This window comes from Rahnella sp. 2050, assembly GCF_040544515.1.
GTDB classification, from domain to species: domain Bacteria; phylum Pseudomonadota; class Gammaproteobacteria; order Enterobacterales; family Enterobacteriaceae; genus Rahnella; species Rahnella aceris.
The window spans coordinates 56,195-171,537 of the sequence record NZ_JBEPKE010000003.1 but is presented as its reverse complement, the minus strand read 5'-3'; the positions used below and the strand labels follow the sequence as shown (position 1 = coordinate 171,537).

The following is a 115,343-nucleotide window of genomic DNA, read 5'->3' as shown; positions in this document are numbered from 1 at the left end:
GGGACTGACGGGGGCACTGGGCGCGTTACCCACGGTATACACCGAGTGGATGATCGACCGCTATTACCGCCATGGGGACAAAACTGCCAAAGCTTTTTTGGACATTTTTAACCACCGGCTACATAGCCTGCGCTATCTCGCCTGGCAGAAATATCACTATTACGCCATGGCAGAATTCAGTGCAACACGGCCGCTGAGTCAGGCAATCCGTGCGTTATCCGGCGTGGCAAACAGTGCGCCATCTCTGCAGCAGGAGCAGTTTGCTGATTTATTTGCGCATTCAGTACGCTCAATGCTCAACGTTGAAACCTGGTTAAAACACCGCTTTTCCGTGGCGGCGAAAGTCACGCCTTTTACCGGCGGATGGCAGGTCATGGACCCGGCCCAGTGTTGCCGGCTGGGAGAACCGTCACATACGCTGGCCGCTGCTCCCATGCTGGGCAGCGTGTACTGGGATCGACAATCACATTTTACGGTGACACTGGGACCGGTGCCGATGAAAAACGCCGGTCTTTTTTTGCCAAAGGGCAAGCACTACCAAAATCTGTGGTCGCATCTGCGTGAATACGTTGGTCCGGGTCTGGATTTTGATATTGATCTGCTGATCGAAAATACCACGAACGTCGTTACCTCGTTGGGGTGCGGGCAACTCGGGCTGGATATTTGTCTCGGGGCCTCCGAGGGAGCAGGCCAGCATAAAATTCGTTTACCCGTCTGCCGGGAAGGAAAATAAAAAATGTCGAAAGTAGCAGGACAAGACAACCGGTTTATCCGTTTCGTTGGCGATGCCGCTGATTCACTGACGCTGATGTATATCGAGGGCGATGAACAATTCTCTGACACCTTCAGCTATCAGGTCCAGTTTCGCACGTCGTTAATAACTCCGCAGATGGGGCGTTTTCTGGGGCATGAAATGGCCTGTGAGATTGGTCGTGGCAACCAAAAGCGCTACGTGCATGGTGTGCTGACACAGATTAAAGAAGACAATAATGTCGATGGTATCAGTACCTTCACCGGTACGCTGGAACCGCGCATGGCATTGTTGCGTCTCGGACGTAACCTGGCGGTTTTCCAGAATATTACCGTACCGGATTTAGTGTGCAAGCTGCTGCGCCAGCAGAACATCAGCCACATTGATTTGCGTCTGCGTGCGACTTATCAGCCGCGTGAATACTGCATTCAGTATCGCGAATCCGATTTTGACTTCATTAGCCGCCTTCTTGAGCAGGAAGGGATCTATTACTTCTTCCAGCATGATGCCGGGCAACACACGCTGGTACTGGCCGATCATCCGTCCAGCCATCAGTCTGGCAAAACGGCGGAGTTACCCTTTATGCCACTGCAGGGGCGAGGCGATGGCGTCGGTATCCTGAACTGGGTGGCCAGTTCTTCACTGGCGGCCTCTTCCGTGATGCTCAAAGGTTTTAACATTGTGCAGGCAGCCAGTGTGGAGGGCGAATCGAAAGCCGTGGAAGCGGAATATTCCGTGCCGGGTGTCAGCTACGTGGACGCGCACGGCCATGAAAAACGCGAATTACTGCAATCAGAAGCCCGGCTGAAGATGGAACAGCTTGAGGCCGATAACCAGCAGTTTTACGCCGAAGCCAGCGTGTGGTGGCTAGGCTGTGGCGATAAATTCCTTCTGAGCGGGCATCCTTCCTGTCGGGGAAACTACCGAATCAAGTCGGTTCATATGCATGCATCAAGCAACATTGATGACGGGCAGCCTGATTTTGGCTACGCGCTCACTGTGTTGAAAGACAGCCTTTCCTGGCGTCCGCCGTGCCTCACCAGACAACCTGAAATCGCCGGTATTCTGACCGCCATCGTTGTCGGGCCAAAATCAGAAGAAGTCCACACGGACGAATATGGCCGCATCAAAATTCAGTTCCCGTGGGATCGCGAAAACAAACATGACGATGGCAGTTCCTGCTGGGTGCGGGTTTCGCAGCCGTGGGCGGGTGGCCGTTTCGGCGCCATGTTCCTGCCTCGCGTCAACAGCGAAGTTACGGTCAGCTTTGTGCATGGCAACCCTGATTATCCTCTGGTGACCGGCTCGGTATACAACGGGCAAAACAAACCGCCGCTGAGCCTGCCTGAGGAGAAAAATCACGCCGGATTCGTTTCACGCAGCTCCCTCAACGGCAATGTTGAAGAAGGCCATGAGTTGCGCTTCGACGATAAAAAAGGCGAAGAGCGTCTGGTCATCACCTCGCAAAAAGATCTGCTGCTGACAGTGAAAAACGACGTCACCACCCGTATTACCAAAAACGTCACTGAAACCATTGGTGAGAACCGCACGACCGAGTTAACCAAAGGTAATGAAAGCCTGACGCTTAAACAGGGCGATTATGCCCTGGATATTAAAGGCAATTTGCAGGAAAGCCTGACCAGCGGTAACCATCAGCTAAACATCAGTGGTGGCGGTAGCACGGTCAAAGCGGACAAAGCCTGCGTTATTGAATCGACCCAGTCTATCGAATTAAAAGTCGGTAGCAGCAAAATTACTCTTTCTCCTTCCGGCATTACGCTGAGCGGCACCACGATCAAAATTGAAGGGAAGGGCACGGCAGAACTTAAAGGTGCGATGGTCACTGTTCAGGGTAGCGGTATGACCCAGATCAAGGGCGGCGTGACGATGATTGGCTGAGGAAATAAATAACATGAAAGAAAAACTGCTCACGCCGGAAGCGCTTGCTGCTTACAACCCGCTGCAAAACGGCGCTGAAAACGCAGCGCAACTGATGATCGCAGAACGCTGGGAAGATGCGCTGGCAAGCGTGGCGGCTGATTCTGTGCAGGAGAAACTGTTGGCATGGACGCTGCAAAAGGCGCTGGCCCGCCCTGAATCACAGGAACCCGCGATGCAGCAATGTGCCAGTGAAATCCATCAGTGGCTGGCAAATCCTGATGATGACCGGCGTTTCCGTATTTTCCAGCAGGCAGAACAGCTCGGGTTTGATACCCCCGTTGGCGCGCTCGGCCTGTCACTGTTCTGGATGCAAGGCAGCATGACACCCGCAGAGTTCGATGCGGTGTACCCAGAACCCCATTTGTCCCGTCTGATGCTCCATTGTGCGTTGAAATTGCTCAGCGTGGCGATCGCGGCGGAAGACGCGCCACTTAAGGGAGCACAGACATTGCTTTCTGAGTGGCACGCTGCCGGGGGAGGTTACTGATGGGACAGCCCGCTGCTCGCGTTGGCGATATGCATGTTTGCCCGATGGTGACACCCGGCTTACCCCCGATCCCACACGTTGGCGGACCGGTGACCACTCCCGGTACGCCGACCGTACTTATCGGAGGTATGCCTGCCGCGACTATGGGCTCGATGGCAGTGTGCGTCGGACCACCGGATTCGGTCATCATGGGCAGCACGAAAGTGCTGATTGGCGGTAAACCCGCAGCGCGGATGGGCGACAGCACAGCGCATGGCGGAACCATTGTTGCGGGTTGCCCGACCGTACTGATTTCATAGAGTGTATTGAAATGATAATGAATTTTGAGCCCTTGCTTGCCCCGTTCAGTGGCGATCATCCTGTCGGGCGCAACATGGAATATGAGCCGGTCTATAACGAAATCCGTGAGGCGCGGGAAAGCGATCCTGACTATTTGCCGCAGGGCGAATGGGCCACTGAATTGCGTAAAGCCGACTGGAGCAAAGTCGTTCGCTTAAGCGCGAAGGTTTTGCAGGCAGAAAGCAAAGATTTGCAGGTGGCTTGCTGGCTGATCGAAGGGTTGAGCCAGCAGCACGGGATCCGCGGCCTGCTGGACGGTACCGGTTTTCTGATACCGTTTATACAAACTTACTGGCAAAACGGCTGGCCGGAGCTGGATGAGGACGGCGTGATAATCCGCCATGGCATGATCAATCGTCTGGACCGCCAGTTGGCGCAAATGCTGCATTGTCATCCTCTGTTTGGACAGCCGGAAAGCACGCTGGATCACTGGCGCAAGGTGCTCGCTTATGAGCACCGGGTGACGATGAAACCTGACAGCGCTGCGGAACGGGGCAGTGACGATGATTTCTCGATGGATACCTTCAACCGTTGGGCTGCCACACTGGATCCGCAGAAAGTTGCCGCACAGAACGAGGCGTTAACTCAACTGATGACTATGCTGGATACGCTTGAAACCCTCTATGGTCAGCTGAATCCGCAGGCTGATTCTCTGGCAATGGGGCAGATGCGTAGTGCCGTCGCCGAAATGCAGGAATTTGTGAAACGCCTGTTTGACCGTGCGGCACCGGCATATGACGACGTGATGACCCTTAACGTATTAATGCCTGACGAAGATGAGCAAGCCAATGACGTCAGTTCACTGATGAATAACACCAAAAAACAAACGATGTCACGGGATCTGGCCATCAGCCAGATGCTGACCATTGCCCATTTTTTCCGTCAGACCGAACCGTCAAGCCCCGTCCCTTTTCTGATGGAGCGTGCGGCGCGCTGGGCGGCTATGACGTTGACCGAATGGCTGGAAGAGATGTTGCAGGATGACAGCAGTATGCGCGATATCAACAAAGTATTGAAAGGACACGGCAGAGAATGAGGGGGAAAAGGGGACTGACCGGGCTGATACTGAGTGTCATGCTGCTGGCAGGTTGCGCGTCAGATGATGGGCAAAGCCGTCAGAAGGCGATCAGTGAAGTGGCTGCGCCTTTCGCGAATGGGGCTATCACTCTGCAACTGCGGGCTGAGCCGGGGCTGAACAGCCTGAACGACATGCCCAACAGCTGTACAGTATTACTGCTACAAGCCAAGGATAAACCGACGCTGGATAAAATACTGGGTAATCCCGCGACGCTGAAAAGCTTGTTTGCCGGTGCCGGCAGCGAAGGAGACGTTTTGCAGGTGGATCGTTACGTCATGATGCCGGGACAAACCAACACGGTGCATATTGATCGCGCCCGAGATACCCGCAATGTGGCGCTGGTCGCAGGCTACTATCCGTTCCCGGTAAAGAAACACATGGTCAGCGCACTGGTGCCGGTAGAGTCTGAGAGCACTGGCTGGTGGGAGCCTGTCTGGCAGGCGCATTTAGCGCCGGTCACTCTTTCTGTCACCTTAGGCAGTGAAAGTATTGTCAGTGCAGATGTCCCTGTTGCCGGAGAGAAAAAATAATGTATCCAGAACAACAGCAAATTTACTGGCATTCCGGGCTTTATCTGCAGCCGCAGCACTTTCAGTCACTTGACCTGCATTATGAATGGAACCTCGCGCAGCATTTGCGGCTGGCGCAGCCCTATAATCACGGGCTGATTGAGGTGAGTATTAATGAAGCAGCACTGAGCGACTACGTGATCAGCGTTGAGCAGATCCGTTGTATTTTGCCCGGCGGTACCTTGCTCTCACTGCCCGGCAACAGCCGTGTTGAACAACGCAACTTCCGTGACCTCTGGAAACAGCGCGATCAGCCGCTGACCATCTGGCTGGCTTTACGTCGCTTTGATCCGCTGCACAGTAATGTCACCACGCTGGAAAAAGAGCATGATCGCGCCGTCACGCGCTGGATCAACACCAGCGAAGAGCGGGTGATGAAAGATGTCTATGATCATGCGCCGGATGCTGCAGTGGCACGCCTGTGCTACAACGTCAGGTTGCTGACGGACGTTGAAAAAGACGATGCGGTTGACTGCGAATGCATTCCACTCACCCGACTGCGTTATGAAAACGAACGGGTGATCCTCGATCCGACATTCTCGCCACCTTCCGTGACACTTTTTGGATCATTCAGCCTCGGCAAGCTGATTGACACTATTTATTTTGAACTGAGTGCGCGGGCCAGGAAGCTTGAAGAATACAAACGCTCAGAGCGACTGGTCAGTGATGCCGACCGTGGCGACCAGGTGACACAGTTGTTAGCGATGCGTTCTCTCAACCGTGTGTTGCCACAACTGAAAAATTTCTGTCAGGCGCGCCAGGTTCATCCATGGCAAGTCTACAACGTGTTGTGCCAGCTGGTGGGCGATCTTTCCTCATTCAATGACAGCTGCACCTTCCTTGGTGAGTGGCACGACGGTGAAAATTCACTGCAAACCTACAACCACAATGAATTGCTGAGTTGTTTCGAAAGCGCCCGTAAGACGCTGATTACCTTGTTGAACAGTCTTGTGCTTGAGGACAATACGTATATCACGCTGGAAAACGATCTTCAGGGCGTGTTCACCGGAAGCTTTGACAGCGCGCAGAGTAAAAATCCCGAAACGGTACTGCTGCTGTTACGTTCCGCCAGCATGCCGATGGAAAATCGTCAGATAAAAAATCCGGGCGGCATCAAACTGGCTTCACCAAGAATGATTGAACCGCTGATCCAGCATGCTCTGCCGGGCATTCCGGTAGTTCGTTGTCCACAGCCACCGCGGGGTGTACCAAACCGCAGAGATTCGCATTATTTCCTTGTCGAGCAGGATAGCGAATTGTGGAACAAAGCCCGGCAGCACAGCAGCATTTCCTTCTACTGGCCAGACATGCCGGAAGATCTTCAGGTGCAAATTATATTTGTGGTGCCTTCATGATGAGTTTGCTCAATTGTTATTTACCGCTGTTTCGCTATGTGACGGCGTTTTTTATTAATCCGCAGGAATATTCTGATTACAGAGAGTTTCGCGAAAAAATTATTACTTTATTACAGCAGGCGCTGCTTGAGTCAGAACGTCATCATGAAAAAGCAGAGTGCGATGATGCTTATTTCGCGGTGGTGCTGTGGGTAGATGAGCGGGTATTAAGATCCCGCGCGGAGTGGGTGAAAGAATGGCGAAGCAATCTGTTGCAGAAATATTATTTTGATATTTCTGTCGGCGGCGAGGCATTTTTCGACCGGCTGGATCAAACCGATAAAACCAATACACAACTGAGAATGGTGTATCTGTTCTGTCTGCTGATGGGCTTCCACGGAAAATATACCTCACAGGATGCGCAGCTTTTGCAACAGCGCATCGAGGATGAGCGGCAGTGCTTGCCACAAGCCTGGCGTCAGTGGCCGAACAATGCCTTGCTGGTTGAACAGGACGCAGGCGGCGGCGAAAAAAATAAAACGGTGGTGAAAAAACTACGCCAGCGTAAAGGGCTGTTACTGGCACTGCCTGTTGTCGTCTATTTAGTGATTTTGTCCACCGGCTTAGGGATATTTTTCAGGTAACCTATCATGTTTAAAAAATTACTTTCCTTTGTCGCATGGACACTATTTCTGTGCCTGTTACTTATTGTTTGTATTGTCATGTCTGTTGTTTTCGAACAAACACTCCTGCATGCATTAATTTTGTGGCTGATATTGATCCTCGCCGTTTTATTTTCCCGGTTTGTCTGGGGATCTGTTTCCGGTATGGCGCAGGCGAAATATATCTCCTCCCTGAAGGCAAGATTTAAACTCACCCGGCTGGAATATGTTTTATTCGAACACTGGAAAACCGGGGCTGCGGTAATTAAGCGCATCAGAAGACGCAAACAGCCAATACCCTGGTTTATACTCACTGGCGGGCGAAGTGGTAAAACGACGCTGATGGCCGGTGCAGGATTACCGCTGTTTTCTAATGAACCGGAAAGTTCTCTGGTTGTGCCGACCCGCACCTTACGCTGGTGGTTTTTTCGCTCCGCAGGTTTTCTCGACCTCTCCAGCCATTTTCTGAATAAAACCCCGGCCTTCGAGCGCGGCTGGTTGCGTCTGGTGAACTGGTGTGCCCGTCTGCCTGCGCCGGGTGGCATCGTGGTGTGCGTGTCGGTCAGTGAGTTGCTCGAAAAAGATGACGCGGAACTGCATCTGCATGCGCGGCATATCCGCACGCAGATCGAACCGCTGGTCAGTAAAGTCAAACGCCGTCTGCCGGTGTATCTGTTTATCACTTGTTGTGACCGGGTGCCCGGTTTCAGCCACTGGGCCAATAATCTCTCCGCCGAACAGCGCCAGCAACCGCTGGGTTACTACTGGCGCCGTTCGCCTGTCGTCGACGGGAAAGATCCGGCCTTGCTGGATCCGCTGTTTACGTGCGTGAAAGACGGGCTGGATAAAGTGCGTGTCAGCATGCTTTCGGGCGGCGAACCGGATGGCGACACGCTGGCGTTGATGGATTTCCCTGAACAGCTACCGAAATTGCAACCTGCACTGCAACGTTATCTGGCCGCCCTGTGTGAGCCGGACGCTTACTTTCAGCCCGCAGCACTGGGTGGTATCTGGTTTACCGCCACTGAACCTGTCAGCAAAAACAGTGCTTCGCGTCAGGCTTTCTTTATCCATGACCTGATGGCCCGATTACTGCCTGAACTAAGCCGCCAGCGTGAAATTGAGCCTGTCGGGTTTGGCCGTCGCTATCTGCATAAATGGGGGGCGATGACCTTCAGTGTGCTGGCAATAACCTATGTGCTGTTTTCCGGTTATTTCACCAACCGCCTCACCGGGGGCTCGCCCGCGCAAATGGATGTCACGGCGCAGGTTCAGCAGCTTGAGAACATTGAACACTGGAATGCACATCCGCTGAAATATTTACCTTTTGTTCCCGTGCTCAACCATCGCCATACGCAGCTTGAGGCCAGCATTCTTGCTGCATCCCCACGCGATAAGGTGAACCTGCGGGAGATAGCAGATAACTACCAGCAGCTGTTCACCGACGCCGATCCACAGCAAAAACGCGAGTTGATTCTGAACCTGGCAAGCACGCTTATCACTAAACAGGCCATGTGGGAAAAACAGCCGGTCAGTGAGCTGATAAAACAGGCGCCGGTTCCGGCGGCGCTGAGCATGACCGGGGCCACCGTGTCCTTACCCTATCAACAGGATGTAGTGTTGCAACGCGCGCTGTTACAGTTGCCGGAAGGCGGCAAGCAACTTGTGGTACTGCGCGAATTGCTCGGACGTTTGGTCAACAGTGATCCGCAGATGGCATGGCTGGTGGCTCCTTCAGGCGATCTGACGCCAGTGAATCTGACGGATTTCATGCCCTCGTCTGAGGATAAAACGCAGGTCAGTGGTCTGTGGACGCTACAGGGCACCGCACAAATTCAGGGCTGGTTGAAGGAAATCCGTCGCGCAGGAGGTGAACAGGTCCCGATGCCTGCGCTAGTGGCTTTTGAACAGCACTGGCCTGCGCTGCGCCAGACGCAATGGATGACGATGATGCTGGCGATGAACCAGCAACCCGCCCCGGAGCTGACCAGCGAAGAGTGGCAAACCGCGCTGATTACGCTCGATCAGGGTAACAGCCCATCAATGAAATTTTCCCGTTACGTCAATGAACAACTAGAAGACATCCGTGCTCAGGATGCCGAGCCCTGGTTGCGCGAGCTGCGCCGGTTGAATCAGTTACAGGCTATGTCGGTACCCGGTGCGCTGATACCGCGTATCAGCAAGGTCCAGCAGTCTTTTCAGAAGAAAATTTCAGCACTGCTGAAAATCGACAGCAAAACCCTGACACCCGTGCTTTCCGATCTCAATGTGAAAAACTGGAATGCCTGGAAAAACAGTCTGCATGCGGCGGTTTCGGACGTGTTTGCTACGCCGAAAAGCAGCGATCGTCTGACGCGCGGACTGTTCCAGACCGGCGCGGCGGGCGACAGCAATCCACTGCAATTACTCGACAGCCGTTTTAACGTGCTGCGTAAGAGCCTGTCGGCGGAACGCGATGATTTTGCCTCCAACGCGGTGTGGGCGTTGTATCAGAATGATGCGCACTGGCTGGTGGCGCATGCCATGCAGCGTTCTGCCTGCTGGCTTGAACAGCAATGGCAGAGCCGGGTGCTGTGGCCAATGGAAAATAATGCCAGCCGTCTGGAGTACGACGACCAACAGGATCTGGCGTGGCAATACCTGTCTGACTTTATCCGGGGACCGGCAAAAAGTGTGCTGGTGGTTGAAGATAACGGGCCAAAAGCGGGCGAATTCAACGGGCAGACACCGGGCCTGACACCGGAATTTCTGCGAATGGTCAATCACGTGTTGCGTCCGGATGACGTGCTGGCGATGCCGGAACGTGAAAATACCCGCAATGACGATGCGCTGGCCGCCCTGAAAGATGAGCAGGCCGATCTGGAGGCTCAAATGGCGGCACTGGAAGCAAAACCGCTGGAACTGACGCTTAAAAGCCTGCCTGCCACCATTCCCGGCGGTGCGCGGCTGATGCCGGTGGGCACTCAGTTGACGCTGTTCTGCGATGAGCAACAGTGGAGGCTCAATAGCATGAACTTCAGCGAACAGGCGGCATTCCGCTGGCGTCCGGGGCATTGCAGCCGTGCCACGCTGGTGATCAAGTTCCCTGGTTTCGATCTGACGTACGAATACTTCGGCGACGCCGCATGGCCTGATTTCCTGCAGGACATTTCCGACGGGCAGCATCGTTTCAAAGCGGAAGATTTCCCGGATGATACCGCTCAGCTGACGGCACTGGGCATCAAAGAAGTCATGGTGCGTTATCAGAGCGGCTCACAGAACGCGGTGCAGGATCGCTGGCATCAGTGGCAGGAACTCAATCAGGCACTGAATGACAACGCTGAGGCGCAGCAGGAAACCGGCCTTAAAAAAGCGGAAAAACAACGACCGACAGCGCTGAAAAGTGCGTTCTCGCAACTGCCTGTCCGCATTACCGGATGTCACTGAGCGTCTGGTCAGGACGCCTTTTGAAAAATTTAGAAAGGATAATTTATGGGTAACTACCTGAAGAAAATTGTTGAGAAAATGAATGTCGAGGCACGTGAGTGCCTTGATGCCGCGATCAGTCTGGCCGTCAGCCGCACGCATCACGAAGTGGACATCGAGCATTTACTGCTCGCACTGGTGACCCGTCAGCCTGCGCTGATTGAGCAACTCTGTCTGAATGCCGGATTGCGGGGTGATGCGTTAGTCGATGCGCTGAAAGTCAGTCTCAACCACCTGCGCAGCGGCAATACGCGTAGCCCGGTATTATCGGAGCTGCTGGTCGAACACCTGGAGAAATCCTGGTTGCACGCCAGTGCCTGCTGGCAGCAAACACAACTGCCGGTACAGGCTTTTCTGGGTAGCCTGATTGCCAGTGAAAAAGACAATCAGATTCACCTGTCGTCAGCCTTACAGCAGGCGCTGCTGTGTCAGGCTGATTGCGCTGACCGGTTTCTGCACGATGCCTGCGCACCGGCACAGGCCACGAATCATCCTGCTGCAACCCGCCACAATACGGATTCTGCGGTGATGAAATTTACCCGAAACCTGACTGAACAGGCGCGTGATGCGGCACTGGATCCCGCGCTGGGTCGCGAGCCTGAAATTCGTCAACTGATCGACGTGCTATTACGCCGCCGTCAGAACAACCCGGTGCTGACCGGTGAACCGGGAGTGGGGAAAACCGCGCTGGTTGAAGGGCTGGCACAGCGCATTGCGGATGGCACTGTACCGGAAGCGCTGAAGTCAATGGAGATTCTGTCGCTGGATATGGGGTTGCTTCAGGCCGGTGCCAGCGTGAAAGGCGAATTTGAAAACCGCCTGCAAACCCTGTTGCGTGAAGTGAAAGAATACCCGTCTCCGGTCATTCTGTTCATTGATGAGGCGCATACACTGATTGGCGCGGGGGGGCAGGCCGGTCAGAACGACGCTGCTAACCTGCTTAAACCAGCGCTGGCTCGTGGGGAAATGCGCGTGGTGGCAGCCACCACCTGGGCTGAATACAAAAAATATTTTGAGAAAGATGCTGCCCTGGCACGACGTTTTCAGGTGATCAAAGTGGCGGAGCCTGATGAAGAGACCGCCATCGCCATGCTGCGATCCCTGAAACCGGCTCTCAGTAAACATCATGGCGTGCAAATCCTCGAAAGCGCGCTTGTGGCCGCTGTTCGCCTCTCCAGCCGCTATATTTCTGGCCGCCAGTTGCCGGACAAATCCATCAGCTTGCTGGACACCGCCTGCGCTCGGGTGGCGATTTCACAGTGCCATGAGCCCAAAGAGATCGAAGATCTTAATGCGATGATCAGCAACATTCACACTGAGCGGGAAAGTCTGCTGAAAGAGGGCGAGAATCCCTCCCGGGTGAAATGGCTGGACCAGCGTGAAAGCGAACTGAAGCAAAGTCTGGAGGCACTGCTGCCGGTCTGGCGTCAGCAACAGCAGATCGTGGCGCAAATTAATAGTATTGAGGATGTGGCGCAGATTGCCGCATTGCGTGTGCAACTGGCTGAGATGCATAAAGATCAAGCTCTGGTGTATGACTGCGTGGATGCGACCTGTGTCGCAGATGTGATTGCTGGCTGGACCGGTATTCCGCTGGGCCGGATGATGGAAAAAGAGCAGCAACAGCTTGGCGATCTGGTTGCACGTCTGGAAAGCCGGGTGATCGGGCAATCCCACGCATTAGCGGACATTGCGCAGCAAATCCGCATCGGGCGCGCCAATCTGGCGGATCCGGTTAAGCCGACCGGCGTCTTTATGCTGGCCGGGCCCTCCGGAGTTGGGAAAACAGAAACGGCGCTGGCCTTGTCTGAGCTGCTTTTCGGTGGCGAGCAAAGTTTAATTACCATCAATATGTCCGAGTATCAGGAAGCACATTCTGTATCAGGCCTGAAAGGTTCCCCGCCCGGGTATGTGGGTTATGGGCAGGGCGGTGTGCTGACCGAGGCGGTGCGTCGTCGTCCATACAGCGTGGTGCTGCTCGATGAAGTTGAGAAAGCCCATCCGGATGTGATGGAGATTTTCTATCAGGTATTTGATAAAGGCGTGATGGAAGACGCTGAAGGCCAACTGATCAATTTCCGCAATACCCTGATTATTCTGACCAGCAATCTGGCCAGCGATCGCGTGATGACCGCCTGTGCCGCCGGAAATACGGATCAGAAAGCGTTGACAGCACTCCTGCGGCCTGAATTCGATCAGTACTTCCGTCCGGCGCTGATGGGACGTTTACAGCTGATCCCTTATCTGCCGGTCGTGGGCGAAACACTGGCAAAAATCATCCGTCTCAAAATCGATAAAGTGTGCAAACGCTTTAGCGGTGCCGGTGAAGGTAATTCCTCCCTGAGCTACAGCGAAAAAGTGGTGGAGTTCATGGCCAGCCGCTGTCAGGTCGAACAAAGCGGGGCGCGCGAAATTGATGCCGTCCTGAATCGGGAACTGCTGCCGTTGCTGACCGACCGTCTGCTGGCGGTCGAAAGCAAAGCCGATATCCGCTTGCAGGTTGGTGTCAGTAAAGATCAGCTCACTCTGACGAAACAGTCAGCGACCAAACGCTCTGCCGCGAAACAACCCGTCTGAGTGACAGGAAAAGGATAACCATGAAAAACCGGGTGAATTTGCGCGCACTGAAAATTAACGGGCACGATCCGAGGCTCAGCAAATCCTTTCTGTTGCTGAGCAGTGAGCTAAGCCCGCTGAATGGCACCATTCCCGCCAGACTGGACTGGAATGCGCTGGAAGAACGGTGTTTTCAGCTGTTCCATGAATATGGCTACGACCTGCAGAGTGGCATGTGGTTTTGTCTCATCAATCTGCGGCTTAAGAGCTGGAAAGGGCTGGCGCTGGCACTCGATCTGCTTTCGACGGCATTTACCCACAACAGCCAGCGCTGCTGGCCGCCGGTGGCCGCCGTTCAGCAGCGACAGCAGTTGATCGACTGGTTCAATGCCAATGTGGCGACGCATATTTATACGCTGGAGTACGGGCCGGAAAACAGCGCGGAAATGCGACAGGTAGAAAGAAGTATCGGCGTGCTGTGCACACAGTCCAAAAACCTGCAATCACGCAGCCATGACTCGCTGAACAATCTGCATTATTTCCTGCAGGTTCGCTGTCGTTCCGTGCCGTATCCGGTCCACGCCAAAGTGACGAAAGCGATACGTGAGCCCGTAGATAAGACTCCTCAGGTATTGAGTGAGAAAAATGTCGCTGCACTGCTGACTGACATCGTACCTGATGTAGAACCGGTTGAAATCCAGCTTGCTGAGACACATCACCCGCGCCCGTTATTGTGGGGGCTCGGTGGAATGGCTGCTGGCATAGCGGTTTGCGCCGTCGCTGCGGCGTTCTGGTTCTCATCGCAGACGTTGAGTTTTAGTGAAAAGTTGAGCGTCCCGTTACTGACATTGCAACACAGTGAGCGTCAAATAAATGACGCCTGGAACAAAGCGCCTGAAGCCGATCTGAATGCGCAAAAAGAGGCAGTGTTAGCGCAGGCGGCGCCGGTGCTGACATGGCTGAGCGAACAACCCTCTGATGTATTGCTGCGTCAGGGTGAAATATTGTCTGATCATCTGGAAAAAGCCTATCCGGGAAATCAGTACAGTGCTCAATGGCAGCGCACAGTAGATGAAAAGGCGGGAGATATTCCGGCGCTGGACGGTTTAGTGCTTGCTAATAAACATCTTGATGAGCTTGAAGCCCGGTTGCTGAACGCTGAAAAGAAACACAGCCAATATATGACCGTGTCAGAATTGAAAACAGCGGTATATCAGATACGGCAGGACCTGCAGCGCAATGGTGTGCCCGCTGAAACCCTACTCTGGCAACTCGGTCAGCAAAATGAAAATACCGATCAGTTTAATTCGGCATTATTAAAGCAGGTCTCACAAAGAATCGAAGCGTTAAATTCAATCTATTTTATGTATTTATTTGAAAAGCATATCTGAAGAATTTATTAATAGTAATTATGTAATGGAGTTACATTATGTTCGGTAAAAAACAGTTAAAGTCTCCCGATGCAGATAAAGTCAAAGCGTTGAAGAAATGGGACGCTCGTGATAAAAAAAGACAACTGCTGATTCACACGGTTTCTGCTAACTATGTGAATACACCACTGCTCATGAAACCGGGCAGAGATGTTTTTAAAACCTGGGATATTATTTCAAGTTCATTCATTGATCTGGATAACGTGCTGGCCGGTTTCCGGCTGGGGGCCGGACTCACGGTCAGGTCGCAATCAGGATTATTTTTCGAAGCAGGCTTTATTCTCGATGTGCCGGTGCAAAATATAATGGGAACATTCAGCGGTGATGTATGGTTCCCTAATCATGCGGGTGTCAGTAATGGTATGGTCTATAACCGTTTTGCCCTTGCTGACAATATTTTTGCGGGCAGATCTAAAAAGAAAGAAATCATTGCTCCCGGTGGTTACAATCAAATTCAGCCACCCCAAAAGATACTCAAGAACACTAATTACCAATGGCATAATGAGATCCTGCTTATTGGTCGTCCGGATATTAATACTTATCAGGGATTACCTCCGACGCGTGACATTAAAATAGCGGGGATTTTTGTAGCACCTAAGACTATACGTCCGACTCGGGAAGCGACCCTAGGGATTAACGAAAGGTTGTACAAGTTAGTTGAACGGATGAAAAAATGTAATCCTGGCGTTCCGGTTATTGACATTTCTCGTTAAAGATCCCCTTCACAGAGATGAGCGTCATGTGTAAGCCCCCTTAAACCGGTTCGCTTTACGCATGACTATCATGCCCTTAATGTCAAAAGTTAGCCTTGAATAATAAAGCGTTCATCTATACCCGATGGCGTACGAGTGTATCTATACTCTTTCTGTGGGACGACCAACGTCGCCCCGGAAATTGTGAAGCCACTCATGAAGCAAACTAAAAATAAATCATCGCTGCTTACTGTGACCGTGGCCTGTATCGGTGTTGTCTATGGCGACATCGGTACCAGCCCGTTGTATACCCTGCGTGAATGCCTGACCGGACAGGCGGGCATCGCCGTGACGCAAAGCGCGCTGTTCGGCTTTCTGTCATTGATTTTCTGGCTTCTCATGCTGGTCGTTTCCGTTAAATACATCAGTTTCGTCATGCGGGCTGATAACGACGGGGAGGGCGGCATTCTCACTCTGATGGCGCTGGCTATCCGCAATCTGAATCCGCGCTGGATCCCGTTCATTATGTTTATCGGCCTGGTCGGCGGCAGCTTCTTCTATGGTGACGGCGTTATCACGCCTGCCATCTCGGTGCTTTCGGCGATTGAAGGGCTGGAAATTATCGAGCCATCGCTCGACCGCTTTATCATTCCGTTTTCTATTGCTGTTCTGACGCTGCTGTTTTTTATTCAGAAGAACGGTACCGGTAGCGTGGGGAAAATTTTCGCCCCGGTGATGGTGGTATGGTTTATCACGATTGGCGCGCTGGGCATCGGCGGCATCGTGCGTAATCCTGACGTATTACAGGCGCTCAACCCTTACTGGGCGGTGCATTTCTTTGTGGAATTCAAAACCGTGTCGTTTTTCGCACTCGGTATGGTGGTACTTTCAGTCACCGGTGGCGAAGCGCTATATGCAGATATGGGGCATTTTGGTAAGAAACCCATCCGCATCGCCTGGTTTGTGCTGGTCGGGCCTTCGCTGGTGATGAATTATTTCGGGCAGGGCGCGTTGTTACTCAGCCAGCCTGCGGCCATTAAGAATCCGTTTTTCCTGCTGGCACCTGACTGGGCGCTGGTTCCGCTGCTGGTGCTGGCCACGCTGGCGACCGTCATTGCTTCGCAGGCGGTGATTTCCGGCGTGTTCTCTCTGACGCGTCAGGCCGTGCGTATGGGCTATTTGCCGCCGATGCGCATTATTTACACCTCCGATGTGGAGTCGGGGCAAATCTACATTCCGGTCGTCAACTGGCTGCTGTATTTTGCCGTGCTGATTGCGATCGTCAGCTTCAAACATTCCAGTAATCTGGCCTCGGCGTACGGTATTGTGGTCACCGGTACGATGGTGATCACGTCTGTACTGATCGGCATTGTGATGATTAAAAACTGGGGATGGAAAAGCTGGGCTGGCGGCCTGGTGATCACGGCCATGTTGCTGATTGATGTACCGTTGTTTGCGGCCAACCTGAGCAAAATTTTCTCGGGCGGCTGGTTGCCAGTGGCAATCGGGCTGACCATTCTGGTGATCATGCTGACCTGGAAAACGGAACGTTCGCGGTTGCTGCGCCGCTTGCGTCAGGATCCGGAAGCGCTGGAGGCTCTGATTACCTCGCTTGAAAAAGCGCCGCCACAACGGGTGCCGGGAACGGCCGTGGTGATGTCGCGCGGGCAATATGAAGTGCCGCTGGTGTTGTTGCATAACCTCAAGCACAACAAGATATTGCATGAGCGCGTGGTGTTACTGACTATCGTCACCGAGGATGTGCCGTATGTGCATAACGTACAGCGGGTGATTATCGAACAGCTTTCACCGGCATTCTGGCGGGTTATCGCCCGTTATGGCTGGCGGGAAAAGCCGAATGTGACGGATATCCTTTATCGTTGCGGGCTGGAAGGGCTGCAAAGCAACATGAATGAAACCTCATTTTTTATGTCGCGCGACACCTTTATTCTCGGCGAGCCGCGCCCGTGGTACCTGAAGGCACGCGGAAAACTATTTCAGGTATTGCAGCGAAATTCTCTGCGTGCGCCGGAACATTATCATATTCCACCAAACCGGGTGATTGAGCTGGGTGCGGTGGTGAAATTCTGAGGAAGGCCACAGGTCACCGCCGGTGCATCAGGCACCAGCGGTAAAGGCGGATTAAGTTTGCGGAGCGGAGGAGGTTAAATCTGTGATAACAGACGCTGCTGAATCCTGCGTTGCTTGTGATGCTGGCGACTGAGTGACGGGCGTCAGTTCGGTGATGTTCGGCGCCTGCGTCCCCTGCGTGGTTACCGGTGTTGCAGTTTGCGTTTGCGGAGTCGTTACCGGCGCGGCAGGTGTTACAGTCTGCGTTTGCTGGGTCGTTACCGGCGCGGCAGGTGTGGCAGTCTGCGTTTGCTGAGTTGCTACCGGCGCGGCAGGCGCTACAGTTTGCGTCTGTTCAGCTGCGGCAGGATCTTCAATTTGTGCTGGCATGCTCGGAATGCTCGGAACGGGTTCTGCCGGAATTGATTCTGACTTCGGTTTCGGAACCGGCGTTGATGCGCGAACAAGGAATGTCGGTTTGAGGTTCGCAACCGAATAGGTTACATGACTGATCACATCGCGCGAAGTGGCCACTTCGACAGGGGATATGGTCACGCGGCCAACAAGTGAACGGGCATAGCCGCCGACTTTATGTTTGCCCTCCGGAAGTTGTAACTCCATACTCTCGCCAATCCCCAGCGCACCGGCATCTTTGCCATCAATGGTCACATACAGCTTGGTGCCGTCGTCGGTTTTGGTCGGGACGTGCGTTACGGTCACCCGCGTGGAGCCAAAATCGAAAGCCGGTGCCTGGTCGGCGGTTTTCGATTTTGCACATCCTGTCAGGGCTAAAACGGCTGCTACGGCAGCCAGGGTGAAACGATAACTCATAGTGCGACGTCTTCCTTTAAGGGATTTTTGTGATCTGCGTACCAATATACCCGATCTCCGGTGAGAGATGAATGCGCATTCCGGGAACTCAGAGCAGTCTGTTATCAGCTATTCTTCGGCCTTGCCCGTTTTCTTTCATGCGATGAGGTTAGTCATGCATCAATTCCATTCTTATTGTATTTCAGCCTCAGGGGAAGAAAGGGGGCAAGGGGATTTCGAGGCTCGTTTTCCTTACTGGAGTTTCACCAAAACCACGATAGCGATTTGCGCGCTGAAGCTCAGTGAACGTGGCGTTTTGCAGCCCGACAGCCGCATTGACGGCGCGGCTTATACACTGCGGCAACTGCTCAACCACACCGCCGGATTGCCGGATTACGGCTCGCTGAAAATCTATCACGACGCTGTCGCTGCCGGTGAGCAACCCTGGGAGCGCCAAAAATTACTCAATGCCGCCTTAGCCAAAGGCATGCTGTTTGCACCCGGTGAAGGCTGGTCCTATTCCAATGTTGGCTACATGCTGGCCCGCGAGCAGATTGAAGCCGCGTCCGGACAAAGTTTTGCGCAACTGGTAGCAGACATCATCACCACACCGCTCGGGCTCACCAGCATTTCTCTTGCCACCACGCGCGAAGAGTTCGCGCAACTTCACTGTGAAGCCGCCGGAAAGTACGATCCGGGCTGGGTGTATCACGGTTGTCTGGCAGGCAATGTGCGGGACGCCGCCAGACTGTTGCACGGTTTATTCACCGGCAAACTCCTCAGCCCGGCGTCGCTGGCTGACATGCGGGTGACATACCCGCTCGGCGGTGCCCTTGAAGGGCGACCGTGGACCGAATGCGGTTACGCGCTCGGGCTGATGAGCGGCGCAATGGGAAAAGCCGGCTGCTCGGCAGGTCACTCAGGCGGCGGTCCGTCGTGCGTGAATGCGGTCTATCACTTCCCTGATCTCAGCGAACCCGTGACCGGAGCCTGCTTTACTAACGGATATCACGAAGGGGAAGCCGAGACTGAACTCGGCAGACTTGTGCAAAACGTCGAATAATGCGGAAAGGGGTTCAGACCTGCGGTTCATGACAACAAATACACAGTTTATTGCCATCGGCGTCGCGGAAATACGCGCCGTAATAATCCGCATGATAATGCGGACGTAATCCCGGCTGGCCTTCGTCCCTTGCGCCATTGGCGATAGCGTATTCATAGATCCGATCAACCGTGTGACGTGTTTTTGCCAGCAATGCCACCATCTGGCCGTTACCGGCGCTGGCGGTATCGCCATCAAGAGGTTTACCTATCAAAAATAACGGGCGCGGTGCATCAGGTGCCATCCACGCCGCCCAGGGTTTTTCATCGTCACAAAACTTCAGGATATGCCCCAGTTCAGCCATCACCGTGGCATAAAATTTGTAAGCGCGCTCAAAGTCGTTAACGCCGATACAGATGTGTGAAATCATGGGTGCCTCCATTGAAACTGAACACTTTTTATAGCCGGTCATGGCATTGCGTGCAGACTTTTGTCGTCAGACAACCGGAGCATTATTCCACTTTGTGCTAAATTAGCCCTCATTCTTACCCGTATTCCCCGAGGCAACATGTTCACTCCGCTCAACCGTACCACCCGTGAAATGAAGATCAACAATGTTGTGCTGGTCACTAATGCATTGAAATCACTGGGGTCGGCAACAAAAGCAGATTTAGCGGTTGCTACCGGGCTGAGCATTGCGACGTGTGGTGCGGTGCTTAATGAACTGAGTTTGCGCCATGAGGTACTGGCGCTGGAACTGGAAGTTTCTCGTGGCGGGCGTCCGGCGCAGCGCTATGCATATAACCCGGACTTCTTCTCCGTACTGAGTTTGTATGCACAAGGCAGTGACGCGGCGGCGCAGATTATCTGGTCGGTGAATTCAGCCACGGGTGAAAGCCTGGCTCAGGGCGAAGTTCGTTTTTTGCCGCTGATGCTGGCAACGTTTTATCAGCAGATTGAATCGCTGCTGGCAAATTACCCGAATATTAAAGCGCTGGGCGTTGGATTGCCGGGTGTGGTGGTGAAAGGCACCGTCGCGACCTGCGATATCACGGTGTTTGCCGGTGTTGCCATCGAACAACAACTGCGTGACCGTTTTGGCCTGTACGTGCAAGTCGATAACGACATGAACTATACCGCCTGGGGTTTTTACCGCAGCAGTTGTGCCGGCGTCACTGCGCCGGTTGCCTATGTATTTAAGCCGGATGTCCCTTGTCTCGGATGCGGGATGGTGATTAACGGACAGGTATTACAGGGCGCAAGCCAGTTTGCCGGTGAAGTTTCCAACCTGCCGTTTGAGCATCTGAACACGCTGCCGGTGGCGGAGGAGATGGCAAAAGTGATTGTCTCGCTGACGGCGATTATCAACCCGGTCACCATTGCACTCTCCGGCCCTAAAATCAGCGAAGCGCTGATCCCGCAACTGACGGCACTCTGCCAGCAGTATATTCCCGCGCAACATATGCCTGAACTGACTTACCGCCCCTCCATGCGTAAGGATTATCTGCAAGGCATCACCGAACTGACCCTGCATAATTACAATCTGCACGTCGCTTTCGGCGAGTAATCCGTATTGACTTTTTTTTGTCCTCACCTCTATACTCGCCACTTATTAAAAGTCTTTTAATAATTGATTTTCTGCCGGGGGAACCTGATGTCACTGTCATCTGAAATGGTAAGTGTAAACGCGCATGCCGGAAGTCCTGCCCGACGTGTCGCCACGCGGGCTATATTTTTTGTTACCGGCATGGCGATGGGGTTGTGGGCGGCGCTGGTGCCTTACGCGCAGTTGCGTACGCATTCCGAAGCGGGTGATCTCGGATTACTGTTGCTGTGCCTGGGCGCGGGGTCACTGTTGTCGATGCTGGGTTCCGGTCGGATTATTGGCCGGTTCGGTTGCCGGGCGGTGATTGTGGCCGCCGTGGTGTTGTATTGCCTGATGTTGCCGTTGCTGGCGGTGTTCAGTGATATCGGGTTGCTGGCGCTGAGTCTGTTTATTTTCGGCATGGGAATTGGTCTGGCTGATGTTGCGGTCAATGTGCAGGGAACGCTGGTTGAACAGGCAGCGGATAAACCGCTGATGTCTGGCTTTCATTGCCTGTGGAGCGTCGGCGGTATTGCCGGGGCCGGTGGCGGCGCGTTACTGCTCAGTGCCGGTATTTCGCCGCTCGGCAGCACGTTTTTTGCCGTGGCGCTGGTTGTCATCGTGACTGCCTGGTCTTTCCGCGGCATGTTACCGTTTGGCGCGCATGAGGAAGACGGGGCTGAGGGCAAACCTAAAGCGAGGCCGAATTTTCGCCTCGCGCTGATGGCCGTGATGGCGATGATCTGTTTTATGGCTGAAGGTGCGGTGCTCGACTGGGGTGGCGTATTTCTGACTCGTGAGCGCGGGCTGGCGCTGGAACATGCAGGCTGGGGCTTTGCGGTGTTTGCTGTCGCAATGTCGCTGATGCGCCTGACCGGCGATGCCATTGTCAGCGCGCTGGGACGCAAAAGAATTCTGGTGGTGGGCGGTGTGCTGGGGATCGCCGGTTACCTGATGGTGGTGCTGTTACCGGGCTGGATCCTGCCGTTATGCGGGTTTGCGCTGGTCGGTATCGGTGCGGCCAATATCGTACCAGTACTGATTACCCTCGCAGGCCAGGAGAAAGTGATGCCGGTGAATATGTCTGTGGCGATGGTTGCCACACTTGGGTATCTCGGTGTGCTCGGTGGCCCGGCAGTCATTGGCTTTATCGCCCATTTATCCAGTTTATATGTGGCATTTTCGGCGGTAGCTGCCGCGTTTCTTATCATCACGTTTGGCGCATACAAACTGAAGTATTGATTGTTTTCAAAGATCAAGGTTTTATAACTGAGTAGCAAATTTGCCCGCTGGCACCTCAACCCCGTCAGCCTTCTTTTACTGTTAATGATAAAAATCCGACCCTGCAAGGAGCTGTGATGGCCGTAAAACTTATTGCCGTAGACATGGATGGAACCTTTCTGAACCCGCAACATGAATACAATAAAATCCGTTTTCGCGAGCAATATCAGCAACTGCTGGCGCGCGATATCAAATTTGTGGTGGCCAGCGGTAATCAGTATTACCAGCTTAAATCTTTCTTCGATGACATCGATGAACAGATTGCCTATGTGGCGGAAGGTGGGGGTTATGTCGTCGACAAAAAAGAAGAAGTTTATTGCGGCAAACTCGAACCTGAACAGGTCGCTGACGTACTGCACTGGATCAGCCGGACACCGGGCATTAACACCATCGTTTGCGGCAGAAAGGGCGCGTATGTACTGAACGGCACCGATGAAGCCTTTATCAGCCGGATGCGTCGTTACTATCACCGCCTGAGCAAAGTGAGCGATTATGCCGAAATCAACGACACGATTTTCAAATTCGCGCTTAGCTATAGGGAGGATGACGTCTATCCGCTTATGGGCGAAATTACCCGCCATCTGGGCAATATTGTTGCGCCGGTTACCAGCGGGCACGGTTCGGTGGATCTGATCATCAGCGGAAATCACAAAGCCTGCGGCCTGCAAAAAATCCAGAAAATCTACGGTATCCGGGATGAGGAAGTGCTGGCCTTCGGTGATAGCGGAAATGATCTCGAAATGCTCAGCTATTGCGGATTTGGTTTTGCGATGGAAAACGCCTCGGCAGCGGCCAAAGCTGCCGCAAAATACACGGCACCATCAAACAGCGATGAGGGTGTGCTGAACATTATCGATGATGTGCTTAATGACCGTGCGCCGTTTGCCTGAACGACGAAAGACTGAAGAAAAGTGAACTGAAACAAAAGGCTGCCAGAGAACGGGCAGCCTTTTTAATTGTGCAAAAACTTAAGGTACGTAATCCGGAGGAACATCGTTGTTTCCCGGCGGGGCCGGATAGTAGTCCGGTGGCACCTCTGACTGTGCCTGAGGTTGCGCACTGTAACCATAGCTGGCATCGACCGGCACTTTATTGCCTTTGGCATACATGCACTGGGTGTAGACGGTATCGTATTGATTCTGCAAATTACCGCTGCTGGCACCTGCGCCGTTACTGCCCATCGCGCTGCCAATCAACAAACCACTGCCTGCGCCAACCAGCGCGCCCGCTCCGGCCTGATGAGACGCCGCGCCTAGCAGCGCACCCGCCGCCGCACCTACAACGGTGCCTGCCGCGGCGGTATTGACTGCGTTATTGTTGGCTGTTTGTGCGCCGCCGTTAACACTGTTGTAGGCGTCATTCCGGCAGGCCATTTCATCCATACGGAATTGCTGATAATCCTTACCGGTGCCGGGTAACACCATCACATCGGGCCGGGTGGGAGGAGAAACGCAGCCGGAAAGCGCTGCAGTCAGGGCGATAACCGCCAGCGGAGTGAACCTGTTCATGAAATTATCGCCTGTTAACGCGGTGCGGAATCACCTACAACCACCTTCATCCAGCCGCGCGGACAGCGCTGCACATGCGGATAGTAGCCCGCAGGATTCTGGCAGTAATAGGCATAGTCAGGAGTTTTCTCAACATATGTCTGCGGTTGTGCTGGTGTAACGTAGACCACCGGCGGCGGCCCGTAATACACCGGAGGCGGTGGTGGTCCCCAGGGGATGCCGACGATAATGCGCGGTCCACCGTATCCACCGTGATAGTAGCCGTGACCATAATAACCATGCCCGTAATAGCCATAGGCAAACGATGCAAAGCTGGCAGACATCAGCACGCCAGCGGTCAGCATCAACAACAACCTTTTCATAACAACCTCGACGCGCAATGATCGGATACAGGGAATGGCTTAAATGCCACCATTCCTGAGCGTAACGATACGCCCAAGTGTGGGAAAAGGTTGGCGGGAGATCAGGGTGAATCTGACAAGGTAACGCCAGCAATTGTGAGCAAAAAATTCACGGGAAAAGATTACTTTACGAACATCGGAGAGGGCGTGGGAATATCGGGGAAAACCGCCCGGTTCTGTTAAAAAACCAACCCGGCGGCGGATGAGATGCGGCGTTAAATCAGGATTTTTTCTCTGCCGTAAAGCGTCTGAACGCTTCAAGCGTTTCATCGCTGACGTGATGCTCAACACCTTCTGCATCGAGGCGCGCGGTTTCGGGGCTGATCCCAAGGGCAATAAAGAACGCTTCTACGACGTTATGACGCTCGCGGTTTTCCGCTGCCAGCCGCTCACCTTCAGGCGTAAGGAAGGTTCCGCGATAGGGTAACTGATGAACCAGCCCGGCATTGGCCAGTCGTTTGAGCGTTTTTGCGACGGTAGGCTGAGAAACCCCCAGCCGCGCGGCCAAATCGACCTGACGCGCTTCGCCAAATTCGTGGATTAAGTCTGAAATCAGCTCAACGTAATCGTCCATTAATTCCCGGCGATGTGCCTCGCGCACCTGTAAAAAACCCTGAGCGTGTTCTTCCACATCCAGTAATGGATTTATTTTTTTTTCTTTCACTACGCCTGCCTCTTTCTTGCTCAACGGTTTTTACCGTTGCCGCGTACACCACGGCAACTCACGCATTGTAAACCAAGTACACACATCTACCAATTTCTGAAAACTTTGCCTTGGCTATGGAGTATAGCCTGTGCTATACCTGAATAATAAACCGCCGGTTAATGCGCAGAGTGACAGGAGAGATTTGATGGAAAAAGGACAAAGCATTTTAAAATTATTCAGCTATTCGCCGTTTCGTTTGCGACTGATGCTGGTCGGGATGATCGTGGCGCTGATCACCGGAAACGCGCAGGCGGCCGAAAAAGACAAAAAGAAGTTTAAAGTCGTCACCACTTTCACAGTGATCCAGGATATCGCGCAGAACGTTGCCGGTGATGCGGCGACGGTAGAATCCATCACCAAACCCGGCGCAGAAATTCATGATTACCAGCCGACGCCGCGCGACATCGTGAAAACCCAGTCGGCGGATCTCATTTTGTGGAACGGTTTTAACCTTGAACGCTGGTTTGGTCGTTTTTTTGCCAACATCAGGAATGTGCCTTCTGCGACAGTGACGGACGGCATCGCGCCTCTGCCTATTCAGGAAGGACCGTATGTCGGTAATCCAAACCCTCATGCCTGGATGTCCGCGAAAAATGCGCTGGTTTACGTCGAAAATATCCGCGCCGCGCTGGTGAAATATGACCCTGAAAACGCCGCCGTTTATGACCGCAATGCTAAAAATTATGCCGAAAAAATCAGCCTGCTCGATGCGCCGTTGCGTGAGCGTCTGGCGAAAATCCCGGAAGGACAGCGCTGGCTGGTGACCAGCGAAGGCGCGTTCAGTTATCTGGCGAAAGATTATGGATTGAAAGAAGCCTACCTGTGGCCGATCAACGCGGAAGAACAGGGTACGCCGCAGCAGGTGAAAAAAATCATCGATCTGGTGCGTCAGCAAAATATCCCGGTGGTATTCAGCGAAAGCACAATCTCGGACAAACCGGCGAAGCAGGTCAGTAAAGAGACGGGCGCGAAATATGGCGGCGTGTTGTATGTCGATTCACTGTCTGCCGCTGACGGGCCGGTGCCGACTTACATTGATTTGCTGAAAGTCACGGTGAGTACCATCGCAGAAGGGTTCGGACAATGAGTGACACCAGGCTGCATCTCAAGGTTGATGATATTTCGGTGACCTACAACAACGGGCATACCGCGATTGAGAATGCCTCGTTCACGCTGCACGGCGGCTCGATTTGCGCACTGCTGGGCGTGAACGGCAGCGGTAAATCCACGCTGTTTAAAACCATTATGGGGATTATCCGTCCGACGCACGGGCGGGTGACACTTGATGGCCTCAATGTCGCCAAAGCACTGAAACAAAATCTGATCGCGTATGTGCCGCAGTCGGAAGAGGTGGACTGGAATTTCCCGGTGCTGGTGCGGGATGTGGTGATGATGGGGCGCTATGGCAAAATGTCGTTTCTGCGCATTCCCTCACAGGAAGATAAAAAACAAGTTGCTTCCGCGCTGGCGCGTGTTGGGCTGACGGAGCTGGCCCACCGCCAGATTGGAGAGCTTTCCGGCGGTCAGAAAAAACGCGTTTTCCTGGCGCGTGCGCTGGCACAACAAGGGCGGGTGATGTTGCTTGATGAGCCGTTTACCGGCGTGGATATCAAAACTGAAAACGCCATTATCGAATTGCTGCGACAACTGCGCGAGGAAGGACATCTGATTCTGGTGTCGACGCACAACATCGCCAGCGTGCCCGATTTTTGTGATCGCGTGGTGCTGATTAACCGCACGGTGATGGCTTCCGGTCCGCTGGAAACCACCTTTACCCATCAGAATCTTGAAAATACCTTTGGCGGTGCGCTGCGTAATATCGGCTATCTGGTGCCACAAGAACCGGTGAGGCGGGCGGTATGACCGAACTGTTGCTGGAGCCGTTTCAGTACAACTATATGGTGAAAGCCATCTGGGTGAGTGCCGGTGTCGGTGCAGTGTGTGCCTTTTTATCGGCGTATCTGATGCTCAAAGGCTGGTCACTGATGGGCGATGCGTTGTCGCATTCGGTAGTGCCCGGTGTCGCAGGCGCTTACGCGCTGGGCTTTCCCTACGCGATCGGCGCATTCGGGACCGGTATTCTGGCCGCACTTTGCATGACACTGTTGCGTCACTTCACCAAACTGCGGGAAGACGCGATTATCGGTTTCGTGTTCTCCACGTTCTTTGCCCTTGGCCTGTTACTGGTATCGCTTAACCCGACATCCGTTAACGTGCAGTCGATTCTGTTCGGCAATATTTTAGGGATTGATGACGCCGATATTTTACAGGTACAAATTATTGTCGGCGTTTCGCTGCTGGTGCTGTGTCTTATCTGGCGTGACCTGCTGGCGGTATTTTTCGACGAAGCGCATGCGGTTTCGGTCGGCCTTTCGCCGCTGTGGCTGAAAGTGATTTTCTTCACTATTTTCAGCGCGTGCAGCGTAGCGGCGTTACAAACTGTCGGCGCAATTTTAGTGATCGCAATGGTCATCACACCCGGCGCAACGGCCTATCTGCTGTCAGACCGTTTTTCACACCTGCTCATTATTTCTGTGATCATCGGTGCAGTGACCAGTGCAGCGGGGGCATGGCTGAGTTATTTCCTCGATGGTGCAACCGGCGGGGTGATTGTTTGTCTGCAAACCACCGTCTTCCTGCTGGCGTTCTTGTTCGCGCCGAAACATGGCTGGCTGGTGAATCATTTCCGCATTAAAAACCGGAGCCGCGCATGATGTCCTGGTTTGATGTGCTGATGGAGCCGCTGAGCTTCGATTTTATGCAACGTGCTCTGCTGACCGCTGCGGCCACCAGTATCGTCTGCGCAATGTTTTCCTGTTTTCTGGTACTCAAAGGCTGGTCGCTGATGGGGGACGCCATTTCTCATGCGGTCCTTCCGGGCGTAGTGCTGGCCTATCTGGCAGGAATTCCGCTGGTGATTGGCGCGTTCGGTTCCGGCCTGTTTTGCGCGGTCGCGACGGGTTTCATCAAAGAACATTGCCGGGTGAAAGAAGATTCGGTAATGGGGATCGTCTTCTCCGGTATGTTTGCCGGTGGTCTGGTGCTGTTCTCGCGGGTGAATACCGAGCAGCATCTCAGCCACATTTTGTTTGGTAACGTGCTGGGTGTGACCGACAGTGAAATGTTGCAAACCCTGATTATCGCCGCTGTCGTGACGCTGGCGATTATCCTCAAATTTAAAGACCTGATGCTGTTTTGTTTTGATCCTGTACAGGCGAAAGTCATCGGGCTGCCGGTACGTTTTTATCACTATGCGTTGTTGTGTATGCTGGCACTGACCATTGTCGCAGCGTTACAGGCTGTCGGTGTGGTGCTGGTGGTGGCGATGCTGATTACGCCGGGCATTACGGCGTTTCTGCTGTGTAAGACGTTGACGAAGATGCTGGTGGTTTCCGTGACAACGTCACTTTTTGCGGCCATCTCAGGCACTTTTATCAGCTTCTATATTGATGCTGCGACCGGGCCGACAATCGTTCTGGTGCAGGCGGCCATTTTCCTGCTGGCGCTGACGGCGAATTTACTGCGCAAATCGATTAAGCCGCGTCAGGCCGCAGCGAATACTTAGTACCGGCGCGTCAGGACGCCGTATTCCCTTTTTGAGCGATTCTGATGACGCCGCTGGCTACCTGCCGCATAAAAGCCTACCATCGATCAGCAACACACGGGTTTATTGAAGTTCAATGAAGTAAGAGTTAAGGATTGTTATGAGCGAAGTTGCAAGTTCCATCAGTGTTGGCGATAGCTTTACTGTCAAGAACGGCTCAACCCATGAAGTCACTGGCTTTGTGAAGAAAGGCGAAAGAATTTACCCGACGATCAAAACTGATCACGGCGATTCGAACTTCACCTTTATCAAAGAAATTGTTTCAGTGAATAAAGCGTAACGTTAACGACCTTCTCTATGATCGCGGCCTGTTTGTATTAAGCAAAGAGCAGGCTGCGTGATGTGATTGCCTTCAGAAATCCTTCCTGCCTCACCTCTGTCTTTGCTATACCCTATGTCTTTTGATGCACCAGCCCTGTCCGACGGACAAAACGGGTGGAAATCATTTAACGATATACCGGCAGTAAATTTATGCTCGACAGAATGTGCACTACCGCATTCAGTACGCCAAACAACAGCACCAGCACAATCATTTTATTGCCGCCCCATACACGGTAGAGCGGGCTGCCGAAGCGCTGGCGTGATGCCCGTGCCATCAGTGCCGGAACAATCACCGCCCAGACCGTGGCGGCGAGACCTGCAAAACCAATCGCGTAAATAAAACCATCCGGGTAGATCACACCACCAATGATTGGCGGCACAAAAGTGATCAGTGCGGTTTTAAATCGACCGGTACGGCTGTCGTCGAATTTGAAAAGGTCAGCCAGATAGTCGAATAACCCGAGCGTCACGCCCAGGAATGAACAGGCCACGGCGAAGTTGGAGAAAATGGTCAGCAACAAATCCAGCCCCGCACTGTTGAGGATCTGACTCAGCGATTGCACCAGCACATCAATATTGCCACCACGTTCGGCGATGCCAATAAACGCCGTGCGTGGAATGTTACCCATCGTGCCCAGCATCCAGATGACATACAGCCCGAGCGCCATAAGGGTACCCAGCAACAGGCATCTTTTGATGATCTGCGGGTTCTTGCCGTAATATTTCATCAGGCTCGGTACGTTACCGTGATAGCCAAACGAGGCGAGACAAAACGGCAGCGTCGCCAGCACATACGGTGTGTAACTCGGGTTCAACTCCACGCTGTTAAGCAAGTTTACCGGTTTGATGTGCCACAGTAAGCTGCCAAATGTCAGGAAGAAGGCGATGATTTTGGCACCCAGCACAATTGCGGTCATGCGACTCACGGCGCGGGTGCTGAGCCAGACAATAAACGCAACTGCCAGTGCGGTCAGCAGGCCGCCGAGGCGGGGAGAAAAGCTCACTGCCATTTCGCGCAGCGTATGTTGAATAACCGAACCGCTGGCAGAAATATAAGCATAAGTCAGGATATACAGCACGAACGCGATGGTCATGCCATTCAGCCGGTTCCAGTTTTTCCCCAGCAAATCGCCGGTGACGGTATTAAAACTCGACCCTACAGGATAGTTAAGATTCGCTTCGAGGATCATCAGGCCGGAGTGCAGCATACAGAACCAGGTAAAAATCAATGCGGCAACTGACCAGAAAAACCAGGCTCCGGACATCACCACCGGCAAAGAAAACATCCCTGCACCGATGATAGTTCCACCGATAATCATTGCGCCACCCAATACAGAATGCTGCGGAGCGGTCACGGAAAGCGTCGCCATAGTGCGGATCCTCGCGTGGCTTTTATCACGATTCGTTAAGTGAATTGCTGTAAAAGATTTGATATGAAAATTGTCCGAAAATCGCGCGTTTATGCTGCGGTCAGGGCCATGAGCGCAGCAATATAGTGGATTTAAGCACTGATGTACACTGTTGAACTAGCTTGCTGGTACAAAAGTAGTTGTTATCACGTTCAGCGGGGCGGGGAGGCAGGAGATGTGCACGCAGGATTATTTTTATTCGACTTTTTGGTTACTTGCCTTATCAATATCTTTGGTATAGGTCACAGATTTCATTATGTTTTCTAATATGGCATAGATTAAAAAACCTGTTCGTAAATACAGGGTTGACACACGATTTATAACGAGTAGATTAGAACTCAGCACCAGAGAGAAATGGGATGAAAATTTTATTTCGCGGTGCATTTAGCAGGTTGATAAACTTGCAAGTAATGAGATGCGATAAAGGCCACGAAGTATTTTAGTTTGGGTGATTCAACACCGGATTGTCATTTAAAATCCGTGAGATGATGCTTTAAGGCCATGCAGTAAAGCTGTAAAATCGCATGATGTGGAAACGCGATGATGTAACGCCTTGTTAGTCAGAGTAATGTTCGCGATTTGGGTACGTTAAGTCTGAAATCGAGAATATCGCGACGAGAGTAAGGTCACGCATCAAAGAGTATATATCGCGAGGGTGATGTACTCATTTATCCCGACTGAAAACCGGTATAAGTGAAATTAACAGGATACCGATGTTATTCCACAAAATTATAGGAGGATAGCGTTACCTGGCTTCAAAATATATCCTGTGAAAATATGTGCATCTTTAGAAGTTGTAATATGTAATTAAGTTGATGAATGTTAAATATTAATTTGGTAGTACCTTAAAAGCCCCGGTTTAACAACTGGGGCTTTTATATTTTAACTGCCAGATTTTAATTACTTTCCGCTAATCGCCCCTTCCAGAATGGCTTCCGCACCCAGACAAACGAGGAAACACACCAGGGTGGTTTCTTTTTTTGCCGAGGCGGCAGGCAATGCACTTTCCTCATCACTGATCGCATCACCTTTTGACAGGCTGACGTCCGCAATGCTGATTTCGCCATCCATGACATACAACCACTGTGCAAATCCCGGATGTGCCGGAATTTCCGTGGTGGTATTTTCATCCATGCGGATGTCATAAACATATACTGCCTGACGAATTTCCAATGGGGATTCAATCCCTTCCGGCGCGGCCAGCAGCGTCCATTCGTTTTGCTTTACGCCGTCCGGACGTTCCATGAACTGCACACGACTCTCGAGGTTTGCTTTGCGCGGACGAATGAAAATCTGCAACATTTCGGCGGGCACCAGCGGCGTGGATTCTTCATGCCAGAAGCTTTCTCCGGCATTCATCATCATCAGCTTTTTCGGTGAGAGCGATATCCGATGACCGGCAGAATCTTCGTGCACCATCGAACCGCGCCACATATAGCTGAAGATTTCATCGTTGTTATGCTCATGCATTTTCACCAGCGTACCCAGTTCCAGGTTGGCATGATCGATAACACTGAGCGGTCCGAATGCATCATCGCTATTTTCGGGCAGAATTTTCCCGGGGCGCATGCGGCGGATACGGAACGGGCCGTATTCGAAGGTGGTTTTAGGCTCAGCACGTAAAACGTTAAACATAATTTCTCCGGCAGGAACAGCAATGCGTTGTGTAAGTAAAAATCAATATACTGTTTCTTAACATATGTCTTTAAAGCAGATCCAGCAACGCATTCAGTTCATCAATCTTTTGTTGCCACTGGCGTTGCAGTTCCGGTTTCTGATGCTTTGGTTTGCGCGCCAGGTCGTCTTCCAGCTTGTTTTCCAGCGCCATCAGTGTCGCCAGCAAGCGTTCCTCTTCAGTTTCCTGAATCACCACGCTTTCCAGCCTCACGTCCGACACCGGCGCGTCGGCAGGAGGAACCGCGCCTGCCAGAATCGCATACACCGGCGTGGGGGAATGCCATTCTTCCAGACGCTGCTGGTCTATCAGCCAGAAACGGTTGCAGCTTTGCTCGATCAGCGTCCTGTCATGGGAAACCATCAGCACTGCGCCGCTGAAGGTTTTCAGCGTTTCCGCCAGCTCCTCTTTACCTTCCAGATCCAGATGGTTGGTCGGCTCATCAAGTAACAAAAGGGAATAGTTCGCCAGCGTCAGGCCGATAAACAGCAGCCGTGAACGTTCGCCACCGCTGAGCGTGCTCACTTTTTGCTGATGACGGATATACGGAAATCCCGCGCCAATCAGCGCCATTTTTCGCTGTTCTTCGGTCAGCGGCGCGAAATGCGCCAGGGCATCAGAAAGCGAATCGTTATCCTGCAATTGATGTTGGTTCTGATCGTAATAACCCATTCGCACGCGCGGGTGGAAAATCACGCCTTTGACCGTCGTTTCCGGGCAGATAAACGCCTGCCACAAACTGTGCAGAAGGGATGATTTACCGCAACCGTTACGCCCGACCAGCGCGATACGATCGCCGCTCTTCACCCGCATTTCATCAAGGGTGAACAGCACCGGGGCATCAGGCGCCGGTCGCACCTGTAAATCAGCCAGCGCCAGCACGCGATCCGCCGCCAGCGCTTCGCCGTTCAGGCGAAGTTTCCACTGATTGCCTGCGGTGACGTCAGTTTGATCTTCCTTCATGCGCACCACGTGTTTTTCCATTTGCTTGGCCTTGCGCGCCAGTCCCTCATTGTCGTAAACGCTGCCCCAGACGGCCAGCCGTTTGGCGCTCAGTGTCACGCGGTCAATTTCCTTTTGCTCCGCTTTACGACGCAGTGCGTCGGCAATGTCTTTTTCTTCCAGCGCCTGACGTGCCTGGGTACAAGGCAGGCGGATAAATTGCAGCGTTTTATCGCGCAGGATCCAGGTTGAGTTGGTTACGCTGTCCAGCAGACTGCGGTCATGGGAAACCAGCACAAAGCTGCCCGCCCAGTTTTTCAGAAACTGCTCCAGCCACAGTAATGTCGGCAGATCCAGATGATTGCTTGGCTCATCGAGCAGCAGTAAATCCGGCTGGTGGATCAGCGCCCGCGCCAGCAGCAGACGGGTATGCTGGCCGCCACTGAGCGTACCCGCCGTCAGTTCCCAGGCATTTTCATCAAAACCCAGGTCCGAAAGCAGCACCTGCGCCTGCCAGGGTTCGGGCTGATGAAGGCTGCCGGGCAGATGACCGAGCACCGATTCCAGCAGGGTACAATCATTGAGTTCTGCGGGAAGATGCTGTTCAACGCGCGCCATCAGGCATTGATTCGCCAGTGTCACGGTGCCGGAGGAGGCCGCCAGTTCACCGCTGAGGATTTTCAGCAAGGTGCTTTTGCCGCAGCCGTTATGGCCGATGAGACCAATGCGGTCGCCTTTTTTCAGGCCGAAGGAAATCTCAGCCAGTAACGGGCCGAAGGCGTTATCGAAAGATAAAGATTGTGCGGATAATAAAGTCGTCATGAATGCTTACTCAGGTTTTCAGGCACAAAGATGCCTGTCGTCAGAAAAGCCGACGATAACCGGTAAGCCGGAGGGAAGTTCTCAGGTTGTCAGTTAGCTTCGCTCAAGCAGGTTATCGCGGCACGGTGCCGGAAATGCCTGAGCAGTGACGATCGCTAAGGACGAGTGAAATTAAAAAAACTTCACGGGTCAGCATGGCAATCCTCCTTATATAACGTTGGTGAATGAATGAGCTGATTATATTGGGGATTATTGAATTATTCCAGTCAGAGCAACTCGTTAAAACGCATAACGCCATCCCAGCCGTCCACTCATGAGAGGGACGGCGCTGATTTGCGTGTCGTGATGCGATTAAGCTTCAACGACTTCATTTTCCAGCTTCTGCCTTTTTCGCAGGCCGGGGAACCAGGTCATCCACAATCCGACCACGATCAGCGTGCCGACACCGCCGATGGCTGCGGCGGGAACTGCGCCAACCCAGGCGGCCAGCAGACCGGATTCAAATTCACCGAGCTGATTCGAGGTGTTTATGAAGATGGAGTTCACGGCGCTGACACGACCGCGCATGTCATCCGGTGTATCAAGCTGTACCAGCGCACCGCGGATCACCATGCTGATCATATCGAAACCGCCGAGAGCAAACAGCGCCAGCATCGATAACCAGAGCGAAGTGGAAAACGCGAAAACCAGTGTGGCGGCACCGAAACCGGCGACGGCGGCGAACATGATTTTTCCGACATTACGGTTGAGTGCGCGGTGGCTCAGCCAGAACCCGACGATCAGACCGCCGACCGCCGGTGCGCCACGTAGCAAGCCTAATCCCCACGGACCGGTATGCAGAATGTCGTGAGCGAAAATGGGTAACAGGGCGGTTGCGCCACCGAGTAAAACCGCGAACAAGTCGAGCGAAATCACGCCCAGCACGTCCGGGCGGGCGCGGATAAAACCAATGCCTGCGAACAGCGTTTTGAAGGTTGCCGGTACACGATGCGGCTGTGCCTGTTCATAGCGTAAACGGCTGACCATTACGATAGATAACAGATACAGACAGGCGCACACGGCGTATGCCACACCCGCGCCCGCGACATACAGAAAGCCACCCAGCGCCGGGCCAACCATCGACGCGGCCTGTCCGGAAACGCTGGTGGCGGCCATTGCGCGGGCCAGCAAATTCGGTGGCACCAGCGCGGGCAACATCGACTGTAATGAAGGGGCTTCCATCGCTTTGGCAGTCGAAATCACGAAAATCAGTCCGAGCACGACCACTTCATTGACGTGATGTGTCAGCGTCAGATAAGCCAGCGAGCCAATCGCCACCCATTCGGCGATTTGCCCGAGCAGCACCACGCGGCGGCGGTCAAACTGATCGGCAACGTGGCCTGCCACCAGCGCAAGCGCGACGGAAGGTAAAAACTGCACCAACCCGATCAGCCCGAGATCAAACGCCCGGCCGGTGATCGAATAAATCTGCCAGCTCACCACGATGGAAAGCATCTGGAAACCAAAGCTGGACGCTGCACGGGCGATCCAGAAAGCGACAAACGAGCGGTGCCGTAACAGTGAGTCTGAATTACCGGAAGCAGCAGACATGACAAATCCCTGAAAAATGAAAGATGCCGTGTCTGTGGTTTTTGAAAACTCGTTAGCCCGGCAATTATTGTGTGTACAAATTATTAACAAACAATCCGAGTTCTATGTTTATCATAAAAAGTTCAGCAAATCTTCATCTCACATTGTGAAGAAACTATGCAGGTGACGGGCTAAGACTTCCGGTTGTTCCTCCGGAATGAAATGGCCGCTGTGAGGGATGATGATGCCGGTGACATTTTCAGCGAAAGCGCGCAGGGGAACGGCCATGTCCGGGATCGAACCCTGATCGGCGCTGACCGCCAGTACCGGCATTTTTAATTTTCCGGCACGATTAAGTGTGCGGTTCTGTTCCGCAGATTCAGTAACCGAACGATAATACGCCAGCCCGGCGCGCAGGCCGCCGCTTTTGAGGAACACCCGCAGATACTCGCTGATATCGTCATCTGTGAAGGCATCCGGCGCAGCGGTTTTCCGGCGCAAAAACCAGTCGAGATAGACACGTTCGTTACCGGCGATCAGCGCTTCAGGCAAATCAGGCAATGTGTGGAAGGCAAAATGCCAGGTTTTCCACGATTTGTCCGGTGTGACCGGCAGCACGTCCGGCAAGGTGATTCCGGGGATCCCCGCATCCAGCAGCGCCAGGTGTTGTACTTCCTCGCCATACATCGCCGCGCAGGGATAAGCGACCCACGCGCCGACGTCATGCGCTGCCAGCGAGTAACGCTTATGCCCGAGAAGCTGCATTAACCCGTGGATTTTCTGCGCCAGACTTTGTGTGTCGTAACCGGTCTGCGGGCGGTCCGAATCACCCTGACCGGGCAGGTCTGGTGCCACCAGCCAGAAATCCTGTGCCAGCGCGTTCATCACATTACGCCATGCGTACCAGGTTTGCGGAAAACCCGCCAGCAACAGCAAGACTTTGCCTTGCGGATTACCGCCGCTGACGTAATGCATCCTCACGCCTTCGACCGTGGCGTAGCGATGGGTAAAACCGCAAAGGGTGGGGTCAGCCACTGCAAAGGGTTCGGCAGTAACAACAACAGAAGGGGTCATCTCGTTCATAGCCAATCTCCGTTATAGTCATATTTAGGAAATAATCATTTCCTAAATGAGAAAAAATTTTTAATCGAGAATTTTAAGCGCCAGTTCCAGCGTGGTTTCGCTGGCGTGATTGTTTTCGACTTTACCGGCGACACGCATGCCCAAAACAATCCATAACATCAGGGATGACGCGGCCTGCGCATCAATATCCGGGGTGACAGAACCGTCTTGCTGGCCCTGTTCAATGAGGGAGGTCAGGAACAATTTATTGCGCATAATAGCCTGACGCACCAGTGCGGCGAGTTCCTCATCCAGCGTGAGTAATTCGACGGTGCTGCCGACGACCAGACACCCGCGGCGGCCTTCAATTTCATGAGAAGAACGCAGATAAAAACGCAGCACTTCGGCAATGCGTTCGCGGCCGGTGGAGATGCGTTCAATTTGCTGGCGTAACTGGGTATTTCGCCGTGAGGTGTAACGTTCAAATACGTTGAGAAACAGGGTCCTTTTATCGCTGAAGGCTTTGTAAATACTGCCTGCAGTAAGGTTCATGGCCTGACTCAGATCGCTGATGGACGCCGCATGAAAGCCTTTTTCGCGAAATACCGTCATGGCGTTATCCAGTGCAAGTTCAGTATCGAATTCACGCGGACGACCGCGATCCTTCGGTGAAGGGAATGCCATAAAAAATGCCACCATTAGGAAATGTTTATTTCCTAATGGTGGCATTAACACAAAAACTGATCAAGCCCTTTGTCAGCTCACTTCATATTTACCAGCGCAGTTCACGGCCTGAATATTCAACAAAGTGATGGCCACCTTTGCCGCGCCAGGCTTCGAACTGATCAACAATGCCGGTGGCGCTTTCGGCCACGGTCAGCGTGGCATTTTCACCGCCCATATCGGTCTGTACCCAGCCCGGATGCACGGAAAGCAGCGTCAGTTCTTGTTTTTCAATCTGTGCCTGCAACCCGCGGGTCAGCATATTCAGCGCAGCTTTACTGGCGGAATAAAGCGGATAAGTTGCCACGTCATTCTCATTGAGACTCGACAGCTCAGAGGTCATCAGCGCCAGCACACCGGTACGGTGGTTCAGGAAAGGCAGTAATTCACTGGCGCAACGCACAGGGGAAATGGCGTTAGTCAAAAATAGCTGAATAATTTCTTCGTCGCTGGCCTGATCAATATCCTGATGATCCGGACCAAATACGCCTGCATTCACAAAAATCAGATCAAAATGGCTTTCGGACAGCGCGTCTTTCACCGCTTCCCGCGCTTCGGATTTATTGATGTCCAGTTTTACCCATTCAACAGCCGCCGGTGTTTTGGCCGGAACGGCATCACGTGTTGTGGCGGTGACCTGCCAGCCGCGTTTTGCGAGTACATCCACCACACCCAAACCGATACCGCGTGATGCGCCGATGATCAATGCTTTCTTAGAGTCAGTCATATTCATCCTTTTATAATCAAAGCGTTAACGTCAATTTGTTGTTTTCATTTAATGCGCGAAATCTCTTCAGTGTTACGGGCAGTATGAGTCAGCAAGGCGGCTGCAACAATGGGCTGGAGTCTGATTTTGGCCGCCGGACTGATAGATAACCGGGACGCGCCGTCGGAGCGCCTGATGATGGACGGGGACTTTATGGACTGCTGAAAGGCGGCTTCAATCACCTGTGAGCCCAGTGACTATGGCGCGATTGTGGTTGAAGGCGTGGTAACGTTCATTGTTAACGATGCTGGCAACCAGGTGTTTGATGACACACTGTGCATCATAAAAAGATGCCCGCGACAGGCGGGCAATAAACATCAGTTTTGAAATTTGATCGGGTAGAACCAAATAAGCATAGCGGAGTAATAATTATCCAATCAAAAGGATAACAGCCCATAAATAGCTGTGTTCGCTGCATGAGGTCAGTATCGGGACGCAAAAAAGCCCTCGCGAACGAAGGCCAGTGAATCATCACTAAATATTTAGTTTTGGAACGAGAGCGATGCTCCCGAAAACATACTAGTCTCTTCCGGGAATTTGGCTTAATGAAATGGGTTTAGTAATTAAAGAAAATTCACTGCCGTTTTGAGCAATTCAGATGAGAATGGGATGAAATTCATGTCCTGCGCAAACTTTATCCAATTATTTCAGTTATTATGTTAAATCTGATGTTCAGGTTTACTGTTTACTGGAGTAACTATGCAAGGTAAAAATTCGGCTTTTGGAGAAGGGTGCAGGATGGTAGGCGAATGCTGCTTAATGTTTGCTCAGGCGGGTGAAGACTTTAGCGCGGGACGCATAGTCTTATGCCTTAAGCGCGCGCAGGACGAGGCTATAGACACAAATGGCAGACCCAACGTTGCTTTACAGCTCGCGATACGACGGCTTCAGGGCTGGTAACGTTAAACATAAAATAACCGCCTGGTGACGGTGCTTTTTCAAATTCTCAAACGAGATACAGCCCTTCTTAACTTAATTGCAGGTGCATCTGAAGTAATAGAGACCTGTCTGCAAAAAACGCCTCACATTTATTGATGTTCTTTCAGCCGCCAGGCATTGCAGCTCCGCTAACAAAGAACCACACCATAAAACCGACAGCACCTGCCAGTACAATGATTGGCGGTATGAATTTCATTTTCATCTTATCGTTACTCTAATTAGTCAAATTTCCCGACATGGGCGCGCTTCATACCTTAATAAACTCAACCTCGAGGCTGATTGAAATCGCCCATAAGGAAGAGTGCCATACCATCCTGTACCCGGGAAAAAAGATAATGATAGTTGGGTGCCAGGAGTGGCATTGCACTTTACAGATCAGGCTGACATCAGTCATCCGCATTTTTCCATATATTTTGCAACATCGCATGATTCACGTTTCTATCCCCTGGCATTCCCCCAATCCCAATCGGCTATTTGCAGCAAATTTTGTGATTTACAACAGACTTTCACGTTGCCAGCCTCTCGGTGAATGAGTACCGTTGTTCTTTTGAACGGACCGGCAAAGGTGAATAAAGCATGATCGCCATAAAATGGGTAAGTCTCGGGTTTGTTCTGGTTTTACTGCTGTCTTTCGGATACAGCTACGCGAAAGCGACACAAACACGGACAGAACCTGCAGGCCAGAGCTGGTCAACGGCACGACGGACTTCAGCCGGTATTGCGCCGGATCCTGCCAGACTGAAAAGTATCGCTATTATCCAGATTTATGCTGCACCGACTTATGGCTGGCGCGGGCTGGTGGCGGTGCATCCGTGGATAATTTACAAACGTGAAGGGGAAACAGAGTTCACCCGTTATGACGTGATCAGCTGGGGCAGCACCAACGTAGTACGCCGCGATTATGCTATTCCAGATGGCTATTGGTTTGGCTCGCAGCCCCGTATACTGGTTGATCACCGCGGCGCGCAGGCGCAGATTATGATCCCCAAAATAGAAGCAGCGATCAAAAGTTACCCGTATCCGCATACCTATCACGCGTGGCCGGGGCCAAACAGCAATACGTTTATCGCCCACATCGGCCGTGAAGTGCCGGATCTGCAGCTTGATCTTCCTTCCAATGCGATCGGCAAAGATTACCGCGGCATTACCAATCCGATCGGTTTACCGCCATCCGGGCGCGGCGTGCAGGTTTCTTTGCTGGGACTGCTGGGTGTGACGCTGGGCGTGGAAGAGGGCATTGAAGTCAATGTGCTGGGGCTGAACCTGGGCATTGATGTGAAGAATCCGGCGTTGCGTTTGCCGTTTGTCGGGCGGGTAGGCTTTGATAATCCGGGGAAAGCGGAGCTTTAACGATGTCAGTGCGCAACAGGCCGGTACGAGGTACCGGCCATACACATCAGAACGACGAATGTTTATAAGACCGGTATTCCGGTTTCCAGAATTCGCTGGTGAGACGACTCTGTAACTCATCTTCTGAAACTTCCGGTGCCACGCCTTCCCGTTGCGCGACGCGCGCCACTTCGGCGGCAATGATTTTAGACACATGCTGAATATCGGCAATAGCCGGTAATAATGACCCTTTTCCGGTGGTCGCCAGCGGAGAAAGGCTGGCCAGCGCCTGACTGGCAGCCAGCAACATGCTATCGGTCACGCGGCGCGCTCCCGACGCCAGAATGCCTAACCCCAGCCCGGGGAAAATATACGCGTTGTTACATTGCGGGATCGGGTACGTGTGATCCTGATAATGTACCGGTGCGAACGGGCTGCCTGTCGCCATCAGCGCGGCACCTTCGGTCCAGGCGATCACGTCCTGAGGACGGGCTTCTGCGCGGGAAGTCGGGTTAGAGAGCGGCATGATGATCGGATGATGGCAGTTGTGATGCATCTCACGGATGATCTCTTCGGTAAACAGCCCCGGTTGCCCGGAAACGCCAATCAGAATGGTTGGTTTGGAATGATGCACCACGTCCTGCAACGAGATATTCTGGTTGTCCACATTCCAGTGGCTGATTTTGTTTTTACTTGTCACCAGTTTACGCTGGAAATCGAGCAAATTCGGCATGTCATCTGTCAGCAGGCCAAACCGATCCACCATAAAGACCTGACTGCGCGCTTCGTCTTCGGAAGCACCTTCTGCCACCATTTGCGCGATGATTTTCTCCGCGATACCGCAACCGGCAGAACCTGCGCCGAGGAAGGTGACCCGCTGGTCGCGTAGCCGGGTGCCTGCGGCATGACTGGCGGCAATCAGACAGCCCAGCGTGACCGCCGCGGTGCCCTGAATATCATCATTGAAACAGCACAACTCCTCGCGGTAGCGCTCCAGAAGTGGCATAGCATTGGTTTGCGCGAAGTCTTCGAACTGAAGCAGGACATCCGGCCAGCGGGTTTTTACCGCCTGAATGAACATATCCATGAATTCATTGTATTCGCCGTCGGTAATGCGCGGGTGGCGCCAGCCCATGTACAGCGGATCGTCGAGGCGCTGGGCGTTATTCGTTCCGACATCAAGCATGATCGGCAGCGTGTTGGCCGGGTTGATCCCACCGCAGGCGGTATAAAGCGAAAGCTTGCCGATAGGAATGCCCATGCCGCCAATCCCCTGATCACCGAGTCCCAGAATGCGTTCGCCGTCGGTGACAACGATCACCCGGATGTCATTTTTGGAGAAGTTTTGCAGCATTTCATCGATATGCTCGCGATCAGGATAAGAGATGAACAGGCCACGGGCACGGCGGTATATATCGGAGAAGTGTTCACAGGCCTCGCCGACCGTCGGGGTGTAGATAATCGGCAGCATTTCTTCCAGATGTGAATTCACCAGGTTGTAGAAAAGGGTTTCGTTGGTGTCCTGAATATTGCGCAGGTAGACATGCTTGGAGATATCACGTTTGAAATCAGAGAATTGAGAATAAGCGCGGTCAGTCTGTTCGTTGATAGTTTCAACCTGATTGGGCAGCAGTCCGTTAAGATTGAGCGCCAGACGTTCATCGCGGCTGAAGGCCGAGCCTTTATTGAGCAGCGGGTTTTCGAGTAATAATGAACCTGTGTAGTGGGTGTAGAGCGGGCGTTTTTTTAACATCATTAAGCCTTAGAACATTTGAACTCAGTTAATTTCCGGTACGTTATTTCCCGTTGCCGGATCCCTCACAGTAAAATCCTATAACCGGTCGAATTAGTGTATGAACTACCAAAATAAAACCAATGGCCATAGCAGCCTGAATAAGATGATTATTTATTATTTGTTTTTTATAACACGACACAGGCACTGATTCCGGTTACTTAAATTACAAAAACGTTTTAATACTTTTTTAGTGATGAGTTCTGCATAATGTTTTTGAATGTTTCCGGATGGTTCAAGTTGAGTAAATACATTATATGATATTTAAGTGAAATTAATGGTTTAATTATAACTCATTGTATTTGATGTGATTTGTTATTAAGTAATTATTGTTATTATTGCCATAAAGGCAGATGTGACACGGGTCACAATGATGTCTGGTTTTAAATAATATAACTAACCGCCATTTTGTTCCTTCAATTATCTCATCAACAATAATAAAGAAAGGTCATATTATGCCGACATTACTCTTATCCTCATTATTTCCTTTAGTGTTTATTATGGTATTAGGCTGGCTGAGCGGAAAACTGGGTTATATGAAACGTGACGATGCTACGGTATTAGCCACGGTAGTGATCCGTTTCGCGCTGCCATTACATCTTTTTATCGGTGCATTACATACTGATCCGGCCAAGATTCAGAATTTATCGTTTATGGCAGTGTTGGTGATTGGCCTGATGGGCTCTTATTTGTTGACGTTGTGCATCTCGCGCTGGTTTTTCCGCCATGACATCAAAACCAGCGCCATTCAGTCGCTGGTTTGCGCGTTCCCGGATATGGCTTACTTTGGCGCGCCTGTACTGGCGGTGCTTATCGGGCCGGAAGGTTTTCTGGGGGTGCTGGTCGGTAATCTTATCACCAGCGTGCTGATGATCCCGCTGACGATTGTGTTGATCCGCATGGGTGACAAAAACAGCGATTTGGCTCAACAGGGCAGCCTCGGCAAGATGATCCTGAATAATCTGTTCAAAGCCGTACGCAATCCGATTGTCTGGATCCCGGTGCTGGGTGTGGCGATGAGTCTGGCTGGCATTAAAATTCCGGAACTGTTGTCCTCGTCGGTGGAAATGATGGGTAAAACCGCAGGCGGGATTTCTCTGTTCGCGCTGGGTCTGTTGTTCTTCGGCGAGCGCCCGACGCTGAATATTCATACGGTCACTAACATCGGCATGAAAAATCTGATCCAGCCCGCGATTATGGCCGCTGCCGGTCTGGCATTTGGGCTGAGCCATACGCTGATGCAGCAGGTGGTGATCATCGGCGCAACGCCTTCCGCCATTGCTGCAGGTATGTTCGCCGTGCGCAGCGACACCTATGTGGAATCTGCGTCTTCCTCAATACTCATCGGCACTGCACTGGGCATAGTGACAGAAGGTCTCGTGATTTACATGATGTCGTAAATGCGCTGATTTGCGACATGTTACCCATAAAAAAGGCCCGCCATTTCTGGCAGGCCTTTTGTCTTTCAGCAGGCGTTTATTTCACACACTTCGCGCAGGTATTTGCATGAATTTGCTGGAAGAAATCGTTGCCTTTGTCATCCACCAGAATGAATGCCGGGAAGTTTTCGACTTCGATTTTCCAGATGGCTTCCATTCCTAATTCAGGATATTCCACGCATTCCAGGCTCTTGATGCTTTGCTGCGCCAGCACCGCTGCCGGGCCACCGATGCTGCCGAGATAGAAACCGCCGTGTTTATGGCAGGCGTCGGTCACCTGCTGGCTGCGGTTACCTTTGGCCAGCATGATCATGCTGCCGCCGTTGGATTGCAGAAGATCCACGTAAGAATCCATGCGTCCTGCGGTGGTCGGGCCGAGAGAACCAGAAGCGTATCCTTCCGGGGTTTTCGCCGGGCCTGCGTAGTAGATCGGGTGATCTTTGATGTATTGCGGCAAGCCTTCGCCGTTATCCAGACGCTCTTTCAGTTTGGCGTGTGCGATGTCACGGCCAACGATAATCGTACCGCTCAGGGAAAGACGGGTAGATACCGGATATTCAGAAAGTTGCGCCAGGATTTCAGGCATCGGACGATTCAGGTCAACTTTCACCACCCCCGCTTCGCCTTGCTCACGCAGGGCCTCAGGGATGTACTGGCCCGGATTGTCTTCCAGTTTTTCGATCCAGATACCGTCACGATTGATTTTGGCTTTGATATTACGGTCTGCGGAGCAGGAAACGCCCATCCCGACCGGACAGGATGCACCGTGACGCGGCAGACGTACTACGCGGATATCGTGGGCAAAGTATTTGCCACCGAACTGCGCGCCGAGACCAAGATTGTTGGCTTCCACCAGCAGTTCCTGTTCCAGATTGACGTCGCGGAATGCCTGACCGTGTTCGTTACCTTCCGTTGGCAGACCGTCATAGTAATGGGTGGACGCCAGTTTTACGGTTTTCAGCGTTGCTTCAGCAGACGTACCGCCAATCACGAACGCGATATGGTACGGCGGACAGGCTGCCGTGCCCAGCGTGCGCATTTTCTCAACCAGGTAATCTTTCAGCTTCGCCGGGGTAATCAGCGCTTTGGTTTCCTGATACAGGTAGGTTTTGTTGGCCGAACCGCCGCCTTTGGCGATGCACAGGAATTTGTACTCGTCACCATCGACACTGTAGAGGTCGATTTGTGCAGGCAGATTGGTGCCGGTGTTTACCTCTTTGTACATATCCAGTGCGGCATTCTGGGAATAGCGCAGGTTATCCTCGATGAAGGTGTTATACACACCCTGAGACAGGCTGGCTTCGTCGCCGCCGCCGGTCCAGACTCGCTGCCCTTTTTTACCCATGATGATTGCGGTGCCGGTGTCCTGACAGGTCGGCAGAATGCCTTTGGCCGCAATTTCAGAATTACGCAGGAATTGCAGCGCAACGTATTTGTCGTTTTCGCTGGATTCCGGGTCATGAAGAATGGAAGCCACTTGTTGCTGATGCGCCGGGCGCAGCATGAAAGAGGCATCGTGGAACGCCTGTTGCGCGAGAAGCGTTAACGCCTGCGGTTCCACTTTTAACACTTCTTCGCCGTCGAAGGTGCTGACGGAGACATGTTCTTTGGTCAGCAGATAATATTCGGTGTCATCTTTGGAAACGGGGAAGGGATTTTGATAATAGAACGGTTTGTTCGACATTGTTTTCTCACTTTTTCCGTTTTTGCCGCCACGGGTGGGACTGTTGACGCGGTATAGCAGGGGTGTTCGGGGCGACGTTTATATTCGTTCTGTATGTTGCCAGCCAAATACACAGGCTGGCAACGGGGTTTATATGTTTTCTTTCAGTAAATGCTCTGTTAATGCTTTGTGGGTGATTTTATCGCCACAATCAGAACATCATCATCATCCACGGATAACCGATGACCAGTAAGGCAATCAGGAAGATGGCTCCGAAGATAGTGCCGAGACGCCAGTAATCTTTGGTTGGCAGATAACCGCTGCCGTAGTAAATCGGGCTTGGGCCGGTACCGTAAGGTGTGATGATCCCCATAACACCCAGAGACGTCACCATCAGCAAACAGAATACCTGCATGTTAATGCCAGGGATTGCCGCGCCGATGGTCAGCATAGCCGGTAACAGGGCGGTGGTGTGCGCCGTGGTGCTGGCGAAAAGGTAATGCAGCAGGTAGAACGCAAGCAGCAGGGCAATTGTCGCCGCGCCCGGGGAGATACCGCCCATCAGTGCTGCGCCTTCTTTACCCAGCCAGGCGATGAAACCGGTGCGGGATAAGCCGTCAGCCAGCGCTACCAGCGTGGCGAACCAGGCGAAGGTATTCCAGGCCGGTTTGTTGCTGGTGATGTCGTTCCAGTTCAGAACGCCGGTCCACAGCATCAGTACCACGACCAGCAAAGCAGCCATGGCCGGTTCGATAAAGCTCGCAGCGAAAATCCACATCGCCAGCGCGCAGCAGACGAACACCAGCAGCAGGATTTCGTGACGGGACATTCTGCCCAGTTTTGCCAGCTCAGCGGTTGCCCAGCGCGGCACTTCGTCATTGATTTTCACTTCCGGCGGGTAGAACCAGTACGCCAGCAGCGGCATAGTCAACAGAAGCAGCAGACCGACCGGCAGGAAGGCGATGAACCAGGTGCCCCACGAAATGTTGATACCGGTTACGCTGTTCACGATACCCAGCGCCAGCAGGTTAGGCGCCAGTGCAGAGAGAAACATCGAACTGGTGATACAGGCTGCGGTGATCGCCACCCACATCAGGTAAGAACCGATTTTACGTGCGCTCGGGTCGTTCGGTTTTGAGCCATACAACGGCGGCAGGTTAGCAATGATCGGGTAGATCGTGCCGCCGCTGCGCGCGGTGTTGGACGGTGTGAAGGGTGCCAGTAATAAGTCAGCAAAGGTGATGGCATAACCGAGCGTCAGGCTGCGGCGACCAAGATATTTCACCAGAATCAGCGCCAGACGGCGGCCGAACTGGGTTTTATCGTAGCCGGCGGCAAACATGAACGCGCCGAAGATTAACCATACCGTGGAGTTGCCAAAACCACTGACCGCCCATTTGAAGGACTGTGCTGCGGTTTTGAATTTAGGATCCGCCAGTTCAGCCGGGCTGAAAAGCAACCACTGGCTGAAAAGGGCGATGACCACCACACCGGTTAAGCCGATAACGGCCCCCGGCAATGGCTCGAAGATCAGACCGATAATGACGCCCACAAAGATGGCGAAGAAGTGCCAGGCATGAGGTTCCAGACCGGCAGGTACAGGAACGAGCAGCAACAGCACGGACACCAGCACGGGAAGTACCATAAAGATCCAGCGATTTTTTTTGCCGGATTCGGCTTTTTTCGCTGGTTCTTTCACCGCAGTTTTTGATATTTCGCTCATAATATTTATCTTAGGTAGTTAGGAATATTGTGATGATGCATAGGTAAGATGTCGTTTGGTTTTTTTAGTTACTTAATCTTTTTTTTAATTATTCAATAGTGGCATGTTAATTGCCTCGTTATTGTTATTTTTGTTAAGTGCTTACTATTCCCCGTAAGAGGGAGGAAATGTTTATATAATGCGTTTTCCCTATTTTTAACTGTTGATCTTGATCAACAAAATACGGTGCTGAATTCTTTTTTAAATCGGATGAAACCGTTATGCAGAGCCTGCCTGATTAATTAAAGGGCAATTTGTGACGGGGGTATCTTTCGGGGTAACGGAAAGCAAAAAATGGAGTAGGGCAAAATGAGAGTCATTCACAGCCACACTCCCTCATCAGGCGATCTGCCACCTCTTGCCAGCGGGCGGGTTCCGTGATCTGCCGAAGGGAAAAGCCCGGAGGATGTAATAATCATCTCATCAGTTAAATACAAATAAGATTGTAGTTTGCATTAATGTGATTATTTAATTTAATAGTTAACATAATTTTAATATAACAGGTGTTAAGTTAATAGATAAATAGTTAATTAACTAATGTAATAAGTTTTGGAAGTAAAAATAAACTTATATTAATAGCATGACATCGGCATTGAAATAAAAACAACGAATAATAAATCAATACTCCACTGCGCTTATCTAAAATAGCTCAAATAGCGCGCCGATAACGAATTCAGAATTTAAAACCTTAAAGTTTGGAGTAATTATTATGAGCACCAACCACCTGTTATTAAGTCCGTTCACTCTGCCCAATGGTACTGAGTTGAAAAACCGCATTCTGATGGCGCCAATGACCACCTGCACCGGCTTTTACGACGGCACCGTCACCAGCGAGCTGGTTGAATATTACCGCGCCCGTGCCGGCAGCATCGGCACCGTGATTGTTGAATGCTGTTTTGTCGATGATAAAGGTCTGGCATTCCCCGGCGCTATCGGTATCGATAACGACAGCAAAATCGACGGTCTGGCAAAAATCGCCGCAGCCGTGAAATCTCAGGGCTCAAAAGCCCTTTTGCAGATTTATCACGGTGGCCGCATGAGCGAGCCAAAACTGATTGGTGGCCAGCAGCCGGTTGCGCCAAGCGCACTGGCGGCACCACGTGACGGTGCAGCCACACCGGTGGCACTGACGGCAGATGAAGTTGACGGCATGATCACCAAATTCGGTGAAGGCGTGCGTCGTGCGATTGAAGCCGGTTTTGACGGCGTGGAAATCCACGGCGCGAACACCTATCTGATCCAGCAATTCTTCTCGCCGAATTCCAACCAGCGTGACGACAAATGGGGCGGCAGCCGCGAAAACCGCGCCCGCTTCCCGCTGGCTGTTCTCGATATCACCCATGAGATGGCGAAGAAATACGCCGATTCTTCTTTCATCATCGGTTATCGTTTCTCACCAGAAGAGCTGGAAGAACCGGGGATCCGTTTTGCCGACACAATGTATCTGCTGGAACAGCTTGCTGCCCGCGGGCTGGATTACCTGCATTTCTCCCTCGGTTACTCGCTGCGTCCTTCCATTGTTGATACCACTGATCCGACGCCACTGATCGACAAATATGTCGCGATGCGTTCCGACACACTGGCCAAAATTCCGGTGATGGGCGTGGGCGGTATCGTGAATAAATCCGATGCGGAAATGGCGCTTGAACACGGCTATGACATGATCGCCATCGGTAAAGCCTGCATCGCTTATCCGGACTGGACTGACCGTATCGCAGCCGATCAGAAACTCGACCTGTTTATTGACAGCACACAACGCGAAGCCCTGACCATTCCTGAACCGCTGTGGCGTTTCTCGCTGGTGGACGCGATGATCCGCGACATGAGCATGACCTCGAAGAAATTCAAAGCCGGTGTGTTCCGGGAAAAAGTGCAGGATCCTGCGCATGAACTGGCCGTTAACGTCAGTCTGGAAACCGACCGCATTACGGATATCGCGCTGGAAGCGGGCGCGGACACGGATGTGGAATTCACCACCAGCTTTGAAATTATCCGCAGCCGTATTCTCGACGCTAACAGCCCGCACGTCGATGCGGTGACCGGCGCAACCGAGCAAAGTGAAGCGGTGAAAAAAGCCGTCTCCAAAGCCATCGCCAAATCCTGCAAAGCGCAGTTGCTGGAAGAGGGCGGCAGCCTGAATGAACCACAAAACTACGACGTTGTGGTCGTCGGCAGCGGCGGTGCCGGTCTGGCGGCAGCGATTCAGGCCTGTGACGAAGGGGCGAAAGTCCTGATCGTCGAGAAAATGTCGACCATCGGCGGTAACACCATTAAAGCGTCGGTCGGTATGAACGCCGCGGAAACCCGTTATCAGCGCCTGAAAGGTATCGAAGACAGCAAAGAGCTGTTCTATCAGGAAACCCTGAAAGGCGGTCAGTTCAAAAACAATACTGTGCTGCTGAAAGAGTTCATCGAACGTGCGCCGCAGGCGGTGGAATGGCTGGCCGATCACCATATTGAACTGAGCGACATCACCATTACCGGCGGGATGAGCATCGACCGCACGCACCGTCCGGCGGACCGCAGTGCAGTGGGCGGCTTCCTGATCAGCGGTCTGGTGAAGAATCTTAACAAACGTAATATCGACGTGATGCTCGATACGTCGGTCACTGAAATCCGTTATGCCGATGGTGCGGTACAGGGCGTGCAGTTGCTCAATGACGACAATGAAGTGCTGATGATTAATGCCAAAAGCGTGATCGTCGCCACCGGTGGTTTCAGCGCCAACCGCGAAATGGTGGTGAAATATCGCCCTGAACTGGACGGTTTCGTGACCACCAACCACAAAGGCGCCACCGGTAGCGGCATCGCCATTCTGCAGAATATTGGCGCAGGCACGGTGGATATGGGCGAAATTCAGATCCACCCGACAGTTGAACAAACCACGTCTTATCTGATTTCAGAGGCCATTCGTGGCGGCGGGGCGATTCTGGTCAGCCAGGCGGGAAAACGCTTCTTCAACGAAATGGAAACCCGCGACAAAGTATCGGCGAACATCATCGCGTTGCCGGAGAAATTTGCTTATGTGGTGTTTGACGAGCAGGTGCGCCTGAACAATAAAGCGGCTGATGAATACATTGCGAAAGGGTTTGTTATCAGCGGCAGTTCACCACGTGATCTGGCGGCGAAACTGGAAATGAACTCCGATGCCTTCCTGGCAACGCTGGAAAGTTACAACGTCGCCGTGGATAAACAGCACGACACGGAGTTTGGCCGTAAAACTGCGCTGCGCCACCCGATCAATCAGGGGCCGTTCTATGCTATCCGTATCGCACCCGGCGTGCATCACACCATGGGTGGCGTAACCATCAACACCGAAACCTGCGTGCTGGACGCGCAGCAACAGGTGCTCGGCGGCGCATTTGCGGCGGGTGAAGTGGTTGGCGGTATCCACGGCGGCAACCGTATCGGCGGTAATGCCGTTGCAGATATCATTATCTTCGGTATCCTTGCAGGGCAAAACGCCGCGAAATTCGCGATGCGGTAACCGTTTATCACGCAGGGTATTACAATGACGCCAGACGATCGTGTTTATGCTTATTCCGCTGTTTTGATGGGTTCGCCCATTCTTCTCAAGCTGTTTGAACATAACGAAAGTCTGGCGTCTGGCGTTTTCAGGCTGATCAAATTGCAGGAAAACACCTTCACGGTGAACCGCGCGCACTCCGATATTATGGCGATTAACCATGCCGCAGGACGTGACCCTGTCACCGTCAGCGAACCGGTCTATGCATTAATCCGCCGTGCGAAAGCCATCAGTTGCCTGCCGGACAGCCATTTTAATTTCACCATCGGCCCGCTGGTCAAGCGCTGGAAAATCGGCTTCAACGGTCACACCATCCCGGCTGCACAGGATATCAAGACATTGCTGGCGCTGACCGATCCTGAAGACGTGATCCTTGATGAACAAACCCGTTCGGTGTTTCTGCAAAAAGCCGGCATGGAAATCGACCTCGGGGCGATTGCCAAAGGTTATATCGCCGATGTTGTGCGGGATTACCTGCGGGAACAACAGGTTGAGAACGCATTAATCAATCTGGGCGGTAACGTACAAACGCTGGGTTCCGGTGCGGAAGGGGCATGGGCGATTGGGCTGAAAAAACCGTTTTCGGACCCGGACGCGCTGATCGGTGTGATCAACGTCATCGGCAAATCGGTGGTGACGTCCGGTATTTACGAGCGTTATTTCGAACTGGACGGGCACTGTTATCATCATATCCTTGACCCGAAAACCGGTTATCCGCTGGATAACGAACTGCTCAGCGTGACCATTGTTTCTGAGGATTCAATAGACGGGGATATCTGGACAACGTTGCTGTACGGGATGGGCGTGGAGAAGAGTCTGGCATATATGTCGCAGATTCCGCACATCGAGGCGATTTTCGTCACCCGCGACGGGCGGATTATCTTGTCATCTCAGCGGCAGTTTACCTTCATGCCACTGGATGACCGTTATCGTCTGGTGACTTACTGACAGTACTGCTTCAGCAACGAGTAGTGATCGGCCTGCAGACGGTAACGATATACCGGCCGGCCCGTGACGCCGTAATGAATGCTGGTGAACAAAATGTTCATCTGTGCCAGCCAGATCAGGTATTTACGACAAGACACCCGCGAAATATTCACGGACGTTGCCAGTTCATCCGTGGAAAATTCCATTGTCGGATGGGCATCAATCCACTGACACAATGTGCGTAATGTCTGCAGCGTTAAGCCTTTCGGCAACTTTTTGGTGTCCGCCGCCGCAGTATTGTTGCCGTGGATCAGCCGGTCAACGTCTGACTGTTCGTAATACTGCTGATTATCCATCAGTGTTTTCTTCTGCTGCCAGCCGGTCAGTGCTTCCTCAAAACGGGAAAACTGGAACGGTTTGATCAGATAATCCACCACGCCATAATTAAGCGATTTTTTGATGGTTTCTGCATCTGCAGCCGAAGAAATGACAATGACGTCGACAGGCCGTCGGGCGTTACGCAGTTCAGGCAGCAAATCCAGCCCGTTATCCTGCTGCATATAGACGTCGAGCAAAATCAGGTCGATAGACAGTTCTGAATTCAGTACCAGATCTTTCGCCTGTTGCAGCGTCGACGCGGTGCCGCAGCACGCGAAGCCGTCAATCTGGCCGACATAACATCGGTTCAGCTCTGCCACCATGGCATCATCATCAACTATCAGTACATTGATCAAGAATTTGTCCTCTCGGCATCCCAGGGAAGTTGTACAAAAAATTGAGTGTAAACATCAGGTTCCGATTCTACAGTAATCGTTCCGCCGAGGCTTTCCACTTGCTGTTTAGCAAGAAAAAGTCCCATGCCCCGCTGATCGCCTTTCGACGACACACCCTTTTCGAATATTGCGTCAATATTTTCCGGCTGAATGCCCGGCCCGTCATCACTGACGATGCAGGCCAGCGAACCATTCTGATAGTGCAGCAAGACGCTGACTTCACCATCAGGCTGATCGCCAAGCGCATCCAGCGCATTTTCAATCAGATTGCCCAGCACGGTAATCAGTGCTGCCACCTGATCTTCATTATTATTATCCGGCAGCAGACTGTCATCGCTGAGCGTTAACAGATGCCGGGTGTCCGATGCGCGGTTAATCTTGCTGAGCAGGAAACCGGCAATTACCGGAGACTTTATTTTCAGCAACAGTGAACCGATTTCCGCCTGATAGTTATTGGCCGTTTTGAGAATGTAATCCTCAAGCTGAGCATAACTTTTCATGTGCAGTAATCCGAGGATCACATGCAGTTTGTTCATGAATTCATGCGAACGTTCACGCAACGAATCTGCATAGTTTACCATGCCGCTCAGGCGCTGCATTAACTGGCTGACTTCGGTTTTATCCCTGAATGTACATATCGCGCCAATGATGACGCCGTTGTTGCGTACCGGTACGGTGTTGCTCAGCAGCAAACGCCCCTTGAAGTTGATTTCTTCGTCACGGCGCGGCACGCCGGTATTGAGCACATCGCGAAGGTTGGCGATAAGTGGCAGGGAATCGGCGTCCGGCGTTACGTCGATGGCGGTTTCACGGAAAGTCTGCCGCGCCGTCTGGTTGATCAGCGTGACATGCGCCTGATCGTCGACGGCTATCACCCCTTCTTTGATCGACTGCAACATCGCCTGACGTTGTTCAAACAGCGTCGAAATTTCATAAGGTTCCAGCCCGAACAAAATACGTTTGAGCAATTTCACCAGACAGTAAGTGCCCAGCGCGCCGACCATCAGGCCGAAAAGCACCGTCCACAAAATACTCCAGCGGCTTTTATTGATTTGCTCAGTGACTTTGACCAGCGAAATCCCGATGGCAACCACACCGATTTGCTTATGGTGGTCATCATAGACCGGCGTGAATACGCGCAGCGCTTTGTCGAGCGTACCTTTGTTGATGGAGACATTTTCGTTGCCGAGCAGCGCCGGATTAATGTCATCGCCGATAAAATGATGACTGATCACATCCGCATTCGGATGCGAATAACGGATGCCATCCATATTGGTGACCACAATAAAGAGCAGGTCATTACGTTTTTGCACTGCGCTGGCGATGGGCTGAATAATATTACTGTCAGGGGGCAGCAGCAGAGCGCGTTTTGTTTCGGGCAAATCTGCCATGGTTCTGGCGACGGCCAGGGCCTTTTCTTTCACACCATCACGGGTGGTGTCGCTCACCTGAACAAAATAGAGCATATGGACAACCAGCAAAACAGACGCAATCACGGCGCTTATCATCAGGCTGACTGACGTGCTGAGTTTCATGGGGTGCTTGCGCACGGAATGGCGTTGCTGCGAGTCGCTCATGGGAGCCCCGGAGAGAATAGAGCCAAATGCTCATTGATAATTTTGATGGTTCGCGTTGTTCATCCGGTGGTATGGCGTAGAACTCTGCGTGAACCATCCCTGTTCACGCATAATGATATGTTTATTTGCTTGATACTTCCGCTATTTATTACTTTCGAAAGTGCGATTTACGGTGCGGGAACCTCAATAAAAAAGGCCCGAATCTCTTCAGGCCTTATCTTTGCAATCCTGATGACAGATTACTGGAAGTAAATATCGCCGTTTTCGGCTTTGAGGATCTTCCCGTCGGTGTCGGTGATCAGCGCGTAGCTGCCGCCGATGTAAGTCCAGTGGCTGCCCGCATCGGGTGCAGGCAGGTGACGTTCCTGCCAGCCGACGATTTCATAGGGTTTGGTGCGGTACAGCGCAGGCACCTGATCGCCGATGGAATACAATTTGGAATCATCGTAGAACGATTTGATTTCATGTGAGTTTGACGCGGCAAATGCCGTGTTAGCCAGAGGTAACAACGATGAAACAACCAGGGCTGATAACATAACAATTTTAGAATGACGCATAGATTATCCCGTTAAAACCATCAACTTAATGCCTGCCTCGGTGATATGCCGCCAGTCCGTTGTATGAGCAGTAAAGCCGAAGCCTGTGCTTTTTCTGTAGGGCAGGATAATAACGAGAAAGTGAGCGCAGGCTGGGAGGTTTTTTTGTGTCGAAATGCAAATGGCGCAACAGCCAGCCCGGTCATGATGACATTTAAGGCTGTGCCGTTGCTGATATGACTTCAGAACCGTCCGATGATTTCAACCAGCCTGTCTGTATGTTCTATGGTTAAGGTTCATTCATTTTCTACATGCGTTTTGTAGATTCATTTTAAAAATAAGGAGTGTTTATGAACAACAAAACAATCCCGATCTCCCTGAATGAACCTCACGTTGATGCGTATCCGACGCCGCCGTTTGAGCATCAGAAGCAGCCGTTTCCGGGGCTGGCCAGCATAATGCACCCTGTCCCCGATCATGGCGAAAAAACCTACAAAGGCAGTGCCCGGCTGGAAGGGCGTAAAGCGCTGATCACTGGCGGTGACTCCGGCATTGGTCGTGCGGTGGCGATTGCCTTCGCCCGCGAAGGTGCGCAGGTCGCCATTAATTATCTGCCGGACGAAGAGCCCGATGCCAAAGAAGTGGTCGATCTGTTATGGGCCGAAGGGCGGAAAGTGATCGCCATTCCGGGCGATATCCGTGACGAGAAATTCTGCCAGCAACTGGTGAAAGAAGCCGAAGAGAAACTCGGCGGGCTGGATCTGCTGGTCAATAACGCCGGTCGTCAGCAGTTCTGTGATTCGATTAAGGATCTGACCACTGAAGCGTTTGACGCCACGTTCAAAACTAACGTGTATGCGATGTTCTGGATAACCAAAGCGGCGCTGGAATTCATTCCTCGCGGCGGTTCGATCATTAATACCACCTCCGTGCAGGCGTTTTTACCGAGCGATAACTTGCTCGATTATTCATCAACCAAAGCCTCGATCATGGCCTTCACCAAAGGGCTGGCTAAACAGCTCGCGGAGGATGGCATCCGCGTGAACGGCGTTGCACCGGGGCCATACTGGACGCCGTTGCAGATTTCAGGCGGTCAGCCGCAGGAAAAAATCGAGTCGTTTGGTGAGCAGGCTCCTCTGAAGCGTCCGGGGCAACCTGCGGAAATCGCCGCGATATACGTGACGCTGGCCTCAAATGACAACAGCTATTCCTCAGGACAAATCTGGTGTTCTGATGGGGGAACCGGCACGGTATAAGCCGCCTTCAGCAACGCCAAAGCCCGTCATTGACGGGCTTTTTTATTCAGACATTTTCCCGTGCATTGGTACGTCATAAATAATTACGTTGCTAATTAATTCGGCATAACCCTTCATCTTTACTCATCTTTTACAGGTACCAGATAACCACTGCTTTTATTCTTCGTGTCTGTGTGATTGCCCGCGCTCTGCATGCGGGCTTTTTTTTGCCTTAAAATGCTTTGATAGATATCGATTTCATAATAAGCAATCAGATTATTCCAATTATGCTATATTTGAAGGAATCATTTTCTTTTTTGTGCAGAGTGCATCACATGCCGGATATCAAAATTGTTTGCGAGCAATGCGGGGCAGATCGTTTCATCGCCGCAGTGAACTCGCCCCTGGCAGAGACCGTACATTCTCTGATTTGTGCCGTTTGCCAACACCCGGTGCGGGTGGAAGAAGTTGTTATCTTCAGGGACGGTATGTACATCAGTGGTTCCTATGACACTTTCCTGACCGAACCTGGCAAATTGCATAATTTTATTCTCTGAATATTCAGCGTTCGTTTTGCCTTACTGGCAATAAACATTGAAGCGCAAACAGACAAAGATATCACCATGATTAATGCCAGCCCGCCCAGTTGTCCCCGGCCCATGCCTGCTCCTGCAAATAACGACGAGATAAACAGCAGGACTGGTGTCCGGTGTTTCCCCGTTACCATTTTTAGTGCCAGTTCAGTATCACAGGTCGTCGGGCCTACACGCCGTCCTGCAACTTTCTGATTTTATTCGCGGATTTCAGAGACTGATTGAGATCCTGAATGCGCTTCATGGTTTTCAGGGTCCGCGATGCGGTAGCCGAGGCAAGGGATAAAATCAGCATTTCCAGACAGACCAGTACCGTGCCATGGAGCGGCATGCGGCCATTTTCACCACCGCGCGGAACATTGATGACAATATCAGCTTGCTTTGCAAAAAAAGAATCACTGGCGTTGGTCAGTAAAATGAGAGGGATATTCAGACGCTTTGCTTCCTGTATTGCCGTTCTGCCCTCACGATGAGCACTTTTCTGCGCCATCATGATCAGGACATCGCCGCGTTGCAGGTTTATGAGCTGTTCCGCCAGCGCAATGCCTGAGCGGTTAAGTGATACTGCCGGAATGCCAATCCGGCTAAAAAGCCGTGTGCTGTAGTCCGCTAAAATGCCTGAAGCGTTCAGACCAAACACCGCCACCTGGCGCGCATTAATCAGCAGCGCGATAGCTTCAGAAATGGCCTGCCGGTTAGCGGGCTCCGCCAGCGTATCGCAGGCACGTTTATGCCCGTCGAGAACGAAGTTGATACCCGAATTGATATCGCTGGCCAGTTCGCTGACCGTCGTGCTCATCTTCTCTTCCGAGTTCACCGCCGTACCAAACCAGGCTTCCAGCGTCTTTTTCATGTCGCGTAATCCGGCGAAACCGAGTGCCTGAACGGCGCGTACTACAGTGGCATCCGAAACTTCTGTCGCGGCTGCAATATCCATTGCCGTGGCTTCCAGCGCCGATTCACGGTTGTTGTGGATATAAGACACCACCGCCTGCAAGCCGGGAGACAGTGAGGGCGCCCGGGCGCGGTAGCGTTCACCGAAAACATCAATACGTCTTTTTACCGGAATGGCAGCCATGTAATTTTACCGATCCTTTTAGTTTTGAAAGGCTTACCGGTGAATGCAAAGCATTCACACTGTGGGTTTATTTTAACAATGTAGCGTTTTTAGCAGCAAAAATATTCAAATTCTTCTGTGCTGAACCGGAACCCTGTGCGGCTGAAACGGCGGGTTTCGATAAAAATTATTTAAAAACAGTTTGTTAAGTTCTGATGAAAGCAAGATGCCTGCCGTAAAGTCATGATTTCTTCCTGTAGCAAAATTCTGAAACATATCATTTACTACTACATATCTGCATGTTGGAATGATTATCAATTGCATTACGGGGAAGTGCGTTATATTTAACACCGGGTTGATTGAAATGAATAATAAAAAACTGTTTGATTTTAAAAGAAAAGGCCATCCGGCGATTCTTGCTGCTATTTATGGCGTTGCGATGCTGGCGCCTGTTACAGGGTATTCAGCCACAGACAGCGACACGCTGACCATCACCGGAAATGAGACGAACGATCAGGGATACAGCGCAGGCACCAGTTCTGTCGCCAGTAAAACGCCGACACCGCGCCTTAACGAGGCACAATCGGTCAGCGTCGTGACGCGACAACAACTTGACGATTATCAGGCCACAAGTCTTTCTGATGCGATGCGTTTTGTCAGCGGTGTCAGTGAGGGGAATACGCTCGCGGGCACGGAAGATGGATTTGTCCGGCGTGGTTTTGGTTCCAACTCTGATGGGTCCATTTATCGCGACGGCGTCCGCAGCAGTCAGGGTCTCAATTTTGATGCCACCACCGAGCGGGTTGAAGTGCTGAAAGGTTCCGCGTCATTACTCTACGGGATCCAAAACCCCGGGGGTGTCATCAACCTGGTCAGTAAAAAACCGCAGTATGACTGGCACACCAAAGTCAGCGGACGTTACGCCAGTGAAGGTGGCGGAGCAGGGACAGTGGATGTCACCGGCCCGCTGGGTAATGGTTTTGCTTTTCGCATGATTGCGGAAAAACAGGATCAGGATTACTGGCGTAATTTTGGCAGTGATAAACACACCCTGATTTCGCCTTCACTGCAGTGGTACGGCGAAAAGGCCAGTTTCCTGATCAGCTATTCTGATTACCGCTACGACATTCCATACGATCGCGGAACCGCTTTTATTAACGGTAAACCGATCGATATTGGTTATAAGGACCGGCTGGATGACAAGTCAAACCGCGCCTGGGGTCATAATAAAACGCTGAACGCCCATTATGACTGGCAGTTCAGCGATGACTGGAGCACCCGCCTGACGCTGGGATGGAACCAGCGCCGCTACAATAATGACGAAGTCAGGGTGACAGCGGTTAACGCGACAACCGGCGCCGTGACGCGCAGGGCGGATGCTAATCGCGGTTTTAATCACAAGACCAAATATGTTTCCTGGGATCTGCTGGGTTCACAGGACATTCTGGGTATGAATCATGATCTTGTGCTGGGCACTGATTATGAGATGAACCAGACTTATCGTGCGCATCAATACCAGGGCAAAGCCAACAGCAGCTTTAACTTTATGGATCCGCAATACGACATTCTCTCCCCGGTCGCCGACAGCACGACTGAGAATACGGCTAACGGCAATAACCTGAACCGGATACACAGTCGTTCGGTGTATGCCAAAGACAGCATTTCACTGACACCGGACTGGATTGCGGTGCTTGGCGGCCGTTATCAACATTATGAGCAACGAGCCTCAAAAGGCTTTGATCCCGTCGTTCAGACGCTTGATTCCGAAGGGAATAAGTTTTTACCTCAGGTCGGTCTGATTTATAAAGTCACGCCAGAGGTGTCTCTTTACAGCAGCGTCAGCAAATCCTTTACGCCCTCAACGGATGTAGACGATGACGGCAACGTAGGAAAACCTGAACAGGGCACTACCTGGGAAGTGGGCAGTAAATGGCAGATTACGCCACGCATGTTTGCCAGCGTGGCGCTGTACCGTATCGATGAGCGGGACATGTCACTGAGCATTAACGGCGAAACACGCGCCATTGATAAAGCACGCTCCAGCGGGGCGGAATTTGAGCTGAATGGTGAGATCCTTCCTGACTGGGAAGTCAGTGCCAATTACAGCTATGACAAAGCCGAAATTGTGGATGACGGTGAAAACTCTGCGAATAACGGCAACCGTTTGCAGAATGCGCCGCGCCATTCGGGCGCGCTCTATCTGAGCCATAATCTGGTGATTAACGGCCTGCCGGGTGATTTCCGTGTCGGCGGCGGGGCGCGTTATGTCGGCACCCGTGCGGGAGACCCGGAGAACAGTTTCACGTTACCTGATTATGTTGTGGCTGACAGTTTTGTTGCGTGGAACAACCGTCTGTTCGGGGAGAAGACGCAGCTGAAACTCAACCTGAATAACCTGTTTAACAAACATTATTACACGTCCAGCGGCGGTAACCTGCGCGTGCGCGAAGGTGAAACCCGTAATCTTATGGTGCAGGCAAGTGTTGAATTCTGATCTGCGGTTGACTCCGCGAGCGCGTAGATATTCTGTTATGACTGTGCTGTTTATGTTGTTGCTGACGGGCTTTGGCGTACAGGCCCGCACTGTCATCGATATCGACGGTAATCATGTGGACATTCCCGATAATCCGCAACGTATCGTGCTGGGCGAAAGCCGGATGCTTTATACGCTGGCCCTTCTGGAAACGGGTGATCCTGTCAGACGGATTGTCGGCTGGCCACTCGATCTGAAGAAGTATGACAGCCAGACCTGGGACATTTTTGCGCAGCGTTTTCCGCATATATTGACGATTCCGTCGCTGGGGTTGGGGGGAACAAATGATATGAACCCTGAAAAGGTGCTGGCGCTGAAACCAGATCTGGTGATCCTGCCCAGCCTTGCGCGCTATGACGATGCCGATTTGCGTCTTAAAGAAATGCTCAACGCTGCGCATATCCCGATAGTGAAAATCGATCTTCGTGTCCATCTGCTGAAAAATACTACGCGCAGTGTGAGTATTCTGGGCGAGGTGCTTAACCAGACTGCACGCGCCCAGGCATTTAATCACTTTTACGATACTCATATGCAGGTTATCCATGATCGTCTGGCCGCTTATTCCGGCCACAAACCGACGGTGCTGCTTCAGTTACATCTTGGGCGTCGCAATGAATGTTGCGTGACTGCCGTGAAAGGCAGTCTTGGTGAACTGCTGAATTTTGCCGGAGGGGATAATATCGCCAGCAAAACGGTGCAGGGCGTCTTTGGCCAGCTGAATGAAGAAACGGTTATCATGGCGCAACCTGAGGTTTATTTCGCCACGGGTGCAGGTTCTCCTGATGATCAGAATGATTTGAAACTGGGGCCCGCCATATCACCGGAAATGGCACAACAAAGTCTGCGGGAACTGACTGCCAGGCAGAATGGATTGCGTGAACTTAAAGCGTTGCATAACGGCCGCACCGGGATGATATGGCATAATTTCTACCTCAGCCCGTGGCATGTTGCCGCGACCGAGTTCATGGCAAAAACCCTTTATCCTGATGTGTTTGCGGATATCGAACCTGAGCAGACATTAAAACAGATCTTTCATGACTACCTGCCAATCCCCTATACCGGCACATATTTTGCCAACGGCAGCCGGTGAAGGGGCGTTGTTCTGAATGCATATTTTATCCTGAGGGGCTTTTTTCTTCGTAAATTCACCTGCCATGTCCGGTTTTCTGCCGCTATAAAATCTGTAAAAGTGGACATTAGTCGACTTTTCCTCTAAAACTTCTGCGGTTAATGCCAGACAATACCGGTATTCGGCAATCAAATAATAAGCGCTGAATGCTTAAGAGCGGCTGCAAGACAGCCGCCGGGCAAGGGTATTCACAACGATTACGACAGACTTTCTCTGGAGAATTTATGCATTCCTCTGTTAATAAAAACGAAAGCCGGACCTTCTTCGGCCATCCTTATCCGCTCGGCTCATTGTTCTTCACTGAAATGTGGGAGCGGTTCTCGTTTTATGGCATCCGTCCTTTACTGATCCTGTTTATGGCGGCGACGGTTTACGACGGCGGTATGGGGCTTGCGCGTGAAAACGCATCAGCTATCGTCGGTATATTTGCTGGCTGTATGTATCTGGCGGCGCTGCCGGGCGGCTGGCTGGCAGATAACTGGCTCGGGCAGCAGAGGGCGGTCTGGTACGGATCGATTCTGATTGCGCTCGGCCACCTGTCGATTGCGCTTTCCGCTTTCATGGGCGACAGCCTGTTCTTTATCGGTCTGATGTTTATTGTTCTCGGCTCCGGCCTGTTCAAAACGTGCATCTCGGTCATGGTGGGCACGCTGTATAAAAAAGGTGATGCGCGTCGTGATGGCGGTTTCTCACTGTTTTATATGGGCATTAACATGGGGTCGTTTATCGCGCCGCTGATTTCCGGCTGGCTGATAAAAACGCATGGCTGGCATTGGGGCTTTGGTATCGGGGGGATCGGTATGCTGGTGGCGCTGATTATCTTCCGTCTGTACGCCGTGCCGGCCATGAAACGTTACGACAGCGAAGTGGGACTGGATTCCACCTGGAACAGTCCGGTTGCTAAGAAAAACGGTGTAGGTGTCTGGCTGCTGGCGCTGGCCGCCGGTGTGGCAATCATCGTTGCGCTGATCTCGCAGGGCGTGATCGTCATTAACCCGGTTGCCGTCGCCAGCGTGCTGGTGTATGTGATTGCGGCGTCCGTTGCGCTCTATTTTATCTATCTGTTCCTGTTTGCCGGACTGAACCGGAAAGAGCGCGCCCGACTGCTGGTGTGCTTTATTTTGCTGGTCTCGGCTGCTTTCTTCTGGTCTGCGTTTGAGCAGAAACCGACCTCGTTCAACCTGTTCGCCAACGACTACACCAACCGCATGATCGGTGATTTTGAAATTCCTGCCGTCTGGTTCCAGTCCATCAATGCGTTGTTTATCATCCTGCTGGCACCGGTATTCAGCTGGGCATGGCCGTTGCTGGCGCGTAAAAACGTGCGCCCGAGCAGCATCACCAAGTTCATCATCGGCATTTTATGCGCGGCGGCGGGCTTCGGGATCATGATGATGGCTGCCCAGAACGTGCTGAACAGCGGCGGGGCAGGTGTATCGCCATTATGGCTGGTGGGCAGCATTCTGATGCTGACGCTCGGTGAGCTGTGCCTGAGTCCGATTGGTCTGGCGACCATGACGCTGCTGGCGCCGGAAAGAATGCGCGGTCAGATGATGGGCCTGTGGTTCTGTGCCAGTGCGCTGGGGAATCTGGCGGCCGGTTTGATTGGCGGACACGTAAAAGCCGATCAACTGGATATGCTGCCTGACCTGTTCGCCCGTTGCTCCATTGCGTTGCTGATCTGCGCTGCGGTGCTGTTCGTCCTGATCATTCCGGTTCGCAGAATGCTGGAAAACGTTCAGTCTAAGACAGAACAAAAACCGGTGTCACATGCCTGATGGCGGGTAAGGTGTTTGTCGAATACCGCTAAGAATCAATAAGGCCGGTCTGATGACCGGCCTTATTTTTTTTAGATTTTCGTTATACGTTTGCCGTTTTCATCAATAACTGCTTCACCGTCTTCCTTGGTGAACGCGCCACGTTGCGCATCAGGCAAGATCGCTAATACCTCCTCAGAAGGGCGGCATAACCGGGTGCCCAGCGGCGTGACAACCACCGGCCGGTTGAGCAGAATCGGGTACTGCAACATGAAGTCGATCAGTTGATCGTCGCTGAAATGATTGTCTGCCAGTTTTAATTGCTCATACGGCTCGACATTTTTGCGTAACAAGGCCCGCACGGGAATACCCATATCCGCAATCAGTTTTACCAGTTCTTCACGGGCCGGTGGGGTTTCAAGATAAAAAATCACGGTGGGCTCAGCGCCGCTGTTGCGGATCAGCTCAAGGGTATTGCGCGATGTACCACAGGCCGGGTTGTGATAAATAGTGATATTGCTCATCAGGAGGTTCTCTTTTTCAATCTTAGTGTGAGGTCAGGCGTTAAACATCCGTTACAGCGCCACAGACAACCGCAGCGCTAAAGCTGCCAGCGTGACAAACAGCACAGGCAGAGTCATGACAATACCCACCCGGAAGTAATATCCCCAGGTAATCGTCATATTCTTCTGTGACAACACATGCAACCATAACAGTGTTGCCAGGCTGCCAATCGGGGTGATTTTTGGCCCCAGATCGCTGCCGATCACGTTGGCATAAATCATCGCCTCTTTAATGACTCCCGTGGCTGTGCTGCCATCAATCGACAGCGCCCCGATCAGCACGGTCGGCATATTGTTCATGATGGAAGAGAGGAAGGCGGTGATAAAGCCGGTTCCCAGCGTAGAGGCCCATAAACCCTGTTCTGCCAGCTGATTCAGCACGGCAGACAGGGCATGCGTCAGCCCGGCATTACGTAAACCATAAACCACCAGATACATACCCAGCGAGAAAATGACGATTTGCCACGGCGCGCCGCGCAGCACTTTGCCGGTATTAATGATGTGACCTTTCCTGGCGATAATATAAAGGATCAGTGCGCCGACAGCGGCGACCAGGCTGACCGGTACGCCGAGGGGTTCAAGACCAAAGAAACCCGCCAGCAGAAGGATCAGAACCAGCCAGCCTGCTTTGAAGGTGCTGGCATCGCGGACAGCCTCAGCAGGCTGTTTCAGCAGAGAAATATCGTAAACCGGCGGGATGTCTTTGCGGAAAAACAGGTGCAGCATGACCAGTGTTGTCGCAATGGCTGCCAGATTAACCGGGCCCATGACGGACGCATATTCCGTGAATCCCAGGTTGAAGAAATCAGCCGAGACAATATTCACCAGATTTGAGACGATCAGCGGCAGGCTGGCAACATCCGCGATAAACCCGGCTGCCATGACAAAGGCTAATGTCGCGCCGCGACTGAAACCCAGAGCCAGCAGCATCGCCATGACAATCGGCGTCAGAATCAGTGCGGCACCATCATTGGCGAACAGGGCAGCGACCATCGCGCCCAGTAAAATAATCCAGGTAAATAACAGACGCCCGCGTCCGTTTCCCCAGCGTGCAACATGCAGTGCCGCCCACTCGAAGAAACCCGATTCATCCAGCAGCAGGCTGATAATGATAACGGCAATAAAAGTGGCCGTTGCGTTCCAGACTATTTGCCAGACAACCGGAATATCACCCGGGTGAACGACACCCGTCAGTAATGCCAGACCCGCACCCAGCATGGCGCTCCAGCCAATGCCCAGCCCGCGGGGCTGCCAGATAACCAGAATCAGGGTGAGTAAAAAAATAGTACCTGCCAGCAACATGATCGACTCCGTACATATTTGTTATAGTGAATGTGTTTATGGTTTTAACATGAAATCGGTGACTTATTATTCAGCTTGCGGCGTATATTTTCGCGGTCACAGTTCCATGCAGAATCGATAATCGCCGCTGACCATGCAGGCATTTGTGGTGAGAGGCGGTAATGTACCCATTTTCCTTCCCGGCGGTCTGTGACCAGTCCGGCTTCACGTAACAGCGCGATGTGACGGGAGATCTTGGGTTGTGATTCCGCCGTTGCGGCACAGATATCGCAAACGCAAAGCTCTCCTGATTCCCTGAGAAGCATCACAATAGTCGAGCGCGTTTCGTCGGCAAGCAGTTTAAAAAGCTGCGCAGGCTGTAACATATTGAGTCCCGTTGTGGATTAATAAAACATATGCTAATCCATATATGATGGCTTTCAAAGCACAGATTTCAGAAATGAACTCAGGGAAATATGGCGCCTGCTTTCGGTGCGCATAATCATGATTATGTTAAATACAATATCAGATTCCAGAAATCGGAATCCTGGCAGGTTTGCAGATTGCGCTGACGTCAGCGCTAAGTGCATGAGTGATTGACTTTAATTTCAATAATAAGAAAATGTTTCTTTTCGCGCGACGACCAGACATCACCGGAGTTTATCATCGCTTTTTCCCGTCATTTTCCTTGCGTCACCGCCGTCAAACACCCTGGTGCCGTTGTGGCTTTTGCGCTGTTACTGGTGGCTGGCTGTGCCTCGACACCGCCAAAATCACTGGTGACGCCGCTGCCGCCGGTGGCGAAGCACCCTCTTCCTGGTCAACCTGTGCAGAGTCATGAACCCGTGCGCGGCGTCTGGCTGGCGACCGTTTCCCGCCTCGACTGGCCACCGGTTAATTCGGTGAATGCCGGCAGTGCGTCTTCGCGCATCAGCCAGCAGCAGCAAGCGCTGACTGCCAAGCTGGATAAGCTTAAAAGTCTGGGCATCAATACGGTTTTCTTCCAGGTAAAACCTGACGGTACTGCGTTCTGGCCTTCAAAAATTTTGCCGTGGTCAGATATGCTGACGGGCAAAATTGGTCAGGATCCGGGTTATGATCCGTTGCAGTTTATGCTCGATGAAGCGCACAAGCGCGGGATGAAAGTCCATGCGTGGTTTAACCCTTACCGTGTGTCTGTGAACACCAAACCTTCGACTGTGGCAGAACTGAATCAGACATTGCCACTGCACCCTGCCAGCGTGTTTGTGCTGCACCGCGACTGGATCCGAACCTCCGGGGATCGTTTCGTGGTGGACCCTGGTATTCCTGAGGCGCGCGACTGGATCACCAGCATCGTGGCGGAAGTGGTGGCGCGTTATCCTGTCGATGGTGTGCAGTTTGATGACTATTTTTATTCCGAATCACCGGGTTCCTCGCTGGATGACAGCCTGACGTTCCGGAAGTACGGTCAGGGTTACGCTTCTAAAGCCGACTGGCGGCGTCACAATACCCAGATGCTGATTGAGCAGGTTTCACGCACCATAAAACAGCTGAAACCGGGTGTGGAATTTGGCGTCAGTCCGGCGGGTGTCTGGCGTAACGTGTCGCATGATCCGGCAGGTTCACAAACTTCCGGCGCAGCGGCTTACGATGAAGCCTATGCGGATACCCGCCTGTGGGTGCAACAAGGTTTGCTCGATTATATTGCGCCGCAACTGTACTGGCCATTCTCCCGCAAGGCGGCGCGTTATGACGTGCTGGCAAACTGGTGGGCAAATGTGGTCAAGCCCACACATACGCGGCTCTACATTGGTGTCGCGTTGTATAAAGTGGGTGAACCGTCCAAAAATGAACCGGACTGGATGGTCAGCGGCGGCGTGCCGGAGCTGAAGAAACAGCTCGATATGAATGAATCCGTACCGCAAATTAACGGCACGATTTTGTTCCGCGAAAACTACCTCAACCAGCCGCAGACGCTGGACGCGGTCCGTTACCTGAAAAGCCGCTGGGGAAGCTGAAATAAGTTAGCTGACATCCATCTATGCTGAATTCCTTTGCCGCTGCTTCCAGTCCTCTGATCACGCGACGATAGTCCCGTGCACGGACAGAGAATGACAGTAAGGCACCGCCTGAACTCGCAGGCGGTGCCTTTTTTTTATTGCGCGTTAAACCTTCATATCAGAACGTGTAATTTGCGCTGACCGAGACATTGCGCGGTTCACCGTAAACGGCGTAATCACTGAGCCACGAGTAGTACGTGCGGTCAAACAGGTTGTTGATGTTGGCCTGCACGGACAGCTGTTTTGTCACCTGATAACGCGTGAACAGGTCCACCAGCGCGGTGCTGCCCTGCGATACACGATGCGTTTCGCCGTCCGGCCCGGTGGCATCCTGGAAGGTGCGGTTCTGCCAGTTTACACCGCCGCCGACGGTCAGATCCGGCATCATCGGTAGCTGGTAGCGGCTGAACAATTTCAGCTGGGTCTGCGGCATATTGCTGTTGAGACGGCTGCCGGTTTCGTCTTTCGCGACATAACGCGTCGCACCAAAGGTCATTTGCAGGTTGTCGGTCACCGCGCCGTTGATCTCAAACTCAGCGCCTTTGCTGACGGTGCCGCTGACCGAGACATACGCCTGCTCGCTGGAGCCGTTAACGTGGTTGCTGCCATCTTCCTGTGCCACGTTATCCTGTTCGATACGGAATACTGCCATTGTGGCGGTCAGACGACCGTCCATCCACGCGGATTTAAGCCCGGTTTCGTAATTTTTCCCGGTGGTTGGGGACAGATAATGGCCGTTGATATCGCGGTCAGTCTGCGGCTGGAAGATGGACGTATAACTGGCGTATGCCGACCAGGTGTCGTTGATGTCATACACCAGACCGCCGTATGGCGTGATGTTGTTCTTGCTCATGCTGCCGCTGCTGCCATTGGTGCTCCATTGGGTATAACGTGCGCCAACGATCAGCGAAAGCGGATCCGCCAGTGAGAAGCGGGTGGCGAAATAACCGGCTTTCTGGCGGATGACATCGTCCGCATTCAGATACCAGTCTCCCCACTCCGGCTCGCTGACATTGCCGTTCCAGCTGTTGCCAAAACTGCCAATTGTGTCGCTGTCGAGAGAACCGTCTGCGCTGTAAGTCTGGTTGTGCTGGCGGCTGTAACTGACGCCAGCCACCATCTGGTGCTGACGGCCAAACAGTTCAAACGGCCCGGTGGCGTAAGTGTCGAGGGAATCCACTTTGCGCGTGCCACGGTCTTTACTGCCAAAACCGCTGAGACCAGTGCCCGTCGTGTGATCCGGGAAATCCATCAGATACAGCAATTTATCATTAAACGTTTGCTCGCCATGTGTGCCGTTTACACGGAATGTCCAGCCGTTATCAAAGTCATGTTTAACGTTGGCGAACACTTTACGCGACTGAATGGCATAATTCGTCCAGTCGGCGGAAGTGTTGGTACTGCGGTCATAATGCGTGCGCGAGCCGTCTGTGTACCAGGTTGGCAGGCCGCCCCAGGTCGGGTTGCCGGTGTTATTTTCCTGATAATCGTAACCGAGCGACACGGTGGTGTTATCGGTCACATCGGCATCCACCACGCCGTAGAAGAATTTTTTACGCTTGTGATAGCGATCCAGCCAGCTGTCCTGATCCTGATAACCGGCTACCACGCGCCCGCGCACCGAACCTTCCTGATTCAGCGGGCCGGAAGCATCGAGCACGTAACGCTGTTTGTTCCAGCTTCCGTAACTGGCGCTGATATCGCCGGTGAATTCTTTGCTGTCGGCGTGTTTACGCACCATGTTGACAGAGGCGGCCGGATTGCCCGCCCCGGTCATCAGGCCTGTGGCGCCACGCACCACTTCGATGCGGTCATAAATCGCGGTGTCTTCGGCGGCATCACCAAAATTCCAGGTGTCGCTGACGGACGTTGGAATGTCGTCGTAGGTGTAATTATTGATGTAAAAACCGCGGGAGAAATAGGATACGCGTTCGCTGTCGATGACTTCCGTCGAGATGCCGGTGGTGTTATTCAGCACGTCCCCCACCGACTGGAGGTTCTGATCCTGCATGCGCTGTTTGGTGATCACACTGACCGACTGCGGAATATCGCGCGGCGTCAGGTTCATTTTGGTGCCCGCAGTGGTGGTTTTGACCGCGTAATCCTGCCCGTCGCTGGCAGCGGCGGTCGCCGAACCTTCAATCACCATATCCTGCTGCGAGCCGGATGCGGCGGTATTCGCGGTGCCTGTCGTCCCACTGCCGGTTTCAGCGGCCTGCGCCGGATTCACCAGAACAAAAATCGCCAGCGCCAGTGTGGAAACCGTAAATGTTTTTCTTACCTTTAACGCACCCTGCTGCACGTCATATACCCTGCCATTCAAAGACATAACACATTCCCATAGCAATTTTTTTAAGGGCGAGTCTGTTTCTATTTATTGTTTTAACCAGAACAGCTCGAAATGAGAATGTGAATAGTAATTATTAACATTAACCCTGTCGCGCAGAGGATTCATCTTAATAAGTAACAAATTATGAATGCAAAAAAATTCAGAGGAAAATAAGAACCCGGCGAAGAACTTCACCGGGTTTAATGATGAGGCAAATTGCTTTACGTCCGCACCAAAGCCCGCGACTTATCCAGCAGGAAAGGCCGCAGGTAACCGACAGTATTGGAAAGCAGAATCACGTCCTCGGAAAGGCGAATACTCAGCACGTCCGTCAGGTATTTTTTACGGGTGACCATACGCTGCCAGACCTCCGGGAACTGCGTTTCCAGCTCTTTTCGCAGTGATTCATCTGCCAGCCCTACCGTATCTTCGATGCTGCTGCCACCATAGCCGGGTAATGACGGAATAATATCAATCTGAAACAACATGCCACTTTCAAACGGGATCACTGAGCCACCGTATACCGGAGAACACAACCACTCCTCATCTGCAACCAGATGGCCGGGATTGAGATGCCAGTGATAGATGCTCTGTGGCAGCGTTTGCTCAACAAGCTGATAAAGCTCGCCGCCGGTCAGCCCGATGCGCAGTGCTTCAAGCCAGGTTACTACCGTGTGGTAATAGGGTATCGCGAGCCGCTGCAACCAGTCCGAAACCTCTTCCGGTAATTCATTTTCCGCCGCCACCACATACGCCGCACGGCTGGTGAGGCCTCCTTTGTATCCGGCGGTGAGCGAAAACTTATCGCCATGCCGGATAGTTTTGTCGGAAGGATACAGATTCGCATGGGCGAAACGCTCGCCCGTCGCGGCAATCATAATCACGTTCCCGTGCTGGCCTTCTCCTGCCAGTAACTGACCGATTTCTTTTTCTGATTTGCCGGGTGCAATCGTATCCAGCGCCGCAAGCACCTGAGTGGAGGCCAGGTTGGCGCCGTATTCATAAAACGCCACTTCATTAGCGGTATTAATCCGCCGCGCACCATTTTCTGGCGAGGTAAACAGACCGGTGGCGTTGACCACATCTCCAGCCACGCCCGCGGCCTTTCGGACTGCGTCGAGGACAAACGCGGGCACATCAAAGGTGGTTTTATCCGTGACAGGGTCACATCTGAACAGTTTCCAGCCTGCAATGCCAACGTGCTGCGCGTCAGCAATACCGGCAGATTTAAGCAAATCGTGCAGCGGCTGATGATGTTTCATCGGCTGGTTGGGCAGGGAAAACACCGGCGCATGCAGGCAGCGACCCGCGTTGCGCGCATGGGGAACCAGTTTCAGATTTTCATTCCCCATAACATAAGTCAGTTCACCGGTCGCGCGCACCACCAGCAAGGCTTCTTCAAAGCGCGGGATAAAACCCGCAAGATATTCGAAATTGCCGCCGTGTTCTTTGTCGGCATAAATCACCAGGCTGTCGAGCTGATGCTGTTGCATTGCGTGAAGGATATGACGCAGGCGTGACGCCATGGTTTCATCGGATAATACCGGGGTGGGAATGTGAGGGTAAGTCGCGGGAGCCGGGAGGGTTTTCAGTGAATACTCATGTTCAGCTTTCATTGCGTGTCCTTTTGCATGGCGGGGGAAAGAGGATTATGCCCCAAACGGCCTCTTAAGGCCGCATTCACCGGACAGGGAACTCTGCTAAATTTAAGGTAATTCCCTGCTGTTGCTGCCTGACGAGGTTAATAACGATGGTTACCGAGAGTGATAAGGGCAAAGACCTCAGTCAGGCTACCGCTGAGCTATTTGCCGAACTTATTCCCTATCTCCAGTTCCGTACTGTCCCCGCGGGCTCGCGCTTCCATCTGTATGAGAGGGGGGAATTTTATTGTTATTTCATTCGCAAAGGCTGGTTTAAAACCTTTCATAACGACGAACCTGTGCTGATAGGCACGTTGTCAGTGCCGGGCATCATTGGTATTGGCGGTGCGGTGCCCTCAGAGGCCAGAATGTTTATTCAGGCGCAGGATGAATCTGAGATTGCCGTCTCCACCGTGGCGGAGATGCATGCCCTGATTGATCGTCTGGAGTTGTGGGAGCCAATGGCAAAGCACTTTTTCAGGATGACCAACAATCTCTATGTCAAAAGCACAATGCTGACGGCACCAACATCCTATGAAATTCTGCGCCACCAGCTCATGGAACTCATGAAAGAACCGCCGGAAATACGCGAAAATATTCCTGCTGCCCATTACATTCAGCTTAAGACGCACCTTTCACGCAGCACGATCATGAAAGTGCTTTCACAATTGAAACAGGGGGGATATGTGAGGCTCCACAACGGTATTCTGAAAGAAGTGATCCGTTTGCCACTGAAATACTGAGCGTGGTATCAGGGGGGAAGAAAGCGTGCCGTTACGCACGCTGTTCTCTCAGTTACGCGGCTTTTACCGCACGGACTTTTTTGGCAGTGGCAGGTTTTTCGGCAACATTTTCTTCGGCAGCATTTTCTTCAGCAGCCACGTTTTCTGCGACCACTTCTTCTGCTTCTGCTTCTGCTGGCGTTTCAGCAGCGGGCTGGTGTGCGATTTCTGCTTCCGGCAATTTGCTGGTGCGCAGAATATGCTGGACGGTGTCTTTCTGCTCGGCGAGGTGAAGTGCAATGTTTTCCGCCAGTGCTTCATCCATCCCGATATTGCTCTGTAACAGCCATTCAGTAAAAGCATCCGCCATGTCCAGCATCTTGTCGTAAGCGTCTGCTTCTTTCTTATTGGCAAAAGTCATTTTCTCTTCACCTTTTCTGACCACAACAAATTTTGTTTCAACAGCCATGATTCGCTCCTTATACTGTAATTATATACAGCATACCAATAATCAGTGCAGGATACATCATCCGGCCTGATTTTTATAGTGCGGCGCGTCAAAGGCCGGGCACATACCCTGGCAACTATAACGCGGGTGAATTTCTCAGCGTGAGCCGGTAAGGTAGAAAACGACCTGTTTTCAACGAACTTGTGAGGTTCCCGTGACAAACCTGAAAGCTGTATGCAACTGGACCAAAGACACTTATCTGATCACTACCGATTTTCAAAAACTGGATATTCCGGCAATTCACGCCTACCTGACCCGGTCAAGCTGGGCGCCGGGCATTGACGAACAGACGGTGCGCGCTGGCGCAGAAAACAGCCTGAACTTCGGGTTGTTCGACGACGGAAAACAGATCGGTTACGCCCGCTTTATCACGGACTACGCCACCTTTGCTTACCTGTGTGATGTCTATGTGCTGGAAGATTATCAGGGGAAAAATCTGGGCGCATGGCTGATCGAATGTGTGCAGTCGCATCCGGTCACAGCAAAACTTCGCCGGATGGCACTCTTTACTTCTACCGCGCCGTGGTTGTATCAAAAGTTTGGTTACACACCGGTTAACGAACCTGACTACACCTGGGTCATCACCCGGCCAGGAATTTACCTGAACAAAGACGGGTAGTTCAGGCTTTCCTGAACGCACGGCTGGAAACAGAAACTGAATTCTGGTCAGGGTCTTTCGCATTGGTGAACTCATCGCCGTCGGCCTGATGGCGCGGGCCACATTCCGGACCGTTCTATATACAGGCAGCGGCTTTGAGATTTTCAGTCACCATCCGCACAAAGTTATCGCGAATGACATCTTCATTCCGGGCGTCCCATGCAATCCCCACCTGCCAGCGCGTCGCAGGGCCGGTGAGCGGAAGTATTTTCAGCTCCGGCGGCGCAATATGCACGACGCTTTCGGGTAGCAACGCCACGCCGATCCCGGCCGCTACCAGTGCGACAATAGTCTGGATATCCTCCGCCAGTTGAACCGATGAAACATGAAACAGATTCTCCTGTAAAAAACGGTCTGTCTGCGCATTCAGCCCCCCCGCCCGCTCAGTATACAAACGCAGTAACGGACGGTTCCTGAGCCTTTCACTCATATCCTCGCCGTTATCTTCAGACACCACCAGCACCAGTTTATCCTCAAACAGCGCGTGGTAACTGAGCGGTGCAGGCGGCGGGACACGCACAAAACCAATGTGCAGTTCCCCGCGTTGCAGCATGTCGTATTGCTGCGCGGAAGGCAGATCTTCCAGCGTGATATCCACGCCGGGATATGCTGCGCGGAATTTCGCAATACATTGTGGCGCCAGGATGAAACTCGACAGGCCGAATCCGGCAGCCAGCAGCCCTTCTCCCCCCTTTTCAACCTGGCTGGCATGTTGCATAAACGCGGCCATTTGTCGCAATACTTTCTCCGCTTCCGGCAAAAGCCGCTGGCCTGCGGCTGTCAGCGCACTGCCTTGTCGTCCGCGGGCAAAAAGCGCCACGTTCAGCGTCGATTCCAGCAGATTGATCTGTTTGGTGAGTGCCGGTTGTGAAACGGAAAGCGCCTGCGCTGCCTGCGCATAATTCCCTTTTTCAGCCAGTGTGACAAAAGCCCTGAGCAAACGTGTGTTCACTTTATATATTCCATTGGGTTATCAGATTTGGAAATCATTTCATTATAAAGTTATCAGTCGCATTGCTCTAATACCAGCGTCAACCGAAATCCCTGAAGACGTATGGAGAAGATCATGTCGGACCCCAAAACACTCAAAGCAGCGGTCATTCAATTTCAGCATCAGGCGGGTAACAAAAAATATAACCTGTTAATTATGGAGCGTTTTATCGAAAAAGCGGCTATTGAAGGCGTCAATATTTTGGCCTTTCCGGAAATGTGTATCACCGGTTACTGGCACGTGCCCAAACTCGATGCTGCTGGCGTTCAGGCACTGGCGGAGCCAGCCGACACCGGCCCCTCTGTTGCGCTGATCCGCTCGCTGGCCGTGAAACATCAGATGCTGATTGGCGCCGGATTTATCGAACGTGCCGCTGACGGGCGTCTGTATAATGCCTACGCCGCCTGCATGCCTGACGGTTCGTTACACATCCACCGCAAAATGCACGCCTTTGAGCATGAGGCTTTCAGTTGCGGCGACAGTTATACCGTGTTCGGGACCCCCTGGGGCGTGAAGGTCGGGATCCTCATCTGCTGGGACAACAATCTGGTGGAAAATGCCCGTGCCACCGCCCTGCTGGGTGCAGATATTTTACTGGCACCGCATCAGACCGGCGGCACACATTCACGCAGCCCGCACGGCATGAAACCGATACCGCTGGCATTGTGGCAGCAGCGTGCTGAACGCAAAGAAGAGATTACCGCAGCGTTTAAAGGTCCCAGCGGCCGGGAATGGCTGATGCGCTGGTTGCCCTCACGCGCTCACGATAACGGCATGTTTATTTTGTTCAGTAACGGCGTCGGTGCCGATGATGATGAAGTACGCACCGGTAACGCGATGATCCTCGACCCTTATGGCCGGATCGTCGATGAAACCTGGGTTGCTGCGGATGCGATGGTCAGCGCGGATCTGGATTTATCGCTGATCCCGATGAGTACCGGCAGGCGCTGGATGGCAGGCCGCAGACCCGATTTGTATCATATTCTGACTGAATATCAGGGCTATGAGCGGGATGCAATGACTGCACGTTTTTCTGAGGAATTACCGGGGCTCCCAAAACGCTAAATCACCGTGGATTGATGAAGCGAAAAAGGCTCCTTGCGGAGCCTTATTCCTGATCCAACAGCGATGTGCCGTATGAATTATCGATGGTACACAGCCAGCGACCGTCCGGTTCATGGCGGAAAACATAGGTGGCACGGCGGGTAGTGGTCACCTTTCCGCCCTGTCCGTCGGGGAAATGCAGCACCGTTTCCATGATCACCAGCGCATCCTCTGCCCCTTCAATCACCTGCATTTCGCCCTGTTCTACCACCAGCTGATCCTGAAAATAATCCGAGATGGCGATAAAGGCTTTGCGGATGTCGGTTTTGCCGCGGGCAATCATGCCCGGTTTAATTACCAGCGCCGCCTCTTCGGCATAATGCGCCATCAGTGCGTCAAAATCCCTGACGGATATGGCTTTGTCACAGGCTTCGATAACCTGGCGGATCGGGTGTGTACTCATCCGTTAATGTCCTTTTGCTGAGTTCCAGAGTAAAGAGATGCCCGCCAGAAATAACATGATGTCGATCAGGCGGTTGAAGGATGTCTCTGACATCTTAATAACAAATTTTTTGCCAATAAGCATCCCTGTCGTCAGTGTGCCACCCACCAGCAAGCCGCTCAAAAACACCGGCCACGGCATTGCACCAATCACGCTGAACGCTGAGGCTTTGGCGAAATAAATCGCGAACGAAGCGGCAGCCTCGGTGGAAAGCAGCGCACCTTTCACCAGCCCGTAACCGGCGAAAACCGGAATGGTCAGCGGGCCGGTTGAAAATACCACACCGGTCAGAAACCCTGTCAGCGTGCCTGCCATCGCCAGTTGCGCACTGCTGAGGGTAAACGCCCGGCAACGGGCGTAATGACGCAAAGGGATCAGCAACAAGAAGAACGCGCCGATACACATATTCGACAGCGTGGCGGGCATTTCCCACAGGGTATTTGCGCCGAGAACGGCGGCGGGAATGCCGGGCATGGCGTACAGCAAAAATGCCCGAATGTTGATGTCTTTGCGCCAGAGAAGCACGCGGGAGATATTGCCGACAATAGCGGCAATCGCCATCACCGGAATCGCAGTTTTCGGGCCGAAAGTATACGTCAGCGCCGGCAACAGCATGATGGAACCGCCGGTGCCGACAACACCGCTGATCACACCCGCCAGTATGCCCGTCAGAGCAATCACCACATACATCACGTCACATTTCCTTTTCTCAGGGGGAATGCGGGCGATGATAGCGTTTAGGAAATGGCGTAACCCGTGATAAAAAGTCACATAATCGTGATTAAAAAGGAACGATCATGCATGCACTTCCCCCGATAACGGCCCTCCGCGCCTTTCTTGTCGCCTGTCATGCCGGGAGTTTTACCGCCGCAGCGCAGGAGTTATGCATTACGCACGGCGCGGTAAGCCGCCATATTCAGGGGGTGGAAAAGTGGTTTGGGGTGAATTTATTTCGTAAAGAAGGCCAGCGGCGGGTGCCGACACCTTATGCGCTGACGCTGGCACGCGAGCTGGGCAGTGCGTTCGATACCCTGTCGGATATCGCCCTGCGCTACGGTAATGGCGGGCGGAATAACGTGTTCAATGTCAGCGTGCCAACCACCATGAGCCTGAAATGGCTGCTGCCTCGCCTTGATGATTTTTATACGCAATTTCCTGAGGCAAACCTGCAAATCTCTACGGCCAATACCGAGCAGTTACACATTGTGGGGCATTACGATTTGCTGATCCGTCGTGAAACCGGTGCCACGGAATATTCCGCGATCCCTTTTCTGGCTGATACCCATTGCCTGATGGCCGCCCCGGCGCTGCTCAAACGCTTTCCGCTGGAGACGCCGGAGGACGTGCTGAAATGTCCGCGCATTGAAACCCTCACCCGTCCCGGACACTGGAATTTATGGCTGGCGGCGGCAGGGCTGGAGAAACCGCCGGTCAGCGGCTTTCGCCGTTACGATCATTTTCACGTTTCGTTGCATGCGATGCTGGAAGGAATTGGCGTCGGGCTGGGGCCGGTCAGTACGTTGTCGGCGGAAATCCGTCGCGGGAATCTGATACCGCTGTTCCCGCAGATTACCGTCGCGCCCTGCCATTACCACGCCCTGACGCCAGTGGGCGTGCAGAAAACCCTGATCCACCAGGCGTTTGAACGCTGGCTGGTGGCCCAGGGTGAATGCGGCAATCAGTCGTAATTCTCACCATATAAACCAATCAACCGCCGCACGACGCCGTTGGTCCAGCCGAAACCGTCCTGCAGCGGATATTCCCCGCCGCCGCCTTCGCGGGATGTGTCGCCTGAAATGTGGTATTTCTCAATCAGTTTATGGTGTTGCTGATAATACTGATTCACGGTTTTCAGCCAGTTACGGGCAATTTCATCGCCCAGCACATCATTGCCGTATTGCTTAAAGCCCTGAATCGCCATCCATTGCAGCGGTGCCCAGCCGTTGGGTTTATCCCACTGTTGACCGGTTTCATATTCTGTCGCCATGATGCCGCCGGGTGTGAGTAAGCGGGTACGCACGGCGTCTGACAGACGTTCGGCCTGATAATGGCTGGCAAGTCCGACATACAAAGGCACCACGCTGGCGGCAGAAAACAGCGCCATTTGCTGACGGTGCCAGTCGTAATCACGGAAACAACCTTCGTTGTCATCCCACAGATAACAGTTGATGGCCTCGCGGCGTGTTTCGGCTTTCCGGCGGAATAACGTTTCGGTGACTTTATCCCCTTTCAGTCCGGAAATATTGGCAATGGTACTTTCCAGCTTGTGCAGAAACGCATTCAGATCCACCGGGATAAATTGCGTGGTGCGGATGCTGGCGAGACGATGCCCGTCACGCAACCAGCGCGACGAATAATCCCAGCCGGATTCCGCGCCAGCGCGCAAATCGCGGTAAACCTCATTTGCCGGGCGGCTCGAAAGTTTCGCGGTTTCGACATCTTCGCGCCACGATTCATCGCGCGGTGTGTCCCTGTCATCCCAGTAACGGTTGAGCAGCGTGCCATCCGGCAGGCAAACCACATGCCGGTAAGCCTGATTCGGCGCCAGAGAATCCGCGCCGTCCATCCAGAACTCATATTCCATTTTCAGATGGTCAAGGTAACGCCGCGCACCGCGCACGCCGTCTTCCTCGAACAGTTCGACCATCAGCGCAAACACCGGTGGCTGGGAACGGCTGAGATAATACGTGCGGTTGCCGTTAGGAATATGGCCGTACATCTCGATAATCCAGGCGAAATTATCCGCCATGGTGCGCAACAGATCATTACGGCCACTTTCCGCCAGCCCTAACATCGAAAAGTAAGAATCCCAGTAATAGGTTTCACTGAAACGCCCGCCCGGCACCACATAGGCCTGGGGCAACGGCATCAGTGACGACCAGGGCACGTGGTCTTCCGGCTGGCGCGTGAGCACCGGCCACAGTTTGTCGATGTGCTCTTTCAGCGAATCGCCGGGGTCGGAGACGTATTCATCATCACGATGTTCCGGCAGCCAGAAATGCGCGTCCACAAATCGTTTCAGGTTGAAGCCCGGATGGTTTTTTATCCGCCGATAACGCAGCAATATGTCCAGCGGATCCATTTTCGGCGGGCAGTCGGGAAAGGTTTTGCTGTCCTCGAAAAGCCCTGAAGATTGCACACTGGTAAACAATTCCAGATAACGGTCGGCAGGCGTTAAGGCATCAGAAGGCGGCAAACCTTCGATCATCCCCGGCTCCGGTTCCGCATCCATCATCCGGTCAAGGATCAGTTCAATGGGCTCGAGCTCGCTCAGACGCGTCTCTTCGCTATCAGCGTTTTCGCTGTCAAACAGCGCGTTTTCATTCGTCTGGTAATTCGCATTTTGCATATGCAGCAAGCCTCTTGCTTAGAAAGTTTATGCGACAGCGTTGTTTTTTTCTCCCTGTGGCGAAATGGCGTATAAATCGCGCAAATAGGTTTCGCCCCAGTTCGCAATATCATTTTTACGCAGCACCGCCATCATGTCGTTATAACGCTCAAGCCGTTCTTCCAGCGGCATGGTCAGCGCTTTATCCAGCGCCGCCGCCACGTCATCACGGTCATAAGGGTTGACGATCAGCGCCGACGTTAGTTCATTCGCCGCACCGGCAAATTGTGACAAAACAAGAACGCCGGGATCTTGCGGATCCTGCGCGGCGACATATTCTTTCGCCACCAGATTCATGCCATCACGCAGCGGCGTTACCAGCCCGACATCCGTCAGACGGAATAATTTCATCAGCAGGCTGCGCTGGAAATGCTGGTTGAGGTAAAACAGCGGCGTCTGGTTGATGCCACCGTATTTACCGTTGATGCGCCCCACCTCGGTTTCCAGCTGATGACGAAGTTCCTGATAAGCCTGCACGTCGCCGCGTGATGTCGGAGCGATTTGCGAATAGCGCACTTTACCGCGATGCTGCGGGAATTTTTCCAGCAATGCCTCAAAGGCCAGAAAACGTTCCGGCAGCCCTTTGGTGTAATCGAGACGCTCGCAGGAAATGATGTTTTTCGCTTCGCGAAGTTCACGTTCCATCGCCGCCATTTTCGGTGGCAGCGGGCCTTCGGCCATTTCCTTTATGCTTTCCGGCGCAATGCTGATCGGGTATACGCCAGTGGCAAAGGTTTTGCCAAATGTCTGATGCTGATGCGCGTCGCAATCTTCAATATCGGTCAGTGCCTTGAGATTATCCAGAAACGCCAGGCGGTCACCTTCGGTCTGGAAGCCCAGTAAATCATACTCACACATCATCTTGAGCAATTCATCGTGCGTCGGCACCGCATTAAAAATTTCCGGGGTCGGGAACGGAATATGCAGGAAGAAACCTATGCGGTTTTTTACGCCGAGTTTGCGCAGCGCAGCGGCAAACGGCAGTAAATGATAATCGTGGATCCACAAGATATCGTCTGCTTTGATCAGCGGCTGCAATCTTTTCGCCAGCATGTCATTGACCCGGCAGTAACCGTCCCAGGCTTCACGCTGGAAATCCACCAGATCAATACGATAATGAAGTGCTGGCCAAAGTACGGCATTGGAAAACTGGCAGTAATACAGATCGTAATCGTTTTGATTAAGCGGAACCGAAGCGTAAGTAATGCCGTCATCTTCCATCAGATTCAGGTCATCCTCTTCTTCGCCCGATATTTCACTTATCTCACCATTCCAGCCAAACCAGAGGCCTGATGTATTTTTCAGCGCATCCAGAATGCCCACGGCCAGTCCACCGGCGGATTTGGAACCGTCAGGAATGGCAATTCGGTTAGAGACAACCACCAGGCGACTCATAATTCAGACTCCTTGTTAAATGTTAATGTGTGACGTTGTAACGCCTCGATCCAACGGTAAACATCGCGAACGGTTTTGACGCGATAATGCGCCAGACTTGAACCTTCGCCGACTTTCACCGTGATCCCCTGCATGGCGTTAACCACTTCGAACCCTTTTTCATCGGTCAGGTCATCGCCGACGAATACCGGAATACGCCCGGAAAATGGCGTCTGTTGCATAAACGTATAAATCGCTGCGCCTTTATCTTTACCGCGGGGTTTAATCTCGAGAACGCATTTACCCGGCTGAAGAACAAGCTCAGGGAATTTTGCCACCACGGATTCAGCCAGTGCTAATACCTGCTGCTGATGCAGCATCGCCTGACGATAATGCAAAGCAAAAGCCATGCCTTTGGTTTCGAGCAAGGTACCCGGCAGTGCGGCCATGCCCGCTTCGAGGGTCTGTTGCACCTCCTGCGCCACATCATCGGGTAAGGTGACACGGTGCAGAGTGCCATTACCGTCGCGCATTTCAGCCCCATGAACACCCGCAGCAGGGAGAACCAGCGGGCTGACCAACTGATCAAGCTGTTCCACCGGACGCCCCGACACCAGCGCCAGCGCGCCGGAAGAGGCCGCAAACAGCGTTTGCAGATGATCACGAACTTCAGCGGGGATGGTGACGGCATCCGGTTCAGCGCGGATTTCAGCAAGTGTGCCATCGACATCGAAAAAGAAGGCGTATTGGCGACTGTCCAATACAGGGAGAAGCGGTGTTTCGGTTGTATTTTCCTGAATTTCTGCAGTCAAAGTGACTCTCCTTTTAATGAGTTACAGCTCAACGCGTCATTGCGTTGAAAACCTCTGAAATGAATTATCAATAGGTAAATATAGCTCTGAACAGGAGAGTTGTAGCGATTATCAGATTAATCCAGACCGCGTCAGACGGGCATTCCCGGCAAAAAATCCCTGCCGGCTGCCCGTCCGGGGGTTAGGAACCGGGGCCGGTTTCTGCCGCATTGACTATCACACTGATGCCGGAATGCTGCGCCAGTTTTATGCAATCCTGCGTGTCCTCTCCGCCGGAAAAAGCCAGCACCACATCCGGCTGGCTGTCTTTCATCATAAAGAGATTGCGGCGTATTTCGGCGTATTTACCGTGCAGTGACCAGTTAGCGGGATAACGGACAATGTGCACATCGGCGGTGCGTGCCCAGCGTTCGATCATCGCGCCCAGCGACTGATGTCCGCCGTGGATCAGCACGCTTATCGGGTGTGATTGCGAAAACGCATCCAGTGCCCGTTGTACCCTGTTGATATCTGCATAAAAGCGCCCCGCGCAAATCAGTACCCTCATGTTCTATCCTTCTGTTTTTATCATTTTGTTTTTACTTCCGCGTGTCCGTGGCGTCATCGCTCAGGCGATCAATCACCGGATACGCCACCGCAGCGATATGATGATGAACGCGCCGGTAATCACGCAGCACACGCTGGAAAATATCGCCGGATTCCGCCCAGGCATTTTTATCATCACGCAGATTTTTGAAATGCTCGCGGCTTGCCCTGGCTTCAATCTGGCGGATCACCTCTTTGCGCGAAACCAGCTGATGCGCGGCTGAGAGATCTTCACCCAGGAATGCGGTGACCGCCAGGCGCTGGCTGTTCAGGATCTCCGTGTGCAGCAAACCCATGTTGTGCAGTTCAACGTCGCTGAAAGGTACATTGCGGCGGGCACGGCGTGTCGCCAGCTCGGTGAGGCTGGTGGAAAGAATGTCTCCGGCGTGCTCAATGTTAATCACAAACATCAGGATTTCCTGCGCGCGGTCGGCATCGCTGTCACTCAGCCCTTCCTGTCCTAAATCCGCCAGATAGGCGCGGATTGCCGCACTCAGACCGTCAAGCGAATGATCTAACCGGCGGATTTCAGCCGCAGCCTGATTATCAGCAGTCTTGAATAACGTCCGCAGCCGTTCGAGCATCAGGTTAAGCATGTCGGCCAGCCGCAGGGATTCACGCACTGAATTGGAAAGCCCGATATAAGCCACATCAAGCCCGGTTTCGTCGAGATACACCGGCATTTCTGCATCAGCGGCAGGTTGTTCCTCCGGGAAAACTCTTTCCAGCACACGGGCCAGCGGGCCGGTCAGCCCGATAAATACCCCGGCCAGCACGGCGCTGAACGCGGTGTGAAACCACACAACAAGTTGCGGCGTGGTCAGCGCAAGACCCGCGGCAACATGGCTGAGCAGCGGCATCAGGGCCAGCGCGAAAACACAGCCCGCGCCGCGCACCAGCAGATTACCCAGCGGCAGACGGCGCGCCACCGCCGAACCGGCGTTCAGCACCGGCGGCAGTGCGCCACCGATATTGGCACCCAGCACCAGCACCATGGCGGTCACCGGCGTCATCACGCCCGTGGCGGCGAGTGAGGCAATCAGCAAAATCACTGCCACGCTGGAATGACACACCAGCGTGAGAATGATGGCCACCATCAGGGCAATCAGCGTATCGCCTTCTAATCCCTGCATCACGGCGCTGAATACTTCCGTGTTTTCGATGTGTCCGAGTGTGGCACTCAGCAGGCTGAGTGCCAGCAACATCAGCCCGAGGCCGATCAGCGCGCAGCCTGCACTTTCAAACCCGGAATGGTCGCGCATTTTGAACACGACAAAACCGCTCAGTATCAGCAACGGTATGGCGATCGCGGTGTTGAAACTCATCAGTTGCACCACCAGGGTGGAACCGACATTTGCGCCGAGCATGACCGCCAGCGCGGGCGCCAGGCTGAGCGTGCCCGCGGCGGTAAAAGAGGTGGCCATCAGGCTGACTGCGGTGCTGCTTTGCAGCAAACCGGTAATACCGATCCCGGCGAGCAACGCCATCCAGCGGCTGGACAGATGATGGCCCATCCAGTGGCGTAACGGTGTGCCGAAGCCACGTTGCAGCGCGGTCGAAATCATGTGAGATCCCCACAGCAGCAGCGCAATAGCGCCTGCCAGATTGACCAGCAGCGTAGTGCCGGATTGGGAGGTCATGGTTGTTACAGTGTGGGTCATAGACATAGCGGCTCCCCTTTTTCAGGGTTGTCATTGTTATTCGTTACAGCGGTTAACGCGCATCACAGCGGGTGCAGGTGCCGTCATCGCGACGGCACCCGGGTTCTGCGTATAACAGTTCAGCAGATCAGAACCACTGTTTGAAACGGCGGATATAAATCGTTTTCATACCTTGTGCCACGCAGCAGTAAGCCAGCAGCGTACCGGCCAGCCACGGGAAGTATTCCCACGGCAGCGCCTGCAATCCGACAATCGGTCCGAGCGGAGAGAACGGCACGTAGATACCGACCGCCATTACCAGACCGGTCATCAGCATCACCGGCCAGGCGGCAGTGCTCTGAATGAACGGGATCTTCTGGGTGCGCAGCATATGCACCACCAGCGTTTGTGACAGCAGCCCTTCCACAAACCAGCCAGACTGGAACAGCGTTTGCACCGATTCACTGTTTGCGCTGAACACAAACCACATCAGCGCAAAGGTGGTCATATCGAAAATCGACGAGGTCGGGCCAATCCATACCATAAAGCGGCCGATGTTTTTTGCGTCCCACTTACGCGGTTTTTTCAGGAACTCCTTGTCGATTTTGTCCCACGGCAGTGCCAGCTGGGAGATGTCATACATCAGGTTTTGCAGCAGCAAATGAATCGCCAGCATCGGCAGGAACGGAATAAACGCACTGGCGACCAGCACAGAGAACACGTTGCCGAAGTTAGAACTGGCCGTCATATTGAGGTATTTCATGATATTGCCGAAAGTCTCGCGCCCTTTCAGTACGCCCTCTTCCAGCACCATCAGGCTTTTTTCCAGCAGGATAATATCGGCTGACTCTTTGGCGATATCGGTACCGCTGTCGACGGAAATGCCGACATCAGCATCCCGCAGCGCAGGCGCGTCGTTGATCCCGTCGCCCAAAAATCCGACAGTGTGGCCGTTGGCCTGCAACGCTTTCAGCACGCGGGATTTTTGCAGCGGCGTCAGCTTGGCAAACACCGTGCGTTCTTCCACCAGCTGGCGCAGTGAGGCGTCATCGAGGCGTTCAACCTGCGAGCCGAGTAACGGTTCACCCGGCTCCAGACCGACCTGACGGCAGATACGGCTGGTCACGATGGCGTTATCGCCGGTCAGCACTTTCACCGTCACACCGATATCACGCAGTGCGGCAATCGCCGGACCCGCAGATTCTTTCGGCGGATCAAGGAAGGTCAGGAATCCGCTGATGATCAGATCATGCTCATCGTCAGTGCCATACTGTTTTTTGACGTCGGCTTTCAGGATCGTCCTGGTCGCCACCACCAGCACACGGAAGCCATCCTGGTTGTAGTCGTTGGCCATCGCCAGTAACGCGTCACGACGTGAAGGATTCAGTGCCACCACTTTGCCGTTTTCATGCATATGGGTGGAAATACTGAGCATTTCTTCCACCGCGCCTTTGCACACCAGCAGGTGATTCTCCAGCGGATCCTTCACCACGATCGACAGGCGACGACGGATAAAATCGAACGGCATTTCATCGACCTTGCGGTAGCCCTGCGGCCTGACGAAGCCCGGTGTGTTTTCGGAGAAGTAAATCACCGCCTGATCCATCAGGTTTTTGATGCCGCTCTGATGAAAACTGTTCAGCCACGCCAGTTGCAGCACGGAATCATTGTTCTGACCGTGCGTATCGATGTGGTGCTCAAGAATGATTTTATCTTGCGTCAGCGTGCCGGTTTTGTCCGTACACAGCACGTCCATGGCGCCAAGGTTCTGGATAGCGTTCAGGCGTTTTACGACCACTTTGCGCTTCGCCATTGCCACTGCGCCTTTCGCCAGATTGGCGCTGACGATCATTGGCAGCATTTCCGGCGTCAGACCCACGGCTACCGCCACCGCGAACAGCAGCGCGTCCCACCATTCACCTTTAGTAATGCCGTTGAGCAGGAACACCACCGGCACCATTACCAGCATGAAACGGATCAGCAACCCGCTGACGCTGTTCACGCCGCGATCAAAGGCCGTTTGAGCGCGGGTACCGACAATGGCTTTGGCAAGCGATCCGAAATACGTCCGTGCGCCGGTCGCCACGACCACCGCCTGCGCGGTGCCACTGACCACGTTGGTGCCCATGAAACAGATGTTGGGAATATCCAGCAGGTTTTCGTTTTCCTCATTGAGGGCGCTGGCCGATTTAGGGGCGACATCGCCCATCGTGTCGTACTTTTCGACCGGCAACGCTTCACCGGTCAGCACTGCCTGACTGATAAATAAGTCACGGGATTCGATCAGCCGCACATCGGCCGGGATCATATCCCCGGCGTAAAGCTGCACGATGTCACCGACCACCAACTGACGCATCGGGATTTCACACAGTTTGCCCTGCCTGCCCGGCATGTCGCGGCGCAATACGGTGGCAGTGGTGCGAACCATGGCTTTCAGCGCTTCGGCGGATTTTGCCGAACGGTATTCCTGCCAGAAACGCACCAGCCCGCTGAGGCCGACCATCGCGCAAATGATGTAAACCGACACCAGATCCGTTTCTTCTCCGGCGCGCAGCGGCAGCCAGTAATCGGTAAAGAAGCTGATTATCGCCAGCACGGTGAGCACATAAATAAACGGGTTGTTGAATGCTTTGATTAACTGAACCAGCGCGTGAGGTGGCCTGTCGTGTGCCACTTCGTTGTAGCCTTCTTTCTCCAGTCGTTTCGCCGCTTCCCCATGCGTGAGGCCCGCGCGGCTGGCATTAACATTAATCAGCGTCACGTCAATGCCGTTTTTGGCTTCCTGAGCGGCGCGCATGGAGAGCGCCTGTTTCTTTCTTTCTGCTGTTTTTCTTTCGAGTGTATTGTTGTTTTGTACAGTCATGGTGGTGCTCCTGTCACCGGATAACGTGCAGGGGAATAATGTCGCCTGTTATTTCAGGCAGTAAAAACCCTTCACGTTATTTCAGTGATCGGTATTAAATTCATATCGCGCAGAATTCCCCGCCGTTTATTATCCTTTAATTAAAAAGGGCCTAAACAGAGTGAAACCGATAGTGTGTCTTTTATTGACGCGTAACTTTTCTGTGTTTTTTATTACGCGAAGAATTTCTATTTCGCGGATAATAAAAAGACAGTGCCGTCAGGCATCAGTCAGGACGATGTTCAGCGCAGCGTAATGCCGGGACTGAATCAGATGAGGGATAACCGACTTTGGGGTTCTTCGCTGTCAGAAACGATGCAACGTTGCTCCAGTTGACCGGTGACAGGGCTGACACGCCATGTGGTGATGCGTGCGTTCACCCTGCTGATTTTAGAAGAAAAAATGGATGGAGAGTCTTTCTTATGCGCAGCCAGCGTCCGGTCGCGGGACGGGCGTACACGCAAAGTGGATGTCAGGGTTTTGACATCAGAAAAAAGGGTAGATTTGAACTTCATAACACACCTCGGGACCGTGACATTCAGGTTGAGGTGAGATTACACCAGAGCATCAGGCTCTGGTGAGGCGCACCCAAACGGTGAAATGATCACAATCGATTTTATGTTTACTGTTCCGGTGCGCTATTTCAGCGTCATCCGGCAAGTTACTGGTTACAGTGTCCATTAGTCTCTTATGTAAAGTTAATAAAGGCCGCTACTTCCGGCTCGTGCAATTTACCCATGCGCCCTATTATTGTCAACCCGCAAAAACTGCTTAATATGTTTCGTTTATATTTCAGTGAGGAAATAGCCGGACAGCATGCGCTGACCGGCTGACAGACGTCACACCGTAATGTGATAACGTCAGAAATTATATTGGATCCCCAGGCGTAAACGGGTTTGCCTTTCGTCGGTGGTTTTCCTGACCGAAACATCACCGATCTCGGCATAAGGCGTCCATTGCTTGTTAATATTATACGCGACCTTTAAATCCTGCTCATAATCCCATTTGTCGTTGTCATACAGGATCTGATCGCTGTGTTTATAAATATAGTTATATTCAAATCGCCAGTCTGCCAGACGGTAACCCAGCCATATTTCGCCGCGATTGGTTTTACGGTCTTCGGTATTTTCTTTGGTATAACGGGTATATTCATAACGATAACGGGCATTGAAATAAATGCCGCTGTCAAAGGTATATCCCGCAGTTAAAAATGGTTTGTAGATACTGCTGTCAGAGCTGGACTCCAGCGTGAATCCCGGCTGGACGAACACTTCTGGCGTCACTTTAACCTGATAGCTGATGGTGCTTTCTGTACCATTATCTACCAGATTATTAAAGGGTTTATTCTCATTGTCGCCGCCGGATTTCCATTTAGCCTCCAGCGAGAAACCGAACCCGTTGGCGAAGCGGTGGGAGACCAGCGCCCTGTCTTTATGTTGTTTACTGTCATCGAGCCATTCGTGGCGAAGGTCAATTGTGACGGCCTGACTGCTGGCGCTGGCCAGCAGTAAACCGCAGATCATCAGTCTGCTATTTTTCATTTTTATAAATCCCAGAGATATTGAGTAGTATTGTTTTATATAAAGTATTGACTGTTAATAACGCCGCTTTATTTGTTTTTCAAAAAGTCAGCGTAATTAAATCCGCCGTCTGAAAGACGGGTAATCGGATCCGGCAACCGCAGAGAAATATAATCTCCCGGTTTAATTTCCTGATGCTTTGTATTCACCGTTTTGTGGTCAGCGTAAAAATAATTACTGTTATCCACATTACCGGTCACGGCATCGTCATACTTTCCTGCGGTGGTGCGCAGCGAAATGTTGTCCTTAAAAGTGCCCTGCTTGTCAGCCGTGGTGTATGGCGAAGGCCGGAACAGGAAGTTGAAGCGTTTGTTATCGACTGCGCGGTTGTCTTCGATAACCAGCGCGCCCGGATTGAAGTTGTCGGTAAAGCCGTCCATGCCGTTGCTGACCGCGACGTTGTGACGCACCACATGGCTGACCGGTAATCCTTCGCCACCCAGTTTGAAGCCATTGCTGCCGTTGTTCACTGACAGGCTGTGCTCAATGGTCACACTGCCGTTCGGGCCGTCTTCGATTTTGTTGAACAGGTCGAAACCATCGTCAATATTGTCGTGGGAATAACAGTTCACCAGCCGGTTACCCTCGCCCACGCGCATTTTGACGGCAAATCCGTCGGCGTTCTTGCGCCCCGGATCCTGATTTCCCCAGGACTCAGCATTGCTGATGAGATTATGGCTGGCCCATAATGCCCGCCCGATGCCGTCCGGCGATGCCACCCAGATGCCGGTATCGTCGGCGTGATGCGCCTTAACGCGGTCGATATGGTTATAGCTTCCGGCAATATGAAAGCTTTTTTGCGTAACGGTAATGCCCTGAATATTCCAGTAGCTGGCATTGAGTGTCAGGCCGTTAAACACTACGTTGTCGCCCTGTGCACGCAGGGTTTTCCGGTTTTTTTCGGTGCCGCTGGCGGTTGCCGGGATCACGCTTTCCGGATAGTCACCCTCTTTCAGCCACAGCGTGCCGCCCGGTGCTAAAAGATTAACGGCACTGTTAAAATCCAGCGGATGTTCAGCCGAGCCGTCATTACTTGCCGCGCCAGCCGGTGAAACATACAACTGGTCAGGATTGCTGACCAGCGCCATACTCACCGCAAATTCCTGCGTCACCGGTTTGCCGTCTGCCGGGGTGTAGGTTATTTTCAGCGCTGTCACCGGTTGTTCAGCATGAAACGCAACGGCGACCACTTCACCACCGCGTACCGCTTTTTGCGGCAACAGCGGTTTACCATTCTGATCAACCTGCACCTGTCCGTCACCGTTAGTACGTAACTGGAACACACTGTCGCGGCGGGTAATGACCGGCGATGACATCACCTCAATACGCGTATTAAGTGACGGTGTCACATACGGCGCAGAGGGCTGAGTATGCGCTTCGCTGAGTGTCAGCTTTGCGTGATCTACCGTCATTTTGGCATTGCGTGAGGCGAAGAAACCGACGTAATACCCGGTTTTATCCAGTTGTGTCACGCTGTCCGCGCGCTGCACGGATTTGCTTACCCACTGATCACTGCCTTGTGGCGCATAGGCGACGGTAAAACCGTTGTCCGTGCGGGTCAGTCGCAGCGAAAAACGGGCTGGCGTACTCAGCGGATGATAGCTTTCACGTACCATGCTGATGCCTGTATTTCCCCAGGGTTGCTGTACGCCCTGACGGGCAATCATCGCCAGCACCGGCGGTTTATCGCCGATGGCCATGACGCTGTTCATCACCATATTTGATGCTGCCGGTAACTCCTCAATGCCCGGTTTGGTCACCGGCTCACGCGGATTGCCCAGAATATCGCGTACCAGTAATCCGGCCCCTTCCTGCCCGGCGGGTTTCGCACCATTTTCCGGCCCGAACTGGTTGAGTGTGATCTCCGCTTCAAGCTGGAAATTCACCTCCGCCGGTAAGCGTGTATAGAAATAAGTTAAGCCGTCGTGACTGTTACCGACTTTGCCGCCACGGCTTTCGAGTGTGAACGGCGTGCTGAGCACGGTGCCCGCCGCCGGAACTGCTTTGCCATCTGCCAGTAAGGTTTCGTTCATGCCGATTTTCTCCGGCAGAACGTTGGTGGCGAAATTGACGTCGGTTGACTGACCAAATGTGATGCTGTGCCAGACCAGTTTGCCGGTATCCGGCAATGCAGCGGCCAGGCTTTGTACGCTCATTCCGAGGGACAGCGCGACAATGACAAATTTTGATGCCCACATAATCGTTCTTATCCTAAAAACGTGAGGGGTCACTGGCCGGTGACCCGGCCAGTCGGAAAAGTGGAAAAATAGAGTTAAATCAGGTGTTAAGGTTGTTGTGTGGTACTCACCATCGGTTTGGGTTCGGTGACCTCAACGGCAGGCGTATCGAAAATTTTGCGGCAGACGACGCTGTTACCCCAGCACTGTTCATACGGATAACCAATCAGTTCTTCCATCACCGCCCGTACTTCCGGCTGAACCTGGCTAATCTGCCCGCCCGCTTTGATACGTGCTACTTCGCCCAGCACCACAAGGTGAGTTTTGCGGTTCAGTTTCATCTGATTACTGAACACGATAGCCATCAGCGCCAGCGCAATAACACCGATACAGAACACCAGCGCAATCGCCATCACCGCACTTTCAGGCTGGGTATGAGATTTAGACTGGAAGCCGTAGAAGCTCAAAATGGCACCCATCACGAAAACAATCACCGAGCGCATCAGTTTGCCGGAGAAGGTCATCGCACCGGCGTAAATCCCCTCGCGGCGACGACCGGTGAAGGCTTCGTCAATGTCCGCCAGGAAGGTATAAACCGTCCACGGAATGTAATACACGCCGCCGGTACCGATACCGAAGATGACCGTGATAGTCAGCATGGCCGCTGTGGCATATTGCTGCGGCAGATGCAGGACGTGCAGCAGGCTGTAGCAAATGACCGAGAAAATCACGATGCCCAGCGCCAGAATGTAAGGCTTGCTGAACCCGTGCCTGACGCAGATGCCGATAAATATCGCGGTAGAGAACAGTTGCAGCATCGAGTTCAGGCTGCTCAGGCCGGCAACCATCGTCGGATCATATTGCAGCACGAAAATGATGAAGTAGGTGAAAACGGAAGCAAACAGCCATTCTGCCCCGAAGCCACACAGATACATGCCCAGATGCTTACGGAACACACGCAGGTGGAATGTCGATTTCATGTCGCGAACCAGCGTCAGCATGGTTTTGCCGAGGGTCATTTTCTTCTCATCGACCGGCGTGGTTTCTTCTACCGGGCGTTCCCAGGAAGAGAGATACAACATACCCAGGGCGATAAACAAGATCACGCCATACGTCAGTGCGGTGTAGAAAAACGGCTGCGCGGAGTCTTTGCCGTAGATCAGAATGAACTGGCCCGGAATGAACGCGGCGAGGAAGTTCGCTACTTTGCCGAAAATCGCTTTATAGCCGGTCAGTTTTGAACGGGCGGAGAAATCGGTAGTCATTTCGGTCGCGAGCGTTTCATACGGCACCATCACCGAGGTGTAAATCAGCTCGAACATCACGTAAGTCGAGAGGTAATACCAGAATCCGAAGCCTTCAACCCACAGCAACGGATAGAACATCATCAGTGGCACGCCGAGTAAAATGAAGAAACGGCGGCGGCCAAAACGTTTGCCGAGGCGTGTTTTACCAAAGTTATCCGAGAGATAACCCATCAGCGGGTTACTGATGGCATCGATGATGCTGGCGACGGAGAAGATCGCCGATGCCTGTAGCAGCGTCAGGCCACAAAATGTGGTGTAGAAGTACAGCAGCCAGATCCCGGCAATCGCCAGTGCACCGCTGCCCAACAGATTTCCGCCGCCATACGCCAGCTGATGTTTAAATAAAATAGGTTTTTCTGCGTTCATAGGTTATCCGCCCAGAGAGATATTTATAAAATGAACCGGTGTTTTGTTTTTATAGAGATGACGTTTTATATAGGCGGGATGAATGAATAGATGTGAATAACATCACATTTAAAACAGCAGGGGGCGGCTGGCGATAAGATTTTGCGATACGTGTAACATTCCTCACCATCAAAAATACACAATTCACGAGATGGTTCAGATCGTATTAGTTTTAAATCGAATGATTAACTGACTATTGCTCTACAAAACCGCCACTTAACCCATGCGGGAATTTTACATCCGTATCAGAATTTTCGTTGAAGGTCAGGCATAAGCGTTGGGGGGACTGAACAAAAGGCCGTTCCCTGGCCCCTGATACAGCGGGTGATTTACGGGTAAATCTGAGGTCAGGCGTTCAGTAAAGACGCTGTGCTCTCATGCAATTCATCAAGCAAGGTATAACGCTTGCGGTATTCGGAACGTTTCTTGCTGGCAATCTCTTCCATCGGTTTGCGCGGCAGTTCCAGTGGTACGTGATATAAGGCTGAAGACGCGGGCGTGGCGCTGATGGAATCCCAGAATTCGTTATAACTGGCGACAAATACGTTTTTCTTGCGGTGACGGTAGCGCAGGCTGCGGAACACATGGCCGGTATCGCTGACCGCAAGAATGCGCTGTACGCCGGTTTCGGCCGCGACACGTTGCAGGCTTTCCAGCAGCAGGCGTTTCGGGAACAACCCGTAACAGGATTTGGTCGCCTGTTTAATCACTTCATGTGGCGTTGAGCGATGTGCCCCCTGGAAGCCGCCGATAATCAGTGTCCTCCCTTGCGGACGTTTCACAATGCTAAACGTCAGCGCCGCAAGCAGCGTGTCCTCCATATAAAGGAACATGTTGGCCTCGCCTTCGCGCTCAGATTTGCCGATGGAACCCAGCACCACCTGGAAAGCTTCACCGTCTTTGCCGGTGAACCGGGTGATGGTGTTGCCGGTTGCGCTCAGAAAAGTATTGCGCAGGCGGACGTTTTCCAGGTTTTTGACGAATGTATAGTGATCAACCAGTGCATCAGCACGTCCGGCAGAATGTAAACCGAGGTGCAGATACGGCTTATGAATTTTACTCGGCAATTTGGTCTGTACGGTGAAAGCTTCCTGCCAGACCGGCTCAGCAGCCATCTTATTCAACACCTTCAGGGTATCGAGCGGATGCAGTAAGGTGCGCACGGCGTATTTGACCCGGAACATCCGGTCGCGCCACAGGGTGTCCGGCACGCACGTTCCGCTCAGAAGATCGACAAACAGGCTGAATCCGCTGGTTTTTTTAATGGTGTGTTCAACGGGATACGCTTCGCTGAGTGATTCGGTTTCATTGAGAGGGATGTGTTCCATGATCTATTTCCGATGCCTGAAATAATCACGGTATCACCCAATTTTTAAACCTCTTTACAACGTGGTTTTAAAGAGAAGCGAGGTTGTCGGAATAAGTGCGGGCCGTTTAGCTGCCGTTTATCCGGGGTGACTGAAAGCAGTCTCACTGCCTGATATCTATTGATATGCGTGATGAGTTTCTCGTTTTCGGACATCATACAAACGCTATTGCACAGAATTTGGTTAACTTAGAAATGTTGGGAAATGTTACGAAAATGAATTCGTGATGATCATTCAGCAGTTGTAAGGAAACTTTGATGAAAATTATTACTACTTTTTGCCTCGCCAGTCTTTTCACTGTCAATGCGTTTGCCCTGACCGGCAACGATGCGACCACCAAACCAGACCTCTACTACTTAAAAAACGATCAGGCGATTAACAGTCTGGCGCTGCTTCCGCCACCACCCGCAGTGGGCAGTATTGCTTTTTTGAACGATCAGGCCATGTATGAACAGGGTCGTCTGCTGCGCTCAACTGAACGTGGCAAACTGGCGGCAGAAGATGCCAACCTGAGTGCGGGTGGTGTCGCGAACGCCTTCTCCGGTGCCTTTGGTTCGCCAATCACCGCCAAAGACACCCCGGAACTGCACAAACTGCTGACCAATATGATTGAAGATGCAGGTGATCTGGCGACGCGTTCCGCCAAAGAAAAGTACATGCGCATTCGTCCGTTTGCCTTCTACGGCGTGCCGACCTGTAACACCACCGAGCAGGATAAACTGTCGAAAAACGGTTCGTATCCTTCCGGCCACACCTCAATTGGCTGGGCCACCGCGCTGGTGCTGACCGAAATTAACCCGCAGCGCCAGGACCAAATCCTGCAACGCGGTTTCGATTTAGGTCAGAGCCGGGTAATTTGCGGCTACCACTGGCAAAGTGATGTCGATGCCGCGCGCATCGTCGGTTCCGCAGTAGTGGCAACCCTGCATACCAACTCTGCTTTCCAGCAACAGTTGCAAAAAGCCAAAGAAGAGTTTGCGAAGCAGCATCCGTAAATATTGCTGGCCTCCCCGGCCTGATCTTCGTAAAAGCCGGGGAGTCTGTAATGCCACATCTCTCATTGATACTAAATTTCTGAAAATTGCTTTTTTGCAACGGTCACTAATTGTTAACTCCCCTTCGCAGGCATAACGTCATTCCTCATTTTAAAAAGGAGTTTCATTATGGCTAGCCCCGCATATCTCTGGCTATACGATGCAAATGGCGCACTACTTTATGGCAGTTCTGAGGTTTTAAGCCGTGAAGGCGCGATCGAGATTCAAAGCTTCACGCATGGTCTTTCCGTACCCTTCGATGGCAATACCGGTCGGCTGACATCTACCCGTGTTCATCAAACCATGGGACTTGTAAAAGAGTTCGATAAATCTACTCCCTACCTCTACCGTGCCGTCGCCACCAGCGAAAAGCTGCAAAAGGCGGTGATTAAATGGTATCGCATTAATGCGGCTGGTATGGAGGAAGAGTTTTTGAATATGACAATGGAAGGCGTGCGTATACTTAACATCAATCCACATATGCACAATTTCAAACAAGCTGACGGACAGGCCAGTATGCCCACGGAGTCCATTGGCCTTGGGTATCAGAAAATTACATGGTTGTACCTCGACGGACATATCAGTTTTACCGATCAGTGGAACTCCAGCATTTACGCATAAACGGAGACAGGGATGATTTCATGCAGAGTGGATTTTAATCGCCTTTATGAGAGTGGAAAAATTGCAAAACTTTATTGTGCTGGGGTTGGGATCTTTCCTGTATTTTCAGGCTTATTCCCGCACACAAACAGAATAGGTTGTGGAGGTAATGAGAATGGGCCAATTCCGACGGGTAAATACTGGATTGTTGACCGCCCCAGAGGGGGAGTGAGGTCGAGATTAAAGGAGTACGAAAAGCATATTCGCACGGGTAATGATTACTCATCTTGGTTTGCCCTGTATCGACAAGATGGCTTGATTGATGATTCAACTTATATCGGTGAGACCTTGCGCAGAAGTTTCCGTTTGCATCCATTGCGACCGGATGGTACCGGCGTATCAGATGGGTGTTTAACATTCATGTATCATGCCGATTTTGACAAGCTCAGAAGCGCGTTGTTGAATTCGCACACTAGAGACATCCCAATCATACATCTGAAGGCATATGGAGAAATCGAAGTTACGGGGGATATGAATGCGCCATGCCTTATTCTGTAAGATAGCGGTGCGGCTGGCGCTTTTTATTTTTATAGATTACTACCTGCTGTCGCCCTTCCCCGGCTGGCTGATTGATTATGAATACATCAAATCGATAGCCATCGCGGATTATTTTGATCAACTGATGAAACCAGATTACGGAGCCCCCCCATGGCCTGGATTGCAGGATGATATTTTTGTCGTGTTGCTCTCCGTCACAGGATTAATTCCAACCTTGTTGATAATGGTTATGATTGAGGCAATTGTGAAGGCAGGCATTAAGGTCGTTAAACGTAAAAATATAAAGTAAACCCGGCTGATGCCGGGTTTTTCTGTTCAGGGAATTAAAGACCCCGATACCTTATTTATTCTCAACAAACTCAAATGCCAGACGCAGTTGTTCGGCGTTGGGGTTTCCCGGCAACAGATGAATGGATTCTCCGGGCTGGAGCGTGCGCTCAATCAGTCGGGAAAGCTGTTTCTCATCATGAATATCCACCTGCAACTGCGCCAGACTGACCGGCAGATCCAGCACTTTGTACAGCGCGGTTAACTGCTGCACCACTTCCGGTTGATTGAGCAGCGCGCTTTGCACCAGAATGCCGTAAGCGACTTTGGTGCCGTGCAGGAAGGCGTCAGTTTGGGGCAGCGCGGTCAGGCCGTTATGCACCGAATGCGCCGCTGCGATACGCGTATACCGGTCGCCCAGCCCGCCCACTAATCCGCCGCCCGCAATAATGGCGTCGAGCACATTGAGGAATGGCTGCGTCAGTTGATTATCGTCCTGCGCCTGTAATGCCGCTTCGCTTTCGTTGAGCAACACATCCCGAATGGTCAGCGCGGTATTCAGGCCGAGCTGCACGGTTAAGGGCAGTTTTTCCGGCTGCGGGCTGAGTACCACCGCTTCGTACCATTTCGCCAGCGTATCGCCGATCCCGGCCAGCAGATATTCCTTCGGTGCGCGCAGAATAATGCGCGGTTCGACCAGCACCAGATGGTTGGCGTCGTTGAATATTTCGTAACGCAGCGCCTGCCCTTCGTCGTTATACCACACAGACAATGGCGTCCAGGCCGCACAGGTCGCGGCAATGGTCGGAATGGCCACTACCGGCAATCCCAGACGACGCGCCACCACTTTGGCGGTATCCAGCACCGCACCGCCGCCGATGCCGATCACCACCTGCCGGTCATTGCCGCCGATATGCGCAATGCGCTGTACTTCAGTTTCGCTGCAATGTGCCGCGAACAACACACGCTTCGCCTGCGGGGCAGTAAACGCTTGCGGCAGGAAATCTTGCGCAGCCACTAGTGCACGCTCGCCGTAAATCCACAGCGCGTTATCCAGTTGTTGCGGCGTATAAAACTGCGCCAGCCGGTCGATGGCACCGGGGGAAGAAAAGTAGTTGGCAGGGCCGGTAACCACACGGATATCTGTATCACTCATGGGGAAATCCTTAATTTAGAAGCTGTTAACATCCTACGCCCGGACATCCGGATGGCTAATACTCTTTGGCATTAACTTATGCCTTTTCGTTCGTTGCCAAGTGTTACCCGGTCATGAAAACTCGGACAATCAATTCATTAACCCACTATAAAAGCCTGCACAAAGGGCTCGCGTGAATTGTCCTCCCGTTAAATGATGATTAACCACACAGGGTAATAAACATGAAACTGTTCTCCGCGTCGTTACTGGCGTTAAGTTTGCTCTCCGTTTTTCCATCTTTCGCCGCAGATACTGCACCGGTGCCGAAAGCCATTGCCGATCATAAAGGGCCGGTCCGCATAGCGGTGATCCGCAATCTGGGCTCAGATGACAACACCACGCAGTTTGTGTCCGGCGCCATTCAGGAAGGCCGCAAACTGGGCTTTCAGGTGAGTACTTTCCTCAGTAACGGCGATGACGCGAAATTCCAGGATTTCGTCAATCAGGCCATCAGCCAGAAATACGACGGTATTATTTTGTCGCAGGGGCGTGACCCGTATTCCACCGATTTGCTGAAACGTATTACCGCCAGCGGCATTGCGGTATCGGTGTTCGATACGGCGGTGAACGGCGATATTCCCGGTGTGACGGTCACGCAACAGGATGACGCCTCGCTCACCGATCTTTCCGTCGGGCAACTGGTAAAAGATTTCAACGGTAAAGCCAATATCGTCAAACTGTGGGTGGCCGGTTTCCCGCCGATGGAACGTCGTCAGGATACCTATAAAAAAGTATTAGCCGCCCATCCTGGCATTCATGAGCTGGAATCGGTCGGCGCCGTGTCGTCGGATGTTCAGGGCGATACCGCCAATAAAATCGGCGCGCTGCTGGCGAAATACCCGAAAGGAAAAATCGACGCGATCTGGGGCACCTGGGATGCCTTCAGTCAGGGGGCGTATAAAGCCTTGCAGGAGAATGGCCGCACTGAAATCAAACTCTACAGCATCGATATTTCCAATCAGGATATCGGTCTGATGCGTGCGGCCAACAGCCCGTGGAAACTCAGCGTGGCGGTGGATCCGAAACTGATCGGCGCGATCAACCTGCGTCTGGTCGCTAACAAAATTGCCGGTGAAAAAACGCCAGAGACTTATGAATTCAAAGCCTCGGCTATCCCGCAGGCGTTGCTGACAAGCAACCCTGATGCCGTGAACGTCGCATCGCTGGCGAAAGTGATTCCGGGCTGGGGCAAATCTGATGATTTCATCGCGCCGTGGTTCGCAACCCTTGAAGCGCAGCACAAAAAATAAGGCCGGACTATGACAACGCAATCTCTCCCGACCCCGGAATACAGTCGTAATATGCGACTGATCGGCCACAGCGATCAGGGCGGAAAACCTGACGGCGTACAGGTAATGGTCCATCGTGGCTACGCGTATATCGGCCACATGGTGTCGCAGGGTTTCTCCATTGTGGATGTGCGTGATGCCAAAAATCCGCGCCCTGCCGGTTTTGTGGCGGCACCGCCGGGCACCTGGAATGTGCATCTGCAGGCGCACGACGATTTACTGCTGGTGATCAACGCCCGTGATTTGTTCGCAGATGTCCGCTTCGCCGATGAAAAAGTCTATTACACCCGCTCCGTCAGCGAGACGGTTCAGGGTACGCAGCAGCGTGGCTGGAGCGCCGGTGTGCGTATCTTTGATATTTCGGTGCCCGATCAACCAAAAGAAATCAGCTTTCTCGCGCTGGAAGGTATCGGCGTGCATCGCATCTGGTATGTCGGCGGGCGCTGGGCGTACGTTTCAGCCCTGATTGATGGCTACAGCGATTATATTTTCCTGACGATTGATCTGGCCGACCCGCGCAATCCGCAGGTCGCCGGACGCTGGTGGCTGCCGGGGATGCATACCGCAGGCGGTGAAACGCCGGACTGGCCGGAAGGTAAACGTTATGCGCTGCACCATGCCATTATCAGCGGGGATACGGCATATGCCAGCTGGCGTGACGGCGGCCTGACGTTGCTGGATATCAAAGACCGCAGCGCGCCACAACTGATTTCTCACCGCAACTGGAGTCCGCCATTTGGCGGCGGCACGCATACCGCGCTGCCGTTGCCGGACCGGGATTTGCTGGTCGTGCTCGACGAGGCAGTGCTGGATAATCAGGAAGATGGCGAGAAGTTGATCTGGCTGTTTGACGTGCGCGAGCCGTCGAATCCGGTGAGTATTTCGACCTTTCCGCAGCCGGAGGAACGGGATTACGTCAGCAAAGGGGCGCATTTCGGGCCGCACAATTTGCATGAAAACCGGCCGGGCAGCTTTATCAGTTCAACGCTGATTTTCGCGACCTACCAGAATGCGGGTGTACGTGCGTACGACATCAGCAATCCGTACCAGCCGAAAGAAACCGGTGCGCTGGTGCCCGCTGCGCCCGTTACCATGATGGATAAACGTCCTGGCAGGCCGCAGGTGATTCAGTCCTGCGACGTGTTTGTCGATGCGCAGGGAATTATCTACAGCACCGACTATAACGGCGGATTATCCATTATCGAATATCTCGGCTGATCCCTTGCCCGCCTCTGAACTTATCGGGTTCCGGGTGCGGGCGTTTTTGTTTTTCCTGCCACTGACTTGCCCGGACTGAGGACCAGCCACACCGCCACGCAAATCAGAATGCCGCCAGCAAAGAACCCTTCTGACAGCGTTTCATTCAGCAGCAGATAACCCCACAGAATACCGAACGGCGGGATCAGAAATGTCACGGTCATGCTGCGCAGCGGGCCGATATCGGCTATCAGGCGGAAATACAGAATGTACGCCCATGCCGTACAGATAAACCCGACGGCCAGCACACAGAGCCAGACCAGCGGTTGCGCCCAGGTCACCGGCGCTTCGGTAGCCGAGGTATAAAGGAAAAAGGGCAACAGGAACAGTGTCGCGCCGAGCTGGCTACCGGTCGCCACCAGTTTGGGATCCAACCCGCCGCGTTCGCTGATCCAGCGTCGTGTCAGGAAACCAGCCACTGCATAACAGCCGGTTGCCACCAGGCAGGCAATGACGCCCGCCAGTAATTGCGGCACCGATTCCGCGCTGCCGGTGGTGGTGATCAAGGTAATGCCGAACAGGCCGGTGAGTACACCGAGCGCTTTTTTCAGCGTCACGGTTTCATGAAAGAATAAACCGCCGAGCACGACACCCATCAGCGGCGTAGTGGCGTTGAGAATGGCGGAATAACCGGCGGGTAACCAACGTGCTGCCAGACAATACATCAGAAAAGGCAAACCGGAGTTGATCACCCCGAGCAGCAGCGAGCGGCCAAATTTATGCTGATAATCACGCGGCGTTCTCAGTACCGCAAGGATCACGACCAGTCCGACAAATCCGAACAGTACGCGAAGAAACGCCGTATTGATGGCACCGAACGCCGGAGCCGCCACGCGCATAAACAGAAAACTGCCACCCCAGATCGCCGCCAGCAGTAGCAATCGGCAATAATCCCCACTTTTCATTCACATCCCCTATTGAACATTGTCTGATGTCTTGTTTTATTGATGCCGGCGAATAACTAAAACGTGTTAATCAGTGTAGTGAATGTTCCGCCCGAAAAACCCTCTTTTTCTTGCTTTGTAATTCTGATGAAGGCGCTGTAATGACTGATTTCTCACAAGCTGATTTTGACGTGCGTCTGGAATGGGGCGCGCAGGCGGTGGAGCATCTGGCGGCAGATGCCGATTGCATCGTGATTATTGATGTCATGTCGTTTTCTACCTGCGTGAGTATCGCCACCGCGCGCGGTGGAACGGTGTTTCCGTATCCGTGGAAGGATGCCAGCGCGCAGCAATATGCCGCTGAGCGGAATGCGCAGTGCGCGCAATTTGACCGGCGTTTTCAGGGGCCGGGGTTCACCCTTTCGCCCTGCTCTCTGCAGGAAATGGTTAGCGGAACGCGGCTGGTATTGCCTTCGCCGAACGGATCGGCGCTGACCTTTCAAGCCAAAACACACAATGCGGCGATTTTCACCGCCTGCTTGCGCAATCTCACCGCCACGGCGCGTGCCTGTGAAAAGTATCCACGCATTCTGGTGATCCCCGCCGGTGAAAAATGGCCGGACAATAGTCTTCGCCCGGCGCTTGAAGATCTGGTCGCTGCGGGGGGATTGATTTCACGGCTGCGCAATCGTCAGTTGTCAGCAGAAGCCCGCGCGGCGCAGACGGTTTATCAAAACCTGACGCTTGCAGAACTTGCAGATTGCGGCTCAGCACGCGAACTCACCCGACGCGGTTTTGCTGCTGATGTTGCGCTGTGTCTGCAGGAAGATGTCAGTGATTTCGCTTGTCAGTTGCAGGATGATTTTTTCACGTCGGCCGACTAAGCGTAAAAATCGCTCTTTTTGATCTTCATTTGATCTATAACCCGTATAAAGGTGTGTGATAGGTTTAATACTTATCATCTATCTTTTGCTGCAGCGTGTAGCGAGTGGGTTTTTCCGGGACAGAACACAATGAGCCACAGTAAACCGGATGCATCAGAACATCCGCAGGGAGATTCCGCAGTTAATACCGGGATCTCCGTTATTGCTTTATTGGTTGCCGCTGCTTTCTTCATGGAGTTTATCGACGGTACGGTGATAGCCACCGCACTGCCGCAAATGGCGATTTCTTTCGGGGTATCTGCTGTTGATCTGAATGCCGGGATGAGCGCCTATATGCTCACGCTGGCGGTATTGATCCCCGCCAGCGGCTGGGCGGCGGAGCGTTTTGGTGCCCGCAACGTGTTCACGTTTGCGCTCGGCGTTTTCACGCTGGCCTCACTGTTTTGTGCAATGGCCTCCAGCGTCAGTGAATTTATCATTCTGCGTATTATTCAGGGGATCGGCGGCGCGTTGATGGTGCCGGTCGGGCGTCTGACGGTGTTGAAAACGACGCCGAAGCCGCAGCTGATTAAAGCTATTGCCACCCTGACCTGGCCTGCGCTGGTCGCGCCGATCCTCGGGCCACCGCTCGGCGGGTTTATTACCCATTACGCCTCGTGGCACTGGATTTTCTATATCAATGTGCCGCTCGGGATTATCGCGATGATGCTGGCATGGCGTCTGTTTCCGCAGGAACCTTCCGCGGAGCCGAAGCATTTCGACAAACCGGGGTTTGTACTGACCGGTCTGGCGATGCTTTCGCTGGTGACCGGGCTGGAGCTGATCAGTCAGGACCACATTTTATGGACCGCCGCCATACTGTTGCTGGTGACGGGAGTGGTGCTTTCGGTGCTGGCTATCCGGCATCTTTATCGCGACCCCGAACCGATGGTTCATCTCGGGGCGATAGTCATTCCGACGTTTCGTATCAGTATGGGGGGCGGTTCTCTGTTTCGCGTGACCATCAGCGCCGTGCCGTTCCTGCTGCCGCTGATGTTGCAGGTCGGATTTGGCATGGATCCCTTCCATGCCGGCTTGCTGGTGCTGGCGGTATTTGCCGGTAATCTGGCGATGAAACCGGCCACTACGCCGCTGATCCGTCGTTTCGGTTTTCGCCCGGTGCTGGTGGTTAACGGTCTGCTGAGCGTTTTCTCGCTGTTGTTCTGCGCGTTTCTGACGCCTGACACGCCTGACTGGCTGGTGATGGTATTGCTGTTTCTCGGCGGCCTGAGCCGTTCGATGCAGTTCACCGGCATCAGCACGCTGGCGTTTTCCGACGTGCCTGCGAAACAAATGGCCGATGCCAATACCCTGTTCAGCACGGTGTTGCAACTGTCTGTCGGGCTTGGGATTACCGTCGGCGCGCTTGGTACCCGTCTTGGTGAACAACTGGTTGATGCGCTGGACTGGGCGTCTGTGCCCGGCATGAGTTTCAAAATCTCCTTCGTGGTTATTGCTGTGCTGACGCTGATCGGCTGGCTGGATATATTGCGCCTGAAACCGGATGCCGGTTCCTCCGTTTCGGGCAAAAAGTGAATCGCTGCTCTATGATGAGTCGTGTTAATTAACCCTTACGGGAGAACCCGATGTTCACAGGATTAAGTGCTTTTCCTCTTACGCCGCTGACTGAAAAAGGTATTGATGAGAAATCTTTTGTCAGGCTGATGGAACGGCTGGTCAGTGCGGGTGTGGACTCCATTGGTGCGCTCGGCTCGACGGGCAGTTATGCCTATCTGAAGCACAGTGAACGCGACCGCGTTGCGCGGCTGGCAGTAGAACACGCCAACGGCATTCCGGTGATGGTCAGTATCGGCTCGGTGCGGACTTCCGATGTATTGCATCTTGCAGAAGATGCCCAGCGGGCAGGCGTCAGCGCCGTGTTGCTGGCACCGGTGTCGTATCAGAAACTGACGCAAGATGAAGTGTTTACGCTCTATGAAACCGTCAGCCGACATCTTTCCGTGCCGTTGTGTGTTTACGACAATCCGGCCACCACGCATTTCGATTTCACCGATGAGCTTTACGGACGTATCGCGCAATTGCCGCATGTGGGCAGTATCAAAATTCCCGGACTTTCAGCGGATCCGCTCGTCACGCGTAAACGGCTTGACCAACTCCGTCGACTTGTCCCTTCTCATGTGACACTTGGCGCGGCGGGCGATCTGGCGGCCGCCACAGTGCTGACGCAAGGCGGCGATGTCTGGTACTCCGTCATTGCCGGATTGTTCCCGGAAATTCCGCTGGCGATCACCCGCGCGGCGCAAAAAGGCGATGCGCAGACTGCGCAGGCGCTGTCTGCTCAGTTAGAGCCGCTCTGGGCGCTGTTCCGTCAGCACGGCAGCCTGCGCGTTGTGGCCGCCGCAGCGGAAATTCTTGGCCTGGTATCGGCCCCTTGTCTGCCGTTACCGCTTCAGTCGTTGTCGGCCGATGCCCGTCAGCATCTTACTTCCGTGCTTGATACCTTATTTCAGCACTGAAAAACTGCCTGAAACAGGGGGGATTATTAATTAAGTTCCTTTCTAAATCTAATGACATTCACAGCGTGAATGTCATTATCTTACAGCGTGTTACCCTGCCGTTTTATCCTTGCGTCATATCACTTTTTTCTGATTTTAAGGGGTCGGAATAAATCGCTTTCTATTATTATGCGTCGCGGCTGAAAGGCTATTTTCCGCCGCGCGGAGAGGTTTGTTTTTAACTGAAAGTCAAAAGGAATGATAATGCCATACGGTGATAATGGTCAGGGACTCTTTCGCAGAGGGCAGCTTGAGCAACAAATAATCAGAACCACCAAGTTCTCGATTTACGCGCAGGCGGTGTATTGCGTTAACAGAATGCTGCGCGAGGCCAATGTCGGTATTTCGGAGCAGGCGTACCAAAGCATCTCACGCAATATTACTGCGGTGACAAACGGACGCCTTTACGAAACATCGGCTTCACTTTCAGAAGCGCGGGTATTTGCACGTGATACTGCGGGGGCGATAAAAGCCGGTGATTTTAAATCGGCGGCGATCACAGCCAGTGGCGCTGCGATCAACGCCATTGGCGGGCCGCTGTTTTTTGGTCATTATGACCGTAACAAACTGATGGCGATAGAACGCCATCTGTACGATAACTTCCACCTGTAATTTTCTGACGACCACATGGGGGCTGACAGTGCGTTTTGCCCCCGTACGGGTTTCCCCTCTTTTGCCTCGCGCTCCACGCCACAAACAGCCACCCTTTTTATCGCTTATTCACCCGTTTGATTTCGCTTAAATCGCCTAAAGTGGCAGCATCATGAACCTTTTCTGCCTGCGCGCTGGCGCGGAGCAAAACACATAAAGGCTATTCAGGCGTGGCAAAATCATTTTTACGCAGTGGCAGTCTCAATGACATCCTTGCACTGGGCGAAAACGGGCTACCGGTTTACGCATCAGCCCTGCAATTACGCGAAACCTTACGTCTGCGTAAACAACCGGTGATTGCCGACTGTCTGGCGATCCCGCAGCTTAATGAGGCCGGTGACCGCCTCGACTGGTATTCCCCCCGTGAAGGTAAAGTCGTTTCCTGGGCCGCTGCCACAGATGCCGCGCGCGCATCGGCTTTGCGCCAGCTCGAGAACTGTCTCGACACCGTGTCGCAAATCAGCAAAGCGGCAAAATCTTCTGAGAAACCCGCCACTCAGTTTTTTGGCTCGTTACTGGAAAAAGCCTTCCGTTTTCCGGATCAAAACCATGTGTATCTGGTCGGAGGGCAGCCTGTACTGACCTTCTGGGGCTTCCTGAGCCTCGACAGCGTCAGTAATCCTGATCCTTTTGCGGCGCTGCGCAATACGCTGACCGCCGATGAACCCCTGCCAGCGCTGTCGCTGGTAGCAGAAAAAATCAAAGCGCCGGAACCGGTCATTGAAAAGCCGGAACCTGTGCGGGTAATTAAAACCATTGAAGCCCGCGCGGCTGAACAGGAAATTACGGCACCGGAAGCGGTTGCGACCCCGCGCCGTAAAAAATCTCCGCTGATCTTGGCACTGCCGGTCGCGGCGCTGGTCGTCGCCGGTTCTGCCGCAAGCTGGTTATATTCCCGTACGCCTGCGCCAAAAGTTGAAACCGCGAAGACCGAAGCGCCGAAACCTGCTGCGACAACGGAACCGGCGGTGATTGCCCCGCCACTGGTGGCTGAAGAAGTGAAATCCCCCGAAGTGAAGACGCCGGAACCGACACCGTTACCGGTCGCACCGGCCGCCGTGGTGGTGCCTTCTCCGGAGCCCGTCGCGGAAGTGGAAAAAACACCGGTCGCTGCTGTACCGGCTGTGCCTGTCAGCAAAAATGCCTTAGTGATGCCACCTGATGCGGTAAAAATCGGCTCGACCAAATTTCTCAACGGTAACTGGAATGTGGTGGTGGATATCAAAGATCCGGTTACCGGTAAACCGCCGGTGTTGCGTTATCAGTTTAAACAGGGTCAGGGTACGGTAAAAATTACCTACGGCGCGGGCGTGACCTGCCGCACGGTGGCAAATGCCGGTCTGATGCAATCAGGAAATCTGGTGATTAACAGCCGTTACCGGGCGAAATGCAGCGACGGTTCCCGTTATCAGATGCCGGAAATCAGTTGTACTCAGGGCGCGACTGGCGCTGCCGTGTGTCAGGGTCGTTATACCGGCGACACGGTTTACCCAATGACCATTAAGCGTGAAGGTAAATAACAGCATGCTGGCAACCCTTACAGATTTTAAACAAAAGATTACCCTGATCCGCGACAGCGGCATCCAGTTCCTCGACTTCGCGCTGAAGCCGGTGTGGGATGACGGACTGCCTGCCAAATTTGTGCGCAAGAGCGCCAACGGCCCGTTATTGCGCCTCGACTATAACCCGCAAAATGGTCGTCACTTTTTACCGGGAGTGGATGGCGGTGCGCCGGAAGTGGTGCGTCCTGAATTCAGTTTCCCGCTGGAACAATCGCTGAAACTGCTCGATCAGATCTGGCTGCCGTTGCCGTTCCTGCGCTTTAATCCGCCGCGCACCTTTATGGCCGGTCCCGACAACTGGGCGCGGGTGCAAATCCGTGAACTGGATACCCCGGAAGCGGATGGCAGCACGCACCGCGTCGTGATTGCCTTTGATACCCGCGTAGTGGAAGGCGATGACGAACAAACCCAGCTCGCACCGACACCGGATGACGTCAAAAACGGCATCAGCTTTGCGCTGGCATGGCATAACGAAGAACTGCCCGATTTCCTCGATCAGACCTGGGTGGACGGCTGGTTACGTGAAGTATTCACCGAGCAGTCCGCTATCCGCGAGGAACGTGAAGCGCGCAATATTAAAGTCGCCCTGCGTGAATTCGAATATCAGGCACATTATCTGAATCTGCTGGAAATGCTCGGCAGCCAGCTTGGTATCCCTGAACTGAAAATTAATGGCGCGACGTTGCAGGAACCGGCGATTAACGTCGATCTGATTCTGGATGTGGGTAACTCGCACACCTGCGGCATTCTGGTGGAAGACCATGCAGGCGAAACCGATGGCCTGAAGCAAACCTGCGAACTGCAACTGCGCGACCTCTCTCAGCCGCATTTTCTCTATAACGAACTGTTCGAGAGCCGGGTGGAGTTCGCCCAGGCTCGCTTTGGTAAACCGAATTTCTCTGTCGAAAGCGGCCGTGATGACGCCTTTATCTGGCCGTCAATTTTACGCGCCGGTCGGGAAGCCAGTCGTCTGGCACTGTTGCGCGAAGGAACGGAAGGATCGACCGGGATTTCCAGCCCGCGCCGTTATTTGTGGGATGAAGACAGTTATACGCCGGGCTGGCGTTTCAGTCAGGGCGGTCACGGTGCGATTACCGAGCCGGTCGCTGCAGCCATGCCGCTGACGTTTCTGATCAATGATGACGGTCAGCCGCTGTCTGATCTGCCTGCGGAAGATCGCCTGCCGGTGTTCTCCGCCCATTACAGCCGCAGCTCGGTGATGACGCTGATGCTGTCGGAACTGCTGGCGCAGGCGCTGATGCAAATTAACAGCCCGGCGCAGCGCACCCGTATGCTGCGATCTTCCGCACCGCGCCAGTTACGCAATATTATTCTGACCCTGCCCTCGGCGATGCCGAAACCGGAGCGTGAAATTTTCCGCCGCCGTATGCAGGAAGCCATCGGGCTGGTGTGGAAATCCATGGGCTGGCATCCCTCTGACGACGCGTTTAAGAACCAGAACGACAAAGCCAAAAGCAGCGTGCCGGTGCCGGATGTGCAGATGGAATGGGACGAAGCAACCTGCGGCCAAATGGTGTATCTCTACAACGAAACGCAGGTGAATTTTGGCGGTCATACCGGCGAGTTTTTTGCCAGCATGGCGCGTCCTGACCGCGAACTGGCCGACGATGAACCGGTGGGCAAAACCCTCCGTATCGCCTCGATTGACATCGGCGGCGGGACGACCGATCTGGCCATCACGCAATACTGGCTCGATGACGGGATGGGGAATAATGTCAAAATCACCCCGCGTTTACTGTTCCGCGAAGGCTTTAAAGTGGCGGGCGACGATATTCTGCTGGATGTCATTCAGCTCTATATTTTGCCTGCGTTACATGCGGCGCTGAAGAAAGCCGGACTGGCTAACCCGGACAACCTGATGACGCGCCTGTTTGGTAGCGAGGGACGCATGGACGGGCATGCCACCTTGCGTCAGCAAAGTACGCTGCAAATTTTTATCCCGCTGGCGCGGTCAGTGCTGGAAGTTTACGAACGCTTTGATCCGCTGGATACCCACGCAGAAATTGATGCGCCATTCGGTGAATTGCTGGAACAGACACCGACGCTGAAAGTGCTGGATTATCTGCATACCGAAATCCAGCGCGCTCTGCCTGCCGGTTCGGCGGTATTTGATCTTCTTCAGGTACCGCTGGTACTGAAACTCAGCAAGCTGCACAGTGAGTTTTTATCCAACCGCATGAGCATTACGCAGAACCTGCGTTCGCTGTGTGAAGTGGTGTCGTTGCATGACTGCGATGTGTTGCTGCTGACCGGTCGCCCTTCGCGTTTCCCCGGCATTCAGGCGTTGTTCCGCCATCTGCAACCGCTGCCGATCAACCGTATGCTGTCACTCGATGGTTATCACACCAGCGGCTGGTATCCGTTTAACAAACTCGGGCGCATCGATAACCCGAAATCCACAGCAGCCGTCGGCGCAATGCTGTGTCTGCTGGCGCTGGATTTACGTCTGCCGGGCTTCTATTTCAAAGCCGGTGATTTCCAGCCGTATTCGACCGTGCGCTATCTCGGTATGCTCGACGGCAATCAGGTGCTGACTGAAGATAACGTTTGTTACGGTGATATCGATCTTGATGCCCATGATTACAAACTCGATAGTGCGGCCAGTTTCCGCATTCGCGGTGCCATTTGTCTGGGCTTCCGCCAGCTGGAAAATGACCGCTGGCCGGCCTCGCCGCTGTATACCCTGTCCATCGCGGAACCTGAACTGGCGCGTAAAGTGGCGGGTGACAGTGTGCTGCGGGTGAAACTGGCGGTGAAAAAAGGGGAAGATCATCCGACGCCGGAATTTTTTGATATTGCCAGCGCGGTGCTGGATAACGGCACCAAAGTGCCTCCTCATCACCTGCGCCTGCGGCTAAATACACTGGGCGAGAGCCATTACTGGATCGACAGTGGGAGCGTATTCGTCTCATGACAACAAGCACGACAGAAACAAACGCCGGTCTGACCACCAATGTTTTGCAGCGTCAGTTTGCGGCGGTATCTGACACCATCGGCGAGGCGCTGGGCTGGGTCGACGCCACACGCGCTGAAGCTCCGCGTCTTGATCTGGAAGCCGACCGGCTGAATTTGCAGTTAACACGCTGTCGCGAGAAAGCACAGCGCCTGGCACAGGCCTGTGAACTGCCGCCAGCACTGGGTTTTTACGGGCATTCTCAGGCCGGGAAATCGTACCTGATTTGTTCGCTGGCGGCCGGTAATTACGGACGGCTGGAGACTCGTCTCGGGGGTGTCACGCTCGATTATCTGACCCAGATTAACCCCGGTAACCGTGTGGCGCGTTTCGCCACCCGTTTTACCCGTCAGGCAGACGTCAGGGATCGCGCATTTCCGGTTCGTGTGCTGCTGCTCAATGAAGCCGATCTTGCCCGCATTGTTATCCGCGCTTTCCAGCCGGACAGTCATTACCCCGTGGCGGACACACAGCAAATCACCGAGCACCTCAGTAAACTGATGATGCACCGTCAGCCGGAGCCGGTAGACGGCTTTACCAGCGAACAGATTATGGGATTATGGGATTCCATGATTCGCCTCGATCCCCGCCGTTTCCGCCATCTGAATGCACATTACTGGCCAGTGGCGGTGAAGCTCGCGCCTTATCTGAACATCGACGATCGCGCACGTCTGTTCTCTCTGTTATGGGGCAACGACCCTGCGCTGACTGCAGCGTATCGCCACTATGCCCACACGCTGCAACACCTCAGCGGTGCAGAAAGCCTGCTGGCACCGTTGAGCATTCTGGTTGATGACGCCATGCAACCGGCAGACGGTATTTTCAGTCAGTCGCCCGGCTGGGATATTCAGATCCCGGTTTGCCCGCAATGGGGAGATGAAAGCGCGCCATCTGTGACGTTGTCACTGGCTGAGCTGACCATGCTTGCCTCTGAAGTGCAAATACCCCTGCTTTCCCCACCACGCGAAGTCCTGTTCGAACAGATCGATTTACTGGATCTGCCGGGTTATGGCGCGCTGACTGATGAAAGCGGTGAGGATGAACATTCCGATCTGTTCCGCGCAAAAATTTCTTATCTGCCGGAGCGCTATACCGACCGGCATGAAATGAACATGCTGATGGTTTGCACGGCGGCTGACGTGCGTGATGACGTGGTTGCCGTGGGCCGCACGCTGGAATACTGGGTCAAAGAAATGCACGGCGAAAACACGCAGGTGCGTGACCGCCGCAAACCGGGACTGGTGTGGGTATTCACGCCGTTCGATCGCCGCATGAGCGGATCGGCACATTTCGACGAGGCCGTTCAGCGTCATGTGGGCAATCCGGGTGATGCCTGGGGCGCGCTGCTGGCGATGGATGATCGCGGTCTGCAACGTATGGCAGATTATCTGGCGGCTGAAATTCGTCCGGAAATCAGGCTGAACCGTCTGAGCGAAATACGTGACGAGCTGCGTCGTGAACTGGCGGATAACCTGCTCGGACGCTGGTATCAGGCGGGCGACAAAGCCGATCCGGCACAAAAACAACACACAGTTCAGACCGTCATTAAAGCGCTGCAAACCCGCACGGGTGTTCACGGCGAGCTGCTGGAAAAACTGCTGCCCGGCCGCGACGAACTGCACCGTATTTATCACGAACATGCCGGTAAGCAGGCCGAAACGGGCGAGCAGGATGAATCTGGCGTGGAAAGTTTTGGTATTGGTATTGATATCGATTTATTCGCTGAGCAGCAGGACGTGCAGGTCTGGCAGGAAAAACCGGACGACGGCACGGCGTTTGCGCGCCAGGTACAGCGTTACTGGATTAACCATCTGCGCAGCCTGCCGGAAAACGAACCGCTGATCGCCCTGCTTGGCGTGGCTAAGCCAACAGTCGAGTTGCTGATGGAAGAGTTGATCACCGCCAGTTTCCGTCTGAACATGGGCGATGCGCTGGTACGTTCACTCAGTGGTACGTTATCTGCGGGGACGCGTGAACATGAGCATCATGCGGATCGTCAGGTTTCACGTGCCCTGACGGTGCTCGGTGATTTTGTTGCCTGGCTGGGCTTTGAGAAGCAAGCGGAAGCCGGACGCCCGGAAAGCCGTATCAATAAGGGCAATAAGATTTTTGCCAAGCCGAAGAAAAGCGTTGCAAGCTGGAAGTCATCCCGCCGCCTGACAAAACTTTCGGCCACGCCGACCAATTCCACGGCGTTTTACATTTACGACTGGCTGGTCGGTTTGCAGGAAAGCATCATGCGCAACGCCGGTTACGCGGCGGGCGGGGAAATCCCTGCGCAGCGGCGGGAAAGTCTGGAGCGATTGCTCAATACACTGAAAGCCAACAACTAATATCAAAAACCGGAACCGCACAATGCCGTTCCGGTTTTTTTTTACAGCGAGTGTCTGCGCGTTGCTGACGTCAAACAGAGACATAACCGCAGCATGAGTCACACAAACCCGGCGTAATCCGTCTATACCTAGTGGGGTAAGAAAATATCATTCACCGCTTTGTGCCCCGCACAGAGCAGAAACGGAGTCCATTATGACTGATATCACTAAGTTGTTAGGCAAAGAAGCCGATTCACTTCTTCAGCATCAATGTTCCACCATCACCTCAGACCAGCTATACCTGCCGGGAGCCGATTTTGTTGACCGTGTGATGATCGACAATAACCGTTCGCCGCGCGTACTGGCTGCGATGCAAAACTTGTATAACACCGGACGGTTAGCCGGTACCGGTTATCTGTCGATTCTGCCGGTCGATCAGGGTGTTGAACACTCTGCGGGCGCCTCGTTTGCCGCGAACCCGTTGTATTTCGATCCTAAAAATATTGTTGAACTGGCGATCGAGGCAGGCTGTAACTGCGTAGCGTCAACTTACGGCGTACTGGCTTCCGTTTCACGCCGCTACGCCCATAAAATTCCGTTCCTGGTCAAACTCAATCACAACGAAACCCTGAGTTATCCGACACAATATGACCAGACACTGTATGCCAGTGTGGAACAGGCGTTTAATCTCGGTGCGCAGGCTGTGGGCGCGACCATTTATTTTGGCTCAGAAGAGTCACGTCGCCAGATAGAAGAAATTTCAGCCGCTTTCGAGCGGGCGCATGAACTGGGCATGGTGACAGTGTTGTGGGCATATTTGCGTAATCCGGCGTTTGTGAAAGACGGCAAAGATTACCATTCCAGCGCCGACTTAACCGGCCAGGCAAACCATCTTGCAGCGACCATCGGCGCAGACATTGTGAAACAGAAAATGGCAGAAAATAATGGTGGCTACAAAGCGGTTAAATTCGGTTATACCGATGACCGCGTCTATTCCAAACTGACGACCGATCACCCGATTGATCTGGTGCGTTATCAGCTGGCGAACTGTTACATGGGGCGGGCCGGATTGATTAATTCCGGCGGTGCCGCAGGTGAAAATGATATTCAGGAATCCGTGCGTACAGCGGTCATCAATAAACGCGCTGGCGGGATGGGACTGATTCTGGGGCGTAAAGCCTTCAAGAAATCAATGAAAGAAGGCGTGGGCTTGATTAATGCCGTTCAGGATGTGTACCTGGATACGAAAGTGACGATTGCCTGATCCTGATTTTGCACAATAAAAAAGGCCGGAAGATTGCCCTTCCGGCCATGTTTACTTGTTTCGATTATTTGCTCAGTTGCTGAACTAACAATTCTGCCGCTTCTGCGGAAGAACCCGGATTCTGCCCGGTGATCAGCAGACCATCCTGCACTACGTAAGAACCCCAGTCAGCGCCTTTCGAATACACACCACCCAGTGCTTTCAGTTCATCTTCCACCAGGAAAGGCACTACGTCGGTCAGCTCAACCGCTGCTTCTTCGCTGTTGGTGAAACCGGTGACTTTTTTGCCCTGTACCAGCGGATTACCTTGTGCATCTTTCACATGACGCAGCACGCCAGGCGCATGACACACCAGCGCAACGTGTTTACCCGCAGCCTGGAATGACTGGATCAGCTCAATGGAGGTTGTATCTTCCGCCAGATCCCACAACGGGCCATGACCGCCCGGATAAAAGACTGCATCAAAATCAGCCTGAGAAATGCTGTCCAGACGCACGGTGGAGGCCAGTTGAGCCCTCGCCTGTTCATCGGCTTCAAAGCGGTGGGTTTGCTGCGTCTGGAAATCCGGTTCGTTACTTTTCGGATCCAGCGGTGGCTGGCCGCCAGCCGGGGACGCCAGCACAATTTCTGCGCCTGCATCTTTAAAAGCGTAATACGGTGCTGCCAGCTCTTCCAGCCAGAAACCCGTTTTACGGCCCGTGTTGCCCAGTTTGTCGTGCGAAGTCAGAACCATCAGAATTTTCATGTTGTTTATCCAGGTAGTTGAAGCAGTTGAGATACTTATATAGTAGACCAGTCGTCTTGTAATCACTTTCAAAAAAACACCTCAACGTGAGGTGTCATTTGTTACGCATCAGCTTACTGCGGCTGATGGATAATCTGTTGTGTCATCGTCATGGCGGCGTCAAAAGGTTGCGTATTACGTAAAATTTTCACCATCACACTTGACCCGAGCCACAACTGATACAGCCCTTGTGCGGCAATCAGCGGCGCATCATTGACGGCCATCGATCCTTCTTTAATTCCCGCTTCAATCGCCCGGGCAATGCGGCTGATAATGCCGGAAGTGCCGTCATTCAGCGCCTGACGCATCGGTTCAGAAAGATCGGCTACTTCGGCACCCAGTTTCACGGCGAGGCATTTACCCTGACAGTCGTAAAATGACTGACTCTCCTGCCATTGCTGCCAGTAATTCATCAGACGCTGCGCCATCGTCAGCCCCGGCTGGGCCAGGGTAACATCCATCGCAGACAGGTAATCCTGAAAATAGCTTTTCAGCAGTTCCTCACCAAATGCATCTTTCGACGTGAAGTAGTAATAAAACGACCCCTTCGGTACGGACGCGGTGGTCAGAATTTCATTCAGGCCGACTGCCGAGAAACCTTTCTTCGCCATGAGGGACTGCCCCACAGCAAGAATGTGTTTACGCTGGTCAGTTTTGCCTGTGTCAGATGCTTTTGTCGTGTTCATGGGCTGACAATACATTGAATTAGACCAGTCGTCTAGTGGTTAAGAAAAAAATTGATGTCCACTGTTCCTCAGTGCCGGTAAATGTCGGTTTTTCGTCAGGAATTAAATCCGGCAATCTACAAAATCTCCTCAACTTTCTGTAAATTTGGCCGATGAAAGTTCTTTCGGTTATATACAGTTTACGCTTCTGGGGTGATACGGATGTTGATAGGAATAGATTTAGGCACTTCAAACTGCGCAGTTGCCATCTGGCAAGACGGTCAGTCCGTTCTGGTTCCTAACGTCTATGGAAAAAATCTGACACCCTCAGTGATCGGTCTCGATGATAACGGTCATGTCCTGGTCGGGGCGCCTGCACAGGCGCGGTTATTTACCCACCCTGATCTCACCCTTTCCAGTTTTAAACGTTTCATGGGCACGGAGCATCAGTTCCGGCTTGGACATCAAAACTTTCGTGCGGAAGAGCTCTCCGCCCTTCTGCTGCGCAGTCTGAAAGCGGATGTTGAGCAACATTGTGGCTGTGAGGTGAAGCGCGCCATTATCACCGTTCCTGCTTATTTTAATGATATTCAGCGCAAGGCCGTGAAGGCTGCCGGTGAACTGGCGGGACTGCATGTTGAACGTCTGCTCAATGAACCGACGGCGGCGTCACTGGCCTACGGGCTGGTGAATCAGCAGGAGCAGAAATTCCTGGTGTTCGATCTGGGGGGCGGCACGTTTGACGTTTCAATTATCGATATGTTCGAAGGCGTGATTGAAGTGCGGGCCAGCAGCGGCGACGTGTTCCTCGGGGGCGATGATTTTACCCGCAGTCTTGCAGGCTGGATGCTGGCGCAGTATCCGGAGCTGGATAAAGACGATAACGCCCTTTTCGGTCAGTTGATTACGCTGGCGGAAAAAGCGAAATGCCAGCTGACCACGCAAGACAGCACGCCACTCAGATACCAGTGGAATGACAGATCGCTGAACTGGACGCTGACCACTGAAATTCTGGCGCAATGCTGTGAAAGTACGCTGGAGCGGATGAAAAAACCGGTGATTCAGGCGCTGCGCGATGCCAGGTTCTCCGCCGATGAAGTGGATCATGTGGTGCTGGTGGGCGGTGCAACGCGAATGCCACTGGTGCGTCAGGCGGTGGCCCGTCTGTTCGGGCGCTTCCCACGCAGTGAGTTACAACCGGACGAAGCCGTGGCGCTCGGTGCCGGTATTCAGGCCGGACTGGTCTTGCAGGATCAGGCGCTCGATGACATCGTGCTGACCGATGTGATGCCGTTTACGCTCGGCATCGGAATTTCCCGCCCTAAAGGCGACGGCTACGAAGACGGTCATTTTCTGCCGCTGATTGAGCGAAACAGCTTTGTACCGGTGAGTCGCGTGGAAACGATTGTCACGATCTCCGATCAGCAAAAGTACCTGAATCTGTCCATTTATCAGGGTGAAGCACGGCGGGTCGCCGACAATATACTGCTCGGATCGCTGGCCGTTGATGTGCCTCCGCGCCCGGCAGGTGAAATGAGCGCCGAGGTGCGTTTCACTTACACGCTCGACGGCATTCTGGAAGTGGAATGTAAAATCACCAGCACCGGACAGGTGGAAAAACTGGTGATTGAGAAAGCGCCGGGCAGCCTGACACCTGCGCAAATTACCGCAAGTCTGCTGAAACTGGAAAACATCAAACAGCATCCCCGTGAGCAACTGGTAAACCGCCAGCTGGTAGCAGAAGCCAACGCGTATTATGAACAAAGCCTTGGCGACCAGCGGCAGTTTATCGCTGCTCAGCTGTATCGCTTTGAACATGTGCTCGACACGCAGGATGCCCGGCAGATTGCGGCAGCGCGTAAGGAATTTGAGGCGCTGCTGGTGCATCTGCGCAGTGAGTGGGAATAGCCCGATGGCGATCTGGTCAGTTCTGGGGATAGAAGCCACGCAGGACATCAGCGCGATCAAGCGGGCCTATGCGCGGCAGCTCAAAAACACGCGACCCGATCAGGATCCCGAAGCGTATCAGCGTCTGCGGGAAGCGTTTGAATCAGCCCGGCGCGGCGATTATGTGTGGAATACCAGTGACGCTGTCACTTATTCATCTCCCCTTTTGCCGATGACTGATGACGCATTAGTCCGCCGGACGCAGGTCCACCATCTGGTATCCGATACCGTCAGCCTGCTGCTGGAAAATGAACAGGCTGGCGTGGCGTTGCTGAAAGTTTGTCTGTCAGAAGAATTGCTGCAAAATCTTCAGTTGCGCGAAATGTTCAGTCAGCAGCTGGCGTGGGATCTGGCGGAGCGTGAAGGACTGACCCGCCCGGTGCTGGTGAACGTTGCCGCGCTGATGGGATGGGAAATTGACCATTATCAGCCCGTCGGGATTTCGCTTTGTCAGCTTGATGCGTTGCATCAGCAAATTGAAAATACTGCCGGAAGTTGTTGCCGGGATGATTCCGGTACACGATGGGGTGAAGACTGATGTTTCTTTTGAATTCAGGATTAATGACGTGGGCGATGGAATGAGCAGCCAGGGAATTTGGTCAGTTTTAGGCATTGAGCCCACTCAGGATCTCAGCGTGATTAAACGGGCTTATGCCCGACAGCTGAAAAATACCCGT

At 53.0% G+C, this 115,343-nt stretch carries 97 protein-coding genes (2 of these 97 running past the window's edge); 53 read left to right on the top strand and 44 right to left on the bottom strand.

All coding sequences use genetic code 11. From position 1 onward, the window contains the following. The 13 genes from tssG to kup all read left to right on the top strand — a co-directional run. Nucleotides 1–733: the 3' portion of a type VI secretion system baseplate subunit TssG gene (tssG, locus tag ABIC79_RS14340; RefSeq protein WP_013578178.1), read on the top strand. It extends 215 nt beyond the left edge of the window; only the last 733 of its 948 coding nucleotides appear in the window; its start codon lies beyond the left edge, outside the window; the stop codon is at nucleotides 731–733. Between the two features lie 3 nt (nucleotides 734–736). Then, nucleotides 737–2,650 (top strand): type VI secretion system Vgr family protein, encoded by a 1,914-nt coding sequence (locus ABIC79_RS14335; RefSeq protein ID WP_037032869.1) that lies wholly within the window; start codon nucleotides 737–739, stop codon nucleotides 2,648–2,650. 13 nt (nucleotides 2,651–2,663) lie between these two features. Continuing rightward, nucleotides 2,664–3,179, top strand: a complete 516-nt coding sequence (locus ABIC79_RS14330) for a DUF6931 family protein (RefSeq protein WP_013578180.1) — start codon at nucleotides 2,664–2,666, stop codon at nucleotides 3,177–3,179. Next, nucleotides 3,179–3,478 (top strand): PAAR domain-containing protein, encoded by a 300-nt coding sequence (locus ABIC79_RS14325; protein WP_013578181.1) that lies wholly within the window; start codon nucleotides 3,179–3,181, stop codon nucleotides 3,476–3,478. The genes ABIC79_RS14330 and ABIC79_RS14325 overlap by 1 nt, the downstream gene beginning before the upstream one ends. Before the next feature lie 11 nt (nucleotides 3,479–3,489). Next, on the top strand, nucleotides 3,490–4,554 hold the full coding sequence (gene tssA, locus ABIC79_RS14320; protein ID WP_354567575.1) for a type VI secretion system protein TssA: 1,065 nt from the start codon (nucleotides 3,490–3,492) through the stop codon (nucleotides 4,552–4,554). Then, entirely contained in the window at nucleotides 4,551–5,126 is a 576-nt protein-coding gene (locus ABIC79_RS14315) for a type VI secretion lipoprotein TssJ (protein WP_013578183.1), read from the top strand. The genes tssA and ABIC79_RS14315 overlap by 4 nt, the downstream gene beginning before the upstream one ends. Then, complete coding sequence (tssK, locus tag ABIC79_RS14310) at nucleotides 5,126–6,520, top strand: type VI secretion system baseplate subunit TssK (RefSeq protein WP_013578184.1); 1,395 nt, start codon at nucleotides 5,126–5,128, stop codon at nucleotides 6,518–6,520. The genes ABIC79_RS14315 and tssK overlap by 1 nt, the downstream gene beginning before the upstream one ends. Then, entirely contained in the window at nucleotides 6,517–7,143 is a 627-nt protein-coding gene (locus tag ABIC79_RS14305) for a DotU family type IV/VI secretion system protein (RefSeq protein ID WP_013578185.1), read from the top strand. The genes tssK and ABIC79_RS14305 overlap by 4 nt, the downstream gene beginning before the upstream one ends. 6 nt (nucleotides 7,144–7,149) lie before the next feature. Then, a complete protein-coding gene (locus tag ABIC79_RS14300) occupies nucleotides 7,150–10,587 on the top strand; it encodes a type VI secretion protein IcmF/TssM N-terminal domain-containing protein (protein ID WP_354567571.1) in 3,438 nt (1,145 codons plus the stop codon). A 45-nt stretch (nucleotides 10,588–10,632) separates the two neighbouring features. After that, nucleotides 10,633–13,203, top strand: a complete 2,571-nt coding sequence (gene tssH, locus ABIC79_RS14295) for a type VI secretion system ATPase TssH (RefSeq protein WP_354567569.1) — start codon at nucleotides 10,633–10,635, stop codon at nucleotides 13,201–13,203. Nucleotides 13,204–13,223: 20 nt separating this feature from the next. Next, the gene (locus ABIC79_RS14290; protein WP_217244576.1) at nucleotides 13,224–14,573 is read left to right on the top strand and encodes a VasL domain-containing protein; all 1,350 of its coding nucleotides are present in this window, start codon (nucleotides 13,224–13,226) and stop codon (nucleotides 14,571–14,573) included. 38 nt (nucleotides 14,574–14,611) lie between these two features. Beyond that, nucleotides 14,612–15,325 (top strand): hypothetical protein, encoded by a 714-nt coding sequence (locus ABIC79_RS14285; RefSeq protein ID WP_013578189.1) that lies wholly within the window; start codon nucleotides 14,612–14,614, stop codon nucleotides 15,323–15,325. Between the two features lie 195 nt (nucleotides 15,326–15,520). Further along, entirely contained in the window at nucleotides 15,521–17,395 is a 1,875-nt protein-coding gene (kup, locus tag ABIC79_RS14280; RefSeq protein WP_013578190.1) for a low affinity potassium transporter Kup, read from the top strand. Between the two features lie 51 nt (nucleotides 17,396–17,446). Here the strand turns inward: kup and ABIC79_RS14275 are convergent, their stop codons facing one another. Beyond that, on the bottom strand, nucleotides 17,447–18,205 hold the full coding sequence (locus tag ABIC79_RS14275; RefSeq protein ID WP_153375286.1) for a hypothetical protein: 759 nt from the start codon (nucleotides 18,203–18,205) through the stop codon (nucleotides 17,447–17,449). A 154-nt stretch (nucleotides 18,206–18,359) separates the two neighbouring features. Between ABIC79_RS14275 and ABIC79_RS14270 the strand changes: the two genes are divergently transcribed. Continuing rightward, nucleotides 18,360–19,247 carry a serine hydrolase domain-containing protein gene (locus tag ABIC79_RS14270; RefSeq protein WP_013578192.1) on the top strand — a complete coding sequence of 296 codons (888 nt, stop codon included), beginning with the start codon at nucleotides 18,360–18,362 and terminating at the stop codon, nucleotides 19,245–19,247. A 13-nt stretch (nucleotides 19,248–19,260) separates the two neighbouring features. Here ABIC79_RS14270 and ABIC79_RS14265 read toward each other — a convergent pair whose 3' ends face one another. Beyond that, nucleotides 19,261–19,656, bottom strand: coding sequence for a VOC family protein (locus ABIC79_RS14265; protein WP_013578193.1), 396 nt, complete (start codon nucleotides 19,654–19,656; stop codon nucleotides 19,261–19,263). Between the two features lie 138 nt (nucleotides 19,657–19,794). Between ABIC79_RS14265 and ABIC79_RS14260 the strand changes: the two genes are divergently transcribed. From ABIC79_RS14260 to ABIC79_RS14250, 3 genes are all read left to right on the top strand, one after another. Then, nucleotides 19,795–20,793: an ROK family protein gene (locus tag ABIC79_RS14260; RefSeq protein ID WP_119262299.1), complete on the top strand. Its 999-nt coding sequence runs from the start codon at nucleotides 19,795–19,797 to the stop codon at nucleotides 20,791–20,793. Between the two features lie 87 nt (nucleotides 20,794–20,880). Next, nucleotides 20,881–22,053 (top strand): MFS transporter, encoded by a 1,173-nt coding sequence (locus ABIC79_RS14255; protein WP_119262298.1) that lies wholly within the window; start codon nucleotides 20,881–20,883, stop codon nucleotides 22,051–22,053. A 116-nt stretch (nucleotides 22,054–22,169) separates the two neighbouring features. Next, a complete protein-coding gene (locus ABIC79_RS14250) occupies nucleotides 22,170–22,982 on the top strand; it encodes a Cof-type HAD-IIB family hydrolase (RefSeq protein WP_037032902.1) in 813 nt (270 codons plus the stop codon). A gap of 78 nt (nucleotides 22,983–23,060) precedes the next feature. Here the strand turns inward: ABIC79_RS14250 and ABIC79_RS14245 are convergent, their stop codons facing one another. From ABIC79_RS14245 to mntR, 3 genes are all read right to left on the bottom strand, one after another. Next, nucleotides 23,061–23,600 carry a glycine zipper family protein gene (locus tag ABIC79_RS14245; RefSeq protein ID WP_119262297.1) on the bottom strand — a complete coding sequence of 180 codons (540 nt, stop codon included), beginning with the start codon at nucleotides 23,598–23,600 and terminating at the stop codon, nucleotides 23,061–23,063. Nucleotides 23,601–23,614: 14 nt separating this feature from the next. Next, nucleotides 23,615–23,962, bottom strand: a complete 348-nt coding sequence (locus ABIC79_RS14240; protein WP_013578198.1) for a hypothetical protein — start codon at nucleotides 23,960–23,962, stop codon at nucleotides 23,615–23,617. Between the two features lie 259 nt (nucleotides 23,963–24,221). Next, nucleotides 24,222–24,665: a manganese-binding transcriptional regulator MntR gene (mntR, locus tag ABIC79_RS14235; protein ID WP_013578199.1), complete on the bottom strand. Its 444-nt coding sequence runs from the start codon at nucleotides 24,663–24,665 to the stop codon at nucleotides 24,222–24,224. 187 nt (nucleotides 24,666–24,852) lie between these two features. Here mntR and ABIC79_RS14230 point away from each other — a divergent pair, with 187 nt between their 5' ends. From ABIC79_RS14230 to ABIC79_RS14210, 5 genes are all read left to right on the top strand, one after another. Continuing rightward, a complete protein-coding gene (locus tag ABIC79_RS14230; protein WP_112151390.1) occupies nucleotides 24,853–25,794 on the top strand; it encodes a metal ABC transporter substrate-binding protein in 942 nt (313 codons plus the stop codon). Continuing rightward, the gene (locus ABIC79_RS14225; RefSeq protein WP_037032910.1) at nucleotides 25,791–26,570 is read left to right on the top strand and encodes an ATP-binding cassette domain-containing protein; all 780 of its coding nucleotides are present in this window, start codon (nucleotides 25,791–25,793) and stop codon (nucleotides 26,568–26,570) included. The genes ABIC79_RS14230 and ABIC79_RS14225 overlap by 4 nt, the downstream gene beginning before the upstream one ends. After that, a complete protein-coding gene (locus ABIC79_RS14220; protein ID WP_013578202.1) occupies nucleotides 26,567–27,421 on the top strand; it encodes a metal ABC transporter permease in 855 nt (284 codons plus the stop codon). Before ABIC79_RS14225 ends, ABIC79_RS14220 begins: the two co-directional genes overlap by 4 nt. Continuing rightward, nucleotides 27,418–28,272: a metal ABC transporter permease gene (locus tag ABIC79_RS14215; protein WP_013578203.1), complete on the top strand. Its 855-nt coding sequence runs from the start codon at nucleotides 27,418–27,420 to the stop codon at nucleotides 28,270–28,272. Before ABIC79_RS14220 ends, ABIC79_RS14215 begins: the two co-directional genes overlap by 4 nt. 139 nt (nucleotides 28,273–28,411) lie before the next feature. Then, on the top strand, nucleotides 28,412–28,591 hold the full coding sequence (locus ABIC79_RS14210; protein ID WP_013578204.1) for a hypothetical protein: 180 nt from the start codon (nucleotides 28,412–28,414) through the stop codon (nucleotides 28,589–28,591). A 166-nt stretch (nucleotides 28,592–28,757) separates the two neighbouring features. Here the strand turns inward: ABIC79_RS14210 and mtr are convergent, their stop codons facing one another. The 8 genes from mtr to ABIC79_RS25660 form a co-directional block, all read right to left on the bottom strand. Then, entirely contained in the window at nucleotides 28,758–30,002 is a 1,245-nt protein-coding gene (gene mtr, locus ABIC79_RS14205) for a tryptophan permease (protein ID WP_013578205.1), read from the bottom strand. Nucleotides 30,003–30,941: 939 nt separating this feature from the next. Next, nucleotides 30,942–31,676, bottom strand: coding sequence for a pirin family protein (locus tag ABIC79_RS14200; protein WP_014416696.1), 735 nt, complete (start codon nucleotides 31,674–31,676; stop codon nucleotides 30,942–30,944). Nucleotides 31,677–31,746: 70 nt separating this feature from the next. Next, complete coding sequence (locus ABIC79_RS14195) at nucleotides 31,747–33,480, bottom strand: ABC-F family ATP-binding cassette domain-containing protein (RefSeq protein WP_014416697.1); 1,734 nt, start codon at nucleotides 33,478–33,480, stop codon at nucleotides 31,747–31,749. Between the two features lie 351 nt (nucleotides 33,481–33,831). After that, on the bottom strand, nucleotides 33,832–35,070 hold the full coding sequence (locus tag ABIC79_RS14190; protein WP_013578276.1) for an MFS transporter: 1,239 nt from the start codon (nucleotides 35,068–35,070) through the stop codon (nucleotides 33,832–33,834). A gap of 138 nt (nucleotides 35,071–35,208) precedes the next feature. Then, the gene (locus ABIC79_RS14185; RefSeq protein ID WP_013578277.1) at nucleotides 35,209–36,132 is read right to left on the bottom strand and encodes an alpha/beta fold hydrolase; all 924 of its coding nucleotides are present in this window, start codon (nucleotides 36,130–36,132) and stop codon (nucleotides 35,209–35,211) included. Between the two features lie 60 nt (nucleotides 36,133–36,192). Then, nucleotides 36,193–36,795: a TetR/AcrR family transcriptional regulator gene (locus ABIC79_RS14180; protein WP_223509562.1), complete on the bottom strand. Its 603-nt coding sequence runs from the start codon at nucleotides 36,793–36,795 to the stop codon at nucleotides 36,193–36,195. Between the two features lie 88 nt (nucleotides 36,796–36,883). Beyond that, entirely contained in the window at nucleotides 36,884–37,561 is a 678-nt protein-coding gene (locus ABIC79_RS14175; protein WP_013578279.1) for an SDR family oxidoreductase, read from the bottom strand. A gap of 1,081 nt (nucleotides 37,562–38,642) precedes the next feature. Then, on the bottom strand, nucleotides 38,643–38,735 hold the full coding sequence (locus ABIC79_RS25660) for a YoaK family small membrane protein (RefSeq protein ID WP_489389458.1): 93 nt from the start codon (nucleotides 38,733–38,735) through the stop codon (nucleotides 38,643–38,645). Nucleotides 38,736–39,115: 380 nt separating this feature from the next. Between ABIC79_RS25660 and ABIC79_RS14170 the strand changes: the two genes are divergently transcribed. Continuing rightward, nucleotides 39,116–39,889, top strand: a complete 774-nt coding sequence (locus ABIC79_RS14170; RefSeq protein WP_013578282.1) for a DUF3750 domain-containing protein — start codon at nucleotides 39,116–39,118, stop codon at nucleotides 39,887–39,889. Between the two features lie 46 nt (nucleotides 39,890–39,935). Here the strand turns inward: ABIC79_RS14170 and ABIC79_RS14165 are convergent, their stop codons facing one another. Next, nucleotides 39,936–41,621: an NAD-dependent malic enzyme gene (locus tag ABIC79_RS14165; RefSeq protein ID WP_014416698.1), complete on the bottom strand. Its 1,686-nt coding sequence runs from the start codon at nucleotides 41,619–41,621 to the stop codon at nucleotides 39,936–39,938. A gap of 494 nt (nucleotides 41,622–42,115) precedes the next feature. On the opposite strand from ABIC79_RS14165, the gene ABIC79_RS14160 reads away from it, so the two are divergent. Continuing rightward, nucleotides 42,116–43,060, top strand: a complete 945-nt coding sequence (locus ABIC79_RS14160; protein ID WP_013578284.1) for an AEC family transporter — start codon at nucleotides 42,116–42,118, stop codon at nucleotides 43,058–43,060. Between the two features lie 76 nt (nucleotides 43,061–43,136). On the opposite strand, the gene fumA is transcribed toward ABIC79_RS14160, so the two are convergent. Both fumA and ABIC79_RS14150 read right to left on the bottom strand, forming a co-directional pair. Beyond that, a complete protein-coding gene (fumA, locus tag ABIC79_RS14155; RefSeq protein ID WP_013578285.1) occupies nucleotides 43,137–44,783 on the bottom strand; it encodes a class I fumarate hydratase FumA in 1,647 nt (548 codons plus the stop codon). 190 nt (nucleotides 44,784–44,973) lie between these two features. Further along, nucleotides 44,974–46,485, bottom strand: coding sequence for an anion permease (locus ABIC79_RS14150; protein WP_013578286.1), 1,512 nt, complete (start codon nucleotides 46,483–46,485; stop codon nucleotides 44,974–44,976). 748 nt (nucleotides 46,486–47,233) lie between these two features. On the opposite strand from ABIC79_RS14150, the gene ABIC79_RS14145 reads away from it, so the two are divergent. Both ABIC79_RS14145 and ABIC79_RS14140 read left to right on the top strand, forming a co-directional pair. After that, nucleotides 47,234–50,011 (top strand): flavocytochrome c, encoded by a 2,778-nt coding sequence (locus ABIC79_RS14145; RefSeq protein ID WP_013578287.1) that lies wholly within the window; start codon nucleotides 47,234–47,236, stop codon nucleotides 50,009–50,011. 24 nt (nucleotides 50,012–50,035) lie between these two features. Next, the gene (locus ABIC79_RS14140; protein ID WP_121019910.1) at nucleotides 50,036–50,998 is read left to right on the top strand and encodes an FAD:protein FMN transferase; all 963 of its coding nucleotides are present in this window, start codon (nucleotides 50,036–50,038) and stop codon (nucleotides 50,996–50,998) included. Here ABIC79_RS14140 and dcuR read toward each other — a convergent pair. From dcuR to ABIC79_RS14125, 3 genes are all read right to left on the bottom strand, one after another. Next, on the bottom strand, nucleotides 50,992–51,711 hold the full coding sequence (gene dcuR / locus ABIC79_RS14135) for a two-component system response regulator DcuR (protein ID WP_014416701.1): 720 nt from the start codon (nucleotides 51,709–51,711) through the stop codon (nucleotides 50,992–50,994). The genes ABIC79_RS14140 and dcuR overlap by 7 nt on opposite strands. Next, nucleotides 51,708–53,327 carry a sensor histidine kinase gene (locus tag ABIC79_RS14130; RefSeq protein ID WP_013578290.1) on the bottom strand — a complete coding sequence of 540 codons (1,620 nt, stop codon included), beginning with the start codon at nucleotides 53,325–53,327 and terminating at the stop codon, nucleotides 51,708–51,710. The genes dcuR and ABIC79_RS14130 overlap by 4 nt, the downstream gene beginning before the upstream one ends. Before the next feature lie 239 nt (nucleotides 53,328–53,566). Further along, nucleotides 53,567–53,884 carry an RcnB family protein gene (locus ABIC79_RS14125; protein WP_013578291.1) on the bottom strand — a complete coding sequence of 106 codons (318 nt, stop codon included), beginning with the start codon at nucleotides 53,882–53,884 and terminating at the stop codon, nucleotides 53,567–53,569. 329 nt (nucleotides 53,885–54,213) lie between these two features. On the opposite strand from ABIC79_RS14125, the gene ABIC79_RS14120 reads away from it, so the two are divergent. Both ABIC79_RS14120 and ABIC79_RS14115 read left to right on the top strand, forming a co-directional pair. Then, nucleotides 54,214–55,119: an SDR family oxidoreductase gene (locus tag ABIC79_RS14120; protein WP_119262294.1), complete on the top strand. Its 906-nt coding sequence runs from the start codon at nucleotides 54,214–54,216 to the stop codon at nucleotides 55,117–55,119. A 314-nt stretch (nucleotides 55,120–55,433) separates the two neighbouring features. After that, the gene (locus ABIC79_RS14115; protein ID WP_013578293.1) at nucleotides 55,434–55,655 is read left to right on the top strand and encodes a hypothetical protein; all 222 of its coding nucleotides are present in this window, start codon (nucleotides 55,434–55,436) and stop codon (nucleotides 55,653–55,655) included. A 205-nt stretch (nucleotides 55,656–55,860) separates the two neighbouring features. Here ABIC79_RS14115 and ABIC79_RS14110 read toward each other — a convergent pair whose 3' ends face one another. After that, on the bottom strand, nucleotides 55,861–56,769 hold the full coding sequence (locus tag ABIC79_RS14110; protein ID WP_013578295.1) for a MurR/RpiR family transcriptional regulator: 909 nt from the start codon (nucleotides 56,767–56,769) through the stop codon (nucleotides 55,861–55,863). A gap of 343 nt (nucleotides 56,770–57,112) precedes the next feature. On the opposite strand from ABIC79_RS14110, the gene ABIC79_RS14105 reads away from it, so the two are divergent. From ABIC79_RS14105 to ABIC79_RS14095, 3 genes are all read left to right on the top strand, one after another. After that, entirely contained in the window at nucleotides 57,113–59,242 is a 2,130-nt protein-coding gene (locus ABIC79_RS14105; RefSeq protein WP_168444365.1) for a TonB-dependent siderophore receptor, read from the top strand. A 37-nt stretch (nucleotides 59,243–59,279) separates the two neighbouring features. Then, nucleotides 59,280–60,371 carry an ABC transporter substrate-binding protein gene (locus tag ABIC79_RS14100; protein WP_013578297.1) on the top strand — a complete coding sequence of 364 codons (1,092 nt, stop codon included), beginning with the start codon at nucleotides 59,280–59,282 and terminating at the stop codon, nucleotides 60,369–60,371. Between the two features lie 263 nt (nucleotides 60,372–60,634). Then, nucleotides 60,635–62,188 carry a peptide MFS transporter gene (locus tag ABIC79_RS14095; RefSeq protein ID WP_112197320.1) on the top strand — a complete coding sequence of 518 codons (1,554 nt, stop codon included), beginning with the start codon at nucleotides 60,635–60,637 and terminating at the stop codon, nucleotides 62,186–62,188. Between the two features lie 71 nt (nucleotides 62,189–62,259). On the opposite strand, the gene arsC is transcribed toward ABIC79_RS14095, so the two are convergent. From arsC to ABIC79_RS14080, 3 genes are read right to left on the bottom strand one after another with little or no spacing between them, the layout of a single operon-like run. Further along, nucleotides 62,260–62,691 (bottom strand): glutaredoxin-dependent arsenate reductase, encoded by a 432-nt coding sequence (gene arsC, locus ABIC79_RS14090; RefSeq protein WP_131637531.1) that lies wholly within the window; start codon nucleotides 62,689–62,691, stop codon nucleotides 62,260–62,262. Between the two features lie 51 nt (nucleotides 62,692–62,742). Next, on the bottom strand, nucleotides 62,743–64,032 hold the full coding sequence (locus ABIC79_RS14085; protein WP_013578300.1) for an arsenic transporter: 1,290 nt from the start codon (nucleotides 64,030–64,032) through the stop codon (nucleotides 62,743–62,745). Nucleotides 64,033–64,076: 44 nt separating this feature from the next. Continuing rightward, complete coding sequence (locus tag ABIC79_RS14080; protein ID WP_168444366.1) at nucleotides 64,077–64,397, bottom strand: metalloregulator ArsR/SmtB family transcription factor; 321 nt, start codon at nucleotides 64,395–64,397, stop codon at nucleotides 64,077–64,079. A 279-nt stretch (nucleotides 64,398–64,676) separates the two neighbouring features. On the opposite strand from ABIC79_RS14080, the gene ABIC79_RS14075 reads away from it, so the two are divergent. Next, nucleotides 64,677–66,011, top strand: coding sequence for a glycoside hydrolase family 10-like protein (locus ABIC79_RS14075; RefSeq protein ID WP_370633766.1), 1,335 nt, complete (start codon nucleotides 64,677–64,679; stop codon nucleotides 66,009–66,011). A 160-nt stretch (nucleotides 66,012–66,171) separates the two neighbouring features. On the opposite strand, the gene fhuE is transcribed toward ABIC79_RS14075, so the two are convergent. Together fhuE and ABIC79_RS14065 are read right to left on the bottom strand one after the other, a co-directional pair. Continuing rightward, the gene (fhuE, locus tag ABIC79_RS14070) at nucleotides 66,172–68,382 is read right to left on the bottom strand and encodes a ferric-rhodotorulic acid/ferric-coprogen receptor FhuE (protein ID WP_223509567.1); all 2,211 of its coding nucleotides are present in this window, start codon (nucleotides 68,380–68,382) and stop codon (nucleotides 66,172–66,174) included. A gap of 221 nt (nucleotides 68,383–68,603) precedes the next feature. Beyond that, nucleotides 68,604–69,998: a M24 family metallopeptidase gene (locus tag ABIC79_RS14065; protein WP_119262290.1), complete on the bottom strand. Its 1,395-nt coding sequence runs from the start codon at nucleotides 69,996–69,998 to the stop codon at nucleotides 68,604–68,606. 134 nt (nucleotides 69,999–70,132) lie between these two features. Between ABIC79_RS14065 and ABIC79_RS14060 the strand changes: the two genes are divergently transcribed. After that, nucleotides 70,133–70,765: a helix-turn-helix domain-containing protein gene (locus ABIC79_RS14060; protein ID WP_013577710.1), complete on the top strand. Its 633-nt coding sequence runs from the start codon at nucleotides 70,133–70,135 to the stop codon at nucleotides 70,763–70,765. A gap of 52 nt (nucleotides 70,766–70,817) precedes the next feature. On the opposite strand, the gene ABIC79_RS14055 is transcribed toward ABIC79_RS14060, so the two are convergent. Then, the gene (locus ABIC79_RS14055; protein ID WP_013577711.1) at nucleotides 70,818–71,213 is read right to left on the bottom strand and encodes a YebG family protein; all 396 of its coding nucleotides are present in this window, start codon (nucleotides 71,211–71,213) and stop codon (nucleotides 70,818–70,820) included. A 193-nt stretch (nucleotides 71,214–71,406) separates the two neighbouring features. On the opposite strand from ABIC79_RS14055, the gene ABIC79_RS14050 reads away from it, so the two are divergent. Next, nucleotides 71,407–71,871 carry a GNAT family N-acetyltransferase gene (locus ABIC79_RS14050; protein WP_013577712.1) on the top strand — a complete coding sequence of 155 codons (465 nt, stop codon included), beginning with the start codon at nucleotides 71,407–71,409 and terminating at the stop codon, nucleotides 71,869–71,871. Nucleotides 71,872–71,986: 115 nt separating this feature from the next. On the opposite strand, the gene ABIC79_RS14045 is transcribed toward ABIC79_RS14050, so the two are convergent. After that, a complete protein-coding gene (locus ABIC79_RS14045) occupies nucleotides 71,987–72,862 on the bottom strand; it encodes a LysR family transcriptional regulator (protein WP_119262289.1) in 876 nt (291 codons plus the stop codon). A gap of 114 nt (nucleotides 72,863–72,976) precedes the next feature. Here ABIC79_RS14045 and ABIC79_RS14040 point away from each other — a divergent pair, with 114 nt between their 5' ends. Further along, nucleotides 72,977–73,966, top strand: a complete 990-nt coding sequence (locus ABIC79_RS14040) for a nitrilase family protein (RefSeq protein WP_014416479.1) — start codon at nucleotides 72,977–72,979, stop codon at nucleotides 73,964–73,966. Between the two features lie 43 nt (nucleotides 73,967–74,009). Here ABIC79_RS14040 and ABIC79_RS14035 read toward each other — a convergent pair whose 3' ends face one another. Both ABIC79_RS14035 and ABIC79_RS14030 read right to left on the bottom strand, forming a co-directional pair. Next, nucleotides 74,010–74,408 (bottom strand): YybH family protein, encoded by a 399-nt coding sequence (locus ABIC79_RS14035; RefSeq protein ID WP_013577715.1) that lies wholly within the window; start codon nucleotides 74,406–74,408, stop codon nucleotides 74,010–74,012. 3 nt (nucleotides 74,409–74,411) lie between these two features. Next, on the bottom strand, nucleotides 74,412–75,137 hold the full coding sequence (locus ABIC79_RS14030; RefSeq protein WP_112197998.1) for a sulfite exporter TauE/SafE family protein: 726 nt from the start codon (nucleotides 75,135–75,137) through the stop codon (nucleotides 74,412–74,414). Between the two features lie 107 nt (nucleotides 75,138–75,244). On the opposite strand from ABIC79_RS14030, the gene ABIC79_RS14025 reads away from it, so the two are divergent. Then, nucleotides 75,245–76,135 (top strand): LysR substrate-binding domain-containing protein, encoded by an 891-nt coding sequence (locus ABIC79_RS14025; RefSeq protein ID WP_131637545.1) that lies wholly within the window; start codon nucleotides 75,245–75,247, stop codon nucleotides 76,133–76,135. On the opposite strand, the gene ABIC79_RS14020 is transcribed toward ABIC79_RS14025, so the two are convergent. The 11 genes from ABIC79_RS14020 to ABIC79_RS13970 form a co-directional block, all read right to left on the bottom strand. Next, nucleotides 76,126–77,796, bottom strand: coding sequence for an alpha,alpha-trehalase (locus tag ABIC79_RS14020; RefSeq protein ID WP_013577718.1), 1,671 nt, complete (start codon nucleotides 77,794–77,796; stop codon nucleotides 76,126–76,128). The genes ABIC79_RS14025 and ABIC79_RS14020 overlap by 10 nt on opposite strands. A 27-nt stretch (nucleotides 77,797–77,823) precedes the next feature. Beyond that, on the bottom strand, nucleotides 77,824–79,230 hold the full coding sequence (gene otsA / locus ABIC79_RS14015; protein ID WP_354567546.1) for an alpha,alpha-trehalose-phosphate synthase: 1,407 nt from the start codon (nucleotides 79,228–79,230) through the stop codon (nucleotides 77,824–77,826). Next, a complete protein-coding gene (otsB, locus tag ABIC79_RS14010; protein ID WP_013577720.1) occupies nucleotides 79,227–80,021 on the bottom strand; it encodes a trehalose-phosphatase in 795 nt (264 codons plus the stop codon). The genes otsA and otsB overlap by 4 nt, the downstream gene beginning before the upstream one ends. A gap of 181 nt (nucleotides 80,022–80,202) precedes the next feature. Continuing rightward, nucleotides 80,203–80,568, bottom strand: coding sequence for a DUF2493 domain-containing protein (locus tag ABIC79_RS14005; protein WP_013577721.1), 366 nt, complete (start codon nucleotides 80,566–80,568; stop codon nucleotides 80,203–80,205). Nucleotides 80,569–80,599: 31 nt separating this feature from the next. Continuing rightward, nucleotides 80,600–82,273, bottom strand: coding sequence for a Na/Pi cotransporter family protein (locus ABIC79_RS14000; RefSeq protein WP_354567544.1), 1,674 nt, complete (start codon nucleotides 82,271–82,273; stop codon nucleotides 80,600–80,602). Between the two features lie 121 nt (nucleotides 82,274–82,394). Then, the gene (mgtA, locus tag ABIC79_RS13995; protein WP_354567542.1) at nucleotides 82,395–85,109 is read right to left on the bottom strand and encodes a magnesium-translocating P-type ATPase; all 2,715 of its coding nucleotides are present in this window, start codon (nucleotides 85,107–85,109) and stop codon (nucleotides 82,395–82,397) included. A 308-nt stretch (nucleotides 85,110–85,417) separates the two neighbouring features. Continuing rightward, entirely contained in the window at nucleotides 85,418–85,663 is a 246-nt protein-coding gene (locus ABIC79_RS13990) for a hypothetical protein (protein ID WP_013577724.1), read from the bottom strand. Between the two features lie 345 nt (nucleotides 85,664–86,008). After that, complete coding sequence (locus tag ABIC79_RS13985) at nucleotides 86,009–86,689, bottom strand: oligogalacturonate-specific porin KdgM family protein (RefSeq protein WP_013577725.1); 681 nt, start codon at nucleotides 86,687–86,689, stop codon at nucleotides 86,009–86,011. 68 nt (nucleotides 86,690–86,757) lie between these two features. Next, nucleotides 86,758–88,926, bottom strand: coding sequence for a right-handed parallel beta-helix repeat-containing protein (locus tag ABIC79_RS13980; RefSeq protein WP_354567539.1), 2,169 nt, complete (start codon nucleotides 88,924–88,926; stop codon nucleotides 86,758–86,760). An 86-nt stretch (nucleotides 88,927–89,012) separates the two neighbouring features. After that, nucleotides 89,013–90,578, bottom strand: a complete 1,566-nt coding sequence (locus tag ABIC79_RS13975; protein WP_014416485.1) for an MFS transporter — start codon at nucleotides 90,576–90,578, stop codon at nucleotides 89,013–89,015. Between the two features lie 386 nt (nucleotides 90,579–90,964). After that, complete coding sequence (locus tag ABIC79_RS13970; RefSeq protein WP_119262285.1) at nucleotides 90,965–91,945, bottom strand: VirK/YbjX family protein; 981 nt, start codon at nucleotides 91,943–91,945, stop codon at nucleotides 90,965–90,967. Nucleotides 91,946–92,241: 296 nt separating this feature from the next. Here ABIC79_RS13970 and phoC point away from each other — a divergent pair, with 296 nt between their 5' ends. The 4 genes from phoC (at nucleotide 92,242) to ABIC79_RS13950 (ending at nucleotide 94,465) form a co-directional block, all read left to right on the top strand. Next, the gene (phoC, locus tag ABIC79_RS13965; RefSeq protein ID WP_013577729.1) at nucleotides 92,242–92,979 is read left to right on the top strand and encodes an acid phosphatase PhoC; all 738 of its coding nucleotides are present in this window, start codon (nucleotides 92,242–92,244) and stop codon (nucleotides 92,977–92,979) included. Nucleotides 92,980–93,147: 168 nt separating this feature from the next. Further along, the gene (locus ABIC79_RS13960) at nucleotides 93,148–93,639 is read left to right on the top strand and encodes an Hcp family type VI secretion system effector (RefSeq protein ID WP_112197991.1); all 492 of its coding nucleotides are present in this window, start codon (nucleotides 93,148–93,150) and stop codon (nucleotides 93,637–93,639) included. Between the two features lie 12 nt (nucleotides 93,640–93,651). Continuing rightward, complete coding sequence (locus tag ABIC79_RS13955; protein ID WP_013577731.1) at nucleotides 93,652–94,176, top strand: DUF2778 domain-containing protein; 525 nt, start codon at nucleotides 93,652–93,654, stop codon at nucleotides 94,174–94,176. Continuing rightward, entirely contained in the window at nucleotides 94,154–94,465 is a 312-nt protein-coding gene (locus ABIC79_RS13950; protein ID WP_013577732.1) for a hypothetical protein, read from the top strand. Before ABIC79_RS13955 ends, ABIC79_RS13950 begins: the two co-directional genes overlap by 23 nt. 51 nt (nucleotides 94,466–94,516) lie before the next feature. Here ABIC79_RS13950 and ABIC79_RS13945 read toward each other — a convergent pair whose 3' ends face one another. After that, on the bottom strand, nucleotides 94,517–95,599 hold the full coding sequence (locus tag ABIC79_RS13945; RefSeq protein WP_013577733.1) for an oxidoreductase: 1,083 nt from the start codon (nucleotides 95,597–95,599) through the stop codon (nucleotides 94,517–94,519). Nucleotides 95,600–95,820: 221 nt separating this feature from the next. Here ABIC79_RS13945 and ABIC79_RS13940 point away from each other — a divergent pair, with 221 nt between their 5' ends. Together ABIC79_RS13940 and ABIC79_RS13935 are read left to right on the top strand one after the other, a co-directional pair. After that, on the top strand, nucleotides 95,821–96,888 hold the full coding sequence (locus tag ABIC79_RS13940) for a sugar ABC transporter substrate-binding protein (protein ID WP_112197990.1): 1,068 nt from the start codon (nucleotides 95,821–95,823) through the stop codon (nucleotides 96,886–96,888). Nucleotides 96,889–96,897: 9 nt separating this feature from the next. After that, complete coding sequence (locus tag ABIC79_RS13935) at nucleotides 96,898–98,145, top strand: LVIVD repeat-containing protein (RefSeq protein ID WP_112197989.1); 1,248 nt, start codon at nucleotides 96,898–96,900, stop codon at nucleotides 98,143–98,145. 20 nt (nucleotides 98,146–98,165) lie between these two features. Here the strand turns inward: ABIC79_RS13935 and ABIC79_RS13930 are convergent, their stop codons facing one another. Further along, nucleotides 98,166–99,089, bottom strand: coding sequence for a DMT family transporter (locus ABIC79_RS13930; RefSeq protein ID WP_354567533.1), 924 nt, complete (start codon nucleotides 99,087–99,089; stop codon nucleotides 98,166–98,168). Nucleotides 99,090–99,229: 140 nt separating this feature from the next. Between ABIC79_RS13930 and ABIC79_RS13925 the strand changes: the two genes are divergently transcribed. The 8 genes from ABIC79_RS13925 (at nucleotide 99,230) to fbaB (ending at nucleotide 111,270) form a co-directional block, all read left to right on the top strand. After that, entirely contained in the window at nucleotides 99,230–99,952 is a 723-nt protein-coding gene (locus ABIC79_RS13925; RefSeq protein WP_112151367.1) for a 2-phosphosulfolactate phosphatase, read from the top strand. Nucleotides 99,953–100,081: 129 nt separating this feature from the next. After that, nucleotides 100,082–101,527 carry a DHA2 family efflux MFS transporter permease subunit gene (locus ABIC79_RS13920; protein ID WP_014416490.1) on the top strand — a complete coding sequence of 482 codons (1,446 nt, stop codon included), beginning with the start codon at nucleotides 100,082–100,084 and terminating at the stop codon, nucleotides 101,525–101,527. A gap of 50 nt (nucleotides 101,528–101,577) precedes the next feature. Next, nucleotides 101,578–102,468: a dihydrodipicolinate synthase family protein gene (locus ABIC79_RS13915; RefSeq protein ID WP_112197988.1), complete on the top strand. Its 891-nt coding sequence runs from the start codon at nucleotides 101,578–101,580 to the stop codon at nucleotides 102,466–102,468. A gap of 243 nt (nucleotides 102,469–102,711) precedes the next feature. Further along, the gene (locus ABIC79_RS13910; protein WP_013577740.1) at nucleotides 102,712–103,119 is read left to right on the top strand and encodes a hypothetical protein; all 408 of its coding nucleotides are present in this window, start codon (nucleotides 102,712–102,714) and stop codon (nucleotides 103,117–103,119) included. Nucleotides 103,120–103,328: 209 nt separating this feature from the next. Then, entirely contained in the window at nucleotides 103,329–104,678 is a 1,350-nt protein-coding gene (locus ABIC79_RS13905; protein ID WP_241917368.1) for an SrfA family protein, read from the top strand. A 4-nt stretch (nucleotides 104,679–104,682) separates the two neighbouring features. Then, nucleotides 104,683–107,655, top strand: a complete 2,973-nt coding sequence (locus ABIC79_RS13900; protein WP_241917367.1) for a virulence factor SrfB — start codon at nucleotides 104,683–104,685, stop codon at nucleotides 107,653–107,655. Next, entirely contained in the window at nucleotides 107,652–110,027 is a 2,376-nt protein-coding gene (locus ABIC79_RS13895) for a virulence factor SrfC family protein (RefSeq protein ID WP_354567528.1), read from the top strand. Before ABIC79_RS13900 ends, ABIC79_RS13895 begins: the two co-directional genes overlap by 4 nt. Before the next feature lie 193 nt (nucleotides 110,028–110,220). Beyond that, nucleotides 110,221–111,270 (top strand): class I fructose-bisphosphate aldolase, encoded by a 1,050-nt coding sequence (gene fbaB, locus ABIC79_RS13890; RefSeq protein ID WP_314522264.1) that lies wholly within the window; start codon nucleotides 110,221–110,223, stop codon nucleotides 111,268–111,270. A 64-nt stretch (nucleotides 111,271–111,334) separates the two neighbouring features. Here fbaB and ABIC79_RS13885 read toward each other — a convergent pair whose 3' ends face one another. Both ABIC79_RS13885 and ABIC79_RS13880 read right to left on the bottom strand, forming a co-directional pair. Continuing rightward, nucleotides 111,335–112,015 (bottom strand): type 1 glutamine amidotransferase domain-containing protein, encoded by a 681-nt coding sequence (locus ABIC79_RS13885; RefSeq protein WP_166861045.1) that lies wholly within the window; start codon nucleotides 112,013–112,015, stop codon nucleotides 111,335–111,337. Nucleotides 112,016–112,128: 113 nt separating this feature from the next. Continuing rightward, nucleotides 112,129–112,740, bottom strand: coding sequence for a TetR/AcrR family transcriptional regulator (locus ABIC79_RS13880; RefSeq protein ID WP_112151581.1), 612 nt, complete (start codon nucleotides 112,738–112,740; stop codon nucleotides 112,129–112,131). 201 nt (nucleotides 112,741–112,941) lie between these two features. On the opposite strand from ABIC79_RS13880, the gene ABIC79_RS13875 reads away from it, so the two are divergent. The 3 genes in view from ABIC79_RS13875 to ABIC79_RS13865 are tightly spaced (at most 28 nt apart) and all read left to right on the top strand, a layout consistent with a single transcriptional unit that may run on beyond the window. Continuing rightward, nucleotides 112,942–114,627 (top strand): Hsp70 family protein, encoded by a 1,686-nt coding sequence (locus tag ABIC79_RS13875; RefSeq protein ID WP_013577747.1) that lies wholly within the window; start codon nucleotides 112,942–112,944, stop codon nucleotides 114,625–114,627. Nucleotides 114,628–114,631: 4 nt separating this feature from the next. Continuing rightward, complete coding sequence (locus ABIC79_RS13870; protein ID WP_354567524.1) at nucleotides 114,632–115,204, top strand: molecular chaperone DnaJ; 573 nt, start codon at nucleotides 114,632–114,634, stop codon at nucleotides 115,202–115,204. A gap of 28 nt (nucleotides 115,205–115,232) precedes the next feature. Further along, a protein-coding gene (locus ABIC79_RS13865; RefSeq protein ID WP_240433058.1) for a hypothetical protein crosses the window boundary here: on the top strand, nucleotides 115,233–115,343 show its 5' end (the start). Its footprint extends 1,233 nt past the window's final position; 111 of the gene's 1,344 nt are visible here — the first part of the coding sequence; its start codon is at nucleotides 115,233–115,235; its stop codon lies beyond the right edge, outside the window.

What these genes read in the sequence shown, in the direction of transcription:
- ABIC79_RS14170 (WP_013578282.1), top strand. Translation starts at nt 39,116, where the DNA reads ATGATCGCCATAAAATGGGTAAGTCTCGGGTTTGTTCTGGTTTTACTG.
- ABIC79_RS14115 (WP_013578293.1), top strand. Translation starts at nt 55,434, where the DNA reads ATGCCGGATATCAAAATTGTTTGCGAGCAATGCGGGGCAGATCGTTTC.
- ABIC79_RS13960 (WP_112197991.1), top strand. Translation starts at nt 93,148, where the DNA reads ATGGCTAGCCCCGCATATCTCTGGCTATACGATGCAAATGGCGCACTA.
- ABIC79_RS14080 (WP_168444366.1), bottom strand. Translation starts at nt 64,397, where the DNA reads ATGTTACAGCCTGCGCAGCTTTTTAAACTGCTTGCCGACGAAACGCGC.
- phoC (WP_013577729.1), top strand. Translation starts at nt 92,242, where the DNA reads ATGAAAATTATTACTACTTTTTGCCTCGCCAGTCTTTTCACTGTCAAT.
- ABIC79_RS14105 (WP_168444365.1), top strand. Translation starts at nt 57,113, where the DNA reads ATGAATAATAAAAAACTGTTTGATTTTAAAAGAAAAGGCCATCCGGCG.
- ABIC79_RS14040 (WP_014416479.1), top strand. Translation starts at nt 72,977, where the DNA reads ATGTCGGACCCCAAAACACTCAAAGCAGCGGTCATTCAATTTCAGCAT.
- ABIC79_RS14215 (WP_013578203.1), top strand. Translation starts at nt 27,418, where the DNA reads ATGATGTCCTGGTTTGATGTGCTGATGGAGCCGCTGAGCTTCGATTTT.
- ABIC79_RS14240 (WP_013578198.1), bottom strand. Translation starts at nt 23,962, where the DNA reads ATGAAAAGGTTGTTGTTGATGCTGACCGCTGGCGTGCTGATGTCTGCC.
- ABIC79_RS14300 (WP_354567571.1), top strand. Translation starts at nt 7,150, where the DNA reads ATGTTTAAAAAATTACTTTCCTTTGTCGCATGGACACTATTTCTGTGC.
- ABIC79_RS14260 (WP_119262299.1), top strand. Translation starts at nt 19,795, where the DNA reads ATGTTCACTCCGCTCAACCGTACCACCCGTGAAATGAAGATCAACAAT.
- ABIC79_RS14125 (WP_013578291.1), bottom strand. Translation starts at nt 53,884, where the DNA reads ATGCGTCATTCTAAAATTGTTATGTTATCAGCCCTGGTTGTTTCATCG.
- ABIC79_RS14335 (WP_037032869.1), top strand. Translation starts at nt 737, where the DNA reads ATGTCGAAAGTAGCAGGACAAGACAACCGGTTTATCCGTTTCGTTGGC.
- ABIC79_RS14185 (WP_013578277.1), bottom strand. Translation starts at nt 36,132, where the DNA reads ATGAACGAGATGACCCCTTCTGTTGTTGTTACTGCCGAACCCTTTGCA.
- ABIC79_RS14225 (WP_037032910.1), top strand. Translation starts at nt 25,791, where the DNA reads ATGAGTGACACCAGGCTGCATCTCAAGGTTGATGATATTTCGGTGACC.
- ABIC79_RS14290 (WP_217244576.1), top strand. Translation starts at nt 13,224, where the DNA reads ATGAAAAACCGGGTGAATTTGCGCGCACTGAAAATTAACGGGCACGAT.
- ABIC79_RS14255 (WP_119262298.1), top strand. Translation starts at nt 20,881, where the DNA reads ATGTCACTGTCATCTGAAATGGTAAGTGTAAACGCGCATGCCGGAAGT.
- ABIC79_RS13930 (WP_354567533.1), bottom strand. Translation starts at nt 99,089, where the DNA reads ATGAAAAGTGGGGATTATTGCCGATTGCTACTGCTGGCGGCGATCTGG.
- ABIC79_RS13925 (WP_112151367.1), top strand. Translation starts at nt 99,230, where the DNA reads ATGACTGATTTCTCACAAGCTGATTTTGACGTGCGTCTGGAATGGGGC.
- tssH (WP_354567569.1), top strand. Translation starts at nt 10,633, where the DNA reads ATGGGTAACTACCTGAAGAAAATTGTTGAGAAAATGAATGTCGAGGCA.
- ABIC79_RS13880 (WP_112151581.1), bottom strand. Translation starts at nt 112,740, where the DNA reads ATGAACACGACAAAAGCATCTGACACAGGCAAAACTGACCAGCGTAAA.
- ABIC79_RS13870 (WP_354567524.1), top strand. Translation starts at nt 114,632, where the DNA reads ATGGCGATCTGGTCAGTTCTGGGGATAGAAGCCACGCAGGACATCAGC.
- ABIC79_RS14065 (WP_119262290.1), bottom strand. Translation starts at nt 69,998, where the DNA reads ATGAAAGCTGAACATGAGTATTCACTGAAAACCCTCCCGGCTCCCGCG.
- ABIC79_RS14285 (WP_013578189.1), top strand. Translation starts at nt 14,612, where the DNA reads ATGTTCGGTAAAAAACAGTTAAAGTCTCCCGATGCAGATAAAGTCAAA.
- ABIC79_RS14110 (WP_013578295.1), bottom strand. Translation starts at nt 56,769, where the DNA reads ATGGCTGCCATTCCGGTAAAAAGACGTATTGATGTTTTCGGTGAACGC.
- ABIC79_RS13945 (WP_013577733.1), bottom strand. Translation starts at nt 95,599, where the DNA reads ATGAGTGATACAGATATCCGTGTGGTTACCGGCCCTGCCAACTACTTT.
- ABIC79_RS14195 (WP_014416697.1), bottom strand. Translation starts at nt 33,480, where the DNA reads ATGACGACTTTATTATCCGCACAATCTTTATCTTTCGATAACGCCTTC.
- ABIC79_RS14220 (WP_013578202.1), top strand. Translation starts at nt 26,567, where the DNA reads ATGACCGAACTGTTGCTGGAGCCGTTTCAGTACAACTATATGGTGAAA.
- mtr (WP_013578205.1), bottom strand. Translation starts at nt 30,002, where the DNA reads ATGGCGACGCTTTCCGTGACCGCTCCGCAGCATTCTGTATTGGGTGGC.
- ABIC79_RS14150 (WP_013578286.1), bottom strand. Translation starts at nt 46,485, where the DNA reads ATGAGCGAAATATCAAAAACTGCGGTGAAAGAACCAGCGAAAAAAGCC.
- fbaB (WP_314522264.1), top strand. Translation starts at nt 110,221, where the DNA reads ATGACTGATATCACTAAGTTGTTAGGCAAAGAAGCCGATTCACTTCTT.
- otsA (WP_354567546.1), bottom strand. Translation starts at nt 79,230, where the DNA reads ATGAGTCGCCTGGTGGTTGTCTCTAACCGAATTGCCATTCCTGACGGT.
- ABIC79_RS13885 (WP_166861045.1), bottom strand. Translation starts at nt 112,015, where the DNA reads ATGAAAATTCTGATGGTTCTGACTTCGCACGACAAACTGGGCAACACG.
- mgtA (WP_354567542.1), bottom strand. Translation starts at nt 85,109, where the DNA reads ATGACTGTACAAAACAACAATACACTCGAAAGAAAAACAGCAGAAAGA.
- ABIC79_RS14000 (WP_354567544.1), bottom strand. Translation starts at nt 82,273, where the DNA reads ATGTCTATGACCCACACTGTAACAACCATGACCTCCCAATCCGGCACT.
- ABIC79_RS13895 (WP_354567528.1), top strand. Translation starts at nt 107,652, where the DNA reads ATGACAACAAGCACGACAGAAACAAACGCCGGTCTGACCACCAATGTT.
- ABIC79_RS14190 (WP_013578276.1), bottom strand. Translation starts at nt 35,070, where the DNA reads ATGTCTGCTGCTTCCGGTAATTCAGACTCACTGTTACGGCACCGCTCG.
- ABIC79_RS14330 (WP_013578180.1), top strand. Translation starts at nt 2,664, where the DNA reads ATGAAAGAAAAACTGCTCACGCCGGAAGCGCTTGCTGCTTACAACCCG.
- ABIC79_RS14265 (WP_013578193.1), bottom strand. Translation starts at nt 19,656, where the DNA reads ATGATTTCACACATCTGTATCGGCGTTAACGACTTTGAGCGCGCTTAC.
- ABIC79_RS13935 (WP_112197989.1), top strand. Translation starts at nt 96,898, where the DNA reads ATGACAACGCAATCTCTCCCGACCCCGGAATACAGTCGTAATATGCGA.
- ABIC79_RS14160 (WP_013578284.1), top strand. Translation starts at nt 42,116, where the DNA reads ATGCCGACATTACTCTTATCCTCATTATTTCCTTTAGTGTTTATTATG.
- ABIC79_RS13940 (WP_112197990.1), top strand. Translation starts at nt 95,821, where the DNA reads ATGAAACTGTTCTCCGCGTCGTTACTGGCGTTAAGTTTGCTCTCCGTT.
- ABIC79_RS14145 (WP_013578287.1), top strand. Translation starts at nt 47,234, where the DNA reads ATGAGCACCAACCACCTGTTATTAAGTCCGTTCACTCTGCCCAATGGT.
- ABIC79_RS14245 (WP_119262297.1), bottom strand. Translation starts at nt 23,600, where the DNA reads ATGAACAGGTTCACTCCGCTGGCGGTTATCGCCCTGACTGCAGCGCTT.
- ABIC79_RS13915 (WP_112197988.1), top strand. Translation starts at nt 101,578, where the DNA reads ATGTTCACAGGATTAAGTGCTTTTCCTCTTACGCCGCTGACTGAAAAA.
- ABIC79_RS14120 (WP_119262294.1), top strand. Translation starts at nt 54,214, where the DNA reads ATGAACAACAAAACAATCCCGATCTCCCTGAATGAACCTCACGTTGAT.
- ABIC79_RS14095 (WP_112197320.1), top strand. Translation starts at nt 60,635, where the DNA reads ATGCATTCCTCTGTTAATAAAAACGAAAGCCGGACCTTCTTCGGCCAT.
- ABIC79_RS14315 (WP_013578183.1), top strand. Translation starts at nt 4,551, where the DNA reads ATGAGGGGGAAAAGGGGACTGACCGGGCTGATACTGAGTGTCATGCTG.
- arsC (WP_131637531.1), bottom strand. Translation starts at nt 62,691, where the DNA reads ATGAGCAATATCACTATTTATCACAACCCGGCCTGTGGTACATCGCGC.
- ABIC79_RS14140 (WP_121019910.1), top strand. Translation starts at nt 50,036, where the DNA reads ATGACGCCAGACGATCGTGTTTATGCTTATTCCGCTGTTTTGATGGGT.
- ABIC79_RS14130 (WP_013578290.1), bottom strand. Translation starts at nt 53,327, where the DNA reads ATGAGCGACTCGCAGCAACGCCATTCCGTGCGCAAGCACCCCATGAAA.
- ABIC79_RS25660 (WP_489389458.1), bottom strand. Translation starts at nt 38,735, where the DNA reads ATGAAATTCATACCGCCAATCATTGTACTGGCAGGTGCTGTCGGTTTT.
- ABIC79_RS13975 (WP_014416485.1), bottom strand. Translation starts at nt 90,578, where the DNA reads ATGAACGCAGAAAAACCTATTTTATTTAAACATCAGCTGGCGTATGGC.
- ABIC79_RS14055 (WP_013577711.1), bottom strand. Translation starts at nt 71,213, where the DNA reads ATGGCTGTTGAAACAAAATTTGTTGTGGTCAGAAAAGGTGAAGAGAAA.
- ABIC79_RS14210 (WP_013578204.1), top strand. Translation starts at nt 28,412, where the DNA reads ATGAGCGAAGTTGCAAGTTCCATCAGTGTTGGCGATAGCTTTACTGTC.
- ABIC79_RS14270 (WP_013578192.1), top strand. Translation starts at nt 18,360, where the DNA reads ATGCATCAATTCCATTCTTATTGTATTTCAGCCTCAGGGGAAGAAAGG.
- ABIC79_RS14165 (WP_014416698.1), bottom strand. Translation starts at nt 41,621, where the DNA reads ATGTTAAAAAAACGCCCGCTCTACACCCACTACACAGGTTCATTATTA.
- ABIC79_RS13990 (WP_013577724.1), bottom strand. Translation starts at nt 85,663, where the DNA reads ATGAAGTTCAAATCTACCCTTTTTTCTGATGTCAAAACCCTGACATCC.
- ABIC79_RS13985 (WP_013577725.1), bottom strand. Translation starts at nt 86,689, where the DNA reads ATGAAAAATAGCAGACTGATGATCTGCGGTTTACTGCTGGCCAGCGCC.
- tssA (WP_354567575.1), top strand. Translation starts at nt 3,490, where the DNA reads ATGATAATGAATTTTGAGCCCTTGCTTGCCCCGTTCAGTGGCGATCAT.
- ABIC79_RS14250 (WP_037032902.1), top strand. Translation starts at nt 22,170, where the DNA reads ATGGCCGTAAAACTTATTGCCGTAGACATGGATGGAACCTTTCTGAAC.
- ABIC79_RS13920 (WP_014416490.1), top strand. Translation starts at nt 100,082, where the DNA reads ATGAGCCACAGTAAACCGGATGCATCAGAACATCCGCAGGGAGATTCC.
- ABIC79_RS14230 (WP_112151390.1), top strand. Translation starts at nt 24,853, where the DNA reads ATGGAAAAAGGACAAAGCATTTTAAAATTATTCAGCTATTCGCCGTTT.
- ABIC79_RS14085 (WP_013578300.1), bottom strand. Translation starts at nt 64,032, where the DNA reads ATGTTGCTGGCAGGTACTATTTTTTTACTCACCCTGATTCTGGTTATC.
- ABIC79_RS13980 (WP_354567539.1), bottom strand. Translation starts at nt 88,926, where the DNA reads ATGTGGGCATCAAAATTTGTCATTGTCGCGCTGTCCCTCGGAATGAGC.
- ABIC79_RS13875 (WP_013577747.1), top strand. Translation starts at nt 112,942, where the DNA reads ATGTTGATAGGAATAGATTTAGGCACTTCAAACTGCGCAGTTGCCATC.
- ABIC79_RS14325 (WP_013578181.1), top strand. Translation starts at nt 3,179, where the DNA reads ATGGGACAGCCCGCTGCTCGCGTTGGCGATATGCATGTTTGCCCGATG.
- ABIC79_RS14005 (WP_013577721.1), bottom strand. Translation starts at nt 80,568, where the DNA reads ATGAGGGTACTGATTTGCGCGGGGCGCTTTTATGCAGATATCAACAGG.
- ABIC79_RS13970 (WP_119262285.1), bottom strand. Translation starts at nt 91,945, where the DNA reads ATGGAACACATCCCTCTCAATGAAACCGAATCACTCAGCGAAGCGTAT.
- ABIC79_RS13950 (WP_013577732.1), top strand. Translation starts at nt 94,154, where the DNA reads ATGCGCCATGCCTTATTCTGTAAGATAGCGGTGCGGCTGGCGCTTTTT.
- kup (WP_013578190.1), top strand. Translation starts at nt 15,521, where the DNA reads ATGAAGCAAACTAAAAATAAATCATCGCTGCTTACTGTGACCGTGGCC.
- ABIC79_RS14175 (WP_013578279.1), bottom strand. Translation starts at nt 37,561, where the DNA reads ATGACTGACTCTAAGAAAGCATTGATCATCGGCGCATCACGCGGTATC.
- ABIC79_RS14020 (WP_013577718.1), bottom strand. Translation starts at nt 77,796, where the DNA reads ATGCAAAATGCGAATTACCAGACGAATGAAAACGCGCTGTTTGACAGC.
- ABIC79_RS14180 (WP_223509562.1), bottom strand. Translation starts at nt 36,795, where the DNA reads ATGGCATTCCCTTCACCGAAGGATCGCGGTCGTCCGCGTGAATTCGAT.
- ABIC79_RS13910 (WP_013577740.1), top strand. Translation starts at nt 102,712, where the DNA reads ATGCCATACGGTGATAATGGTCAGGGACTCTTTCGCAGAGGGCAGCTT.
- fhuE (WP_223509567.1), bottom strand. Translation starts at nt 68,382, where the DNA reads ATGTCTTTGAATGGCAGGGTATATGACGTGCAGCAGGGTGCGTTAAAG.
- ABIC79_RS14060 (WP_013577710.1), top strand. Translation starts at nt 70,133, where the DNA reads ATGGTTACCGAGAGTGATAAGGGCAAAGACCTCAGTCAGGCTACCGCT.
- ABIC79_RS14100 (WP_013578297.1), top strand. Translation starts at nt 59,280, where the DNA reads ATGACTGTGCTGTTTATGTTGTTGCTGACGGGCTTTGGCGTACAGGCC.
- ABIC79_RS14305 (WP_013578185.1), top strand. Translation starts at nt 6,517, where the DNA reads ATGATGAGTTTGCTCAATTGTTATTTACCGCTGTTTCGCTATGTGACG.
- ABIC79_RS13900 (WP_241917367.1), top strand. Translation starts at nt 104,683, where the DNA reads ATGCTGGCAACCCTTACAGATTTTAAACAAAAGATTACCCTGATCCGC.
- fumA (WP_013578285.1), bottom strand. Translation starts at nt 44,783, where the DNA reads ATGTCGAACAAACCGTTCTATTATCAAAATCCCTTCCCCGTTTCCAAA.
- ABIC79_RS14025 (WP_131637545.1), top strand. Translation starts at nt 75,245, where the DNA reads ATGCATGCACTTCCCCCGATAACGGCCCTCCGCGCCTTTCTTGTCGCC.
- ABIC79_RS14200 (WP_014416696.1), bottom strand. Translation starts at nt 31,676, where the DNA reads ATGTTTAACGTTTTACGTGCTGAGCCTAAAACCACCTTCGAATACGGC.
- ABIC79_RS14035 (WP_013577715.1), bottom strand. Translation starts at nt 74,408, where the DNA reads ATGAGTACACACCCGATCCGCCAGGTTATCGAAGCCTGTGACAAAGCC.
- ABIC79_RS14030 (WP_112197998.1), bottom strand. Translation starts at nt 75,137, where the DNA reads ATGTATGTGGTGATTGCTCTGACGGGCATACTGGCGGGTGTGATCAGC.
- tssK (WP_013578184.1), top strand. Translation starts at nt 5,126, where the DNA reads ATGTATCCAGAACAACAGCAAATTTACTGGCATTCCGGGCTTTATCTG.
- ABIC79_RS13955 (WP_013577731.1), top strand. Translation starts at nt 93,652, where the DNA reads ATGATTTCATGCAGAGTGGATTTTAATCGCCTTTATGAGAGTGGAAAA.
- ABIC79_RS14275 (WP_153375286.1), bottom strand. Translation starts at nt 18,205, where the DNA reads ATGAGTTATCGTTTCACCCTGGCTGCCGTAGCAGCCGTTTTAGCCCTG.